The sequence below is a fragment of the Rhodospirillales bacterium genome, from assembly GCA_018666775.1.
GTDB lineage: Bacteria > Pseudomonadota > Alphaproteobacteria > SMXQ01 > SMXQ01 > JABIXC01.
Genome location: JABIXC010000004.1, coordinates 1 through 115,343 on the forward strand (window position 1 = coordinate 1; position 115,343 = coordinate 115,343).

The window sequence follows — 115,343 nt, forward strand, 5'->3', positions numbered from 1 at the left end:
AGGGAAAGGATCAAACGGAAAACCATGGAAACCCGGCGCTTGCAATACCGCAAATACGCCGCTTAATATGATCAACCAGATGGGCCAGACCCTCTCTTAGATCAGGCCGCCAGATGTTCCATTTTATATGACGACGGACACGTTCTTGGGCGATATGCCTAAGGCTTCGCCCGCAGGGGGGAGCGATTCAGGAGCGGTCTTCATCCAGCATCATGGCCCCAAAAACCTTTGCGGCACTTTCCCAGTTGACCCCGTGATGGGATGCGCCGCCAAGGACGTTGCGAAATTGGCGTTCAATGGGATTGCCCTTGAACAGCAATCGCCCGCCACCGGCATTGATCAGCCGTGTTGATGCTTTGAGCGCCAATTGACAGGCGTAGGCAACATTGCGCTTGGCCGTGGCGAGGTCCAGATCAGACAGGGTTTCGTTGTTTTCCAGCCGCCGCATGGCCTTTTGAATGGTGCCAAGATAAAGGGCTTCGGCAGCATCGATCTCGACATGGCTTTTTGCGGCCAAAAGCTGGGTGCTTTCCTGTTTTCCAATGGGCATGCCCCGGGATTTTCGTGGCCGCGTATAGGCGTACCATTCTTCCAGAACGCCTCTGGCCATGCCGACGGTCAGGGCTGCAAAGCCGGTGGAGGTAATACCACCCCGGGGCGTGCGATAGACGGGGGCAGTGTTGATCTTGGTTCCTGGCCCCTGTCCGATGCGTGCTTGGGCACCGATAAGCACCCGGTGGGCCGGCACGAAGGCATCCTTTACCTCAAAGCTTTTTGACCCCGTTCCCGAAAGCCCCATGACATGCCAGTCATCAATGATGGTGGCGTCTTGTCTTGGGACCAGAAAGAAATTGGGCCCATCCAGTTTTCCATCAATTTCAATAAACCCGCCACAGATCATCCACCCGGCATGATCGATGCCGCTGGAGAAACCGTGAAGGCCTGAAAAGATATACCCGCCATCTGTAGGGCGTGCCCGACCGACCGGATCAAACGCCGCTGAAACCAGAACGTCATGGTCATCTCCCCAGACATCGTCCTGGGCCTGTTCGGGGAAGGTTGCAACCATTTGGGCATGATCTGCGCAGATGCGTTGTATCCATGCCTGAGACCCGCAGGCCGCAGCAAGGATTTGGGTGACTTCACACAAAATATCCCAGCCCATTTCATACCCGGAATAGCGTTTTGGCATCGACATACGGATCAGCCCTGCCTTGCGATAATCAGCGATGGTATCCTTTGGCACCATGCGGTCTGCTTCGCATTGTTCGGCGCGTTCGCGAAGGCGCGGGGCCATTTCACGCGCGCGTTCCAGAAGCTCTTCACGGGTTGGAGTTTTTGCAGATTTTGCGGGATTTGAAGCATTCTGGCTCGTCATGGCGTGGTCACCTTGTTTAAATACAATTTATGATGACAGCCAAGAGAGGCGGCCTTTGTGAAGGGGTTGCCCGACAATGTAGCCTAGCGGGGTATTCGGCATTATAATCAGAAAACCGAGCCTGAAAACCCCACCAAAGCGTGTGTGATCCGGAGATATCAATGGAAATTCAGCTGTATTATGCCCCGATAACCTGTTCCCTGGTGCCTTATATCACCTTGACCGAGGCCGGCGCCGAATTTGAGGTCATGCCCATCAACATGCGCAAGGGGCAGAATAAAACGCCTGAATATTTGAAGCTTAACCCCAAACACAAGGTGCCGGTGCTTGTGGTCAATGGCGAGCCGTTAAGCGAAAATGTTGCCATCCAGATATGGATTGCCAGGAATTTTCCAAAAGCTCAGTTGCTGCCCCAAGACCCATGGCAGGAATTGAAGGCGATTTCCATGCTGTCATGGTGTTCTTCGGGCATCCACCCTTATTTGAGTTTGATTCATTCACCGCTCAAGGTTTGCGATCTTCCCGAAGCCGAAGAAAGCATCCTTAAAAAATCGACAGAGATTGTGTTCGACTGTTTTTCCATGGCCGAAGACCTTTTAAAAGGACGGGAATATTTCTTCGATCACTTTACGGCCTCGGATGCGCATTTTTTCTGGTGCTATCGCCGTGCCTCGCAATTTGAACTTGATCTATCCAGCTTTCCAATCTGTGCCGCCCATTTTGAACGTATGCAAACCCGTGACAGTGTTCAAAAATTGATCGGGTTTGAAAAAAAGATACAGGCCCAATTTGCTGGGGCTGCCTAAGGCATCATCAGGAGCAATCAAGCATGAAGAATGCGACGATCACCATCAAACCCATGTCGGCCCATACCGGGGCAGAGATTTCCGGCGTTGATCTTAGCCAGCCCTTGTCGGAACAAGTGGTGCTTGAGCTGCGCGAAGCGCTGAACACGTGGGGTGCGATTTTCTTTCGTGATCAAGATATTACGCCGACCCAACAATTGGCATTTTCCAGATGTTTTGGCACGGTGGAACCCGATGCCCACGCATCCAACATTCCCTTGGTAGATGGCTTTACAGAGGTCAAAGAGATCGTTCGAAAGCCAGAAGATGTCCGCAATGTTGGCGGCTTTTGGCATATGGATAAATGCTTTTTGCCAAACCCTGATATTGCCTCTGTTCTGTATGCCCGCGATTTGCCGCCCTGTGGTGGGGACACCATGTTTGCCCATTTGGGTGCGGCCTATGATGCGCTGTCGCCCGGATTGCAGGCGATGTTGGAAACGCTTTCTACGGTTTTGGTTAAATCCCATGCCTATGGCATCGGCCTGACACCGGCACCGGGCATAACGCCAGAATACTACGCAGAGATGCAGGAAAAATTTGCGGGCATAGAGGCCAGCCACCCTGTGGTCGGGTGCCATCCGGAAACCGGGCGCAAGGTTTTGTTTCTGGGCCCGGTCTATTCCGATCGGTTTGATGGCTGGAGCAGGGCAGAAAGTCTTTCACTAATGAACAGCCTGTCTGAGGTGATCACCAAGCCCGAACATACCTGCCGGTTCCGTTGGGAAGAAGGGTCTTTGGCCATGTGGGATAACCGCGCGGTTGCCCATTATGCATTGGATGATTATCCGGGCCACTCTCGGTCCATGCACAGGATCACCGTTCAGGGGCCGTGGCTAACGCCCTGTACAGTGGCGGCCTAAGGGCGGTTATGGGATTGCAAGCAACACCGTTGCACCCGCTTTTTGGGGCCCGAATTTCGGGTATGGATATCCGTGAACCGGTCAGCGTTGCGCAAAGTCAGGCATTCATCGCACTGATGGACCAATTCGGTGTTTGTGTGGTGGGTCATGACGCACCGCCCACCAATGAAGAACAAATAGAATTCAGCGCGCTGTTGGGTCCTATGGATCGGGGAAAATCCCCAAAGATTACCGGCACCGGCATTCGCATTCCCCATAACGAAATGGTTGATCAGAGCAACCTTGATCAAGATGGCGCGATCTATGAAGAAGGGGACCGGCGGCTTTTGTTTAAGCGCGCCAACCGTCTGTGGCATACCGATATGTCGTTCCGCCAGGTGCGGGGGACGTATTCGCTGCTTTCAGCCCATGTCATTCCACCAATGGGGGGGAATACTGAATTTGTCGACACAAGGGCGGTCTACGATGCGCTTCCCGAACAGACCAAAAACCGTCTGGATGGGTTGATCGCGGAACATTGTTATTGGCATTCGCGCGCCCTTGGTGGCGCTGAACCCCCGACGGAGGCAGAGCGGGCATCACGGCCCCCGGCACACCATGGGTTGGTGTATCACTGCGAAAAAACGGGGCGCAAGGCGCTTTATATTGCATCGCATATTTCAGCGATTAAAGGCTGGCCTGAAAATGAGGCCCGGGATTTGCTGGATGAATTGATGGCTTTCGCCACAAGACCGGAATTCATCTACAGCCATAAATGGCGTGTTGGGGACGTGGTTGTCTGGGACAATTTAGCGACCATTCATCGCGCAACCCCGTTTGATGACACCCAATACCGGCGTGACATGCGCCGCAGCACCTGCCGGGAACAGCTGGTACATTCTTGATTTGGCCTGATTGCCCTAATTGGCCTGATTGGCGTGTTTAGGCACGCACGCTTGATTGTCCCAATTTATATGACGACGGACAGTATGCGACAAACCCATGGGCCATTGTTTTAATGGTTGTTTCAAGGAAGGCAGACTTTTCTGCGGCGACCTGCTGAACACGTCTGTAGCTGGTAATATCGCTCAGGGTATTTACATAGCTCCCATCGGGCATCATGCGCCTTTGGAGTGAATAGATCAGACCATTGGGGAGCGTACGTTCACGGCTAAATTCACGGCCATGGTTTATGTCATTCATGCGAGCATTGATTAAATCTTCCACATTGCCATCCCCAAAATGGCCGGCATTGGCGCGCCACCTTAATATCTCTTCATGGGGCATGCCGGGGCGAAGAAAGCCTGGGGGAAAATCAAAAATTTTCTCATATGCTCTGTTGAAAGCGATCAGGGTGTCAGTGGCATCAAAAACGCTAAACGCCTGGCTGATGGTGTCAAAGCTGGTTGTGAGCAGGTTGGTTTTTTCCTCCAGTGCAGTGCGTTCTCGATTAACGAGTGTCGCCACAAGGGTTACCGACCAAATTGCAAAGAGCGCCAATCCCCGGTTTGTTAAAACAATCCAAAGGGCACTGTTTTCAGAGGAAAAGAGGAAGCCGGTAATGGTTAGAATTGATGCAACCAGCCCCAGGGTCAGAATATGGTGGCTCCACGGTGCCCAAACACCCAGGAGCACCAGCGCGATGTAGGGAATGCCTGCGGCAATGCCCAGCGGCATTGTTAGATCAAATGCAAAAATGACCGCTGCCATTAGGGGTAAAACGACAAAGAAGCCCGTTTCGCTACCAACAGTTTTTCTAAATTGATGCTTTATCAACCCGGTCGATTTGACGGTTGAGGCTCCCATTCCGATACCCTTCAGGCGATTTAAGAGAAGGGTAGCCCATTTATCGTTAACGGTTTATTGATATGCATTGACGGCGGTTGTCGGGATATAGCCTATCCCTTTGTTTATGCAGGGTATTATTAGCATGACCATCATTTATGTGGATGCGGATGCATGCCCGGTTAAAGACGAAGTTGTCCGGGTTGCGGATCGTCATGGGCTAAAGGTTTATATGGTGAGCAACGGCGGCATCCGGCCTGATGGGAATCCCTTGGTCGAATTGGTTATTGTCGCTGAAGAACCTGATGCCGCCGATGACTGGATCGCAGAACACATGAGCTCCCCCGATATTTGTATCACCAATGATATTCTGTTGGCGGCCCGTTGTTTGGAATGCGGGGGCCATGCCCTGAAGCCCAATGGAGAGATTTTTACCCAAGACAGCATTGGCATGGCCGTGGCAAGCCGAAATTTGATGCAGAGCCTGCGTGAAACCGGCGAGATAACCGGAGGACCGAAGCCATTTTCCAAGGTGGATCGGTCTCAATTTCTGGATCATCTGGAAACCGTCGTCCAGAGCGCACAAAAAAGATGAGAAAAGATGAGAAAAGTGAGATGAGCCTGTATGTTTGTTTCTCTTAAGCCGATTGCCTGAAGTATCCCACCGCAACACGATGTTAGATTGGCCCTATGTCTTCTTCTGTTTCACTGCCTGACCCATCTCTTGGCCAAAATTCCAAAGCGCATGGTCTCCTCAAAGAGGTCTTTGGCTACACCTCTTTTCGGTCGGGCCAAGAGGCGGTCATTGCCAGTATTCTGGACGGGGTGAGCGTATTAGCGGTGATGCCCACTGGCTCTGGAAAGTCGATCTGTTTTCAAATTCCAGCATTGCTCCAAGAAGGCCTGACCCTGGTGGTTTCGCCTTTGGTTGCGTTGATGGAAGATCAGGTGGCTGCTTTGAAACTTGATGGGGTTGCGGCTGACACCATCAATTCGTCAAGGCCCCGGGAAGCGAATGTGGATGCGTGGCAGCGGGTGGCATCGGGGGAGACCCGGTTGCTTTATATCTCTCCTGAACGGTTGATGACCGAGCGCATGTTAGAAGCGCTCCAGCGCTTGCCTGTGGTCCAGATCGCCATTGATGAAGCCCATTGTATTTCGCGATGGGGGCCATCCTTTCGCCCCGATTACGAATCCTTAAGTGGGCTTGGCGAATTGTTTCCAGGGGTTCCCCTGTCTGCCTTTACAGCCACTGCTGATGAAGCAACACGCAAGGATATTTCAGAAAAACTTTTTCGGGGTCCCAGTCGTATCTTCGTTACCGGCTTTGATCGACCCAATATCCGCCTGATGGTAGAGCCCAAAGACGACTGGAAGAAACAGCTTCTGGATTTTGCCAAAGCCCGGCTCGGAAAAAGTGGCATCGTCTATTGCCTGTCGCGGAAAAAGACCGAAGCTGTGGCAGGTCTTTTGGTGAAAAATGGCATTTGCGCATTGCCCTATCATGCAGGGCTGCCCAGTACAGATCGTGCTGCGCATCAAAACACCTTCATGACCGATGAGGGCGTGGTGATGGTGGCGACCATCGCGTTTGGCATGGGCATCGACAAACCCGATGTGCGGTATGTTTTTCATGCCGATTTGCCAGGGAACATGGAATCCTATTATCAGGAAATGGGCCGTGCCGGGCGCGACGGAGAGACAGCCGATGCGTTCATGCTTTACGGCCTGGGGGACATCCGCCAGCGTCGGATGTTCATTGAAGCTGAAAATGGCGACGATGCCCACAAGCGGCGCGAGCATAAGCGACTGGATGCCTTGATTGCCTATTGTGAAGCCCCACAATGCCGCAGAAGGGTGTTGCTGTCTTATTTCAGCGAGCAATCAGAGCCTTGCGGCAATTGTGATATTTGTCTGGATCCACCGGATATGGAGGACGGCACGGCTCAAGCGCGCAATGCCATGGGCGCTGTTGTCCAAACAGGCGGACGCTTTGGTCAGGCCCATATCATTGATGTTCTGCGTGGGGCCGATACAGAAAAAATCCGGGGCCTTCGCCATGATCGGCTTGCTGTTCACGGGGTTGGCATTGATGACAGTAAAGACACATGGCGGTCAATCCTTCGCCAAATGGTGGCCGTTGGATATTTGCGGTTGGACATTGCCGGCCATGGCGGCCTCAATATAACAGAAGAAGGACAGGGCCTTCTGGATGGGGATGGCACGTTTCATTTTCGTGCTCCCGTCAAACCATCGTCCAAATCGTCTCGATTGCGCCCCAACGCGGCTAAACCATCAGGCGGGACAGATGGGGGCTCAGTAACAGACGTTGATGAGGGCCTGTTTGCAGCCCTGAAAGCATTGCGCCTTGATTTTGCAAAGGCACGCGGCGTGCCAGCGTATGTTATCTTTCGGGATCGGTCCTTGATGGAGATGGCCAGCAACAAGCCAGCGAATGAAGATGAATTTTCAGAAATATTCGGTGTGGGCGAAAGCAAGTTAAGGGATTTTGCAAAACCCTTTCTTTCGGTGATCGCCGAATTCTAGAAATATCCGTACCGTATAAATTTCAGTAACCGGGAGCCAAAAATGTATATCGCCATGAACCGTTTTAAAATCACATCAGGACAAGAGGATGCCTTTGAACGCATCTGGGCAGAGCGCGACAGTCATTTGAACAAAGAGCCCGGTTTTGTCGAATTTAATCTACTGCGAGGCCCCGAAGCCGAAGACCATACCTTGTATGTCTCTCACACGATTTGGGAAAGTGCAGATCATTTCACGGACTGGACAAATTCAGAATCGTTTCGAAAGGCCCACGCAAATGCGGGCAAATCCAGGGCGGGTATTTATCAAGGCCCCCCAAGTTTTGAAGGGTTTAATGCGGTTCAAACGATAGAGAAAACAGAATAAGCGCCCAACCTTTTCAAGATTAGTCGAAAAGATTATCGATGTCGTCCTGAGACAGGCCTTCGCCGGCCATTTGCGGGCCGTTCAGTAATGCTTCGTCTTCGGTCAGTTCCTCGCCGGGTTCTACCACCACTTCAATGTCAGCAATTTCCTTCTCGCCAAACAGGTCTATAAGCGAGGTCACCCTGTCTTCAACATAGACATGGATTTGGCAACCTTATTGACGCGTTGGCCTGTGATGTCCTGGAACGCACATGCTTCAAAGACTTTGTTGGCATTTGTTGTGATCTGATCAAGAAGCGCCAACTGTTCCGGATCTGTAACCTGTTCGCGCAGTTTTGAATTGGCTTCTTCAGAACTTTCCATGGCTTCCATAATGGTGTTGGTCGCCGCTTCTGTCGCCTCAACAATGGCATCCATTTGATCGCCCATGCTTACAAAGCCATGGTTTTGATCGACGGGGCGGTCAATGGCTGCAACCTCTTGGCGGACGCGCTGCATATATCGAAAAAGCGCATTAAGCTCTTGTTGCAAAGGTTCTTTTGGAAGTGTCGACATGTTTAATTCCTTGGGCAAATATTGAAGCTGGCAAACGGCGTGGTTAAGACGTGATAACGTAAAATCATCTTCCCGATTTTAAAAGCGTACATCTGTAAAACTTTAAATACGTTTACGATCGGCAAATAACGCTACGGGATATGGATTATCACAACAGTTCTTAAGGAAGAGATAGCGCATTCCTAACAAGAAATTAACCATTATATTACTTTAGTTATAGTGGAAGCGTCAGGGGAAGGACTGGTTTTGATCAAGATGAAATACAACCCGGGCAAAGATTGGGCGCATAATTCCCCAAAAATGTCCGCTACACTCTTTTCATGATCCAGATAACACCCACGCTTAAAATCAACGATGCAGAAATTCAGGAACAGTTCATCCGTTCCCCAGGCCCCGGCGGCCAGAAAGTAAACAAGACCGAAAGTGCGGTTCAGCTGCGGTTCAATGCGCGGACCAGCCCTTCGCTCTCCCATGCAATCTTTCTCCGCCTGAAACCTCTGGCAGGCCGGCGCATGACCCGCGATGGGGTGGTGGTCATCACCGCCAACCGGTTTCGCACCCAAGAACAAAACCGTCGGGATGCCCTTGATCGCTTGATTGAATTGATCGCAAAAGCGGCCGTGGTGCCGGTGCGCCGTCGCCCGACGAAGCCATCAAAGGCTTCTGTCCGGCGCAGCTCTGATAGCAAACGCCACCAAAGCAAGATCAAGAAGGGGCGGGGAAAAGTCAGCCGCCTTGATTAAGGGGGCTAACTATTTGGAATTTTTTTGCAGGACCGTCAATTGTACCGTGCCAATTGCGGGCCGGGCGCCGGGCTGGGATGAATCAATCCAGGTTTTCACAGGAACCTCTGTGGCCGCAGAAATAGCATTGATTTTTTGCAAGGAACTCAGTTCCTCCCAGCGTTTCGCGGCAACGCCTGGAATGCGCTCTGCCTGGGAATGCAAAAGCTGGCCCATGTCGATAATGGCAGGATACATGCTGTCCAGAACCGCATCATAGGCCGCATCATGTGCATGAGACCCGGCATCATCTTGGACCGATGTATCGTGGCGCGCCTGAAAATCACTTTCATAGATCAACGCGGATGCCGCGAAATCTACTTCGCAGCCATTGGGTTGCTCCAGATAAACCGTATCCCCATCAATATCGATGACAACGCCCACAACATTGCGGGCAACATGGCGGACGTTGTCACCAATATTGAACATTGATTATGGCGCGTCGCGACGGGCAACAATCACATCAACAAGCGCTGGCTTGCCGGCCTTGACCTGTTCGATGGCCCGGGTCAGCGCCCCTGCGATATCGGCGGGGTTCTCAATGGGGCCTTCGGCATACCAGTCCATGCCCCTTGCAATATGGGCAAAATCAGGTTCCGGTCCATAAAGGTCCATGCCGATATTGGCCCGTTGCGGGTCCGTGCCGCGTGCATTGGCAATGGAGATTTGATGGGCCCAATCGTTGTAATAGGCGCGGTTGTTATACATCACCACCAAAATGGGGATTTCGTACTTGCTGGCCATCCATAACGCGCCAAGATCAAACATCAGATCGCCATCGGGCTGCAGATCAACCACCAGTTTGTCCGTGCCCTTGTGGGCCAGTGCCACGCCAAGGGACAAACCGATCTGGGTTGCTGTGCCAAGTTCACGTCCGGGATGGCGGTACGGGGTATTGAAATCCCATGTCTTCAGTGTCCATGTTTTCAGGGTGCCCGCGGTCAGAACCCAGTCTTCATCCTTGATCACACCCCAAACTTCAGATGCCATGCGCGATTCATGCATGGGGTCATCATCCCAACGGTCTTTGACCTCTTCTTGCCATTTATTCCATTGGTTTGTGTGTTTTTCAGCGATGACCTGTTTGCGGTCTTCGATGCGGGCGGCAAGTTTGGGATCATTGCCAATCCGTATTGCACAGGCCTCGGTCAGGGCAGGAATGGCCGTGGTGGTGTCGGCCAGAATGCGCTTGTCCCAATTGTGATGCTTGTTGTAATCGGTGGCCCATTTGCTGATTTCAATATCGGCAAAGCCAACATCGATCCATTTGCAATCGGGCTTGCAAAGCGATTCAACTTCGCGGGTTTCCCAATTGGGTTTTTGTGAACCCTTGGTCCAGTCAACCACATCAAGGGCCATCACCAGATCGGCATCAAAGAAGGCATCATTGTGGAAGCTGACATTTTGGGGATGGCGGTTGGGGATGCCCAGACGTTTGTTGACGTCATAGACAGCTGCGCCAGTGGTTTCTGCCAATGCCACGGTGGGTTCATAGCCAATGGGCATGCGGGCTGCGTATTCGGTCAACAACACCGGGTATTCAGATGCCAACAGCATATCAGCGACTTCATCGATCTGGTCCGGGGTGGTGGCAATGCGGGGTGGTACCCGAACGGCGTCTTTGTGGGGGATTTGAATATTTTCGGTCAATTCCGCTTCTTGCATGCCGGCGTCATAGACCATGTAAACCGGCCCTTGGGGCTCGGTCATCATGATGGAATAGGCGCGGGCGAAACTGTCGGGCACACCGTGGATAGAACCGGGCTGGTAATCCCATTTGGTGAAATCGCGCACCGCAGACCCTTGGGCAAAGGCGGTATGAATCCAGTCAATGAAGGGGCGGCGCAATTTTTCATCCATGGGGCCGGTGGCGCCAATCAGAAACAGCGGGCAGCGATCGATATAGGCGTAATAAACGGCCAATGGCGCATGGAGCAGGCCAACAACGTTATGGACCGCAGCGCCCATGGGCTTGCCCGTGGCCTTGGCATAGCCATGGGCGATCTGGACGGCGATTTTTTCATGGTTGCAGAGAATCATCGGCGGATCATTTTCGCCGTAATTGACCATGGAATCATGAAGCCCGCGATAACTCGCCCCGGGGTTCAGGGCAATATAAGGCAGCTCAAATTGCTTGATCAGATCAACGATAATGTCGGATTGATACCGTTTTTTGGCTTTCCGGATCAGGGGTTTTTCGTCGCTCATGGAGGCTACCTTATATAAAGAATGAATTGGGGGTTCTAAGAACGGCGCAAAATAACAAGCTGTGCGGGCTTTTGCCATAGGCAATTGAGTGTTTGATCAATTGTGCCAGCTTGGTCGATAATCAGGGCTAAACCAACATAAGGGAATATTCGTGCCAGATTTGATTAGAGAATTTGATTACATCATTGTGGGGGCTGGCTCTGCGGGCTGTGTGCTTGCCAACCGGTTAAGTGCAGACCCCGGAAACAGGGTTCTGGTGGTTGAGGCCGGTGGGCCTGATCGTGACCCGTTGATCCACATTCCCTTAGGCATTGGCCGCATCCATAAAGCACGCAACCACGACTGGGGCTACGATATCGCCCCGGAACCGGGGCTTTTGGGCCGCGAGTTGGAAACCATGCGGGGCAAGGTGTTGGGGGGATCGTCTTCCATCAATCATATGTCCCATGTGCGCGGCAATGCTGGCGATTATGATCGCTGGGCCAATATGGGCCTAGATGGCTGGTCTTATAAAGACGTGCTGCCTTATTTCCGTCGCACAGAAAGCTGGGGTAAGGGTGCCGATGTCTATCGCGGGGGCGATGGCCCCCTGACGGTGACCCCATCGGAAACCCCTGACCCGCTGTTTGATGCTTTTGTCAGGGCCGCAGAAGACATGGGCCATGCCTATACAGAAGATTACAACGGCGCCAATCAGGTGGGCGTTGGCCGGGGCCAGACCACCATTCGTAAGGGCCGGCGTCATTCTGCGGCCAGGGCCTTTCTAAAACCAGCAATGTCTCGGCCTAACTTGACCGTGGAAACCGGTGCTCATGTGACGAAGATCACAATGGATGGCACCCGGGCAGTGGGCATTGAATATCGCCACCGGGGGAAATCCAAAACGGCCCTTGGCAGTGCGGAAATCATCCTTTCAGGGGGGGTTTATAATTCACCCCAGCTTTTGATGTTGGCGGGCATTGGGCCGAAAGATCACCTGAAATCCCATGGCATTGACCCGTTGATTGATCTTCCCGGTGTCGGGGCCAATCTGCAAGACCATCTGGGCGTGATTGTTGGTGCAACGCGCCCCAATCCCGGCCCATTTCTGGATGATATGCGGTTTGACCGGATGACGGTCTCTATGGTGCGGGCATTTTTGTTCGGAACCGGCCCCGCCACCAGCCTGCCCGGCGGGCTGCATGGTTATTTCAAAACCAAAGATGGCCTTGATTCCCCTGATATTCAGCTGATTTTCCGGGCCGTATCCTCGGACCCCCATTTGTGGTTCCCGGGCATCCGCAAACCCTATGAAGATCGCTGCGGCATCCGGCCCATTCTTTTGCATCCCAAAAGCCGGGGCAGGGTGACCCTGCAATCCAGCGATCCCTTTGAAAAGGTGCATATTGTCCAGAATTTCTTTGATGACCCAGACGACATTGAAACCCTGCGCCGGGGGGTGAAATTGTCGCGCGAAATGTTGGCGAACAAGGCCCTTGATGACTTTCGCGGCGTGGAAGTATCGCCCGGTCTTGCGGTCACACAGGATGAAGACATTGACCAATGGATCAGAAAACGGTCATCAACGGCCCATCATCCGTCGTGCACCTGTGCCATGGGGACCGGGGACATGGCGGTTCTGGATGAACATTTGCGGGTCCGGGGTGCTGAAAACCTTCGGGTTGTTGATGCATCGGCCATGCCAGACCTGGTTTCGGGCAATATCAATGCATGCGTGTTGATGATTGCGGAAAAAGCCAGCGACCATATCCTTGGCCTTGAACCCCTTGCCCCGATTACGCCCTAATTCCGGTCTTGCACTGGCCCCGGTGCTCGGCTAGCCTTTTTCGGGAATATACAAATAATCCGCAAAAGCCCTCAGAAAAGGGTGGCGGGGCATATTAATTTAAACTGGGAGACTATCATGATTTCACTCTCCACACTTGGACGGGGCCTTTTGGGCCTCGCCACTGTGGCCCTTGCCACTGGTGGGATGGGCACGGCCAATACGGCCGATGCCGCTAATTTTAAAGGCAAAAGGATTACGGTTGTTATCGGCTATGGTGCCGGTGGTGGCTATGACCGTTATGGCCGCCAGGTGGCACGCCATATTGGGAAACATTTGCCGGGCAATCCCTCGGTCGTGGCCAAGAACCGCCCCGGTGCGGGCAGCTTCAAGGCCGTCAACTACATCTATTACAAGGCCCCGAAAGACGGCACCGTCTTTGGCACCTTTGCCCGTGGCGTGCCTATCTTTGCCTTTTCCGGCAAGGCCAAGAAAGCCAATTTTGATCCGCTGAAATTGACATGGATCGGCACATCATCCAGCTATAAGGGTGAAGCGTATGTGATGGTGGTGCGCAAAGACACTGGCATCCATAATATTGCTGATCTGAAAAAATATCCAAAACCAATCAATTTTGCCGCCACATCGTTTGGCTCTGATGGCACCGATGTGCCCATCGTTCTGCGTGAAATTTTGGGTCTCAATGTCCAGCCTCTGCGCGGCTACCCCGGTGGTAACACGCTCTATCTGGCCGTTGATCGTAACGAAGCCCAGGCCCGTATGGTGGGTTATGCCTCGATGCGGACTGCCCATCCGGAATGGTTGAAGAAAGACAGTCCTATTCGGGTGATCATGCAATTTGCTGCAACTGAACGCCTTCCGGTCTTCCCCAATGCCCCAACGGCACAGGAATTGGTGACCAAACAGGCCGATAAAGATTTGATCGCCCTGTTGGAAGCACCGTTCTTCATGGCGCGTCCTTTTGCGGGCCCTCCGGGTCTGGCACCAGACGTGACCAAAGCACTTCGCGATGGTTTCATGGCGGCCCATTCGGACCCTGCTTATCAGGGAGAAGCCAAAAAGCTGCGCTTGCTCACCAGCCCCAAAAATGGCGCCGATGTGCACAAGATTGTCGAACGGCTTTCCAAGATGCCGCGTAATCTTTATGAACGCTATTCAAAGATTCTCAAGAATCCTAAATCACCTATGCGCACGATCAAGTGGCAGATTGTCACTGGCAAGATCACCAAGGTGAAGAAAAAGGGCAAGCTTGAGTTCAAGATTGCGGGCAAGTCCAAGAAGTACAAGACCCGCACGCGCGGTCGTTATACTAAGGTGAAAATCAACGGCAAGAAAGCCAGCCGTAAGAAGATCAGAAAAGGTATGACCTGTAAAATCTGGTATGAAGGCAACAAGTCTTATGCCGGTAAGATGCTCTGCACCAAATAGCAGTTTCATCTGACACAAAATTTCGGGCGGGCACCCTTTTCGGGTCCCGCCCTTTTTTTGTGATTTTATGCGCGCCTATATCTCGACGATTTCATCTTTCAGGCTGCCGATGAAGCCAATGACTTCGGTTTGTTCGGCCGCGCCGATGGAAAGCTGATCGAGGGCGGCACCCATGTGGCCCATAAAGATTTCCCAATCGCTTTCATCAATGCGCATGCCTTCATGGGCCAGCGCCATATCGCGCCCGGTGTAATAGAGTTGCCCGCCCGAGGCACTGGCCAGAAAATTAATCAATAACTGGCGTTCACGAATGATCCCGTCAATCCCCCGGTGCGCCCAAAACCGCCCCAATTGAGCATCACCCGCCAGACGCGGCAAAACCGCATCCACCATCGCCACAACGCCATCATAGCCGCCAAGGCGACCGTATAAGGGTTCATCACCCATCGTTGGTGACGGTGACTTTACCGCCGTTGGCGCGGAGGTCTTTGCGGGTTTTATGGTCGATGATTTTGATGTCGTCTTGGGAGCCGGATCGGTTGCCCATGAGGATCATGGGACCATCGCCCGTGTTTTCCAATCGGTAGAATGATCCACCGGTGACCAATGCCGCCATGGTGGGATCGAGCGCTGCTTTGCCGCCATCGGGAAAGGACATGGTGCATTGGCCCTCAATACAGATGAAGGTCTGGTCTGCATTGTGGCAATGCATTTCATCGTGATCGCCGGGGTTGGGATAATAATGCACCCAGGCATGAAATTTACGGGTGTTGATGACAACCGTGCGCTTTTTTTCGCGCTTGGCCAGTTCAACGGTGTTGATAATTTCAATGCCCATCGGGGGTCCCCTCCACAGTTCGTCACAGCGGCTTTCGCCAGTATCGGCCATTATCCGGGGATTTTTGTGATTCAGGCAAGCAAAATCAGGTGTCCTGTGTAAATTGCATAAAGGGGCACACATTGGGGCGTTGTGCATTAAGGCTTTATCGGGATTGGCAGCCTCTGTTAGGGTTCTGGTCAGACAAATTATAAAAAAACACATCAGCTGTAAATAACCGGGTTGCGGGCGGCCAAGGGTTGCCCGCATCACACCAATTTGACCGACACTAATTTGAAAGGAACGGGCATGGCTGCAGATACCAATCGCCGCGCCAAGGTGCGCCATATTGCCATCAAGACCCCAGACCCAAACCGGCTGGCGGATTACTACACCAAAGTTTACGGACTGGACGTGGTTTTGCGCCGTGAAACCGGATCGGTTTACCTGTCAGATGGGGATTTATGTTTGGCCCTGTTGCCAACCCGTGGCCAATGCGCGCCGGGGATTGAACATTTTGGCTTTCACATTGGATCGGCTGAAGAAATCGCCGAATCTCTGGAAGGGATCGGGATGGATGCACCGCAAACGCGGCCCAATGATCCCCCCTTTGCCGAAACCCGGGTCACAGACCCCGATGGCAATATGATCGATTTATCGGTGCATGGGTTTGAAATGCAGGAATTCCAGGATGATCGGTCCAAAAAAGAAGACTAGATCAATCGGGCGTGCCAGACCCATCCATCAAATGATTAAGGACAAAGCGCCGCCAATCCCCATTGGGTGAAGTGCAGACCGCGTCCTTTGTGCCATCGCTGTCGTGGCGGAACGAAAGGGTGATGCCTTTCAGTTTCCACAGCTTTTTAAAGGCATCAATGTCTGTCAGAACGGTTTTGTAAAACCGGGCTTTCATGCGCCGCTGAATCCAGCCCCGACCAAAGACCAGATAAATCGACAGGATCATGGCGGATGCCCCCGCACCGGTCTGCCAGTTGCGGAGGAAATATCCTGCAATGGCAGCGATCATGATGCCCGCAATCCAGCGGTTGGAATCGGCCTGGACGGCAATGGATGAGTCAATATGATCGAGCTGCTTTAAATCGAGCGCTAGCGAAAGCTGCCCGCCTGAAACCTGGCCAGCGGTGATGGCCGCATTCAGTGCGCGAAACAGTTCTTTTTCATTGCCGGTTTCATCATCGGCATCTGGCCCGGATGGGGGCACCAATCGGTCATCAATGGGGTCCATGATGTTGCCTGTCAGGCTATTCCCCCTGAACCACGTGGTTGGTCATGGTGCCGATTTTCTCGATCTCCATGCGGATGACATCGCCCGGTTTCAAAAAGATGCCCCGGGGCCGGCCCACGCCCGATGGCGTGCCGGTGGAAATCACATCGCCCGGATACAGGATGAAATGTTTGGATAAATATTCGATCTGTTCGCAAAGATCGAAGATCAGATCAGAGGTATTGGAATCTTGCTGCAATTCTTCATTTAACCAGAGCTTGATATCCAGAACATGGGGATCGGGGATGTCGCTGGCAGGCACCATCCATGGCCCCATGGGCGCGCCGCCATCGGTGGATTTATGGCACACCCAATCCATGCCCCACATGGGCCAATCGGGCCGTTTGCCAAGATCGCGGGCAGAAATATCGTTCATGATGAAATAGCCCGCGACATGGTCAAGGGCATCATCTGCTTTTATGTTGCGGCCCTGTTTGCCGATCACGGCTGCCAGTTCCACTTCCCAGTCCATCTGTTGGGATGTGTGGGGCAGGGGGATGGGGGCGTCGGGTCCGGAGACACATTGGCGGGGTGATTTGGTAAAGAAATAAGGCCGCCTGGTTTCTTTGTCGAACTGGGCACCGGTCATTTCCTGAACATGTTTGCCATAATTGGCCCCGGCACAGAAAATCGAATTGGGATACAACAGCGGCGACATCAACTGAATGTCATCAATGCCACCGATATCGGCATCGCTACATTTACCAGCGGCGGCATCGTTGGCCAGCCCCTCTAGCAGTGCTTCGCTGTTGCCCCAGTCTTGGACCAAAGCGATGGTGGTTACAGCGCTGCCCATGGCTTTTTCAAGATCAATCACCCGGCCACCCACATTGATGGCGGCCCTGACGGTATCGCCATCTTGATAATTCAATAAGGTGTACATCTTTGTTTCCCCTGATCGTGTTGTTTGCCATCTTTATGCCTGTCAGAGGCGTGGATGTCTATATTCCGCAAGGCAGATACGGGCGCACGGGCTATAGTGTGGGCCAGTTCGGGGTTTAGGCCCCAATGGAAGACATTTAATGGGCAGGACCAATTCTGAATGAGCGAAAAGACCGAAACAGAAGCTGAAACAACCGGTAAAACCGGGGATAAAACAGGCGCAAAGCCCCAGCCTTGGGATGCCAGTGAATATAAAACCTTCGCCGGGCGCATGGATGTGCGGGTGATGCGGTCGTTATTGCCGTTTTTATGGTCTGCAAACGGGTTTGAACTGCGTCTGCGCGTGGTTATTGCCCTGTCGCTTCTGCTGGTGGCTATTGCCGCCAATGTTGGCGTGCCCATTGTCTATAAACAGGCCGTGGATGCCCTGACCCCGGGGGCAGGGATGGCCATTGCGTTGCCCCTTGCCATGATCGGGGCATATGGCTTGTTGCGATTGGTGTCTACGGCATCGGGTGAAATTCGCGACGCGGTCTTTGCCAAGGTGACCCAGCGTTCCATTCGTACCGTGGCCCGTCGGGTGTTTGAACATCTTCACAGCCTTAGCCTGCGGTTTCATCTGGATCGCCAGACCGGGGGATTATCGCGTGCCATTGAACGCGGTATGAAAGGCATCGAATTTACCCTGGCCTTTATGTTGTTTTCCATCATCCCGACCATTCTGGAAATTCTGGTGGTCTGCGTCATTTTATGGGTGATGTATGATATCTGGTTTGCCTTGGCCACCTTTGTCACCATTGGATCGTATATTGCCTTTACCCTGATGATTACCGAATGGCGATTGCGGTTTCGCAGGGAAATGAATGCGCGCGATCAAGAAGCCAGCACCCGGGCCATCGATTCACTTCTAAATTTTGAAACCGTAAAATATTTCGGCAATGAAGACCATGAAGCGCGGCGGTATGACCATGCGCTGGAACGCTATGAAGTGGCGGCGGTCAAGAACAAGACGTCATTGTCGCTTTTAAACATCGGACAAGCGATCATCATTTCCAGTGGCTTGACCGGGGTTATGGTCATGGCCGGCACCCGGGTTACCGAAGGCACCATGACCATTGGTGATTTTGTTTTGGTCGTGACCTATTTGATGCAGCTTTATTTGCCGCTGGGATTTTTGGGATATGTGTACCGCGAGGTAAAACAGTCGCTGGCCGATATGGAGAGCATGTTCAGCCTGATCCATGTGCACGCCGATGTGACCGACAATGATGATGCAAAAGCACTGGAATTATCGGGCGGGGAAATCGTTTTTGAAAATGTATCCTTTTCCTATCAGCCCAACCGCGCCATTTTGAAAAACGTATCCTTTCGGGTGCCCGCTGGTCGCAAGGTGGCCATCGTTGGGCCCAGTGGTGCCGGGAAATCCACCCTGTCGCGGTTGTTGTTCCGGTTTTACGATGTCAATGATGGGCGGATTACCATTGATGGTCAGGATCTGCGCGCTGTCACTCAGGAATCCCTGCGCGCTGCCATTGGCATTGTGCCCCAGGATACCGTCTTGTTTAACGAAACCATTGATTACAACATCGCCTATGGCCGCCCCGGGGCCGATGATGCGGCCATCAAAGATGCGGCACGGGTGGCGGCCATTCACAACTTTATTGTTTCCACGCCTGAGGGCTATGCCACCCGGGTGGGGGAACGGGGCCTGAAACTATCGGGCGGTGAAAAACAGCGTGTAGCCATTGCGCGAACCATGTTGAAAAAACCCACCATTTTAGTTTTTGATGAAGCGACCAGTGCCCTTGATTCCCAAACCGAAAAAGAAATTCAGGGGGCATTGCATGATGTTGCCGTCAACCACACCACACTGGTTATTGCCCACCGGTTGTCCACGGTGATCGATGCCGACGAAATTCTGGTTATGGAACATGGTGAAATTGTTGAACGTGGCACCCACGCAGCGTTGTTGGCCGCCAAAGGCACCTATGGTGCCATGTGGGCGCGCCAGCAAGAAGCGGCCCAGTTAAAGGAAACGCTGGCCCATGATCTGGGTGAAGCAATGGCGGCCGAAGAGATGGAGTCTGAGGGTTTGAGCCAGGAAAATCTCAAGAAAATCTGATTTTTTGCCTTCAATGGGCTTTGCCTATATCCTTTCCCCAGACCTGCATTTAGACAGGATCGACACAGGGAAGGATGTATTATGGCTTATGACATTTTGATCAAGGGCGGCACAGTGATTGATGGCACTGGCCTGCCGGGGTTTCCGGCCGATATCGGGGTCAGCGACGGCCGGATTGCCGCCATTGGTGATCTTTCTGGTGAAGCGGCCGATGAGATTATTGATGCCGATGGCCATGTGGTGGCACCGGGGTTTGTCGATGGCCACACCCATATGGATGCACAAATTTTTTGGGATCATATCGGGCGCAATTCCTGTTGGCATGGCGTCACATCCGTGGTCATGGGCAATTGTGGATTTACTTTGGCACCTTGTGCTGCGGACGAAAAAGATTTGGTGTTGCACAATTTTGAACGGGCCGAAGACATTCCACCCGAAGCCATGAATGCAGGCATTCCCTGGAGCTGGACCAGCTTTACCGAATATATGGATGCCCTTGATGCCCTGCCCAAGGGCATGAATTATGCGGGCTATGTTGGTCATTCTGCCCTTCGCACCCATGTCATGGGAAAGCGCGCCATGGAAGAAACGGCGACGCCTGAAGACATGGAAGCCATGAAAGAATCCTTAAGAGAAGCCATGCAGGCAGGAGCGCTGGGGCTTTCAACCTCTCGGACCCAGGCCCATCGCACGCCCGAAGGCATGCCAGTGGCAAGCCGCCTGTCTTCATGGGAAGAATTCTGTGAACTGGTGGATGTGTTGCGGGAACTCGATTGCGGCATCGTGCAGATGGCGCGGGAAAACATCATTCAGGACCCTGTCAAACGGGCCGATGAACATGCACGGGTCAAGGCTTTGGCCTTGAAATCTGGCCGTCCCTTCACGTTTGGCAGTTCCTGGTCGAAACGCAATCAGCCTGATGTCTGGCGTGATCAGTTTAAGATGGTGGATGAAACCAATGCCGAAGGCGGCAAGATGCTGATCCAGGCAACGGCAACCTGGAACGGATCGTTGCGATCGTTTGAGACCATGACCCCATATGATTACATCCCCGTTTGGAAAGAGTTCCGGGAACTGCCCCTTGAGGAACAAGAAGCAGGATTGCGGGACCCAGAAATGCGGAAAAAATTGGTGGATGCGGTGAATGCCCATACCCACAAGCCAGACCCGGCCCTGCCCAATGCATTCCAGCGTGCGGTCGATTGGGATTGGGTGTTTCCGTTAACCCAGCCCCTGCCGCCCCATCCATCACTGGCTGATATTGCCAAGGAACGGGGTGTAGAACCCATCGATGCCTTTATCGATTTGGCATTGGAAAATCATTTGAAGATTTTCTTTGTTCAGCCCAGCAACAATGAAGATCAGGATTTTGTGTTGGCGCTGATTCGCCACCCCCATTCCGTGGTGACGTTTTCAGATTCAGGTGCCCATGTCGCAACCACCATCAATCCAATTCACGGCCACCTTTTAGGCCATTGGGTGCGAGATAAAAATGCACTCACCCTGGAAGCGGCGATTCGCAAGATCACCTTTGATCTTGCAAGCTTTTGGGGATTGAAAGAACGGGGATGGCTGCATGAAGGCTATCATGCGGATATCGTCATATTTGATCCCGACACCATTGCGCCCAGCATGCCAACCTTGTTGCATGATCTGCCCGCCGGTGCGCCGCGCATTGACCAAAAAGCCACAGGCATTATGGCCACCATCGTCAATGGTCAGGTGTTTATCCGCGACAATGAACATACCGGCGCACATCCGGGCCAGTTATTGCGTGGTGAAATGGCGCAAAATTAAGCTTCGTTTCAGGCTAGTTTTGCCTTCACTTAGGGGTCTTTGATTCTTAATTTTTATCTTCAGGGGAGTAAGTAATTTGCGTTACCTTCACAGCGCCATCCGTGTATCAGACCTTGATGCCACGTTGGATTTTTTCTGCAATGTATTGGGTTTCGTGTTGATCCGCCGCAATGATAAAGAAAAGGCGCGATACACCTCTGTTCGTCTTGCCGCACCAGAAGATGTGGAAAAGGCAAAGAATGAAAACACCTCGATGATAGAGCTGACCCATAATTGGGACCCGGAAACCTATGATGGCGGGCGCAATTTTGGCCATCTGGCCTTTGAAGTGGATGATATCTATGACGTATGCCAACGGTTGATGGACAGCGGCACGGTGATCAATCGCCCGCCCCGGGATGGGCACATGGCCTTTGCCAAGACACCCGATGGTATTTCTCTGGAATTGCTGCAAAAGGATGGCTCGCTGCCCATCAAAGAACCCTGGGCCAGCATGGAAAACACCGGAACCTGGTAGGGCATCATGACATCCATCACCATCACGCCTTTATCTGATGCACTGGGCGCAGAAGTAACCGGCATTGATGCGGCAAATCTGGGGGACGATGATTTTGAAACCTTGCGCGATGCATTTCATGAACATCTGGTCTTGGCGGTGCGCGATCAAAACTTGACCCCGGCCCAACAGACGGCGTTCAGCCGACGGTTTGGGGAAATCCAGTATCACATCAATTCTGAATACAAAATGGTGGACCAGCCAGAGGTTCTGATCTTGTCGACAGAAATCAAGGATGGAAAAAATGTTGGTGTTCCTGATGCGGGCAGTGACTGGCATTCCGATCATGCCTATGTGGACCAGCCTACGGCCTATACCATCTTGCAATCCGTCATCGTGCCAAAGGTGGGGGGTGATACGGAATGGACCTCCATGGCGGCAGCCTATGAAGCCTTAGGGGGTGATATGAAGGAACGGCTTCAGGGCCTGACCGGCATCCACAGTTTCAACCGCGCGCGAAATGCACGGATGACACGGCCAACGCGGCATAAAGATGAAGCCGCCTATTTCGCCGAACGCTCTCCTCCGGATGCCTTCCACCCGATTGTGCGAACCCATCCCGTGACCGGGCGAAAGGCGCTGTTCATCAGTCCCCGGTTTACCATTGGCATTCGCGACATGGATGATGCAGAGGCCCAGCCGCTTTTGGATGAATTATTCACCCATATTGGGGATCAAAAATTTGTCTATCACCATCAATGGCGGATGGGCGATTTGATGATGTGGGATAACCGGGCAACCTTGCACCTTGCCTGTGGCGGGGTGGTGGCCCCAGAGGTCCGGCGCATGCATCGCACGACGATTATGGGCGAAATTCCGGTTTAGGTGTTTAAGCCTTGCGCGTGGCGGTGACTTCTATTTCCACCAGTTTTCCTTTTGCGGAATAGCCTTCGACGAAGCGAATTTCAAATCGCGGCGGCAGGGACGGAGCAATGGTCAAAAATAAATCGCGCATGTCTTGTACGGTTTGGCTTTCATGAAGATAGCAGCTGACCTGTTGCACCTGATCCCAGCTGCTATTTGCTTCCCCCAGATATTCGGTGATGCGCGGCAGAATGTTGGTGGTGACTTGCTGTTTCAATGTATCAAGCACCGCAGTTTGGCCCGATAAAATCATTAATGGTCCATAGGTGAAATAACGGCACGGGGTGCGGGGCGGGTCGTTTTCTCGGATCACCTTTTCAAGGCCTGCTTGAGGTCTGATGGCAATCATATCCATTTTTGTGGCCGCCTTCGTTGCGAACAGTTTTGGCGCGATATAGCTCGATGTTGCGGTGCGCGCCGGCCCGGTAAGGGTGGCAGCACGCACATCACTGCCTTGATCGCGGGACAGGCGGTCGCGCCCAAACAGGCGGCTGCGCACGGTGTTTTCAAGGCTTAAGCCATGGGAATCCAGAACCGTTTCAAACGCATCAAAGATGGCTTTTGTGCCGGCTTCCGGGCTGGCACCCTCGGGCGCTTCTGCGGACAGTTCAATGAATTCAAACCCCAACCAGTTAAGAACCTGAACCTGCATGTGTTTGCTCCTTTGATTACTGCGAAGAAAAATGTGTCAGGCGTGAAACTTTGATGGCAACGATAAAAAGCAGCACCAAAAGCACGCTGCCGACCATCATGAACGCATTTTCAAGGCCCCAAAATTCAACGCTCACCCCCATGATGATGGGCATGATTGTCATGGCAAGACGGTTGGCACTGGCCCGCAGGCCCACGGCCTTGCCCTGGTTGTTGGCATCGGCCGATTTGGAAACGATGTTCAGCATCAAGGGCTGGATGGTGCCAATGGCAAGCCCCCGGCACATGATGGCGACCATCAACAAGACATAGGTGCCCATCAACGGCGTAATGGCGATACAGACAATGGATAAGGCAACGGCTGCAATCATGACCCAATAGCGGTTAAAGGCCTTTGCCAATGGGGCGGCAACCAATGAACCAAATGCACCGGCCAACAGAAAGCCAGATAGCAGCGTGCCAATCAGGGTGCCGCTGAAATTAATGCTTTCAAGATAAACCACATAAAATGAACTTTGGATGCCCTGTCCGGATTGGCGCAGGATTGCCACCACCACCACCAACAAGATGGGCGGCAAGGACAGTAATTTGAAGGCATCGGTGTAGCTTGAAAGTTTTGGGCGGAAATCGCCCAGTCGGGGCCGTTCCGGTGGGGTCGCAATTTCTTTGGCGCTTTTGGGCAACAGGCTGATACCAAGAAGCATGCCAGACGTCCACAGTGAGACAAAGCCGAATGCCCCCCATGCCCCCAGATAATCCCATGCGGCACCGATTGCTGGTGGGCCAAGGACACTGCCGATGCGTGTTGCAAACGCCAGTCGCCCGGCATAAAGCGTCTCACCCTTCATGCGCTGTCCGATCAATGCCTGGGTGCTGATCCAGGCCATGGAAACCGATAATCCAACGATCATCTGCAAAATGACCAGCGCTATAAGCCATGGCATGACTGGATAGAGCAGGGAAACGCACACCACGAGAGAACCAAAGGTCCAGATCATCCGGCGTGCGCCAATGCGATCAATGAGCGCGCCACCGGGAATGGAAAGCAAAAGCGGCATGAACGTGTAACTGCCAAGGGCAATGCCAATCCACATGGGGGATGCATCCAGCTTTAGCGCCCAAAGGGGGACGATCACCCAGATCAGGTTAGACGTGCCGCTGGAAAAAATGCCGCAAATATAGACCGCAAGCTGCAAACGCAGGGTGATGGGTTCTGCAGGGGCTGGTGTGGAAGGTGACGTGCTCAAAGGGCGGCAGATGCCGCGATCATGCCCATCCAGATAAGGCAGATAATCTGGGTGAAGAAAAACAGGAACCGTAATGCGACGGTTAGGCTGGTTTCTGTGCACAGGATATGAATCACCGTCTGGAAAATACGCGCCGCCATAAAGCCAATGGCAAGATCATCCAGCAGTGGCAATTTTAGGCCCATGGCGGTAATGACCACCACGATGGCGCCATAAACCGGAAGGTTTTCAAGGCAATTGGCGTGGGCCCGCATGGCCCGACGATAGGCAGGCGATCCATGGGGGGTGTCTGCTGGAAAATCAGTGAACGTCGCGGTGCCATTCAGTATTTGCCGCCAGCGCAGAATGCTAACACCGCCAAGCAGGGTTAAAAGGGTCCAGCCTGCAAAGCCCAGCAGTATAAAAAGGGGTGTTGTCATAGGGTACGCCTCAATTTTTTGTGGTTAGGCCTCAGCCAGAATTTTGTCTTTTTTCGGATCAAACCGATACCGTGGCATGTGATCCAGATCACAGCCCGTTATACGAATGACCCACGCCTTTTCGGGGTGTTGGGTGGAATGGATGGCACCGGGGCCATAAACTTGTGCCGTGCCGGGTGTGATGGTGTGGCGGTCTGCAACTTCCAACTCGGCATGGTCAGCATCGGCAGCATTGGCTCGGCGCCAGATGGTAATGTTGGTGGCGCCCGTGATGTTGCCATAGATGGCCCAGGCTGTGCCATGGGAATGGGGATTGCCACTTTTTCCTGCCGCCTGAACATGGGCCAGCACGTAAAAATCTGTGTCGGTGTCGTGATAGAGCACTCGTTTACCGATGGGCGTGTCATCACTATACGTTTCAGAAACAAAGTCTGGGTTGTTCAAAAGATTAACCAGATTGCTTTTGATCTGGGTTAGCTGTGTATCATCAGAACCCTGTAGCAAGAGGTCATGAGAATCGGTGCAGAATTGGTCGAGCGTATAAGCCATAGTGCCCCCCTTGGGATGGTTGTGTTTTCATTAGGCTTAAGGTACGAAAATCCTGACCCTGCGGCAAGGGGTGCGAGAAAACATTGGTTTTAGGGTGCTAAACTGGATTTCCTGAGCGAGGGATGTGTGCTGGTCAGATGGGGGATCAAAGAACCCGGTTGAATGTTTGATTGTGCTCGTCGATAATTTATCTTCTAGACGATATGCAAAAGATCGGAGAAATTGGTGACGGAACCTAGTCCTAAAAATTATGCTTATGATCTTGTGAGTGCGCTGGATGCTGTGGTGGGCGTTCGTTCAACGGTCCCTTCCGATGCCCACAGCGCCGACCGCCTTGGGACCGAGCGTTCTGGCAATGGTTGCATTATTTCTGATGATGGGTTGGTGGTCACCGTTGGCTATCTTATCACCGAGGCGGAAAGCATTTGGTTGGTTGCCAATGATGAACGGGTTATTCCCGCCCATGTTGTGGGCAGGGATCAGGAATCGGGTCTGGCTTTGATTCAGGCCCTTGAACCGCTGGGGATGGTCCCTTTGAAGCTTGGCAATTCGGCCGATGTGATGGTCGGAGAGCGCGTGGTGGTTGCCGGCGGCGGCGGGCTTATGAACGCCGTTGATGCCGAAGTTGTGGCCAAACAGGAATTCGCCGGATATTGGGAATATCTGCTGGACGAAGCCATCTACACCACGCCCGCCCATCCCCATTGGGCCGGTGCAGCGGTGATCGGTGCCGGTGGTGGGCTTGTGGGGGTTGGTTCACTTTACGTGCAACAAGTCACCCAGAACAGCAGCCCCATTGATGTAAACATGATCATCCCCATTGATCTGATGCCGCCCATTGTTGACGATCTCATGCGATACGGTCAGACCTCCCGGCCCCCTCGGCCCTGGATCGGCATGCAAGCAACAGAATTTGGCGACAATTTGGTGGTGGTGGGGGTAACGGATGGCGGGCCTGCGGCCAATTCCGATATTCGGGTTGGGGATGTGGTCATTGGAACGGGTGCCAAACCCGTCGACAGCCTTGGCGATCTATTCCGCCAAATCTGGGCTTTGGGGGATGCGGGGGTTTCGGTTCCCATCAATATATTCAGGAACGGCGAACAGATAGAGATATTGGTTCGATCCGAAGATCGAACCCGCAATTATAAAATGCCGAAATTACATTAAGGCGGGGGAGCCAAATGTTGGAAAAACCAAACAAACATTTCAGGGATTGGCGGGAATACAGCCAGGAAGAACTGGATGCGCAGTATAACCAGAACAGCAAGGTGATTGATTCCTCTGGTTATAAAGAACAAAAAATTTCTAAAAGTGCGAAGGCACGCGGTGACCTTGATTGTGTTTTAGACGTTTCCTATGGCCCATCCCTTGCAGAAACGCTGGATATTTTTCCCGCCGATAAAAAAGGCGCACCGATCAATATCTTTATTCATGGCGGGGCCTGGAAATCTGGCAATAAAAGTCAGGTCAGCTATCCCGCACCGGTATTTCATGACGCCGGGGCTAATTATGTCGCGTTGAATTTTGGTGAAGTGCCAGATGTCATGCTGGAAGAACAGGTGCGTCAATGCCGGGCGGCAATTGCCTGGGTTTATGGTAATGCCAAAAGCTTTGGCGGAGACCCCGACCAGATTTTTGTCTCCGGCCATTCATCGGGTAGCCATGTGACGGGCATGATGGTGGTGACCGATTGGGAAGGGATCTATGGCTTGCCTGCGGACATCATCAAGGGGGCAGCCCCGATTTCTGGCATGTTCGATTTAGAACCAGTATTGCATTCGTGGCGCAACAGTTATCTAAAGCTGGATGGGGAACGTGCACTGGCACTGAGTGCTATTCACCAGATTCCGGATGCAGAAATTGCTCTGGTGCTTGGGGTTGGGAGTGAGGAACTGGCTGAATTTCAGCGCCAATCTTCGGCATTCTCGGATGCGTGGGTTGTACAAGGCAAGGCCTGCACCCTGATAGAAGTTCCCGGTCGCAATCATTTTGAAATGGGGGCTGATTTTGGGGATGCAACCAGCCCGGTAACTCAGGCCATCTTCGAACAAATGTCGCTCTAGTTTAGAACGCCAGATTGCTCAGGAAGCAGTTGCTGTGTCGGTGTCGGATATCGCGCTGTGTATCCGGCCTTCTGGCAGTTTGACGGTGACCGTTGTTCCTTTACCTGCCTCGCTGGCGATCAAGAGTTCTCCGCCATGAAGTTCAACCAGATTTTTGACCATGGGCAGACCAAGGCCAGCGCCTTCATATTTCTGCTGTAAGCCACTCTCTCCTTGATTAAAGCGTTCCATCACGCGGGGGATGTCTTCTTTGGACATGCCAATGCCATTGTCTTTGACGACAAGGCATATCCCTTTCCCAATTTCTTGATTCAAGGAGATGTAAACGTTGCCGTTTTCTGGCGTAAATTTGATGGAATTTTGCAACAGATTAATCAGGATTTGTTTCAGACGGCGCTCGTCTCCAGTGAAAAGAGGAAATGCCTCTGGCTTTGTGAAGTGAATTTGTGTCTGGCTGTGCCCTGCTTCTTCCCGGGTCAAAATCAGACAGGTCTCTATGACGGCACAAAGATCAACGGCGTCATCTTCCAGTTCAAACTGGCCCACTTCAATTCTGGAAAGATCTAGAATGTCATTGATGAGATTAAGCAAATGCACGCCCGATTCATTGATGGATTGGACGTATTCTTCGTATCGTTTTTCTCCCATGGGGCCAAAAATGGCATTGTCCATGATTTCGGAAAACCCGATGATGGCATTGAGCGGCGTGCGCAGTTCGTGGCTCATGTTGGCCAGGAACTCTGTCTTGGCCTTGTTGGCACCTTCTGCGTCTTCCTTTGCCTGAATAAGGCTGTTTTCAACCTGCTTGAGTTCGGTGATATCGGTATAGGTGGTGACGGTGCCACCATTGGGCAGGACCGCGCGTTGGCTCTGGATCACGCGGCCATCAAAAATGCGCAAAGGTACATGTGATTCGCCCCGGCGCATTGCCTCAACCCGTGTGGCAATGGCACTTTCTATATTGTCATCCCCAAAATCACCCCGCGCGGCACGGGCGCGCATAACGTCTTCATAAGACACCCCGATTTTCATGGTTTCTGCGGGCGCGCCGCACCATTCGATGTATTTGCCATTAAAGGCGGCCAGACGTAAATTTGAATCATAAACAGCGAACCCTTGTCCCATGTTAGAGAACGCAGTTTCAAGAAGGGCTGATTTTTCGTTGGCTTCTTTTTGGGCCTGTTTGATTTCTGTAATATCTGTAAAGGTGGCAACAAAACCACCATCGGGCATGGGGCTTCGGTGGGTCACAATGTCCCGCCCATTGGGGCGGGTTCGTTCATGAATGTGTTCGGCTCTGGGATCGAACAACCGGTTTCGTTCAGCGACCATTGCTTCAGGATCAACGTCACCATAGTCACCGATTTCTGCAAGGTGGCGAACAATGTCGCTATAGGCGATCCCCGGCTGGAGATAGTCTTCTGGCAGTTCCAGAATTTCCCGACACCGGGCATTGGACCGGACCAAATGATTGGTGTCGTCATAGATCATGAAACCCTGAGACATGGCGGCGAAGGTCGTCTCTAAAAGCCGCGATTCCTGATCCAGTTTGGCCTGAGCCTGGCGGCGTTCGGTGACATCGGTATAGGTGGTGACGAAGCCGCCTTCCGGGGTGGGCATGCGCCAAATGGCAATGATTTGTCCCTTTCTCCCCTTGTATTCACCAAGGTAACTTTCGTTGGACAGAATGCGATCCAGGCGTTCTTGCACCTTTTGGTCGATGTTGCCTGGGCCATAATCACCACGGCTTGCAAGAAAATGAATAAAATCGTGGAAAGAGGCGCCGATCTTTGCCACTTCGGGTGGCAGGTCAAACAATTCAGCCCAATGATGATTGAAGTTGAGGATTTTTAGATCTTTGGTGAACATACAAATGCCTTGGCCCATATAGTTCTGGGTCATTTGTAAAAGTTCAGTTTTTTTCTTGGCGTCTTCCCCTGCCTGGGTTTCTTCTGTGATATCGGTATACGTGCTGACGCGTCCACCATCGGGCATGGATTTTGCCAGCCGGCTGATCAGGGTGCCATTGGGACGTCGATGCAGGGTTTGGTTGAATTCGGTGTTGCGAACGGCGTCCATTCGCCTGGAAACAGCATCTTTCGGGGTGATGCCATCTTTGGCATATTCGCCGTTCTTGGCTAAAAGCTTCAGGACATCTTCGTATTCCATACCGGGAATGACGGCGTCTTCTTCAAGATCAAAAAGGCTCAGAAAAGCTGGATTGACAATGGTGACCACAAAATTCGAATCAAGGACCACCAACCCCTGGCTTATGTTGTCCAAAGACGTTTCCAGCAAGAGAGACTTTGCCTTTAATGCCGCTTCGGCATCCAGAATTTCCGTAATGTCTGTATAGGTGCTAACAAACCCGCCATCGGGCATGGGCGTCATTGTGGCGCGCACGGTAATGCCACTGGGCATGGTCCGCACATCGGTGCGATACGTATTCTTTTTGACCGCTTCGGTATATTTTTTGATGATGGCATCTGCATCTATTTTGTCATTGGTATCTGCATCTGCATCTGCTCTATGGATCCCCTGAACCCCCCTGTTGATATTAAATCGGATCAGGTCTTCGTAATGGGTGCTCTGATCCATCAGGTCATCGGGGTAATCATAAATTTTTTGGTAAACATCATTCCAGAGCAATAACCGGCCATCGGCGTCAATCACCCGGATGCCATGGGTTATATTGTCCACTGTGGTGGAAAGTAAGTGTGCATTTTCCTGAATTTTTTCCGCAGCTCTTGTCTCTTCTGTCAGATCGGTGAAGGTCGCCACCATGCCACCGTCTGGCAGGGCTCTGCGGTAGACACCAATGACCGTGCCGTCGGTCAGGTGGCGGGTGTTGCGCCATTCCATTTCATCGGGGATTCGTTTGACGCGTTGTTTAACAAAATCATCAATTTCCACATCACCATAATGCCCACATTCGGCCATAAACCGAATAATGTCTGAAAAAGCCATGCCCCGTTTCAAAAAGCCCTCAGGCATTTTGTACAGGGTTTCAAATTGGTGGTTGAAATGGATCAGATTAAGATCCTTGTCATAAACCGAAAGCCCCTGGCTGATATTGTCTACGGTCGATTCCAGAAGGCGATGCCAGTAGGATTCAATTTCTTCTTTTCGATGGTGTTCAATATCGATGGCGACAAGTCGGGCCGCAGATTCGATGGTTTTGATCAAGGTGGCATCGGGGCTAAAAAATTCTTTGCCATGGATCACGATCACACCGGTCGTTATGCCATTGTTGGTGGCAGGATGAAGCCAGAGGAGAACAGGGCCATGAATTTTGGTTGATTCAAGATATGGCGCAAACGGTGAATTGGAATCAATCGGGCCGGGCACCGGAGGCGGGGCATTTGGTGCAATGGTAATGTCGCCCAGAACCAATGTGGTCTTGCTGGAAATGCCAGTGCCTGCGCCAAGACTGAGCTTGCCAGTTTTAGGATCGATCAGAAAAATGGCAGCGGTAACCGTTCCATTGCTTGCTGCGGTAATAAGATCACAAATGGCAAGTAGCGAATCGCCCATCGAATTGTCCGGGGTCGCGAAATCCTGTGTTGATTTGTCACGCACTTTTTTGACCCTGTTCGCAAACATAGCTAGCTTTGGCCCCGATTTGGAGCGAAGAAAATTCGTCCCATGGTAGAGATAAGAGACAAATTTCTTTAAATTACAGTGTTAATTGAGGGGCTTAAAAAGTGGTTAATATTTAATAACCGTAAAATGCAGAAGCATAAGCATATACACTTACTGTTAAACCCCTGTCTGGGACCGGCAATTCAATACAATCGTATGAAACTGTACATCGCTATACTTCTAATAACTTGTTTTTACTCAGTTTTTCATGAGCTCAATGATTTGATCTGTAGACATAACCCGGGCCATGCGTGGGAAAATTCGGTCCATTAAGAAGTCATTGTTGTCACCGCGATGGGAATAACAGCAATCTCTGGCGATCACGAGGCCATAGTCAAGGTCACGGGCGCTGAAGGCGGTGGAGGCAATGCCAACGTCGGTAGAGCCTCCGGCCAGGATGACGGTGTTTAATTTTCGAACCCGAAGCTGCAGGTCCAGATGGGTCTGATGAAAGGCGCTCCAGCGATGTTTGGGCACCATCACGTCGCCTTCGACCGGTTTGACCTCAATGGCGATTTCCGCACCCTTATGGCCCCGTCGATGCATTGGCATGAATCTGCGTTCCCGATCATCCCAGGGATTTAGGTCCATGTCGGTATCGGTCAGGCGGCTGGCGACGTCGGCGCCGTCCCCTGCGTGGTCGGCAGCACCATAGAAAACCGTGACGCCAGCATCATGGGCGCCTTGAACCAGACGTGCCATGTTTTCCAGAATGCCCCATTTTTCAAGATTGGCAGCCTTTTGTTCATCCGCAGGATGGAGGTATCCATGCAGGGTATCAAACAGAACAAGGCCTACACGGTCTTTCGAAAGGCTGGGGTCGAGGTCAATATCTGTGGGTGCCATTGGTTGTTTCTCCTTTGGGGCAGGGGATGAAAGTCGGGTTGAAATTTAAGCCCCGCGCAGGCGGTCCATGATTGCGCCGGGATCATCGGGTGGGTGATTGCCGCGCCAGCCAACATGGCCATCGGGTCGAACCAGAACCAGGGTTGTTTCATACAGGGATATAATTTTCGGATCATCGATGACCAGTACATCCATGGGCATGTTACGCATCTTTGCGGCATCGACCAAAGAAGTGACATCCCCGGATTTTGAGCCGAGACAGACCAGAACGAAGCCTTTGCCATAACAATCCAGCAGGGGTTGGCCATCTTTGAGCAAGGCATCGGGGGCCCGTGCTCCGGGACGGGTGGTGGGGGTGTAGGTTTCGCGTTCCAAGGGGGGCGTGGGCGTATCATCGTCTATGATGACCGGCGAACCATCATAGCGATAGCCGACCTGCATGCCATAGCTTGGGGGCTGTATCATGCGTTTGGCTATTTTTTCACCGGCTTCACGGCGTTCATCTTCGCCCTCAGGGGTGTCTTCCAGAATTTGGGGGTGGGGCACGACACTATCGCCAAGGGCAAACCGTGCGGCGGCTTCATCGACGTTGCGTTTGCCAATGGGCTGGCGTTCCAGGGTGTAGGAATCAAGAAGGTTTGGCCCGGCCCAGCCCTTAAGGGCCGCTTCTATTTTCCACGAAAGGTTGGTGATATCCCCAATACCGGTGTTCATGCCAAAGCTGCCAGAAGGGGTAAGCTGATGGATGCAATCACCGGCCAGAAAAATACGACAATCCTGATAGCGGTCCGCGATCAATTGGCGGCGCACCCATTCAAGGGTCGAGAGGACTTCGTAATCAAAATCACGCCCAGCGAAGCGTCGCATATCCGCATCGACATCCACCTTGCCCCAGGATTCCGGATCCAGGGTGCCGCGAATTTGTAACCGCCAGATGTCATGGCCATTGATAGAATTAACCGATGCCCACTGGCCATCAGGACCAATGGCCATGTAGCTGCGCCCCGCCCCCATATTATGCATGGTGGAAAATTCATCGGACCTGAATAGAACATTGGTGGCGTAACCCAGCACCGGGGTCCCTTCAAGCTTGATCCCAAGGCGATCGCGTATGGGGCTGCGCGCCCCTTCACAGGCAATGGCAAATGGTGCCCGAAGGCCTTCCTTCATGCCGGTTTTTGTATTTTGAAGGAAGGCGGTGATGGCTGTGTCATCCTGATCAAGATCATCACAGCGTGTGTGATAGCGAAGGGCCACGGATGGCAATGCGCGCGCGCGCGCCTGCAACAAAGGATCAAAGACAGTTTGGGGGCAGCGTTGGAAGGGCTCCAAGGCCCCATCTGGTACTTTCACATCATTGTAGGATGGGTTTGTTTGGCGCGCGATTTCCCAGCCGGTCAGGGATGTTAGAAAAATATGATCCCGTGGCCTGTCTTTGGGATAGCCCAGTTCGCGGACATTATCGGCAATACCCCAACGGCGACAGAATTCCATGGTGCGCATGTTGATGCCGTTGGTTTTTGGGTGGGCGACCACCCCGTCACCTTGTTCAACCAGCACGCAATCAATGCCGCGCCACCCCAACTCGACGGCCATGGCAAGCCCAACGGGGCCACCACCAATGATCAGGACATCGGTGTCAAATTCAGCGGAAATAGTGTTGTGATCGGTCATGTTCCCCAGTTTTATTATTTTTCTATAGCCAACTCTATAATGAGGTTGGCATTTGTATTGTCAACGCCCTCTGCGACATAGGTGTTGGCCAAAGAGTTGCAGGGAGGGATATAGGCAGGTAGTTTGGCAGCCAACAATATTATTGGCATATGGACCGGGGAGACTTTCTTGAAAAAAATACCGCTTACGATTGCTATGTCTGATTACGACCACATGCGCGATTTTAGAATCGGGGATGTGCAGGCCGAAGGCATTGATCCCACATTTCTGACCATGGAAATCCATGAAATTTTTTCGCGGTTTACCTATAATCGCGAATGGGATGTCTCTGAGTTAAGCTTCGCCAAGTTCATCGCCCAGGTAACACGAAAAGAACCGGATATTATTGGCCTCCCGGTCTGGACATCGCGTCAATTCCGCTTTTCATCTTTTTATTACAATACAAATTCCGGCATCAAAACCGCCAGCGACCTTGCAGGGAAACGCGTTGCTGTGCCCGAATGGGCGCAGACAGCTGCGGTCTATACCCGGGGCTGGTTGCAGCATCAAGCGGGTGTTGATCTGAATTCCATCGATTGGGTCCAGGCCGGGACCGAAGATGCGGGCCGGGAAGAAAAAGTGGAACTTTACCTGCCCAAGGGACTGAACCTGACCCGGATCACAGATAAATCCATTTCACAAATGCTGGCTTCCGGCGAAATTGATGCGGCCCTTGTTGCGCGTGAACCAAAAGTGTTCACCAATGGGCATAAGGACGTGAAACGTCTGTTCCCCGATTACCGCATCATGGAAGAAAACTATTTTGATGAAACGGGCATCTTTCCCATCATGCACATCATTGCTTTGAAGCGCAGCATTTTGGAAGAACACCCGTGGATTGCCCGGAATCTTTTGATGGCCTATGAGGAATCAAAGAAAAGGGCCGTGGACCGGTTTTTAGAAATCAGCGTGTCGCGATATTGTCTGCCATGGGCGGTCAATCATGCGGAACAGATGAAGGAAAAATTCGGCGGGGACTTTTTCCCCTATGGTATTGAGCCGAACCGAAAAACGCTGTCAGCATTTTGCCAATATGCGTTTGAGCAAGGCATTACGCGTTACGCCATTGAACCCGATGCAATGTTCCCGGAAAATCTTGATCTTTCTGTTTTGATCTAGGGCCGGGCTGATGACAGGCGAAGCTGAAATCCGGGAACTCAGGGCGCCGCATGGGGCGCCCCATAAGCCGTCTTTCGAAATGCCAAAAGATGCCTGCGATACCCATTTTCATATTTACGAACCAGACATTGCCCTGAAGCCAGACCGGCGCTACACGGCGGTTAAAGCAGGTTTGAAAAATTATCGTCTCATGGCGGGGCGTTTGGGATTGCAACGCGGCGTGGTGGTCACCGGCAGTTCCATGACATCCAATGCGCCATCCCTAGCGGCCATCGCCGCCATGGGCGGGGATTTTAAGGGTTTGGCCCTGATCCAGCCCGATGTCACAGATGATGAACTGGAACGTCTGGCAGCAGGCGGCATGACCGGGTTTCGAATTTCAACCCGTTCCGTTGGCGGCATTGGGCCGGAACATCTGGGCGATCTTGCCAAACGGGTGGCAGGGCTTGGTTGGCATGTGGAAATACATATGCGTGACTTGGAAGAAGTGGTGGCGGTTTTGCCACAGCTTGAAAAGCTGACCATCCCCTACAGCATTGATCACATTGCCTATTTAGGGCCAGATCATGGCCCCGAAAGCCCGGAATTTTCCCGGGTGCGAGATCATTTGGCAGGTGCGGAAAACGCCTATATCAATATCTACAGCGTCTATAACCTGACCAAATCTGGCCCCCCTGCTTATGAAGATATGGTGGCCAATGTTGGGGCATTGATTGAAGCGCGGCCAGACCGCATTCTCTGGGGGTCCAATTGGCCCCATCCGACATTTGATGTGCCGCTGCCCAATGAAGGCGACCTGTTGGATTTTATCGGAAAAGCAGCCCCTGATCCGGTGCACCTTCGCCAGATCTTCGTTGATAATCCGGCCCGCCTATACGGCTGGGTTTAGGCCATCCTTTAGTGGCGAATGCCATGCTTTTCGAAATATCGCTGGTGGTATTCTTCGCCACGCCAAAAGGTTTCCGCTAATTTGATCTGGGTTGCGATGTCATCGCGGAAGCGACCTTCTTTATCAATTTTATCGCGCAAATCTGTTGCTGTTTTTTTCTGGGTTTCATTGGCGCAAAATATGGCGGAACGGTATTGATCGCCAATATCAGGGCCTTGGCGATCAATCTGGGTTGGGTCGTGGATGGTGAAAAACACGGATGCCAAATGCTCAAAGGATACCAGGGATGGATCAAAGGTGACTTCCACCACCTCTGCATGGCCGGTGCCATGGGAACAAATAGCTTCATAATCCGGATTTTGCGTGTGCCCGCCGGAATAGCCCACAGCCGTGTCTGTGACCCCCGGAATTTTTCTGAAATTGCTTTCAACGCCCCAAAAGCAGCCTGCTGCAAACATTGCTTTTTCAGCCATGGTCTTTTCCTCAAACTTAGCTTAAATCGGGCGCGGCACGACCGGGGTGGGGCAGTTGGGAACCGATGCCTTGTTCCTTGGCCCGGCGTAAAATTTCAACGCCGGCGGCAACATCGGCAAGCCCCACACCCATCCATTTAAATAATGTAATGTCGGCATTTTTCTTGCGGCCATTGCCCGTGGCGAGCAAGTTTGAAAGTTGGATCACGTCGGCCCAATCACCGGGGCCACCATCGTAAAAGGTTTGAAGTTCGCGGGAATTTTCCCGGCACTGATCCAGATTGTCCACCACGACCTGATCACACCGGGGCAAGATGTCATCGGCGATTTCGGCGAAGGCCGGGATGATGGCGCCGGCGGCATTGATATGGCACCCCGGTGCAATGTGTTCTGAAAACAGGAATGGTTCTCGGGCCCGGGTCACGGTGGTGATAATGGGCGCATCCCGCACTGCATCTTCAAGGCTGGCGGCCTCGATCACTTCGAAATCATATTTTTCACGGACCAGAGCGGCAAATTTAGCCCGGTTTTCAGGGGTTGGGCTGAACACGCGGAGCCGTTTCAGGGGGCGCACGGCATTGACGGCGGCCAACTGGGTGATGGACTGTTTGCCGGTGCCAACCAGCGCCAAATCATCGGCATGTTCATCGGCCATCCACCGGGTTGCGACAGCGGCAAGGGCGGCCGTGCGCATTTGGCCGAGAGCAACGGCTTCGATAATTGCCTTTAGCTGGCCATCATCGGTCCCGTGCAATAAAAGCAAGGGTGCAGATTTTCCGCCGACATTGCTCCATGCTTTGGCGCCGGCAAAACCGAGGCTGGGGTATTGCGCCCCGGTGATGTTGAGGCTGCCACCTTCCCAGACCGATTGACCCTTGTGCAGGTTTTTGGCATCCCCTGTGGCTTCCAATCGAAGCCCCGCTTCCAGGGCGGTGATGATGGCCGATAAATTGACCAGAGAGACAACCTCTGCCTCATTGATCCAGGGAAAGGTCTTTGGCATTGCATCGGTCATATTCTGCGGGCTCCATTGCAGGCGGTTTCAGTCTTTTTCTTGTAGCGCCGCTACGGGATAATATCCAGATTCCTTTCGAATATTTCATGGGGAGTTGCTATTTTTTTTGCCCATGGCCCTAAAATCACGTTACAAATAAATGGGTTTAAAGCTGATCAGGGGCAAAGATAAATATGGCTGACGTTCTTCCACAACAAAGGCTTCTTCTAGAGATTCTGGTGATGTCTGGTGATGTCGCGGTTAACGAAGGGGGTGGCGATTCCCTGCTTTGGCGCACCATTAAAGAATGCGAAGAAAAGAAGTGGCTTAAACGGCGCACAGTCAGCCAGGGATTCCACGGTATTTCGATTACAGATCCGGGCCGCACCGCAGTTTCGTAACGTTTGTTCATTCCGGAGTATGAAGGCTATGGCCCTTGTTTCACAAAAAGTACTGATGATTGGGTTGGCCTGTGCCGCTTTGGCAGGTGCAGGCGTGATCGCGTTCATGGCGGGTGGCGCAGACGATAAAGCAGAACATAAATACGACATGATTGATTCTGGTGATGCCCAATTGGTGGCCCAGGGGCATAAGGTCTATATGAAAGAATGTGCCAGCTGCCATGGAAAGTCCCTGAAGGGGCAAGCCAATTGGCAACAGCGCCAACCCGATGGCCTGTTGCTGGCACCGCCTCATGATGAAACCGGCCATACGTGGCATCACCCTGACGGGCACCTCTTTCGTTTGGTCAAAGATGGTGTCGGTGCCTTAATATCGCCAAATTATGTTTCTAGTATGACCCCATACAAAGACCGGTTGAGCGATCGCGATATTGCCGCCAGCATTGCTTATATCAAGTCCCGTTGGCCAAAAAAGATTCGCGAACGTCAGGGAAAAATAACCCAGAGCGCCATTGCCAACCAGTCTCAGTAAATTTGGTGGAGGCCAAAACTGAACAGCACTGGAGAGGATCTATGATCCCAATGAAAATCAAGTTTGTTACCATTTTTGTCTTGGCATGTGCCGCCACTGGGGCATTTTCCATGACCAGTGCTCTGGCCCATGGTCCCGGCGGTGATGTGCCGGCGGGCTCGGCTGAAGGCAGACATATGACGGGTCCCGGTATGATGGGGGGCTACGGTCAAAGTCAGCAACAGCAACAGCCCGGCTTTGGGCCCGGCAGGATGGGCGGTTATGGCTATCCCATGATGGGTGGTTATGGTCACCCCATGATGGGCAGCTATGGCCATCCGATGATGGGCAACTATGGCCATCCCGGCGTGATGGGTAATCGGCTCTATGGCAGTGGACGCCATGGGCTACGCGGTGGGAACTTAACCAAGGAAAAAGTTGCGGCTCATTTTAAGCGTCACCTTGAATGGCATGGCAACAAGCGCCTGAAGCTTGGTGCCATTAAAGAAACCAACAAGGATGTCTTTACGGTTGATATCGTGACCAAGGATAATTCTCTGGTGTCACGGTTTGAAATCAACCGCCATACCGGGGCCATGGGCCCGGTTGATTGATTTTATCCGCTTAATGCAGACATAAAAAAACGCCCCCGGAGCTTCCGGGGGCGTTTTAATTTGTAGGCGATAGGCCTTATTTTTTGCAGATGACCTGTTTGGCTTCCTGGCCAGCGCCGGGATAGACAAAGGTGCAGGTCATGCCAACCTTGATGGCCTTGCGTTTGGCCTTTTTGCCATTGATGGTGACCTTGGTCCGCGACCCAGACACCTTGGCTTTGACTTCCTTGCCCTTGTGCTTCAGGTAAATGCGCCGGTTGCCGCGTTTGGTCTTGGTGACCTTGCCGGTGTGCCGCGCCATTTTGACGACGGCAACCTTGGCTTTGCCGCGGAATTTCATCAGACCTTCAAGCTTGGCCAGAACAGCTTTCGGTGTTGCTGCCATGCCTTCAACGATCTTCTGGATTTCCTGGCCCGTGACCAGATTAACTTCGCGTTTGATTTTTGCCGCATCAGATAAGAACTTTGAATCCTTGGCCATGGCATTGAAAGCCGTGCGTAGAATCTTGATGCGATCTTTGGGCACACCAGGGGCCAGTGCAAAAGGACGACCCATAGCTTTGGCTGCAAAGAGCAGGTTGAAATGAGCCCGGGTTTCGGCTGTGCTGATGCCTGTTTTTTTGGCCCGTTCTTCGGTGATGAAATCATAGATCATGGGGATGCCCATTTTCTTCAATTCCGGATGCGGTACCAGCGACATTTGAACCAAGGGTTTGATATGGCCGTCGCTATAAAACCGGCCAGCGATATGTTTGAACGATGACCAGGACTGGCAGAGCCCTTCAGCTTCTTTGCGCTGAATGGCCATGTTGCCCGTGGTTGACGACGGATAGCCCTTGATGATCTGGAATTTGGTGCCCAGGGTGTTGTTAAACAGTGCGGGCTGGATTTCAGAATCGTTCGGACCAAAACCGGCCATCAAGATTGTTTTGCTGAAGGCTTCCTCGAAAGATTTGATGCCCGTGCGTGTGGCAACCACGCAAACGCCGGCTTCATTGGCCAGACTGCCAAGCCATTGCAGATTTTTGGCTTTAAAACGCGGTCCCTTGGTCCCCATAATTTGAACCAGGGCCAAATTGCGCTGCAAACCCGCGATAACGGTGCCGTCTTTGGGGGCAACATTAACAACAAAGTTGGCGGTAACGATGGAGCCAGCGCCGTCCTTGTTTTGAACCAGAAAACGGGGTGCGCCCGGAACAAAACGCCCGAAATGGCGGCTGATCATGCGAGCGTAGGTGTCATAGCCACCGCCGGGTGATGAGCCGATGATCATTTTGATACGCTTGCCCTTGTAAAAATCGGCGGCCTGTGCGCTCTGGGCTGGAAGCCCAAGGCCGACAACACTCGCCAGTGCGCCTGCCAAAACGCCAGACGAAATTGATTTAAACGAAATCATGATGAAACTCCCTGATTGCATGAATTGGATTTTTTTTGGTTATTGGGACGGAGCTTAACAGTGCTGGGGCAGGGATCAAGCCTTGTCTTGAACAGGTGTCTTGTCCGGGGTTTGGACACAAAAAAACGCCCCCGGGGTCCCCGAGGGCGTTTTAGAGGGCTGATAAGCCGATAGGTTACTTCTTGCAGATGACCTGCTTGGCTTCTGAACCGGCAGAAGGATAGACAAAGGTGCACGTCATGCCAACTTTGACGGCCTTGCGTTTGACCTTTTTGCCGTTAATCGTGACTTTGGTGCGTGAACCTGAGACCTTGGCTTTTACTTCTTTGCCCTTGTACATCAGGTAGATGCGACGGTTGCCTTTTTTGGTTTTGGTAACCTTGCCAGTGTGGCGTGCGAGCTCGACCTTAATGACTTTGACCTTGCCCTTGAACTTCATGAGACCATCAAGCTGGTCCAACAAGTTTTTAGGCGTTGCAGCCATTTTGGCAACGATCGCTTGAATCTCTGTGCCCGTGATCAGGTCCACGTCGCGCTTTTGCTTTTTGGCATCGGCGAGGAATTTGGAATCCTTGGCCATTGCTTCAAATGCGACACGCATGGTCTTGACGCGATCAGCCGGGACACCCGCTGCCATTGCAAAGGGACGGCCCATGGCCTTGGAGGCGAAGATCAAACGCAGGAAGCTGTTGACCTGATCAACGCTAAAGCCACCCTGGACCCGGTCTTTGGTTACGAAATCAAAGATCATCGGCACGCCCATTTTGGAGAGCTGTGCATTGGGCTTCAGAGACATCTGGACAACAGGGCGGATATTGCCATCGGTCAGGAATCGACCGGCCTGTGCCTGAAAAGAGGACCAGGACTGGCAGATGCCGTCCAGTTCACCGCGCTGAATAGCAAGATGCGCAGGCGGTGTAGAAGGATAGCCCTTGATCAGCTTGAATTTTGTGCCGAGCAGGTTGTTGAACAATGCGGGCTGCATTTCGGTGTCGTTGGGGCCAGTGCCGCCCATGACGAATTCGCGGTCAAAGGCTTCGGCAAAGCCGCCGACCTTAACACCGGTGCGTGTGGCAATGCCGCAAGCGCCGGCTTCATTGGCAAGACTGCCGAGCCAGTTGATTTCTTCGGCTTTAAAGCGAGGGCCTTTGGTGCCCATGATCTGAACCAGAGCAATGTTGCGCTGCAGGCCAGCAATAACGGTGCCGTCTTTGGGCAGGACATTGGAAACAAAGTTCATGGCAACGATTGAACCGGCACCATCCTTGTTCTGGACCAGAAAGCTGGGCTTGCCAGCAATGAATTTGCCGATGTGGCGGCTGATCAGACGGGCGTAGGTGTCATACCCACCGCCTGGGCCGGAGCCGACGATGATTTTGACGCGCTTGCCTTTGTAAAAATCAGCAGCCTGGGTGTCTTGGGCAGCAAGCCCAAGTCCGAAGGTGCCAACCAAGGCCGCACACAGTGCCTTGGATGTAATGGATTTGAATGAACGCATATTGAAACTCCCCTTATTGTTTTTACCTGATGAAAGATCACTGAAAATTATGTTCTGATTGGGGCGGATCATAGCAATGCTTTTTGGGGGATCAAGCCTTGATATGTTAACCAAGGAGGCGAATTAAGGCATAAAAAACGCCCCCGGAGCTCCCGGAGGCGTTTTTTATTTGTTGCTTGGTGGAAGCGGTTACTTTTTGCAGAGAACCTGCTTTGCTTCCTGGCCCGCACCGGGATAAACGAAGGTGCAGGTCATGCCAACTTTGATGGCCTTACGCTTGGCCTTTTTGTCATTAACCATAACCAGGGTGCGCGAACCCGACACCTTGGCTTTTACTTCTTTGCCTTTATGCATCAGGTAGATGCGACGGCCACCGCGCTTGGTCTTGGTGACCTTGCCCGTGTGGCGTGCCAGGCCGATTTTAACCTTTTGCTTTACGCCCTTGTAACGGGTGTAGTTGTCCATTTTAGCGATAATGGATTTTGGCGTTGCGGCCACTTCGGCAATCATCCCCTGGATTTCAGAACCAGAAACAAACACGACGTCGCGCTTTTGCTTTTTGGCATCGGCCATGAAGCCCTTATCTCGAGCAACAGCCTCGAAGGAAGCTCGCATCATTTTGACCACGTCTTTTGGAACTTTTGGGCCCAGCATATAGGGCCTGCCCATAACCTTTTGGGTCAGCATCAGTTTCCAGATGAGTTTGTGTTCTGGATTACTGACAAGATCCGTGATCAGGGGAACGTTTTTAAGCTCTGTCGGATGTGGCTTAAGCGCATTTTGGGCAAGGAACGTAAATTCCGTTTTCCATTTTGGATTACGCGCCGTCAGCGAGGAAAAGGATGACGTATAGCCCTGGACTTCGCCACGGCGCATGGCCAGTTCGGTGTTGGTAGAACCGGGGTAGCCGGTAATGATCCGAATTTTGGTGCCAAGCGTGTTGTTGGCAAGGGCTGGAAAGATTTCCGTATCATTGGGGCCAGAACCACCAAAGATCACTTCCTTGACCATGGCGTCTTGCAACGTGCGTATTTTGGTGTGTTGGTTGAACACAGCAAAAACACCGACCTCAGAATTAAGGCTGCCCAGCCAATTGATCTTTACCGGATCATATTGCGGGCCTTTCTGGCCAAAGATGGGAAGGAACGGGATGTTGCGCTGAACCCCACCGACAACCGTGCCATCTTGTTTGGCAACGTTGTAGATGAAGTTGGTTGCAACCACACTGCCAGCACCGGGCCGGTTTTTAACAAGAAACTTTGGGTTGCCGGGAACATGTTGGCCCCAGTGACGCGCAAGGGTGCGACTGTAGGTGTCATAACCACCCCCGGCACCAGACCCCACAATGATGGATACTTTTTTGCCCTTGAAATTTGGGGCGGCATCCGCAGACACAATTCCCAGTGCACCAATTGCCCCGATCAGGGCCAGTGCCGATAAACGAAAATACTTCATGAAATCTCCTGTGATTGATTGGTTTCGAAGAGAAGCTATGCAAACGTTAGCATGGCTTCTCGGCGGTGTGCTATTTCTTACAGGTAATTTCTTTGCCTTTATAAAAATCAGAAAATGAATTTGCATTCACCGGTGATTTGAAAAATGCGGTTCCAAACGCTGCAATGACAATGGATTTTGATAAATTTAACAACGCAAATAGGGTGCCCCCCGATTATGGTAAAAATAATTCAGAAAAAACCCCAAAAACGGGGGCTTTCCTTGCCCAAAAAAATGAATCGCAAAGCCGTTGTCGCCACCAACAATGCTGTGTTTGCAATTCGACCCCGCGCAAAATCACGCAAAGAAGACATTTTTCGAATTTCTTCCCTTGGCCTCGATTGGGATATCGGTGCAATGGTCTATGGGCCTAAAAAGGGTGCGATTACCCGTGGGGCCGATGGCAAGAAAGCGGGTTTTTTCCTCCTTCATGGGGGTAACAGCGATTACAAGGCAGTGGAACCGCTGGCCCAGGTGTTGGCAGAACGCTTTGGCTACAAGGTTGTTTCCATGACCTTTCCGGGCAGGCTTTATTTCCCCGCAAAAAACCGGAACTGGCCGGGCGATACGATTAATGAAGATGGCACGGCGCGCATGCCCATCTGGAAACGCGGTGAGGTCATTACGCCAGATCAATACAAATTGGTCCGGGAATATTCTCTGGCGGATCGGTATGGCGTGCGCACCTTGGCCCGGGCGAAACCAGGAACCCTGTTTCACGCGCGGATGGCCGCGTGGCCGGTGGCTTTTGATGATGCCATGATAGAGGCGTGCCGGCGTCATTTCCCACAAGATGACTATTCGGTCTATGCCCATGGTCATTCAACCGGCGGCGCTTTTACGGCGATCTTAAGCCAGCGGTTGCCAAATATGGTTGGCCATACAGAGGTCGAAACCGCACCCATTGGCACCATTAATCAGCGCAAGCATGGCTGGTCCGGGTCTCTTGGCAAAATCAAGGGCCATGATAAGGGTGCGGAAATCAGTAAGGGCGGCACGGCAGGGTTGGCGGACCCTTTCACGGACCTTTATCTCCGAACCTGGCGGGATCGTGCCCGATATAGCGGACCCGAAGCCTTGGGCAAAGAGGGCCCCGGCGCTTTGATGCGTCTGCCATCGTTAATGGAGAAAATTCTGGATGGTTGGAAAACCGAACGGCTTGCGCCTCAGTTCAAGGCCGAATTTCTGATAACCCACAACATTGTGCCATCCCTGACCAAAGCCGCCCGGGCAGCGGCCCGGCGACTGGGCTATGCCCCGGCCCAAACCCGAGCTTTGGTTGAACGCTATCTTGATTATGGGCGGTATCTCACCGGTTCTGATGTGAAGCCCGTGCCGCCATCGCTGTTCGTCAATTCATGTTACAGCCGTGATAATTCCGAAGAAGCGTTCAGGGAAGTGATCTTGCCCATGTTGGCTGAATTGCGTCCCGCGCCCAAGACACATCTCATTATGCTGGATGCTTCCAAACATATTTATATGGAACCAGATGGCGATGACTTGCCCCTTGGCATGGCCCCGGTGGCAGCATCGCTTTTTAATGATGCGGTTCGCGGTGGATTTTTCCTCGATAAATCAAAGCGTTAAATCATAAACCCAGACTTTTGTCGGTCGGTCTGTGCCGACATACATACATTTCAATTTTTTTTACCTTGACTTGGTTAGGTATCTAACGGTATTTAGTTAGTTAGCTTACTAATACTCGTTGCCGGTCACGGTAACTAGGCAAGATTTAAAAATGAAACTGACAGGAAATGGAGACCACGATGGCTGATAATGCCCCCCAATTTATAGATTATTCCGGTTCGCAGCAAAATGGCGAGCATACCCATGGTGATCATTCTCTCGATTTGTGGGAGCCAATGATCATCCCCCGCGCACAGGTGGAATCAGAAATTGACCGCTTGGCATCTATTCCCACGCCAAATAACGGCGTGCGGCGTTCGCGCATGGTTCATCCGCGTTCGGTTGACGAAAAGGCCCATAGCTGGGCACCAGGCATTGATGTCAGCCTTGATGTCATGTTGCCGGGAGAGCGTACAAAGGCCGTGCGTCAAAATTCTGGCGTCGTGAATTTCTGTATCAGGGGCAGTGGTTCCATGGTCCAGAATGGCAAAGAGACCACGTTCAGCCAGTATGATGTTGTCACCACGCCATCCATGTGGGTCCATGAATACGTCAATGACACCAGTGAAATTCAGGTACGGTTGCGCTATTCAAACGGTGCCTTGCTGGAACGCCTTAACATTCATTACATTGATGAAAATCCCCCGGCCCATGGTGCCATCAGCGACGACTTGACGGCAACGGCGGAAGAAATTTCCGGCGATCATGCTTCCCGGTATGGTGCGTTTAAAATGACGGATGAAGGTGCCTGGTTGATGCCCTATGAAGGGTTGGTCAATCCGCCAGTGGCAAAAATTGTTTCCCATCACTGGCCTTGGGAAAAGGTCAAGGCAGAGCTTGATAAATATGCCGAAGGCTTAGGACAGGATTACGAAGGACGCAGGTTGTATCTGCTTTATGATCCCGTCACCGGTCGTGCCAATGGCACCACCCAGAATTTCTTCGCCACCATCACCCATCGCCCTGCGGGCATCAGTGATCGTCCCCATCGCCATGCATCGGCAGCCATGAATTATTATTTCAGTGGCTCAGGTCATTCGGTGGTTGAAGGCAAAGAATATTCCTGGGAAGACGGAGACTTCATGTTCTCAGCCCCCGGTTGGGCCACCCATGCGCATACGGCCGATGTTGGCCCTGTGTATGAACTGACCATTCAGGATATGCCCATGTGTATCAACAATGATTGCCTTTTGTGGCAGGAAGATATGAATGGTCCCATTTCTCTTCTTGGCTCCCATGATGGTTTCCAGACCAATCGTGAGGGATTAGCCAAAGCGAGCTGACGGTCTGAGTATGTAGGCCGTTCAGGAGGGCGAGGACATTATGGTCTCCGCCGGTTCTTGCCCTCCGACCTTCGGGCCCGGGTTTGATCATCACTATGATCTAACCCGGGCCCTTCTTCTTATCTGGCTTCTTTGCTTGGAGCCCGGGCAAGACTGTGAGTATGATTTCCCCTGATAAAGCGATGTCTATGACAGGGGGGAAAATCATGAGCGCAACAGAACCATCACCGGAAACGGCCGAATGTCGTTTGAGTGCATCTTTGGCTTTGCTGAGAATTTCGCTTGGGCTGTTTTTATTGGTCTGGGCCGTTATGAAATTTGTTTTGCCTAAGGGCACCATCAACATCTTCAAAAAATTCTATGGCCTGAACATTGATGTTGATCTGTCACTGTGGATCGGGATTGCACAATGCGTGCTGGCAGTGGCGATCATTGTCGGGTTCGCCCGGTTTTGGAGCTACGGCGCAGGGCTTTTGGTTCATGCGGTTTCAAGCCTTTCCAGTTGGAAAGAAGTTCTGGACCCATGGGGGATGTACCTGAATACCCAGCCAAAGATGCTGTTTTGGGCCGGGGTGCCGGTTTTGGCCGCATTTGTGTTGTTGTGGCTGGTGCGCGAAAGAGACTTATGGTCGCTGGACCATTGGCTCGGTCGTTCCACATAACAAATATGGCATAACGCAAGAGCCTATATCTGGCTTTGATGAAGACGAAGCCCCGGCTGGCCTGTATGTCTGGCCTACACATTGACGGGGCCCATGTTTTGTAAGAAAATGTGGGATTAAATATCCGTATATAAAAGGGTACTCATATGTCTTCTGTAATTTCCCCCAGCATCAAAGATTTCGTCGGCGCACCTTTGCCTGAAGGTGTACAGGTTTCCGAAATCAAACCCTCTATTGGGGTCCATATTACGGGCTATGAGTTTGATGGTGTTGCGGTCGCTGATGATTTCCGGACGGCTATGCGCGATCAATTGCACAATCGGGGCCTGTTGTTGTTTGAGCCTGGTACCATGACAGCGGAAAATTTCACTACATTTGCAGGCTGCCTTGGCGAATTTTTTAGCTATGACGGACCGCATACGCCCCGCGCTGAAGAAAATGCCGATGCGACGGTGATCAACGCGGAAAAAGATGACTACCTGCGCAACCATGTCTGGCACGCCGATGGTGGGTTTCGCATTGATGCCCCAGCTTTTACGGCCCTGTATGGCATGGAGATACCAGCATCCGGTGGTGACACCATGTTTTCAAGCGGTGCCTATGTCTATGAACAACTTGACCCGCTGTTTGCGCAATATCTTGATTCTCTCTCTGTGATCCAGTCCCCCGATGCAACCGGCCACATCACCGACCGCTATCTCGATAAGGAGGCGGCCGCCCAAGCCCGCTTGCGCATGCCGCCCTTTGAAATGCCCCTGATCCGCGAGCACCCGGTGACGGGCCGCAAATGGGTTGCGGTGAACGAATCTTATGTTTGCTATATCAAGGGTGTTGATCGGGTGCACAGCCAGAATATCCTTGGCATTTTGTTCGACATGATCAAATCACCAGAAGCGACCTGCCGGATTGAATGGAAGCAAGGTGCGCTGGCGGTCTGGGATAACCGGGTTGTACAGCACCGGGCGATCAAGGATTACACGGGCACTGCGAAGCGCCGTCTCTATCGCTGCACGATGACAGCTTAGGGAAACCCCGCTCCAGTTTTTCGATGACCCTCATGACCCCATGACCGGTGGCCGTACCCGCCGTTTAAGATCAGTACCGATTAGATAAAGGCATCCCATGAACGACCAAAAAGTTAATCACGCCCCGCTTGATATGCGCGAACATCTTGAACGCCTTGAGGCCAAGGGTCTGCTGACGCGCATTGATGAACCGGTGAATAAGGATACCCAACTCCATCCCTTGGTGCGCTGGCAATTTGTTGGCGGTTTGGCAGAAACCGAGCGCCGCGCCTTTATGTTTACCAATGTATTTGGTGCCGATGGGCGCAAATTTGAAACCCCGGTTGTGGTTGGTGTATTTGCAGCAAATCCGGAAATTTATGCCGTCGGCATGGGGGCGTCTGTTGAAAATATCGGCGATGTCTGGAATCGCGGGATTGCGGTGCCGATAGAACCGGTGCAGGTCGATAATCCGCCCTGCCAGGAAGTTGTCATCAAGGGCGAGGATTTGCGCAAACCCGGCGGCGGGCTGGCATCATTGCCCATCCCAATCTCAAGCCCCGGATTCGATTCTGCCCCGTATCTGACAGCAACGCTTTGCGTGACCAAGGACCCGGAAAATGGCATCCGTAATATGGGCACTTATCGCGCAGGTCTCAAAGCGACAGACCGATTGGCGGTACGCATGGCCACGCGATTGACCGGTGCAGGCGGCTATGCCCATTGGCTGAAATACAAGCAACGCGGCGAACCCATGCCCATTGCCATCGTCCTTGGGGCGGCACCGATCATCCAATATACCGGTCCTCAGAAGCTTGCCATCGACAGCGATGAAATGGCGGTGGCTGGCGGGCTTGCGGGTGCACCCATGCGCGTCACCAAGGCATTGACCGTCGATCTTGAAATTCCGGCAGATGCAGAAATTGTCGTCGAGGGCCTGATTGATACCGATGTTGTCGAGCCAGAAGGCCCGTTCGGCGAGAGCCACGGTCATATTGCGTTGGAAGAATTTAACATGTCGATGCAGGTGACCGCGATCACTACGCGGAAAAACCCGATTTTGCCATCAATCGTCAGCCAGGTGACGCCGAGTGAGTCGAGCGTCATTAAAAAGGTCGCCTATGAACCCTTGTTCCTGCACCATCTGAAAGTGGCGATGGGGGTGAAGCATCTTACCGGTGTTGTGATGCACGAACCCTTGTCGAACCTGCGGCCGATCATTTTCTTGCAGTTCGAAACAGACACACCGCAGACAGAGATTTGGCGTGCCATGGAAGGGGCGGCGACCCTTCAGGCCCAATGCGGCAAGATCGTTATTGCCGTGACCGATGATGTTGATCCCCATAATGCCGATGCGGTCTTTTGGTCAATGGCCTATCGGTCCAATCCCATCAAGGATGTTTTGATCAAACCCTACCGTCCGCGAACCCATGGGCCAAAACAGGAAGATACGTCCAATTCAACCATGCTTATCGATGCCACGTCCAAAAGCCCGATGCCGCCGCTGGCATTGCCGGCGAAGGAATTCATGGAAGACGCCAAGGCCCTTTGGGAAAAGATCGGGCTGCCAACGTTAAGCCCGCAATCGCCATGGCATGGTGTGCATCTAGGCGATTGGGGCGACAGTTGGGAGCAATTTGCTCAGGCCGCCATCAAAGGCGAGTGGGAGCGTAATGGCCAAATTTCCCATCAACGCCGACGTTCATCGGATGATGTCCATCCGGAAACACCGGTGCGGCGGGTGGAAAAGGATATTTAGGCGCGCCCGCCGACACGCTGCGGCACCCATGCCTGGAATACCTGTGGGAGAGACATGTGAGCGATGATGCATTAGCACAAATTCGGACTCAAATTCGCGCCCTTTGTGCAAAATTTCCCGGTGAATACTGGCGCACCCACGATCAAAATCGGACCTATCCACGTGAATTCGTTGATGCCTTGACCGAAGGCGGTTGGCTTGCCTGTTTAATTCCCGAAGCTTATGGCGGTAGCGGTCTTGGGATTACCGAAGCGGCAGCCATTCTTGGCGAAATTCATAAGTCCGGCTGCAACGGTGCGGCGGCGCATGCCCAGATTTACACCATGGGCACCGTGTTGCGTCACGGCAGTGACCAGCAGAAAAAAGAAATCTTGCCCGAAATCGCCGCCGGTCGTTTGCGTCTGCAGGCCTTTGGCGTCAGTGAGCCGGAAAGCGGCAGCGATACCCTTTCTTTAACCACCGCCGCCAGACGCGATGGGGATGATTACATCATTGATGGATCAAAGGTATGGACATCACGGGCTGAACATTCGGATCTGATGTTACTTTTGGTCCGCACCACACCAAAAGAAGACGTCAAACGCCGCACTGATGGCCTTTCGGTGTTTCTGGTGGATATGAAACAGGCAAAAAACAACGGGATGGAAATCAGGCCCATTCGCACCATGATCAACCATGCAACGTGCGAAGTTTTCTTTGATGGATTGCGGGTGCCAGTATCGGCATTGGTGGGCGAGGAAGGTGGTGGGTTTCGCTACATTCTGGATGGCATGAATGCCGAGCGTATACTTATCGGTGCGGAATGTGTGGGCGATGGGTATTGGTTTACCAATCAATCCACGCAATACGCCCGGGAACGCAAGGTCTTTGATCGCCCGATCGGCCAAAATCAGGGCATCCAGTTTCCCATTGCCAAGGCTTACGCCGACATTTGTGCAGCAGAATTAATGGTGGAAAAAGCGGCCTTGTTGTTTGATGCGGGCGAGACTTGCGCACGTGAGGCCAATATGGCGAAGCTGTTGGCATCAGAGGCATCATGGGCGGCGGCTGACACGTGCATGCAAACCTTCGGGGGCTATGGGTTTGCCGAAGAATATGATGTGGAGCGAAAATTCAGGGAAGCACGGCTTTATCGCACGGCACCAATATCGAGCAATATGATATTGGCCTATATCGCCGAACATGTGCTCGACCTGCCAAGATCTTATTAAAATCTGCTATTCGAAAAATGCGCCTTCAATGATTTGGGGTTTGGTTGCCCCTGATTTTTGGGCGCGGCCGGGCACCGGTTCGCCGTTTGGTGAAATACGTTCGCCTGAGTGTATGGTGGCTTTCCCTGCCCCCATTCGAAGCAGCACCAAGGGTACATCCTTTGATGGGTTGGAAAAGCCGTAAAAACATCCCTTGGGTAAAATGATGCTCTGGTTTTTACCAACGACAGGCAAGGGACCATCCAGGGTTAAAAACTGAGCCTCGCCATCAAGCACAATAAAAATATGGTCTTCTTCTAAATGGGCGTGCATATCATTTTCGCCAATTCCGGGGGCATAGCAATGAACCCGCATGGTCATATGTTCGGTTTCGCCCAGCAATATTTTGTGATGTCCTTCGCTCACCAGTGGGATGCGAATATCTGCAATTTCGGGTTTGATTGCCTGGCATTCTTCAAGGCTCAAAACTGTGTCAGCGCTCATAAAATCCTCCCGGATCCGTGTTGGATATTGGTCGGGGTTCCTACCCGTTTTGTCAAGTTTACCCCGCTTTGACCTTCTTGCAATGCGCCTTAAGTGCGTGCCCCTTGCTGGACTCTCCCTTTGGGGCGGGATTATGATGATTTAGCTAAAATAAAAAGCAGTAAACAGGGGGCATCCGAAATGTCAGGTTCAATCGCCGCAATTGATGCAGATGGTCATATTCTTGAACAACAAGATGAGATCAGAAAATATCTGGATGGCCCTTCAAAGGGCAGGACAACCAATTTATGGCCCGGTGGCCAGCCTTGGGATAATGACCTAAGCGGGGATGTTGTCGCACCGTGTGGGTATAAACGAGCCATGGATTCAAAGGCCCAGCGCGAGGTATGGAGCAACATTTTAGATGATCATAACATCGAAATGGCGGTTTTGTTTCCGACCGGTTCCGGCAATGTTGCCAAAAATCAGGAACCCGGATTTGCCAAGGATGTGTGCCGTGCGGTGAACCGTCATTTTTCCAATGACTACATGACAGACCGCTTGTTCCCCCTTGGGGTGCTGCCCATGTGTGATCCCCAAGCGGCAGCGGCAGAAGTTGAATATGCAAGCTTGGAGCTGGGATTGAAGGGGTTTGAAGTGGTGACCGATGGCCTACCTTTTGGTCTTGGCGATCCATTTTTTGACCCGATCCATGAAGTGGCTGAAAAATGTGGGGTCACCATTGGGGTTCATGGAACCCGCCATTGGGCCCATGAATGGGGTGCGGGTAAGTTGAAAACCTTTTCCGAAGTCCATGCCTATGGGTTCACAGCCGGGATCATGCTGCATTTTACATCCGTGTTGTGTCAGGGCCTGACCGTCCGGTTCCCGAAGCTTAAAATGGGATTTTTGGAAGTTGGCGCCACTTGGCTGCCGTATTATCTGGACCGGTTAGACGAACATTGGGAAAAGCGGATGAAAGTGGATATGCCGCTGCTCAAGAAAAAACCATCGGAGATTTTCCGCGATTCATTATTGAAGGTTTCAATTGAGGGCAAGGAATCGATGCTTTCAGAAACCATCGATATTGTTGGTGCCGATCGTTTGGTCTATGCCACCGACATGCCCCATTGGGATGGCGAATTTCCAGAAAACCTGGAAGAAATTCGTGCAACCAACAGCTTGACCGATGCCCAGAAGCAGGCCCTTTTGTATGACAATACAAAGGAACTCTTTAGCCTGTAGGCATTAAAGGTTTGAACACTAAAAAAACGGGAGAGAAATATGGCCGATGTCGCACCATCAGAAGCAAGCGTTCCCGGGGAGGAAGAAGCCCACAAGGATGCAGAAAATCGCATCCAGAGCTTTAAATACACAAAACCCGAAGACTTTGAAGCCACCAAGGGGATCATCCGGCTTTGCCATTCGGATATTCTTCAAGGCCTTGTTCAGGTCATCAAGTCCGGGGGTGAAAACAACCTGCATTTTCACGAAGGCATGGACACCTACTGGATGGTGTTGAAGGGACGGGCCGCGTTTTACGGTCCCGGCGATACCTTGATCGCCGAATACGGTCCAATGGAGGGATTGATGATGCCCCGTGAGGCGCGCTACTGGTTTGCCAAGGCGTCCGATGATGAAGATTTGGAATTGCTTCAGATCATTTGTTACGAAGACAACATCAACAACACCAAGCGCATCAACACATCAAAACGGAAAATTCCCGCAGGCGCCACACCATGGTTCGACGCCACCGAAGACAACGCCATTCTTGACCGCTCCAAGCGGGCAGATATCAACGATCGATGAGGACGCCATGTCAGATGCAGAATTAAAATTTTCTGATGAAGAAGAAGCGATGCATGCCGAAGCTGAGGCTAACATCCAGAATTTTAAATACGCAAAACCCGAAAGCCTTGGCGATGCCAACAAGGGGCTGGTCAAACTTTGCGGATCAGACATCCTGAAGGGGATTGTTCAGATCATCGAAGATGGCGGCGAAAACAACCTGCATTTTCACGAAGGCATGGACAGCTTCTGGATGGTGTTGAAGGGCAGTGTTGCTTTTTATGGCCCCGAAGACGAACTAATCGGCGAATACGGCCCAATGGAGGGGTTGTTGATGCCCCGTGGTGCCAGATACTGGTTCGCCAAAACGTCCGATGATGGGGATGATCTGGAATTGCTTCAGGTCGCAAGCTACGACGAAGATACCCGCTCAGCCCGCAGAATTTCTGTCGCGGGTGGCAAAACCGGCACCAACCGGAACCAATGGTTCGATGGGCAAAAAGGCAATAAGCCCATAGACAAGACTGAGGCTTAAACCCGCGTGGCAAACCACGGGCAAGGCGATGGCTTTACAGCGGCCATCGCTGCCATTGATGGGGTCAATGAACAAGACCCCAAATTGGAATCAACGCCAAACGGCGAAATCCCCGCTGCCCTTTTATACGGCCAGCGGATGAGCCGCTGGTTGTTGCAATTGGCACCCGATGCATCTGTGCCTTTGCGCCTTGCCGTGCGGGCCCAGCATGTCGGGCGCTGGAAAATTCCCCGGTCTGATTACCCAAAAGGCAGAGACGGCTATCTTCAATGGCGGATCGACCAAATGGCGGCCCACGCTGAAACCGCAGGGGCGATATTGCTGGCGGTCGGGTTTGAAGCCCCTGTTATTTCCAAGGTTCAGGATTTATTGCAAAAGAAATCTCTGAAGCGTGACCCAGAAGCCCAAGCCCTGGAAGATGCAGCCTGTCTGGTGTTTCTGGAAACTGAATTTGATGCCTTTTCCGAACGCTATGACGATGACAAGGTTGTGGATATTTTGCAAAAAACATGGGCGAAAATGTCGGAAAATGGCCACGATCAGGCCGGCGCATTGGTCGCGCGCCTGTCTGAGAGAGGGCAGCAATTGGTTGAGCGTGCACTTTCCCCCCGGGGGGATAAAGCATAAAATTTTATCAATTGATGGCACTTGGCCCTCCAATGACATCTTTTGTTAAGTGATCGTTGATGAATTTTTGGCATATATGGTTCATTGATTAATGCGCAGCCAAAATCAATGCGTGAGTAGAGGGTTCATTCGGTGTCAATGATTTGTGAAGATAGGCTTACGACGGGCCGTGAGCGTCGCCGCCAAGTTCGCAATGCAATCAACCTTGATGGCCGGGTGAGCGTTTCAGGACGGTCTGTATCCTGCAAAATTCATAATATATCCAAGGGTGGTGCGTTGATTGATGCAATCGCTGCGTTTCGCATTGACGATAAAATAAATTTCGAAATTCCAGAATATGGTGCCCTTACGGCGCGCGTTGTCGGGGTTACCTCGACGTCCATCGCCATGACCTTTGAAGATCACGATGAAGCATCCCTGGACACCTTCATTTCTGCGCGTCTTGAAATGCTCAAGGCGTCAATGACCGTCTGACAAACAGGCAGCTCCAGCCCGCATTAGTCCCCTTAAAACCTGCCCCTCCCTGTCAGTCAAATTGACTTTGTCATCCTTCGCCGCCATCATAAGTGCAACCAGATATAAATCTGGATCATAAAGCCGTGGGAGGCAACATCATGACCAACACAGGTAAGTTATTCGCGTGCGCAAGCGTTGCGTTTGCAGCAACATTGGCCCTGCCGGGACAGGCGACGGCCGATGCCGTTTCCGATGTCTTGAAGGGCAAAAAAGTTTCCATGTATATCAGTTCGGGCGCGGGCGGCACCAATGATGCCTATGCCCGTATTGTTGCCCATCATCTGGGCAAACATCTGCCGGGGAACCCCCGGATTTTGCCGCGCAATCTGCCGGGCGCCAGTGGCCTCAGGGCGGCCAAGTTCCTGTATAATGTCGCGGCCAAGGATGGCACGATCATGGGTGTGGTGCAGCGTTCCGTTGCGGTGCAGCCGATCCTCGGCATCAAGGCAGCGAACTATGATTCGTCCAAGTTCAACTGGGTGGGCAGCACCAATTCCGAAGTTTCCGCCGGCATTGTCTGGCACACATCTGCCGTTCAGTCTTTTGATCAAACCTTCAAGCAGACCCTGATCGTTGGGTCGTCGGGTATAGCATCGGATACCGGGGCTTTCCCAAGGGTGCTTAATTTCTTCCTCGGCACCAAATTCAAAATTATTCATGGCTACAAAAGTGGGTCCGATATTTCCCTGGCGCTGGAGCGCAAGGAAGTTCATGGCCGGCTGGGTTGGTCGTGGTCGTCCATCAAGAGCCGTGCCGCCAAGCAGCTTAAAAGTGGCAAGTTCAAGGTGATTGTCCAGATGGGCCTGAACAAGGCCCCGGATCTTGACGCGCCGCTGGCCCTTGATTTTGCCAAGACCCCTCAGGACCGCAAGGCCATGGAGGTGATCTTTGCCGCGACCACAATCGGTTGGCCGTCGCTGTTGCCCCCAGGTGTGCCGGCCAACATGGTCAAGGCCTATCGCACCGCATACCGGGCAACCATGAAGGACCCGGGTTTCCTGAAAAGCACCAAAAAGCGCCGTCTTCCGGTCAACCCGGTCTTTGGCGTGGAAATCCACAAAATTCTTGATCGGATCAAGGCTTTCCCCGCTGCCGATATCGCTCTGGCCCAGAAAGCCTATAATTCTGGAATGGGCAATGCGACGAAGGTCAGGCTGATCAAGGTCAGTGGCAAGATTTCGAAGGTCAACAAAAAGGGCTCGAAACTGACGCTGGCTTCCAGTGGCAAGAAGGTCAAGGGCCGGGTGTCACGACGCTCCAAGATCAAGATTGCTGGCAAAAAATCGAAGCGTAAAGCGCTTAAGGTTGGCATGAATTGCTCTATGTCGTTGGTGGCCAGTGGCGCAGTCGTTCACAAAATGTCTTGTAAGTAACCATCATAGCGGGGCGGGCGGAAACGCTCGCCCCGTATTCTTTAGGGAGGATGCTTATGCTAACCATTGATACCGATTCCCATCTCAGGGATGAATATGTTTGGGATGAAATTTATGATCTCAAAGGTGAATTTGCCGACAAAAAGCCAAAGAAAATATCGACCGGCAAATATCCCATCGACAACAAATTTGAATATTCCTTCTTCCCTTGGACGAAAAAGGAAGAGAAATCTTACAACCACCACTGGATTTATCATCCCGATGATAATTTCATGGATGGTGAAATGGCTGAGCGTCAAATTGGCGGGTACGACATGGATGTCCGGCTCAAGCACAATGACATCGCCCAGGTCCAGTACCAGATGATCTTTCCCACCAACATCACCGCCCCCGCCACGGCACCCGGTCCCTTGGGTGCCGCATTGGCACGATGTTACAACGACTGGGTCAAGAAACTGGTTGCAGGCAAGGAAGATCGGCTATGGCCGGTTGGGATCATGCCTGCGGGTCATCCCGAAGCCATGGCCGCAGAAGCCGAATACTGCGTCAATGTTTTGGGCTTTAAGGCTTTGCACATGGCGTGCTTCACCGAAGAACACACGGTTGATGATGAATGCTATCACAACTTCTATGCCACCGTGGAAAAGCTGGGCGTGCCGTTGTTTGCCCATCCCAATTCACGCGGTCCATCCCAGAGCAAGTTCAGCACCTTTACTCAAATTCATGCGTTGGGCCGTCCGTTCAACAGCTGCATGGTTTTGATGGGCATGGTGCTGGGGGGGATTTTCGACAAATTCCCGAAGCTCCAGGTGGTGTTCTTTGAATGCACGGCGGAATGGCCGCTGTATTGGATGCATCGCATGGATGATGATCACAAATTTACCGACAGGCCTATCTTCAGAGACCATGGCATGGGGCAAATAGAGCACCTGCCGTCTTACTATATGAAGAAAAACTGCTGGTATTCGTGTGAATCCGATGAAGGACCCATGACCCAGACGATTGAGGAAATTGGTGCGGATCGCATTTTGTTTGCATCCGATTATCCTCATTTTGACAGTGAATATCCCAACACCGTGCCTGATATTATGGCGAACACGGGCATTTCGGATAAGCACAAGGAAATGATTTTTGGCAAAAATGCAGAAGTTCTTCTGAACCTCTAGCTGAAGCCGGATTTAAAAAACGGGCATCACATCGGTGCCCGTTTTTTTGTGTTTTGTGAATTGCCCCATGGGCATTACATTTCATAATAATCAATTATAAAAATCAGGGAGGGGCCTTATGACAGAAGAAATCACACTCACCGTTGAAGGCGAGGAAATCAAAGCGATCTTTGCAACACCGGAAGGCGAAGGCCCATTTCCAGGCATTGTGCTGACCTATCATAAGGGGGGGATGGATCCTTTCACCCATTGGCTGGCCGATGATCTTGCCAGAGCGGGCTTCGTGACCGTTTGCCCGGATCATTTCCACTGGTTGCCCGAAGGGGTCAGCACCGATGACCGCAAGGATCATCTCTTTGACACGCGGATCGCGGCTGATCTTGCCGTATCGCGGGGGTATCTTGAATGTCTGGACAGTGTGAATGGCGATAGCATCGGCATCGTTGGCCATTGCATGGGGGGGCGGAATGCCTTTTTAGGCATTGGCGTTGATCCCCATTATCAGGCCGCCTGCATTTGGTATTCCGGTGGCATGTTCCGGGCCCAGGGCGGCGACGGCCCCAGCCCGTTTGACCGGTTGGAGAATGTCACCTGTCCGGTGATGGGATTCTTTGGCAACAATGATAAAAATCCATCGCCCGATGATGTGAGCAAATTTGATGCGGCCCTGACGGCGGCCGGTGCCGAACATGAATTTCACCAATATGATAATACAGGCCATGGCTTTATGGACCCCGACCATGACGGGGCTTACGTGGAATCATCGGCCAAGGATTCGTGGGGCCGGGCGCTTAAATTCCTGACGGAAAAACTGGCTTAAAAGGCGTCTTCCATCCCGGCCGCACGAAGGATGGCATTGGCATCAAAGCTTGTGGTGATCGGGCCAGAAAAAGTGAAGCGTTGGTTCAGGTGGGGGGAAAACCAGATTTCCGTATTTTCCCGTTCATCTGCATCAATGCGATAACATCCGGCTCTGATCAGTCTTTCCCGCAATGCGGTGTCGATTTGTCCCATTTTGATCTGTCCTGTGATGGTCCAGTTCTAATGTGAACGCCTGTTGGGCCATTATTCCATGCCTGTGGCTACGGTCAATGTTCATCAATGTTTGCTCAACTTGACAATGGTCAGGTGAACGCCGAATATCTGCGCAAATTATAAAAAATTCAGGGAGTAGCCCACGTGTTCCGGTCACCTGCACCGATTTTTAATGCCGCCAGTATTGCCATTGTTGGTGCCTCTGACAGAGCCAAATGGCCCAGCACAATTTGGTCCAATCTAAAAGATTTTGGGTATTCCGGGACGGTCTATCCCATCAATCCCCGCCGCGAAGAAGTGTTTGGGGTGCCGTGCTATCCCGATTTTGCATCCCTGCCTGAACCGGTAGAGCTGGGGCTTGTCATTGTGCCGGCAAAGGCCGTCCAGGGCGTGTTGGAAGATGGGGTTAAAAACGGCCTGAAGGCGGCCGGGGTTTATGCCGGACACATCGGCGAAGGGGTTGACCCAGAAGTGATTGCCCGGGGCGATGCGCTTCAGGCCCTGTGTGATGAAACCGGATTGTTGGTCGGTGGCCCCAATTGCATGGGTGGTATTGGCTACCGGGAAAAAAGCTTTCTCTATCCCAATGCAGGATTATGCCATGCGGCACCGGGATCGGTGGGGGCCGTTTTTCAATCCGGTGGCACCATGCAGTTCTGGGTTTCCACGGCCCTGTCACGGGGCATGCGTTTTTCATACGCGGTATCCACGGGCAATGAGCTGGGCCTTGATCTGGCCGATTACATCAATTTTTTCGTCGATGACCCAGAAACCAAAAGCATCGTTTTGTTCATCGAAGGCATTCGCCGCGTAGACGTATTTAAAGAAGCCTGTGCCCGGGCACTGGCTGCTAATAAACCTATTCTTGCCATCAAGACTGGCCGGACCCAGCGTTCCCGCGATGCGGCACGCTCCCATACCGGGGCTATTGGCGGGGACTGGGCCGGGTTTGAAGCCTTGTGTGAACGCTATGGCATCATCAATTGTGAAAGCCTTGATGATATGATCGAAATGGCCTTGGTCTTCCAACAAGACCGCCTGCCCAAAGGACCGAATATCGGTTTTGTCACTACATCGGGTGGGACGGTGGATTTGCTTTATGATTATGCCGAAGCCGAAGGCGCGGCCATGCCGGCCTATGGGCCAGAAACCGTAGAAGGCATTCGTCCACACATTCCGGCTGAAATGACGCCAAAAAATCCACTCGATTGTGGCATCCCGGCGGGCAGTCAGACGCTGGCTGATATCTGTGAGGTGGTACTGAAAGACAAATCTGTGGACATGCTGGCTTTGGCCGCCCAAATATCGCCGGGACGCACCGATATCGGTGCAGCCGCCCCCATCAAGGCGTTGCTGGACAAAACCGATATGCCGATTGTTGGCTTTGGCCGCATGCGCTATCCCATGGATGAAAGCGGCGTTGAATTTCAGGACCAAATGGGCATCCCGTATATTCAGGGGTTGGTTGAAACCTTGCGTTCATTAAATGCACTGGCCTTTTATGGTGCGAGGGCGGGCGACGCAGTCGATCTGCCCGAACCGCCAAAGGGTCTGGCTGAAAATCTTGAAGGCACAGCATTTGATGCATTGCTGGAATCTAATAACATTACCTTGCCCAAAAGCGCCTTGGTAAAAGATGCCGAAGCGGCAGTTAAGGCCGCCAAGCAAATCGGGTTCCCGGTGGTTTTAAAAGTGGTGGCCCCGGCGTTCTCCCACAAGACCGAAGTGGGCGGCGTGCTGGTTGGGCTGGACACAGAAAATGCGGTTGAAGAGGGGGTAGAGACCCTTGCCACGCGCATACACGCTGTCGATGCCAATGCCGAAATAACCGGCTATCTGGTTCAGGAAATGGTTTCCGGCGTTGAAATGATCATGGGGTGCCGTGAAGATCCGCTTTATGGCCCGGTGATTTTATTGGGCACCGGCGGCATTTTGGTGGAATTGATGAATGATGCGGTCATGCGTTTGCTGCCCGTTACCAAAGACAATGTGCGTGCCATGATCGATGAACTAAAAGGCAAGAAATTGCTGGAAGGGTTCCGGGGTGCCGCCCCTGCAGACATGGATGCGCTGGTTTCTGCCGTGGTTGGTCTGGGCCAGGTTTATCTGGATCATCGCCATGTGCTGGCCGATCTTGAGGTCAACCCGTTGATCGTGCGCCCCGAAGGGCGCGGTGTTGCTGCAGTGGATGTCAGGCCTGTTTTGCATGAAGACTAGAAAGGATTCTTGAATGAGTTTCGAGCTGCCCGAAGAATTAAAAATGTTGCAAGCGCAACTGCGCCGTTATGTCGATGCGGAAATGATCCCGGTCGAGCTTGAAACCTGTGACGTTGTGACGCTAAAGCCCGAATTTAAGGCAAAATTTGCAGAGGACGCAAAGAAGCTTGGGCTTTGGTTGATGGATGTGCCCGAAGAATTTGGTGGCCAGGGCATGGGCGTGCTGGCCACGGTCGTGGTGACAGAACAGATCGCCCGGACCACGGCGCTGCCCGCGCGCGGGGGCCATTTTACCGGACCAAGCGTGCGCGCCATTTTGTTTGAACTCTCAGACGATATGAAAGAACGCTATCTCTATCCCGTCATCCGGGGAGAAAAATTGACGTGCTTTGGGCAAACCGAACCCGATGCGGGGTCTGATCCTGGCTCCATGCGCACCTTTGCTGAACACGCCGACGATGGCACTGATGATTACATCATTAATGGGGTGAAGCGGTTTATCACCGGTGCGGGCAATGCCGATTTTATCCAGTTGATGGTGGCAACAGACCGTGAAAAAGGCTCTCACGGCGGGATATCGTGCTTCATCGTTGATATGGATACGCCGGGTGTGAAACTGGGTACCCAATATGAAACCATGATGGGGGATAAACCCTGGGAAATAATTTTCGATAATGTCCGCGTGCCAGCCAGCCAGCGGATTGGGGCTGAAGGTGAGGGATTTAAATTGGGCCAGCGCTGGTTGGGGGCAGGACGCCTTCGCCACGGTGCCCGTGCTTTGGGTGTGGCGGAACGCTGCATTGAAATGATGACCTCTTATGCCAAACAGCGCGTGACCTTTGGCAAGCCTTTGTCAGACCGCCAAGCAATTCAGTGGATGATTGCCGATTCCTTCGTGGAATTGCATGCCGCACGGTTGATGGTCTATCACGCCGCATCAAAGGCCGATGCCGGTGAAGAATTTCGCCAAGAAGCCTATATGAGCAAATACTATGCCGACGAAATGGCCTTCAGAGTGGCCGATCGTTGCATGCAGGTCCATGGCGGCATTGCCCTGACCACGGATTTACCGATTGAGCGTTTCTGGCGTCAGCAAAGAAGTTTCCGCATCACCGAGGGGGCATCTGAGGTCATGAAAATGGTCATCGCCCGTGGCATCCTCCGCGATTATGGCTAAACCCGAATTCCAGTGTGTCCGGCGCTATTGCTATGGCGGGGGTACGCTGATATTTTTAATGCAAATCAACAATCAATAATAAAGGGAGTACCAATCAATGGCGAAAGCCCCAAGCAAAGCAAAGAAAGCCCCTGCAAAACGGAAGGCGCCTGCTAAAAAAGCATCAAGCAAAAAGATTGTGAAAAAGTTTGAAACCGTTCTGGTTGAAAAACAGGATCGCATTGCTTGGGTCATTATGAACCGGCCCGAAAAACGCAATGCCATGAGCCCGCAGCTGCATCTTGATATGAATTCAGCGCTGGATGATCTGGCCATCGACAAAGATGTTGATGTTGTGATCATCACCGGTGCCGGCAAGGCTTTCTGTGCCGGGCAAGACATCCGGCTTTATTTCCGGGGCACCACCGATGATATTGCCAAGCGCTATAAAGCCAAGCATGCATCGCACAATTGGCGTTGGAATAAATTGTCACGTTTCCCGAAATTGACCATCGCCATGGTCAATGGCTATTGCTTCGGCGGGGCCTTCACGCAGGTTTCTGCTTGTGATCTGGCCATTGCAGCAGATAACGCTGAATTTGGTCTGTCAGAAATTAACTGGGGCATCTTGCCCGGCGGCATCGTCAGCTGGAACGTGGTCAACACCATGAATTTCCGTGACGCCATGTATTACGCCATCAGCGGCGATACGTTCACCGGTAAAGAAGCCGCAAGAAATGGGTTCATCAACAAGTCTGTTCCCAAAGCGAAGCTTCGCGCTGAAACCATCAAATTGGCCAAAAAGCTGATGAAGAAAAATCCGATGGCACTGCGTTACACCAAAGAAGCGATCCGCGCCGTCAAGAACATGAGCGTTGATCAAGCTGCAGATTACCTGAATGCGAAGTCTGATGCCTTGAAATGGGCCGATCCTGAAAAGGGCCGTGAAAAGGGCATGTCGCAGTTCCTGGATGACAAGACCTATCGTCCCGGCCTTGGGGAATATAACCGCAAAAAGAAGTAAGCGGGTTTATCGGAGAACGTCTTTGAAACGTGTCGGCCTGATCGGTCTTGGTAACTTAGGCTCTGCCATTGGTGCCAACCTGATCGGTGCCGGGCACGAAGTGATTGGCTATCGGCGCTCATCCATGAAGGCTTTCGTGGCCATGGGGGGCGTCGCTGGCAAATCGCCCAAAGACGTTGCAGAACGCGCCGACGTTGTGTTGGTCTGTCTGCCATCGGTCGACGCCCTGCATGAGGTTTATTCCGGACCCGAAGGCATTTTAAAATCAGGCCGCGATGGGCTCGATACGTTCGAGCTTTCCACCATCTCGTTGAAGGCCAAGGTAGAAGAATGTGCCCTTGCAAATGCCCATGGCGTGACCATGGTCGATTGCACCATTTCTGGAAACCCCACCTATATCGCGGCCCGTAATGCAGCAATTTTTGCAGGCGGGGACCACGATGCCTTTGACCGTTGGGTAACGGTCTTGCGCGATATCACCGACAAGGTCACCTGGATGGGGGCCTTTGGCACAGGCAGGCTGGCAAAATTTGTGGCCCTTTATTTGGTGGCCACCCACACCATGGCAGCTGCAGAGGCATTTCAACTGGCGACCCGTGCCGGGTTGGATCGGGGCGCCATGTTCGAAGCCATTAAGGGGTCCAATGCCACATCGGCCATGTTTGAAAGCCGGGGCGAATTGATGGTGGACCGGGATTATGCGGGCTATGATTCTGGCAAGCGCCGCCAGAACAAGACCCGTGAAGAAAGCGGACAATTGCCCAATCGGGGTATGGCCAACCGTTCCAAAAGTGTTGGTAAACTGTCGGGCCTTGCCCATGGTCTGGGCGGTGTTTATCCAATACTGGATGCCATGAACAAGGCCTACGCTGATGCGACCCAATCGGGTGCTGGCGTTTATGATATTGCCGAGGTTTTTGAATTTTTCATGGCCGATGGTGAAGCCTCGCCAAATATGGATGCGGTGATGAATTTGCTGGACAAATTCGACTAAAACCGCAGTTTTTGGCCCTTTATAAAGGGTATTTTCCCCTTTTTGACATTTGTGGTACAATCCCTTCGATATATTATGATTAGGAGGAAGTACGCAATGTCGGTTCAGGAAAATATACCAATGACCTCAGGAGAAACTGGGGGATTCAAGAACAGTGATTTTCGTGATGATATAAAGGCCACCGCTGAAAAGCCGATCTTTTTCGATCTTAAAGTCCAGATGCTGAAGCAGGGCCGCACCAACACACCGGTCTGCAAGACCGATAATATGTGGGGCGTTGTAAAGGTTTATGCGTCCGGCGGTGAAAATGGCCTCCATGCCCATACCAAGGAAGATCATATCTTCCTGATCATGCAGGGTTCCGCCTGCTTCTTCGGCCCCAATGGCGAAGAACGCCACGCCGGAACCCACGAAGGCATCTTGCTGGCCAAGGGGTGTTATTACAATTTTCAGTGCACCTCAAAGGAACCGCTGGTTCTGTTCCGGATCGGGTGTCACACCGCCCATGAAGAAGGCATTGCGGGTCGTTTGAACCTTGAAGGTGGTGCTATGGCTGGGGATCACAAAGACAACAAGCAAGTCGAAGTGATCTATGACGAAGGCGTTTATTTCGAATAAGGCTGAATGGATTGGTTTGGCTGATGTCGCGCCTTGAGCCCCTTTTGCCGCGCCTTTATCGTTACGCCTTCAGTCTTGCGCGTAACGATGATGGCGCGCGCGATCTGGTGCAGCAATGCGCGCTGAAAGCACTTACCGCCAAAAACACGCCCGATGCCGATTCTGCCTATCGGGCGTGGCTGTTTGTCATTTTACGCAATGCCTTTATCGACAGTGTGCGCCGCAAAGGGGCGACCGATTCCATTTTTGATCCCCAAGCCCTTGAAAATTGTGATGAAAAAGAAATGGAATATTGGGGCGGGGAAGAACGTTTCATCAATACACTGGCCGTTAAACAGGCCATGGGGCGGTTGAAAGCCCGGGATCGGGAGATTATCGGCCTTGTCGATTTGGCAGGGTTAAGCTACGCCGAGGCCGCAGGGGTTATCGGTATTCCCCAAGGTACAGTGATGAGCCGGATAAGCAGGGCGCGCGACCACCTTCTGGCACTTTTGGAGAAGGGTACTGTGGAAGTGATGCCGTCCCGCCGAGCCGGGATCCGGCAGAAATAGTAAACAGCCAGTAAACGGGCAATGAACAGATAATGAAAGAGTGAACTTAAAAGTGGAAGACGAAACAAAAAATAGGACAGAAGCGATAGAGCGCATCAACGCCTTTCTTGACGGGGAATTGGACCACAAGGCACAGGCGAGGTTGATGGATGACGTGGCGGCGGACCCTGCGTTGGCGAGGGAACTTTCTGTGCTCAGCCGTCTCAAGGCTGCCCTTGATGAAAGTGTTGATTGTTCTGATCTGAATCTGGAAATTCCAGCGCAGCGGAAACCGCGTCGGGCTTTGTGGACGAGTCTGGCCGTCGCGGCAGGGCTTGTGCTGATGCTGGCTGGCGGGGCGTTATGGCAATCTGGTTCGTCGTCCGGTGGGGATGTTCCCATTTACTGGGCGGTAAAAGCCCATCGTTCATGGAACGCACCATACCCAAAAGAATCAAGCCCCGTGTTGCGTCCTGCTTCGGTTCGTGCCGATGCCATCGTTCCCGATCTCAGTGCCAATGGCCTGGTCGTTTCTTACGTCGGCACACAAGCCTGGAGGCAGGGGGTTGATGCCTTGCTTGTGGGCTATCGGGGAACACGCGGCTGCAAGGTGACATTGCTGGTTTTGCCTTCGGCTTCGTCGAGAGACCTCGCTGCAGAAGGGGTGCGGTTTGAAACGAAGGGTGTTATCGCCGCTGCATGGACTACGGGCATGCTGGATTACTTTGTATTGGCCGAAAGTATGGCAGGTCCGCGCTTTCGTCTGGTCGCCGCCAGTATTCGCAAGGCCAGCATGGAACATCTGCCATTTGACAGTCGAACCCGCCTTGCCCTGGCGGAAAGCCGCAGGGCAAGCCTTCCCTGTCAGACCGGATAATTACGATTTTATGGAATAAATCACCTCCCCCATACGTTTCTTCAGTTGTATCTGCATTCGTCCGGTCTCCCCAAAGAGGGAGTCGTGGCGGAAAGTAAATGCATTTTCTTCAATCCCAGTAGCTAAGGGGGGCTATCATGGACAAAAAAATGAAGACGAAGCCGGAATCACGGCCTGAAGATATTTTCGAACTATATGCCGAAGATCCAGATCGCGCCGACAAAGTCGTTTTCGGGCGGGTTCCCGAAAACGATAGGCGTGGATTTCTCAAAGGAGCCGGGCTGACCAGTATGGCGGCACTGGTAGGGGCGGCCATTCCATTCGCCCGCAACATACCGTCGGGATTTATTCCTGAAGCTATGGCGGCGAAGTCCTTCTCCATCACGGGGAAGGATGGGTTGACCGTCCATAATGACCGACCGGTCAATGCGGAAACACCACCGCACCTTCTGGATGACAAGGTGACACCAACCAACCGTCACTTTATTCGTAACAATGGCATTCCTCCGGCAAACATGGATGCTGCCAACTGGAGCCTTATGGTTGACGGTCTGGTGGACAAGCCTATGAACCTTTCCATTGCCGATCTTAAGAAAAACTTCGAAGTTGTCAGCCACAAACTGACCATCGAATGTGGCGGTAACGGCCGTGGATTTTTCAATCCACCGGCAAGGGGCAACCAATGGACCCTTGGTGCCGTGGCCTGTTCGGAATGGACGGGTGTACGGCTTGCTGATGTTCTGAAGGCGGCAGGGGTCAAGAAAAATGTCGTTTACACGGCCCATGTTGGTGCAGACAGCCACCTTTCGGGCAAGCCCGGAAAGCTTTCGCTTTCCCGTGGTGTGCCAATCGAAAAGGCCTTGAGCCCCTATAACCTGATTGCCTTCGGCATGAATGGCGGAGACTTGCATCCCATGAATGGTGCGCCGCTGCGTCTGGTGGTTCCAGGCTGGCCGGGGTCATGTTCCCAGAAATGGCTGAAGCGCATCTTTCTGCGTGACAAGGTCCATGATGGCCCGAAAATGACCGGGAAGGCCTATCGTGTGCCGGGTTATCCGGTATCGCCGGGCCAGAAGGTGCCGACAAAGGATTTCGAGATCATCAATGCGATGCCAGTGAAATCCCTGATAACGTCGCCCAAAACCCGGGGACAGCTGAATGGTCGTTCCATGACCGTTCGGGGCCATGCCTGGGCCGGGGACGATGCGGTGGAGCGGATTGATATTTCCATCGATTTCGGCGTCACCTGGATCAAGGCTAATTTGCAGGCACCGGAAAATCCCTATGCCTGGCAGCATTGGTCGGCCAGGGTTGCGTTTCCCAAGGCCGGTTACTACGAGGTTTGGTCTCGGGCTACCGATACCAAGGGGCGTTCGCAGCCTTTCGCCATCGCGTGGAATCCCAAGGGGTATCTGAATAATTCCATGCATCGGATATCGGTTAGAGTATCGTAACCTATGATTAAAGCAGGATTACTCGGTCTTTTTCTGGGGCTTCTTGTGGTGTGGGGGTGGGCTGGTCCCACCCCCGCACAACAATTGGGGTCTGAATTCCCCGTCCAGGTGGCGCAGCAGGATGACTATGACGGCATGCCGCCGGGAAAAGGCCGGGATGTGACTTATGCGCTTTGTTCGGCGTGTCATTCCATAAAGTTGGTGGTCCAGCAGGGCCAGACCAAGGAAAGCTGGGATGAATTGATCGACTGGATGGTCAAAAAACAGGCGATGCCGCCCATTGACGTGGAAAATCGTGTCCTGATCGTCAACTATCTTGCCAAACATTACGGCGTCAAGCGCAAGCGCCCACGCTATATGCCGTAGTAACGGCGTTAGAGTTTGGGCATCAGCGCGTTTTGTTCCAGAAATTCGATAACAAACCCATCGAAAGTGGCCGGGTCTTCGATGCAACAGGCATGTCCTGTGCCAGCCAGCACCTTGTGGGTGCCATTGATAACATTCTCTGCGGTCAGTTTCCCGGCTGGAAGGGAATGGTCCTGTTCGCCATTGATGACCAGAACCGGCATCGGAATTTTCCCGAGATCGCCCGTGCAATCGGTTCCATTGCCCGCGTGGAAGACCTGGGCAATGGCGTCACCCTTCAGGCGTGGTTCGCGTTCCACCCACAGGTTCAGAATGTAGGCCCCCAATTTTGATTTTGAAAAATCATCGGAAACCAATTTGCGAAGATGTTCGATGTGATAACTGCCAAGGTCTTTGGTGTAGCCATCGATGCGCTGGGTATATCGATCGGATACGCCAGAATTCCCGCCAACTAAAACAATGGCAGAGAAACGCTCCGGGTTGGTAATCCCAAGATGGATGGCAATGCCCGATCCAACGGAACAGCCACAAAGAACGGCTTGGTCTATCCCCAAATCCCCCATGACACCCAGAACATCGTTGCACATATCGTGTTGGGTATAAGGCGTGGTGATTTTCGATGAACGCCCATAGCCTCGAATGTCGATGCTGACCACTTTGAACCAGGTGGAAAAATGCGCTTTCTGGTAAAGCCAGAGATCATTGTCAAAGGGATTGGCATGAACGAATACCATGGCAGGGCCGTCGCCACATACCTCGTACCAGATGTCAACGCCATTGGATTTACTTACAGGCATGATCGTATTCCCTTATTCTGCGGGCAGGGGGGATGTTTCATCCGCCGCTTGCGTCTTTGGTTGGACCTCACCCTGTAATTTCCAGACCAGCAGGGACAACAGGGGTGGGATGATCAACAGGGTCAAAATTGCCGAGAGTGCAAGGCCGCCCACAACCACGGCCCCCAGACCGCGATAGAGTTCAGACCCCGCACCCGGTGCCACGACAAGTGGGATCATGCCAACAACGGTGGTCAGGGTGGACATGAAAATAGGCCGAATGCGTGTGCGCGTGGCATCAACGATGGCATCTTCCGGGCTCATGTTGCGTTCGCGAATATTACTCAGCGTGCACGTCACCAAAAGGATGGCGTTGTTGACCACGGTGCCAATCAAGATAACGAACCCAAGCAGGGTCAGCATATCCAGTGGTTGGCGTGTGCCGGTTCCGACAAGGACAAAGCTGTTAAGGAACCAAAGCCCTAAAACACCGCCTGCTGTCGCTAGTGGCACCGATAACATGATGATCAATGGATAGATGAAGCTTTCCAGAATGATCACCATGACCAGAAAGACGATGACAATCGCTACCAGCATGTCGAGCTTCAGGTGGTTCCATGTTTTGGTCAGCTCACCCGCAGCCCCGCCCAGCGTGAGTTTAACCCCCGGTGGCAGGCCTTCGCGGTGGAGGACATCAATCACTTCTTTTTGGAGCTTGTTGATGGTCAGCTCCAGCGGGATCTGTTTGGAAGGCCGAATGTCGAGGCGAATATAACGCGCCCGTTCCAGATGCCAAATTTGGGTCGGGCCTGATGTTACTTCGATATTGGAAAGGGATGATGCGGGGACCACACGGCCATCACCGGTTACAACCGGCAAGTTGTTGATGCCCTGGGTGCTGGTGACAATGTTTTCAGGCCCCCTGAGGGTCAGGTCCACCCGGCGGTCACCCACCGTAATTTCAGCAATGCGAATGCCATCATTAAAGGCATCAATGGTTTGGGAAAATCCCCGTGCGGTTAATCCGGCATCGGCCAAGCGCAATTGATCGGGGACCATGCGGACTTCTGGGGCACCAAGTTCAAGGCCGGGCCGGGGGCGAACCCGGTGGCCTTCGCGGCGCGGAAGAATATCGGCCAGCATATCATCAATGCGTCGTGCGATCGCCAGATTTTTGTTCAGGTCAGGGCCAGAAATGTTAACCCGGATGGATCGTGATCCGCCGATGCCGCGAGAAAAAATGGATGATTGGCGAACAGAGGCACGCGTACCCGGTTCTTTCAGGACGGGGCCTTCGATAACCTCTTCCAACTCACCCGCACGATTGGGGTCATTGGCACTGGCGCCAACATAGGCTTGTTCAGACCTTGCAACGAAGAAGAAATTGTTGATCTTTGGCGGCTTGCCTTCTTCGGGCTCAGGCCCTGAAACGGTTACCCAAAGTGGCTTCACGGCGGCTTCGATGCTTTCAGCCATCCCTTTCATGGTTTTTAAATTGTACCCAGGCGGTGGTGTGATGCGGCCCCAGACAAAATTCTGATTGCCATTGGGCAGGAAATCCAGTGGTGGCAGGGCAAGGATGGTAAACAGGGCTGTGCCCCCAACCAGGCTGATGACGGCGACGCCCGCCATCTGTTTGGATCGCACCACAAGGCGGGTCAGCTGAAGCAGCTTTTCCGAAACAAGGCGGGCAAAACCATCGAGATAAGGAATGTTGATGGTCTTGGAGCCATCGGTCGGCACATTTTTAAGCAAGGTCCGTGAAAGGACAGGGACAACGGTCACAGAAACCAGAAGCGATAGGGTAACTGCGACCGAAAGGGCAACCGCAATATCACGGAACAACTGGCCCACCTGGAGTTCAAGCATCAAGATGGGGGCAAATACCAAAACGGTCGTCAGGGCCGATGCAAACACGGCAGGCCAAACCTCTTTGGTGCCTTTTATGGCCGCGACCATGGGCGATTTCCCCATTTCCCGGTATCGATAGATATTTTCTAAAACAACGATGGCCGCATCCACCACCATGCCAACGGCAAAGGCGATGCCTGCAAGCGAAATAACGTTGAGCGACCGGCCCAAAAGGGACATGGCAACAAATGCCCCCACAACCGAAACCGGTATCGCCAGTGTTATTACCAACGTTGGGCGCCATGAGCGCAGGAACAGGATGAGGACAAGGGCCGCCAGCATGCCGCCATACCAGATGTTCTGGGTCACCAAACTGATGGCGGAATTGATGTAGATGGTTTCATCATACACTTGCGTGATATAGAGCTGTTTGCGTTTGAGAATACCTTCGTTCAGTTCTTTTACGGCCGCGCGGATGCCAACCATGGTTTCAATCACGTTGGCACCGGTTTCACGAATTGCCTGAAAGGTAATGGTGTCTTCGCCCAAATATCGGCGATAGCTGGTGGGGGTTTTATATCCGAACACGACATCGGCGATGTCGCCCACCGTGACCCGGCTGACCTGTCCGGTTGCAGGGTTTTCTTCGCGCCGGAGCACCACGGTCTTGGCGGCTTTGGCGGTGTTTATTTCACCTTCGGCACGAACCAGATAGCGCCGTTTGCCTTCTTCGACTTCACCGGCAGAAACGGATGTGCTGGCTTCACGCAGGGTGCGCAGGACATCGGGGACGGTCAGGCGGTATTGAGCCATCTTTTCAGGATCAACAACGATTCGCAGTTCCCGGCGAGAACCGCCACGGGAATCAACCCCGGCAACGCCTGGAACCCGTTCAATGCGATCAACAATCACGTCCTCGATCAGGTCACCATAAATTTCAAGGTCACTGGTGTTGCCCTTGGCGCGCCGCATGGCGAAATAAGCGATGGGAATGTCTTCTGATCCACGCAGCAAAAGCCTGGGTTCCGATGCTTCATCGGGCAGGTCATCCACGCCGGATAATCGGTTGGAAATCAAAAGCATGGCGCGGTCAAGGTTGTAGCCCACCTCAAATGCCACTCTAAGTCTGGCCCGGCCCAAACGCGACCGGCTGGAAAGTTCCGTGGCACCATCGATGCCGCCGAGTTCCTGTTCCAGACGGTTGGTAATTTCACGTTCCACTTCGACCGGGGCGGCACCACTCCAGCGCACGCGGATATCCAGCACCGGGCGGCGCACATCAGGGGTCAATTGAATGGGGATGGTTTGCAGAGAGACCAGACCCAAAGCAATGATCATCAAGACCGCCGCCATCACAGCGGTGGGGCGCTTCAGGGACAGCTCAATCAGTTTGTTCATTGCGTGACGGCCTTCCCAATGCGGACCCGCTGGCCATCATGGAGGCTTTCATTGCCGCGGATAACGATGGTTTCACCTTCCTTCAGACCAGACAGAATTTCAAATCGAACGCCAATGCCCTCGCCTATGACGACGCTGCGCGCATGGGCCTTTTTCTTTTTCACAACGAATACCACGGGTCTGCCACTGGTGGTGACAAGGGCATCTTTATGAATGGAAATCACAGCACGACTGGTACCAATGGGCAGGTTGATGGTTGCGGATTGCCGGGCGGCAATGGTGTCAGGGCGTTTTTTAAAAATGGGTGTGAAACGCACGGTTCGGGTGCGGGTACGCTGATTTTCTTCTGGCACGACAGCACGAATTTTGGCTTTATAGGTGGTGGGGTTCCGGATCCGATTGCCAATAAAGAAGGTGATTAACGTGCCGGGGCGCAGGGCGGCAGCTCGATGGGATGCCACATCGGCCTCAATCTCCAATGCGCTGTCCGAAATCATGGTGAACACGGGCTGGCCTTCTTTAATATAGGCTCCGGCATTGGTGTGGCGAATGGTGATGGTGCCGTTATAGGGGGCACGGACGCGGGTATAGCGCAGGTCTGTCTCGGCAAGCTTTAACGATGCATGCGCCTGTGCGGCCTTGGCATTGGCTTCCAGTAATTCGCTTTGGTAACGGGTCACTTCAAGGCGCTTGTCACTGTAGCGTGCCCTGGAAAAAGCAGCAGAGGTCTGTAAATCCTCCATGCGCTTAAGCTCTTGTTGGGCAAGTGCCAACCGCGCCATGGCAGTTTCCCCAGCGGCTTTGCTGGCATCCAGTTCAGCCTTTTTCTGGGCGTGTTCCCACCGCAGCCTATCATCAACCATCAGGGCAAGAATATTTCCCTTTTTGACATGGGTACCGACATCAACGTTCATTTTGGCGATGGGCGCGTCAATACGGGCGGCAATGGGCCCCGATTGAACAGCGACCAAATGGCCGATCACCGGCGTGGTCTGGGTCAGCGGCGCCATGCGAACCGTGTCTACCTGGATCAGCCGGCGACGACGACGGCGTTTCTTTTTTTTCTTCTTTGCCGGTGTGGCTTTTTGGTCGCCCGTTTGCGCTTGAGCGGATGTGGCGGAAAGAACCGATCCATCATCATCAGCAGCAGGGGTTAAAAAGAATACCAAAAGCCCGGAGATGACACCAAGTGTCAGGGCTGAGATTAAAATAATTTTTTTATTGAACACCGTTACCCAAACTCCCTCTTGGCTTTCGGGGGTAATGGATGTGCCCCGACGCATATTCCCTGTATTGGCCTTGTTCCCGGGCTTGTCCGGACCGTGCCTTAGCCACGTTTTTGCGCGAGTTTCAGGGCCAAGTCAATATCAATCGAAAGGGGAGATTCGCGCGCTAATTTGAGCCTTGCCCCCGCTTTTCCTAGACTCCAGAACAGGCGCGTCTCCAAGTGCAATATTTGCCCTAATTGTGGACAAATGAAGGCGCATCTTGCAGAAGGCCATGACCCCTCTTAGACTGGCGCCAGAACAGCAGGAAAAGGCAGGGGAAAATGGCAAAATCAGCCACACAAACGGCTCAAAACAAGGCAGATAAAGATATCGAGGCTTTGAGCTTCGAAGCAGCCCTAGAAGAGCTTGAGAAAATCGTCGGCGAACTTGAGGACGGTCGAATCAAGCTGGATCAGGCCATCGGTGCGTATGAACGCGGCGCCAAGCTTAAGTCCCATTGCGCAAAAAAGCTGGCTGAGGCCAAGGCAAAGGTTGAAAAAATATCTCTGGGTTCCGCAGGAAATGAAGCACCAACTGGGGTCCAGCCCGCGGATATCGGCTGACGGGACCAGATTATGGGCCTAAAGCCAGAAAACAGTTCGGAAACATTGACCCAGGCCATGAAGCGGGTCGGCGGCGGTGTGGATGACGTTTTGGCGGACGTGCTTCCAAAAAGCGATTCCGAAGATGGCTTTGAGCCGGAAAGCCAGTTATTCGATGCGATGCGCTATGCGGTTCTGGGGGGCGGCAAACGATTGCGCCCGTTTTTGGTGGCGGCATCGGCAGAACTTTTCGACGTACCGGAAGCGGTATTCCTACGCGTTGGTGCTGCGGTTGAACTGGTTCATGACTATTCCCTCATTCATGACGACCTGCCTTGTATGGACGATGATCCCATTCGCCGTGGCAAGCCATCGTGCCATGTTCAATTTGGCGAATCGACTGCCGTGTTGGCAGGGGATGCGTTGATGCCGCTGGCATTTGAACTTCTGGCTGATCCCTTGACCCATCCCGACCCTGTTGTGCGTGGCGAACTCATTGCCGGGCTTGCCATGGCCGCCGGTGCCAAGGGCATGGTGGGCGGGCAGATGATTGATTTGGCCACCGAAGGACAGACGCTGGATATCGGGGAAATTACCCATCTTGAGCGCCTCAAGACCGGGGCGTTGATTGGGTTTTGTTGTGACGCCGGGGCCATTCTTGGTCGCGCCCAAGACAAAGAGCACCGCGCCCTTGCAGGGTTTTCCCATGACCTTGGGCTGGCCTACCAAATAGCCGATGACCTTTTGGATGTGGTGGGCAATGTAGAAACGGTTGGCAAGGCCGTGGGAAAGGATGCTGCCCGGGGAAAGGCCACGTTTATCTCTATTCTGGGCGTTGAAAAAGCCCGTGCCCAGGCCCTGTTGCTTGCAGATCAGGCAGCGAACCATCTTGATTGTTTTGGGGGTCGTGGTCGTCATCTTCGAGAACTGGCACGTTATGTGGTGGAACGGTCGTTATGACCGTTGGCATATGAAATCCCCTGATAAAACGGGCGCCCAGGCCCGGCCCAGGCTGGATCAGGCATTGGTGGACCGGGGGCTGGTTGAAAGCCTCTCTCGTGCTCAGGCAATGGTGATGGCGGGCAAGGTCTATTCCGGGGAACGCCGTCTTGAAAAATCTGGCATGCGCATCAAGGAGGATATGGCCATCAACGTTCGGGGTGAGCCCCATCCATGGGTGTCGCGCGGCGGATTGAAACTGGCCCATGCCTTATCTTGTTTTGCCATTGATGCCAAAGGCTGGGTTGCCCTTGATGTTGGGTCATCCACAGGGGGATTTACCGATGTGTTATTGGCAGAAGGTGCATCCAGGGTTTACGCCGTGGATGTTGGCCGTGGCCAATTGGCATGGAAACTGAGGAAGGATGACCGCGTTGTCGTTTTGGAAGGCATGAATGCCCGCGCCCTTAGCACCGATGAAATACCACAACCGCCAGATGCGGTTGTGTGTGATGCCAGCTTCATCGGACTTCACGTGGTTCTACCGGCAGCCCTGACCCTTGCCCGTCCGGGGGCCCATTTGGTCGCACTGATCAAGCCACAGTTCGAAGTGGGCCGAGGTCAGGTGGGCGAAGGCGGCATTGTCCGCGATCCGGCACTTCACGAAGAAGTCACAAACCGAATTCGAACCTGGCTTGAAAAGGAAATGGGGTGGAAAATTATCGGCATCGTTGAAAGCCCCGTGCTGGGTGCGGAAGGCAACAAGGAATTTCTGATTGCAGCCCAAAAACCAGAAGAAGACGCGTCATGACTGACGCTGTCACGACATCCTCAATACCTTGTCAGCATTTTGGGACCTGCGGGGGGTGCAGTGCCCAAGACAAGGACGATAAAACTTACAGAGACTGGAAACAGGGCTTTGTCGAAGCCGCCCTTCGGCGTCATGGCATTGAGACTGAAATAGAGACTCTGGTGGTGATGGGCGCTGCCAGCCGCCGTCGAGCGCGCCTTTCGGCCATCGCCACAAGTACGGGTGTGCGGTTGGGGTTTCATGAACAAGCCAGTCACACGGTTGTGAATATGGCGGCGTGTCCGGCCATGGAAAAACCTTTGTTTGATTTGATCCAGCCGTTGCGTGAATTGCTGGAAAGGCTGTTGCCCCTCCGCGGGCGTGCAGAGGTTGAGGCCCAATTGGTGGATGGCAATATCGATCTTGTCCTGGCGATGGGCACTGAACTGGATCTGGATTTACGGATGGACCTTCCGGCATTTGCAGAAAAATATGACCTTGCCCGTATCGGGTGGCGGCCGTTATTGACGGCCAAGCCAAAGGGTCGGCCCAAGCGCGGGCAGAAGAAAGCCGCCAACCGCGTGGGTGTGCCAGAAACCGTCGTTGAACGGCGTCCGGTTCGGGCTGTCTTTGGGGGTGTGGCTGTGTCATTGCCCCCGATGGCCTTTGTTCAGGGCTGCGCTGCCGGAGAAGCGGCCTTGGTGGAACGGGTTGTTGGGGCCGTATCCGAATTGCCCGAAAGTGCCCGCATTGCTGATCTCTATTCAGGGGCCGGAACGTTCACCTTTCCAATGTCCAAAATCGCATCGGTGTCGGCCTATGACGGTGATGATGCCTTGATGAAGGCCCTGCTTCAGGGGGCACGGGGTGCAGGACTGGACGGGCGGGTGAGCGCGGAGGCCCGTCATCTTGGCCATCGCCCGTTGAGCACTAATGTGCTTTCTTCGTTTGATGCGGTGGTCTTTGATCCGCCGCGCCCGGGGGCCGAAATTCAAGTGAAGGAACTGGCCCGGTCATCGGTGCCACTGGTGGTGGCGGTATCGTGCAATCCGGAAAGTTTCGCACGCGATGCCCGCATCTTGATCGATGGGGGTTACGTTCTGGAGCGTGTCATGCCGGTTGATCAATTTGTCTGGACCCGGCATCTGGAATTGGTGGGCGTGTTCAGGCGCTAATTATTCTGAACCCACCTGTGCTCTGTGACGCAACAGGTGATCGGCCAGGACACAGGCCATCATGGCTTCACCCACAGGAACGCCGCGAATACCGACGCAGGGATCGTGGCGGCCCTTCGTGGAAATTTCAGCATTTTCGCCCGATGTGGTGACCGTTTTGCGTGGGCTGAGGATAGAGCTGGTGGGTTTTACGGCGAAGCGCAGAACAATGTCCTGGCCCGTGCTGATGCCAGCCAGCACGCCGCCGGCATTGTTGGAAAGAAAGGCGACATCCTTGCCATCCATGCGCATTTCATCCGCATTTTCTTCACCGGTTAAGGCCGCAGCCCCAAAGCCCGCACCAATTTCCACACCCTTCACGGCATTGATGCCCATCATGGCAGCGGCCAGATCGCCTTCAAGTTTGCCATAGACCGGTGCGCCGAGCCCGGCGGGAACGCCTTCGGCCACAACTTCGATAACCGCACCCGTGCTTGAGCCTGCCTTGCGGATGGCATCGAGATAATCTTCCCAATCGCGGGCCGCTTTGGCATCGGGGCAGAAAAACGGGTTGCTGCCAACTGCGTTCCAGTCCCAGTTATCGCGATCAATACAATGGGGGCCCATCTGGATCAGGGCGGCCCGAATGGTAATGGTATCGCCTAAAATCTTGCGGGCGATGCCCCCGGCGGCCACGCGCATAGCGGTTTCCCGCGCACTTGATCGACCGCCGCCGCGATAATCGCGATGCCCGTATTTTTTCCAGTAGGTGTAATCCCCATGGCCGGGACGAAAGGTATCTTTGATGTCGGCGTAATCTTTTGAGCGCACATCTTCATTTTCGATCAACAGCGAAATGGGCGTGCCGGTTGTCACCCCTTCGAAGGTGCCGGAAAGAATTTTTACCTGATCGGATTCCTTGCGCTGGGTCGTGAAACGGCTTTGCCCCGGGCGGCGCAAATCAAGCCACCCCTGGAGATCGTCTTCACAAAGCGATATTCCCGGCGGGCAGCCGTCAACGACACAGCCAATAGACGGCCCGTGGCTTTCTCCCCAGGTGGTAACGCGAAATAGATGGCCGAAACTGTTATGTGACATGATTTCTCTGCTTCACCTTATACGGTGGAAATATCGGGGGCATCGGGATGTTTCATGCCAATCACATGATAACCCGCGTCCACGTGGAGCACCTCACCGGTGACACCACTGGAAAGGTCTGACAACAGGAATAACCCGGCATTGCCAACTTCTTCAATGGTGACGGTGCGCTGCAGCGGTGAATTATGTTCGTTCCATTTCAGAATATGGCGAAAATCACCAATCCCCGATGCCGCCAGGGTTTTTATGGGCCCGGCAGATATGGCATTAACCCGTATGTTTTTCGAGCCGAGATCAAGAGACAGGTATCGCACGCTGGCCTCCAATGCTGCCTTGGCAACCCCCATAACATTGTAATGGGGGATAACCTTTTCTGCCCCATAGTAACTGAGCGTCACCAGAGACCCGCCATCGGTCATTAATTTTTCGGCGCGATTGGCCAGTGCCGTGAACGAATAACATGAAATATCAAGGGTCCGTGCAAAGTTATCGGAACTGGTATCGACATAGCCGCCGTTTAATTCATTCTTGTCTGAGAAAGCGATCGCATGGACCAGAAAATCGAGTTTCCCCCATTCCTGTTCCAGGGTGTTGAACACCTGGTCAATGGATGCGTTATCGGTGACATCACAGGGGAGGACAAGATTTGATCCTGCCCTTTTCGCCAGCGGTTCAATGCGTTTTTTCAGGTTGTCGCCTTGGTAGGTGAAGGCAAGATCGGCTCCCGCTTTTGCAGCAACATCGGCAATACCCCAAGCGATGGAACGGTCATTCGCGACCCCCATGATCAGGCCCTTTTTGCCGGCCAGTAGTCCACTTTGTTCAGTCATGTGTTCTCTCAGAAAAGGTCTTGGTTTTAAAAGGGTTGGCCCATCCTACACTAAAGATATGTAGGTTCAAACGCCCGGGAATGGTGTTTGGACAATCTTTTTCTGGAAAGCTTGATTAATGTTCCGCGCCATCGGTTGCTTTGGTGATGCGCCAGGTGCCGTCTTTATTGCGACAAGCCATCCCCACAGCCATCTCAGTCTTGCCATCCGTCGTTGTAACCGTTTGTTGAAATTCACGACACGCCGTTTTGGTCTTTGCCCCCCCTGTCCCGCCAGCACTGGATATGAGCTGCGTGTCTCGGATGGGGATCACGGTTCCTGAATTGCCGGTATCGGGGTTGGACCAGGAAACAATGTCCCCAATGGGGGCTTCCATCGCCCTTTCGTTGGCATCCCGTGCCATTTCGCGGTCACGTTCATCAAGGCGTTTTCCCGCAAGACCGCCAAGATAGGTGCCAAGGAGTGTTCCGGTCATGATGGAAAGGGTGTTGGCCTTTCCCTCTCCAAGGGTAGAGCCAAGCCAGGCACCAGCGATGCTGCCGATCACCATGCCAACTTTTTCCCGTGATCCGCGGTCATTGCTGCGGTCATTGTTATCGCTACGCCCGGGGGTTTCGCAGGCACCAAGGCCCAGGGTCAAAAGGATAATAGCCACTGTTTTGACCATTATTTTGCCTGTATTTTTAGTCACATTTTTCCCAGTCATGGCTGTCCTTGTGGGGTTTTGGCAAATCATGAAAAAATTCATCTCCAAGGCAGTGCTTCGGGGATAAATAGTGCTAAAATGATGCGGGTCAACCGCCTGTGTCAAAATAGGCCTGCTCCAGATTATCACTTAAGATACAAAAAATCACAGGGATTTGAGATTTAAAAAGATGGATGAAGGTACCGCAAGTTACGAAAAAATGGACCCATTGGACCTGTTTGATGGTTGGTATGGGGATGCCTGGGCATCGGAGCGCGATGCCAATGCCATGGCATGTGCCACGGCGGATGGGGCAGGGGTGCCGTCGGTTCGCATTGTTTTGCTTAAAGAACGCGATCAGCGGGGGTTCGTTTTTTATACAAATTTTGAAAGCAGCAAGGGGTTGGACATTGCCGCCAATGCCATGGCGTCTCTGGCATTTCATTGGAAAAGCCTGAAGCGCCAAGTGCGCATTAACGGCACCGTTGAAACGGTTTCCGATGCAGAAGCCGATGCCTATTTTGCATCCAGGCCCAGAGACAGCCGGATTGCTGCATGGGCATCAAAGCAGTCAGAGGTTCTGCCAGAACGGTTTGAGCTTGAGCGCCGGTTTGCTCGCTTTGGTCTTGAATTTGAAGGCCGTGATGTGCCGAGGCCAGATTATTGGTCGGGTTATCGGGTTATCCCCCAATCCATGGAATTCTGGGTTGATCGTCCTTATCGGCTTCATGAGCGGATTGTTTTTGAACGCGCCCAACCGGATGCAAAGTGGGATGTCAGCAGGTTGTATCCATGAGCACATCCACCCCCACCCCCACCGCTCCTTCTGGCTCGGAAGCGCCTGAAAAAGTTTCTCCGAGAACCGAGCGGCTCTTGCGCATTGCGACCAAGGCGTCCCTAGCGGCAGCCTGTGTCTTGATTGCCTGCAAGTCGGGGGCCTGGATTGTGACCGGTTCCATGAGCATTTTGGCAACCTTGATTGATTCGATCATGGATATTGCGGCCTCTATGGTGAATTTCCTGGCGGTGCGCCAAGCCCTGCAGCCCGCAGATACAGATCATCGGTTTGGCCACGGTAAGGCTGAACCGCTAGCCGGCCTTGCTCAGGCAGCCTTTGTTTCCGGCACGTCCTTGTTTTTGGTGATTGAGGCCTTTGCACGGATGTACAACCCGGTCATCGTTGTCAACGAAGGGGTTGGGATCGGCGTGATGGTCTTTGCCATTGTTGTGACCCTGATCTTGGTCGCGTTTCAGACCTATGTGGTGCGTGAGACTAAATCCGCTGCCATCAGTGCAGATTCCTTGCATTACAAAGGCGATGTTCTGATCCATGGCAGCGTTATCTTGTCCCTATGGTTGGGCAGCAAGTTTGGGGTTTCATATCTCGATCCCCTGTTTGGCATCGCCATTGCCGCTTATTTGATGTGGAGTGCCAAGGCAATCGTGGCATCGGCCCTGCATTCCCTGATGGACCGTGAATTGAGCGAGGAAGACAGGACCATCATTTGTGACCTTGCGCTGGCCCATCCAGAAGTGTGCGATATTCATGATCTCAGGACCCGTTCCGCAGGACCGCGTTCGTTTATCCAGTTCCATCTTGAACTGCCTCAGGATATTTCCCTGTTGCGCGCCCATGTAATTTCCGACGCTGTTGAGGCAGATGTGCGTGCAGCGTTCCCCGGCGCGGGCATCATTATTCATCAAGACCCGGAAGGGGTACCTGAACACAGGGCGACCTTTGTTGGTGAACCGGGCACCTGAGGCATTTTCGGCCTAACGTATTGTTATTATTGTTTGATGGTTAGATTATTTTGGAGACCCCATTATAATTGATGACACAGCTAATTTAATTAGATATAAAACTAATTATAACATTGTGGCGTTAGGTTATTAAGAACCCGAAAACCATAGGAGGCGGAGATGCCAATAAAAACAATTCTGGTACCAATGATTGATGCGCAAGGTGCACAAGCAGCCTTGGGCGCAGCCTTGGGCTTGGCCAAGAGTTTAAAAGCCCATGTTGATGTTTTGCACTTGCGTGCAGAACCAACAGAAGCGATCACCGATTTTGTCGGCGAAACCGTTTCCCCTTCCTTGATCGAAGAGGTGATGGAGGCAGCAGAAAAGAGCGCCGCGAAAACATCATCCAAGGTCAGGGACGCATTTGATGCGGCCACTAAACGCGCAAAGGTCCCGGTTACAAATCGTGTCTCAGCCCAGACTGCAGCGACAGCGTCTTACAGTGAAGAATCCGGGCAGGCTGATTTGCGGGTAGAAAGAAGTGCCCGCATTCATGATCTGGTTATCCTGCGGCGCCCACGGAGCGACACCGACGTTGGGGTCCGCGCGCTGATTGAAACGGCATTAATGTCAACGGGACGCCCGGTGCTTTTGGTGCCCGCCATTGGATCAGTGAAGGTTGGCTCTAATATCGCCATTGCCTGGAACGGCAGTGCGGAATCTTCACGCGCCGTTGCGGCGGCATTGCCATTTCTGACCCGTGCAAAATCTGTCACGGTGCTTTCAATCACTGATGGTGACGATGTGAACCACGACGGTCTTGGGGCCTACCTGAAGCGCCACGGCGTACGGGCGAAATTCGTAACCGGGCGTAATCGTGGCGGGGATATCGGCAAGGCCGTTACGGCAGCAGCATCGCGTGCCGGTGCAGACATGCTGGTTATGGGTGCCTACACCCATTCCCGGGTGCGTGAGATGATTTGGGGTGGGGTCACCAACCATGTGTTGGCGAATACCAGAATCCCTGTTTTTCTGGCGCATTAAAAACCCATCAAGGAGAAAGTACTGTGGCAATCAAGACCATACGTTTGGAACTTGCGCGCACGCCTGAATTCCCTGACGGCAGCTCAGGGCATGGCTATGAATTCACCGTTCCCATGGATGGGGAAGGGCATATCGATGCTGAAGCCTGGCAGGCGGACAAGAAAGTTTGCACGGTGAAACGGTTTTGGGGGGATGATGACCCCGAAACGGGATACCTGATTCACACCCGCCATCGGACCTGGGCGTTTTCCTATGCGCCCGGAGAAGAGGATGATGAACCTTTCTTTCGGTTTGAATCCCATGCCTTTAAGGAAGACGAATACGTTTCCCTGACCGGCCATGATGGTGTCATTCATCCCTTCCGGGTTGTCAGTGTCAGTTAAGCTGGCAGTGATCGCTGGTTTCTTCTAACCTCCAGCCATGAATGACACGGATGCAGAAGAACCGAAGACGGTTGTCCTGACCGGGGCCAGCCGGGGCATCGGCCATGCCACGGTCAAGCGATTCTCTGAACAGGGGTGGCGTATTATTACCTGTTCGCGCGATCCGGTTCCCGAAGCCTGTAAAAGAGACCCTAATTGGTCTGGCCACATCACGGTGGATCTTTCCCTGCCCATTGACCAAGACCGTTTCATTGCCGAAGCGCTGGAAATGCTTGGGGATGCGCCACTTCATGGGCTGGTCAACAATGCCGGTGTTTCACCAAAAACGCCTTATCGGGAACGTCTTGGCTGCCTCAATGGGGAAATGGCGGCATGGAAAGATGTGTTCGAACTGAACTTGTTTGCACCCTTGCGGCTTTCCCGGGGTTTTGCTGCAGCCCTGCATAAAGGGCGCGGCGCGGTGGTCAATGTGACGTCAATCGCTGGCCATGCGGTGCATCCCTTTGCCGGTTCCGCCTATGGGGTTTCCAAGGCGGCGCTCAGTTCCCTGACCCGCGAGCTGGCGGCGGAGTTTGGCACCCTTGGGGTTCGGGTCAATGCCATAGCACCGGGGGAAATTGCCACAGACATGCTGTCACAAGAAACCGAAGCCCTGATCCCGCGTATCCCAATGGAACGATTGGGTCAGCCAGATGAAGTCGCATCGGTTATCTATTTTCTGTGTTCGGGTGATTCAGGTTATGTGTCCGGGACAGAGATTTATGTCACCGGCGCCCAGCATATTTTCTAAAGACGCGTTTTGAAGTCCTTGAACCATTGAAGGTCGGCTTCAATCCGGTTGAGCTCATGATCCAGCCATGCAGCCAGGGCATTGCCGGAGGGCGCATCGGTTGATTGCTGTGCATAGAGAACAGCAAGCCGTGCCATTTCACCCTCAAGAGCGAATGTGATCAGGTCAATTTGGCTCCGTTTGGCGTCATCATCAAGGTGATCAAAAAAGCGCATTTTTAGCGCGATGATCAACTTGTTCAGGTCATCAAACGGCGTTCGAACCGTCGCCATAAGCAGGGTTTTCAGCTCACGTTCGCCGCTTTCTGTGATGGTGAGTTCGGCATCGGGGGAAAGGGGCTGGCCTTCAAGGGTGCCTTTGCTGGTGACAAGGCCTTCTAGACATAAAATCTGAATGGAGGTTCCCATGAGGTCAATGTTGGGCCCCATGATATGGCTGGTGAAATCACGAACCCTAGATGCAAGATCGGCATACGCCACGGGGCCTTCCCCCACCATGCCAAGGGCGGCCAGACGAATGGCTTCTTTTGGCATTAAGGAATGGTCGGGATACATTTATTTGTTTTCCCGCATTTTTCCTGAAATATTTAAGCCGCAGCGACCCGGTTTCTGATTTCCAGGCGCGCCCAGACGTCATTCAGCGCTGTGATCAGTTCCGCCATCAAGGCATCATTGTGGTATGGGGCCGGTGTGATGCGCAGTCGTTCAGTTCCCCGTGGAACAGTGGGATGGTTGATGGGCTGGATATAGATGCCATGGCGGTCCAGCAATTCATCAGACGCCAGTTTGCAAAGCCTGGGATCGCCCACCAGAAGGGGGACAATATGGCTTACGGAATCCATGACCGGAAGGTCGGCATCTTTGAGCATTTTTTTCAACGTGGCGGCGCGCTCTTGATGGCGTTCGCGTTCCATTGTTGATCCCTTGAGGTAACGGACACTGGCCAATGCACCGGCTGCAACAGCGGGGGGCAGGGATGTTGTGAAAATAAAGCCGGGTGCAAAGCTGCGCACGGCATCGATGATCGGTGTGGCACCGGTGATGTAGCCGCCCATGACCCCAAAGGCCTTGGCCAGAGTGCCTTCAATGATGGTGACCCTATCCATCAAGCCATCGCGTTCGGCGATCCCGCCACCGCGTGGCCCGTACATGCCAACGGCATGGACTTCATCAAGATACGTCATGGCACCCGCAGCCTCGGCTACGGTGCAAATTTCGGCAATCGGGGCGATGTCGCCATCCATGGAATAAACCGATTCAAAGGCGATCAATTTTGGCGCGCTCGGATCATCCTTGGCGATTAACTGGGCCAGATGTTCAACATCATTGTGGCGGAAAATGCGTTTTTCGGCACCGGAATGTCGAATGCCCTGAATCATGGATGCGTGGTTTAAGGCATCGGAATAAATGATACAGCCGGGCAACAGGTTGGCGACAGTGGAAAGGGTTGCTTCATTGGATACATAGCCCGATGTGAAAATCAGCGCGCCATCTTTGCCATGGAGATCAGCCAGTTCACGTTCCAAAAGAACGTGGTGGTGATTGGTGCCTGAAATATTGCGGGTGCCGCCAGCACCGGCACCGGATTTTTCAAGGGCTTCTTTCATGGCCTTGATGACAGCGGGATGTTGGCCCATGCCCAGATAGTCATTGGAGCACCAGACCATGACGTCGCGTTGTTTGGTGCCATCAAGGGCACCCTCATGGCGCACAGCATGCGGAAAGTTGCCCGCCTTGCGTTCAAGGTCGGCAAACACCCTGTAATTACCTTCATTTTTCAGCTTTTGAATCGCGTTCGTGAAAAATTTTTCGTAGTCCATGGGTTCTCCTATGGGCCCTTAACTTCCACCCAAAGCCAAAATCCTATTCATCATCTGCTTTGTGTGATCCATGCCAACCAGTCACTTTCACCAAGATGACGATTTATACTTAATAAATACTAAATTTCCACTGATTTCCACCGGATTCCACTGATTTTCATAGGAGAGTTTTTAGGAATTCTTGCCCTTAATCCCGGCCATAGACATCTTCAAGGCGGACAATGTCGTCTTCGCCCAGATAGTCACCGGATTGAATTTCGATGAGATGGAGGGGCAGGTCTGTTTTATTTTCAAGGCGATGGGTCATGCCGATGGGAATATAGGTGGATTGATCGGCCCCCAGTTCAAGGGTCTTGTCATCCCGGGTTACGGTGGCCCGCCCGCTGACAACGACCCAGTGTTCTGCCCGTTTAGCATGCTTTTGCAAGCTGAGACGCCCACCCGGGTTCACCGTGATGCGCTTGACCTGAAAGCGATCGCCGATGTCCACACCGTGGTAGCTGCCCCAGGGGCGATATACGGTGGTATGGGTTTTGGGTTCTGGCCGGTTCGTCGCTTTCAGTTGTTCGACGATCTTTTTAACATCCTGGGCGGCATCCTTTTTGGCAACCAGCACCGCATCATCGGTGACAATCACGATCATATCTTCGATGCCAATGGTGGCCAAAAGGCCCTTTTCCGTCCGCAGATAGGAATTTTGGGTATCTTCCATTAACACGTCGCCATGGGTGACGTTGCCCGCGGTGTCGCCTTGATCGAGCTGCCACAATGCGGACCACGACCCAACATCAGACCAGCCTATTGATGCGGGAACCACAGCGCCTAACGCCGTTTTTTCCATCACGGCATAATCGATGGAGATATCGGGACAGGTTTCAAGGGCGTTTTGGTTTAGACGAAGGAAATCGATGTCATGTTCGGCCAAAGCCAGGGCAGCACGCGCTGACTTTAAAAGATCAGGTTGCAGGCGTTCCAGTTCCCCAAGAAAGGCCGCAGCGCCCATCAGAAAAATGCCACTGTTCCAAAAATAATCACCGGATGAAACGAAAGCTTGTGCGGTTTTGGCATCGGGTTTTTCGGTGAATTGCGCGATTGCGAAACAGCCCGCTGCATCGCTTATGGAATCGCTTTTCTGAATATAGCCATATCCGGTTTCCGGTTGATCGGGGGTGATGCCAAAGGTGACAAGTCGGCCTGCCTGTGCTGCGGGCAGTGCCAGCTGAATGGTATCGTGGAAGCCTTGAGTATCCAAAATGACGTGATCAGCGGGGCTCAACAACATGATGGCGTCAGGGTCGCGTTCCACCAGCATCAGTGCCGCAATGGCCGCTGCCGGGGCAGTGTTGCGCCCAATGGGTTCTAAAATGATGGCTTCGGCCTGAATGGATGCTTCGCGAAATTGTTCGGCGACAATAAAACGATGTTCATCGTTACACAGTATCAGGGGCGGATTAAAGGCATTGCCTGAGATGCGAAGGGCAGCTTCCTGGAGCATGGTTTTATCCGATGCCAGCGCCATGAATTGCTTCGGGAACCCGCTTCTGGACATCGGCCATAAACGTGTTCCTGTGCCCCCTGCAAGCAGCACGGGCCAGATCGTGCCAAAATGAGACCCATTCCCGGTCATCGTTTTCTCCACTTCGTTTGCGTCTTGCTAGCGTAATTTATGCACCCCGACAAGCGCAACCCGGGTTTTTGAATAATCGTAGGGGTTGAGGGTTGGTAAATAATCTTGAAACGGCACTAGCCTAGATGGGCTCAATATGCCTATCCTTTCAACAGGTAAGCTTAAGATTGTTGTAAAGGGGATTGGCCATGGCGCTAAATGACATCCTGGTTCATATCGATTCATCACCGGCAGCACCCGCACAACTAGATTATGCGGTCAGACTGGCTGAAAAGCATGAAGCCCATCTTTCCGCACTCTATGTCATTGCGATAGCACCCATCCATCAATACACCGAAGCCGATCTTGGTCCGGAACTGATTGAGGCCCATGATCGTTTCATGCGGGAATCCGCAGCTGAGGCCAAGGCCATGTTTGATGCCCGGGTCGCCAACAGTTCCATCACAGCCGAATGGCGCCAAGTCGAGGGTGCCGTTCCTGAAATGGTGGTGCTGCATTCACGCTATGCCGATCTGGCTGTTTTAGGGCAACGTATCGTTGGCCGTCTTGATGCCGGTGCGGCGCCTGAATTGCCAGATCATGTGGTGCTGGATGTTGGCCGCCCCGCAGTGGTCGTGCCCCATTCATTCGAGCCTCAAACCATTGGTTCCCGGGTGTTGTTGGCCTGGAATGCAAGCCGTGATGCGGCCCGTGCGGCCAATGATGCCCTGCCCATTCTTCAGGCCGCAGATGACGTTCGCGTCATGATCATTAATCCTGAAAAAGGCATTATGGGCCATGGCGAGCTGCCCGGTGCAGACATCGCCACCCACCTTGCGCGCCACGGTGTCAAAGCAGAGGTGGTTGAGGTGACGGCTGGTCGTAAAAAGGTTGGCGATGAATTACTTTCGCAGATCAACGCTTTCAATGCCGATTTCATGGTAATGGGGTCTTATGGCAGTTTTCGGCTGCGCGAACTGGTTTTCGGTGGCACCACAAGGCGTATCCTTGAAGCGATGACCGTTCCCATTTTGATGTCGCGATAACGCGCTTTAAATTTACGGATAAGCAGCGCTTGGTTCAGTCGCTTGTGCGCGTTGCCTTTGGGTCCAGCGCATCTTGAAGGCCGTCGCCGATAAAGTTGAAGGCGATCACGGTAATAAAAATCGCCAGTCCCGGATAAACCACCTGCATGGGCGCGGTCCAGACCAGTTCCTGTGCCCCGGTCAGCATGTTGCCCCAGCTGGCAACAGGGGGGTGGATGCCGAGGCCAAGGAAACTCAGGACCGATTCCAGCAAAATGACATTGCCAACGGTAAGGGTGGTGGCAACGATAATCGGGGTTACGACGTTTGGCAGAATGTGGATGGCCATGATGCGCAGGTCTGAGGCTCCACTGGCGGTGGCGGCCGATACAAAATCCAGTTCCCGAACACTTAAACTCGCACCGCGCACCAATCTGGCAACGGTGGTCCATCCAACCAGAGCGATGATGAAGATAATCCGGTAAAGATCGATATCAGGATTTTGTGCCAGACTTTCGCTGAGCCCCAGCTTGTTCAGGTCCACTGCTGCCAGCACAATCAGAAGGGGCAGCAACGGCAGGGCGATCACCCCGTCTGTCAGGCGCATCAACAAACCATCCATGCGCCCCCCGTAATAGCCCGCAATCAGGCCGACAATGGTGCCGATCACGGCGGAGATAACAGCGGCCGACAGTCCAACAATCAGCGAGACTTGGCCACCGCGTAAAAGCCTTGCCAGAAGGTCGCGGCCCAGTTCATCGGTGCCTAAGGGGTGGGTAAATGATGCCGTTGTCAGTCGGTGGTCCAGATCAACCTGCGTGGGATCAAGACCAAACAGGGTTTCCATGATGGATGCCCCAAAAACAAACAGGGACATCAAGACGAGGACGAAAGCCGAAATCAAGGCCATTTTGTGGGTGGCGAAGCGGCTGATAAAAATCTGCCATGTGCTTAGCCCAGTGGCTGCGGTGTCTGTGGTGTCTGTGGTGTTGGTTAGGGGAACGGGCATGGACATGGTTAGCTGCCCCCCTTTGTTTTGGCAGATTTTCCGCCGCCGAGCGATATGCGCGGGTCCAGCCAGGCATAGGTGATATCGGCTCCAAGGTTAGCCAGCAGCGTCACCAAGGTCGCCAGTAAAAGGGTCACCAGTGCCATGTTGTAATCATTGCCCATGATGGAGTCGAAAATCAGTTTTCCCATGCCCGGATAAGCAAACATGGTCTCTGTGATCAGGGCACCGGAAAACAGGGTTCCGAAAGAAAGCGCGATCACGGTGGTTACCGGGATCAAGGCATTGCGGAAGGCATGGCGCCGGACCACCTGGCCGCGGGTGGCGCCCTTGGCAAAGGCCGTGCGGATATAGTCCTGGCGCATGACCTCGATCATGGACGCCCGCATAAAACGGGTATAGGAGCCGATGGAAAATACCGTCAGGGTGATCACGGGCAGCACCAGATGGCGGGCCGTATCGATGAAGCCCCCACCATTGATGGCCGACACGCCCGATGCAGGCAGGATGGGGATTAGGACGGCAAACACAATAATCAGCATCAAAGCCAGCCAGAAGACGGGTACGGAAATGCCTGCAAAACACAACAGGTTGATGATGTGATCTGCGCGGCTGTTTTGGTGGATGGCAGCGTAAGCCCCGGCGGGGATGGCAATGGCGACAGAGGCGATGAAAGAGAGCCCCATCAGGTTAATGGTGTTGGTCATGAATGGTCCCATCACGTCCAACACCGGGCGGATATGAAGTCTGGAATTCCCGAAATCTCCGCCAAGGGCTTTCATGGCCCAGTTGTAATAGCGTTCCAGCAAGGGTTGATCGAGCCCGTAAACGGCGCGCAACCGGGCGGCATCGGCGGGGGTAAGACGGGGATCGGATTTAATCATCAGGTCAATGGGATCGCCCGGCATGAGCCCGATCAGGGCATAAATGACAAAAGACATGATGATCAGCACAAAGACCGACTCGACCAATCGTCCAGCGATATAGCGGATCATTGGCTACCTCCCGGACCGGGAATCGGATTATGGCAGGCCGCTTTATGATCGGCATTGCGCTCGGTTGCTTCCAGCAATGGCATGGTGATTTTGCAGGTTTCCGTGGCGCGGGGACAGCGGGGATGGAACGGGCATCCAGAGGGTGGATCAATGGGGCTGGGCACATCGCCTTGGGGTGATGATCCTGATCGTTTGCCATTGCCCGGTACGGGGACCGCATCAATCAGGGTTTGCGTGTAGGGGTGGTGGGGATGGGTAAACAGCATTTCGCGGGGCGCGCTTTCGACCACATGGCCCAGATACATGACAACGATGTGATCGGCAAAATGATTGACCACCCCAAGGTCATGGCTAATGAACAAAAAGGCGAGACCGGCTTCATCCTTCAGGTCTTTTAAAAGGTTGAGGATTTGGCTCTGGATAGAAACATCAAGAGCAGACAAGGGCTCATCGGCAATAATCAGTTCCGGGTCAATGGCAAGGGCCCGCGCTATGGCGATGCGCTGTCTTTGGCCCCCTGAAAATTCATGGGGATAGCGTGTTGCATCCGATGCCCTGAGCCCAACCCGAGCCATAACTTCTTCGACCTTTGCTTGTCGGGTCTCAGACGTCCCAATCCCGTGTATGACCAAGGGCTCCTTGATGATGGTGCCAACGTGCAGCCGTGGGTTCAAGGACCCAAAGGGGTCTTGGAACACCATCTGCATGGCGCGTCGCGCGGATTTGAGCGCGCGTCCTGAAAGTGCGGCAAGGTCTGCGCCCCGAAAATGGACGGTCCCGAAATCGGGCCGATATAAATTGGCAATGGCGCGTGCGGCCGTGGATTTTCCGCAGCCAGATTCGCCCACCATCGCCAGCACTTCGCCTTTTCGAATGGTCAGGTCTATGCCGTTAACCGCATGGACTTTTTCTGCAACACCAAAAAATCCGCGTTTGGCCAACGGGAAATGTTTAACCAGCCCCCGGACTTCTAAAAGAAATTCTGTGCTGCTCATGACACATGCCCCGCTTTAAAACAGGCGGCCAGATGGCCTGTGCGGGTTGGATCAACGTTAACAAGATCTGGCATCGATGCGCGGCAGGCATCATCGGCCTGGGGACAGCGATCGGCAAAGGCGCAACCGGGGATGGGAATGCCCGGTTCCGGCACTTGGCCAGCGATGGTAGGCAGCCGGTCTCTGGGGGCACCTAAACGCGGCACGGTTTCAATTAAGGCCCGGGTATAGGGGTGGTGGGGGTTGGCAAAAAGATCATCGGCGCTGGCCTGTTCTGCGATGCGGCCCGCATACATGACCATCACTTCATCGGCGATTTCCGAAATAACACCAAGATTATGGCTGATGAATAAAATAGCCATGCCGAAATCATCCTGCATTTCCAGCATCAGGTCGATGATTTGGGCCTGTATGGTGACATCAAGGGCCGTGGTGGGTTCATCGGCAATGACAAGATCGGGCTTGCAAATCAGGGCCATGGCAATCAGTGCGCGCTGGCGCATGCCGCCGGACAGTTCGTGGGGATAGGCATCCATGCGACGGTTGGGTTCAGGAATGCGCACCCGTTCCAACATACCCAGTGCCGCATCACGGGCTTCTGAATTGCTGCATTTGTGATGCAACGACCATGCCTCAGCAATTTGCACCCCAATGGTAAGCACGGGATTGAGCGCGGTCATGGGTTCCTGGAAAATCATCGAAACGCGTTCACCACGAATGGCGGTCATGGCATCAAGATCAAGTTTGGTGGTATCGGTCCCGCCAAGATGGATGCTGCCGGTTGTGATATGGCCGGGCGGCGGCACAAGCCCCAAAATAGCCAGCGCCGTCATGGATTTGCCACAACCAGACTCACCAACCAGACCCAGGGTTTGGCCTGGGCTGATTTCAAAACTGATATCTGATAGCGCGTGAAAAATACCGTGGGGAAGGGGGAAGCCAACCCCAAGCCGGCTAACGTTTAATACGGGGGGCTTAGTTGGCGGCGGTGGCATCGAGAATGATCTTAATCGCCGGTTTCCTGTTTTGCCAAAGCATGGCGTTCATAGGCCGCTTCCAGCAATGTGGTCGAGCTGCGTTTTTCGACTTTGGCACCCCCAAGGGCTGCAGGGCCCGCGCCAATGGCGGACAGGTCAACTTCCAGCGCATGTAACAAGGCATCGGCCACGGCCAGTTTGCCTTCGGTGCAAGCCTGAGCGTGGGCTTCAATGATTTTGTCACTTATTCTGCGTCTTGGGGTCGCCATGTCGCATCCTCTTGTTCGGTGTCGTGTCATGGGTGAAACGACCACCCTGAAAACTTTCTGGCGCCAGATTAACGAATCAGCGCTTTGTCGCAAGAAACTTTTTCAATTTATCCCACAATTTAAGGTTTTTCGGCCCGCCATTCCTCAATCCACAGCGTCGTTGGGTCCTGATGGCCGGTGGGATTGATCCCTTTCAGCCATTTGGGGGTGATAAAGGGATCAGCCCGGAAAAATAGCGGGATGACAGGAAGATCCTCGGCATAGGTTTTTTGAAGCCTTGCCCATAAAATGCGGCGCTTTTCACGATCAAGTTCCAGCTCAATGCCATCAAGAAGTTTATCGACTTCGGGGTTCTTGTAGCTGGTGTAATTCTGCCCGGACCAGTTGTTGGCAGCGGTGGTAATATGGTTTGAATGAAGGGTTTGGCGTGGCACGCTTTCGGGGGCCGATAGCCAGGCAAACATGGCCATGGCCTTGAATTTTCGCTTTGTGACAGTTTCGCCGAAATAAACTCTTGCCGGTTCATTGCGGATGCGAATTTCGATGCCAACCTTTCGCCATTGGCTCTGGAGAATTTGTTGGACCAGTTCTCTGGAACGGTTGCCTGCCGTGGTCATCAATTCAAAGGACAGGCGCACGTCCTTTTGGTTGATGCGATAACCATCACCGTCACGCTTTTGCCAGCCGGCACTGTCCAGCAGGGCATTGGCACGGGCCGGATCGTATCGGTAGCGCGGCGTATTTTTGTCAAAAATCCAATCCAGCGGATTGACGAAGCTGTTGGCGACGGGTTGGCGGCCATCAAATAATTTTTTGGTGATTTGATTGCGATCAATGGAACGGATCAGCGCCTGGCGAACGCGCCGGTCAGCCAGAAAAGGGTTTTCAAGGTTTAGATCAAGATGTTCATACACAAGACCCGGCTTGAACTGGATATTGAAATTCTTGCCATGGCGTTTGGCAAAGGCAATGCCCTGATCAAGAGACAGGCCCAATTCTCCGGCAATGTAGCTGATTGACCCTGATAGCAGGTTTGCTTCCAGGGCGGCGGTGTTTTCAACAATCTGGATAACGACTTTTTTGAAATGGGGTTTGTTGCCCCACCAGGTCGGGTTGGGTTCCAGCACAATGCGGGACCCGGTCATTTTTTCGGTGATGCGGTAAGGGCCAAAATAAAGGCCTTTATTGGTGCTGTCGGTATCATAGGCCGTGCGCAGCCGGTATTCCTTCGGGTCTTTGAAATTTGCACCTTCAATGTGGGCGGGCAGCAATTGGAAATTATTCACGGCGTTGTAATCAAAGGTCAGCCGATCAAGATGAAGGGTAAAGGTCTTATTATCATGGGCATCAATGCGAAGGATGCGGCGGTATAATTCACCATCGGCAACCCCACTGGCCGGGTGCTTGCCAACCTTGTAGGTGAACAAGACATCTTTGGTGGTGACCGGTATGCCATCGCCCCAGCGGGCATTTTTCTGGATGGTGTAGGTAACGGCCACCCCGGTGCGGCCATTGGGCAGTTTTTCTGGCTTGGCCAGACCATTTTCCAGTGTTGGCAATTTTTCACAAAGCGAACAAACCAGTTTCCATTCCGCGTTGTGATGGGTCAGCGGCCTGCGCACCATGGCCAAAACATAAGTCTTGGCCAGCATGGATTCGATGTTTGGATTTAACGTTGCCGGATACTGGGTCATGCCAATGACCAGAGTGTCGCGGTTGGATTTTTCTTCGCCACAGGCCGAAAGCCCCAACGTAAGACAAAGTGCAATTAGAGAGAAGCCAAGACGTTTGGAATGAAAAAGGTGGCGCATGGTTTTTTGCCCCGCCCTGCTGTCTAGTCGGCTTTGCCGCCATGGGCGGCGGACCAGCCATGGGGGTCATCCAGAAAGGCGCGCACAGCGGCGATTTTTTCCGGGGAAAAATAATTGCCTTCTTCTGCGGCCTTTACCACATCGGCCCAAACCGCAAGCCAAACCAGCTTGACGCCAAGGCCTTCCAGAACATTTAGGGCTTCGGGAAAAATGCCGTAATAAAACACAACAAAAACACGATCCACGGTGCTGCCGGCTTCGCGGATGGCATTGATGAAATTAATTTTAGAACCGCCATCCGTTGCAAGATCTTCGATCAATGCCGTGTGGCTGCCTTTCGCCATATCGCCTTCGATTTGGGCCATGCGGCCAAAGCCCTTGGGTTGTTTGCGGACATACAGCATGGGCAGATTCATTTTTGAAGCAATCCATGCGGCGTATGGAATGCCCGCCGTTTCTCCGCCGGCGACAGAATCGAGGGATTTGTCAGAACCAGTCGTGGCAAGGGCATCGACCGCGTGATCAATGATCAGGTCACGTTCTTTGGGGAACGAAATGATTTTGCGGCAATCAATATAAACCGGACTGGCACGGCCAGAGGTGAGGATATAAGGCTCTTCCGGGCGGAAATTCACGGCCCCGATATCCAGTAAAATTTTGGCGGTTTGCTGGGCTGCTTTTTCTTCTTGGGCGCTTCGGTTGCTGAGTGTCGTTGTCATGGTTCTTTTTAACCCGTCATTGCGCGGAAACCAATGGTTTGAATCGCGGTTTTTATTTTTTTCTGATTCAAGTGCGAGCAACACGATGCGTGGGATCGCCCGGGGGTGCTTTGGTTTTGTAACAATCGTTCTAATTTTAGCTTTTTTTGAAACAAAACCGCCACTTTTGTGGGTTGTTCCCCAAGCCATCCTGGCCCACCATAACGCCCCGCTTGATCGTGGTTATCCCCGGAGGCAAAAGGTGAAACACCCTTTGAAATTGATCTTGGATAAATTATTCCGCCTAAAACTGGCTCGTAATGATGCCGGTGGGGTTCTGGCCTATGGTGCTGTGTTTGCAGCCCTGGCCGCAGGGGCGACTGCCTTTTCGGTCGATTACGGTCGTATTTCGGTGTTGCGAACCCAGGTGCAAAACCGGGCCGATGCCGGTGCCATGGCGGGTGCCGCCCAGTTGGATGGAAAAGACGGTGCCCGGGCGCGTGCGCAAAACATTGCCATGAATGCCATTTCAGAGCGTACGGGGATTTCCGCTGGTTCATCCGATATGAGCATTTTTACACCCACTTTTTATGCATCTTACGGCGCGGTGCCAATCGCGGCTGTGGGCGATGATGATGCCAAATTTATCGAGGTCAAGGTGACCCCGAAACAGGTGAATTTTATGTTTGCCCCCATCTTGCGTGCGATTTCGGGGTCGGCCAACAGCAATTCGGCATTGGTTGGGGCCCGCGCGGTGGCTGGGCCCAACCCGTTTATTTGCCATGCCCCACCGATGATGTTGTGTAATCCAGCCGAAGAAGATCCTGCCCTTGATCTTGACCTTGCGGCAAATTTTGGTCGCCAAATTGTTCTCAAAGAACCCGAAAGTGGTGGCGGGCCATGGACACCGGGAAATTTCGGATTGCTGTCCCTGCCCGATGGTTCTTCGGGGGCGGCCGATATCGAAGCGGCCCTGGCGGCAACGACACCCGATGATTGTTATACCCTGGACGTGACCACGGCACCGGGGTCGAAAACCAACAAGGTCAAAAATGGCATCAATGCCCGGTTTGATATGCCGGGCGGGCTGATCCCGCCTGCCCCCAACGTGATCAATTATCCCCGTGATGATGATGTGATCACAGAAACTGCCGGACGGTTGGGCAGTGGCATCTGGGATATTGCCACCTATTGGGCGGCAAAACACGAAGGTGCCGCCGTACCGGTGGTGCTTCTGGGTGCCAGCCGCTATCAGACCTATCTTTATGAACAAGGGCTCAGCTATGCCCATCAGGGCAAGGAAACCATCTATCCTGTGCCCGATCCATTGCCCGCAGGGTTTGAGACCGTTGTGCCGCCACCGGCAGATATTCCTGTGGCGGTTGATCCAGCCAACAGTGATGACCCAAATTTTGATGGGGTGCCGGTCAATGTGGTTGCCACCAATGGCGAAGCCCGGCGATTGCTTAAGGTGGCGATCCTTAATTGTATTAGCGATGGGGTCAACGGCAAGGGCACCTATCCGACCACGGGGAACTATGTCGATATTTTTGTTACTGAAACGGTTCAGGACCCGCCAAATGCCGCCATTTATGGCGAAATCGTCCGCCCCGTGACGACCATCAGTTCACCGGATTTTCATGCCAATGTCAGACTCGTTCGTTAAATTCTGCAAATTTTGCGCGCGCTTTCGACGCGCATCAAAGGGCAGCATCGCCGTTGAATTTGCGTTGCTGGTGCCGGTGATCCTGACGATCTTTCTGGTTCTGACCGAAGTGGGGCGTGCGCTGTATCAGGCCAATGCGGTGGAAAAGGGCGTGCGCGCGGGCGCGATGTTTGTCTCGCGGACCACTTTGCCGCTAAACGCTGCCGATCAGGCAACAGCAGAAAACCTGGTCAGAACCGGCGACCCCGTTGGGACGGCGGTTCTGCTGGCATCGGGCTGGGGGTTGCCCGGGGCATCGCTTAACATTGATGCCGATGGAAGTTTTGATCCCGGTGCGGGCGCCGTGGCGGTGATCACGATTGCGGCGCAAGTGCCGTTTGATCCCTTGATGCCCGGATTGATGGCTTATTTCGGTCTTGGGTCGGGCTACCAGATTGCGGCCATGCACCAACAGCCCTATGTGGGCAATTAGGCCGGATCATGTCCAATTCCCTTAATTTAAAAACCAAACCCCTGCGAACCAAACGAGGTTGGCTGCGACGGTTCACCCGGGCGCAATCAGGGGCAGCAATCGTCGAATTCGCGTTTGTGGCACCCCTGTTGGTGATTATGACCTTGGCCATTTTTGAATTCATGATGGTGATGTTTGATTACCACCGTGCCGGTGAAGCAACCCGCCAAGGGGTACGCACTGCCGCCATTGAAGCATCGGTTGGGGATCTTGATGGGCTGGAAGCGGCGGGGGATGTTGTCTTTTGCACCGGGAATGCGGGGGGGGCAACGTGCACCGGCGGGCCGGTGACAACGGCGGCCAGCTTTACCCAGGTGGTATCAGAGATGCAGACGGTGCTGCCCTATATTGGGCCTGAAAATGTTCGCATCGAATATCGCTTCAGTGGCATTGGCGATGCCACCACGCCGGGGGGCATTTTACCCCATGTCACCGTTCGCTTGATTGATCTTGCACGGCCCTTCAGCCTGTTTCAGGCCATTCCGGGCATTCCCAATAGCATTGGGCTTCCGGAATTCGCCGCCAGCTATCTGGGCAATGGAAATGGCATAAGTGGCTAGATTTAAAGCAAAAAATCAAAGTATATAAAATTTTATACAAATTTTATTGTAATTAAAAACAAGTATAAAGTAAATTATTACTAAGTTCTCCAAGTATTTTAATCGTTAATCGGTGACTTTTACTTTCACTTCATGGATAGTCTTTTGGTATTACTATGCCGGCCATGGGGGTTGGTAACACTTGGGGGACTTCACAATGATTATTCAGACCCTTCGTAACCTGTTAAATGACGAATCTGGTGCCACGGCCATTGAATATGGCTTGATAGCCGCACTCGTCTCTGTTGCTGCCATTGGTGCCTTGACGGCTATGGGTGGCTCTCTTGAAGCCATGTTCACAACGGTTTCTGACAGCCTGTCTTGTGCTGTGGATGCCGCTGCTTGTGCACCTGCGGTATAAGGCTAAAGAATTGCCCCAACGTTCGGGGGGGTGCTTTGAAACGGGTCGCCCATTGCTGTCAAAGCAGTTGGCGACCCGAATTCACCTAAAGGTTTCGTTTTAAACGACATTGGATGGTTAAATGGGCGAAAATATTATCAGTCAGTTTGTACTTCTTGGATTTTCGGGTTTGCTGTTGTGGGCAGCACTTACCGATATTCAAAGCCTGACCATTCCCAATAAAATTTCCGGCGCAGTTGCTGCATTGTGGGTTTCCCATGGTGCAGTTTTGCTGCTTTCAGGGGTGCCGGTTGGCACGGTGCTCAGTGGCCCGGGTGCGGGGCTTTTGGCCCTGATCGGGGGGGCAGTTTTGTTTCAACTTCGCCTTGTTGGTGGGGGGGATGTCAAACTGCTGGCGGCATCGGCCATGTGGGCCGGGCCATCCCTGTTGTTGCCCCTGATCATGACCGTTCTATTGGCAGGCGGTGTTTTAGCGCTGGTGATGTTGGCGGCACGGTCGGGCCAAGTTTTTTTTGGCAAGGTTGTGACCTCTGGGCCTGTTGGGCCTAGCGGGTCTGGAGATCATCCCTTCAAAACCATGATGGGCACAAAAATTCCCTTTGGCGTTGCCATTGCTGCGGGCGGCCTGATGGTGGCATTTCGCCTGGCTGGATTATAGAGGTCGAACATTATGAATTTGCGCACCTTGATGATGATTGGAACGGCACTTGTTGCTGCGGTGATGACAGCCTTGTTTGCACGGGGCTGGTTAAATTCTGAACGCGCCGCCATGGCGAGCAATGGCAAGCCCGCCCATTACATTCTTGTCGCCAAGAAAAACATTCCAGCCGGAAAATTTATCAAGCGTGAAAATATGCGTTGGCAAGGCTGGCCCAAGGGATCGCTCTCCCCGGCCTATGTGGTCAAGGGCAAGGGCAAGATGTCAGATTTTGATGGTGCCGTGGTGCGTCGTGGACTGGCCGGTGGACAACCCCTTAGTAAAGCAGTTGTTGTACGTCCGGGGGAACAAGGGTTCCTTTCCGCCGTGTTGACCCCGGGCAAGCGCGCGGTTTCCATTCGGGTGAATGCCATTACAGGAATTTCCGGGTTTGTTTTTCCGGGGGACCGGGTTGATCTTATTTTGACCCATGTTGTCCGGGGGGGCACTAAGGGTGCGTCCCGTCTGGTCAGCGAAACGGCCCTGCAAGATATTCGCGTGATTGCCGTTGATCAAAATACCAACGATCAAAAAAGCAAGACCAAGGCAACGATTGCAAAAACGGTGACCTTTGAAGTGACACCGAAACAGGTTGAGAAGGTTTCCATTGTCACGCGGCTTGGGCAAATTTCTTTAAGCCTCCGCAGTCTCGCTTCTGAATCAAAAGAGTCAGATTCTACAGAGCAACAAATCGTCATGCATAAAAAGAACCGCGCCGGCCTGACGTTGGATACCGAGGTAAGTCGCGTGTTGGGACGCTCTAATTCCAGGGGTGGCGGCATGCAGGTTGTCCGTGGTTCCAAGGTGCAGGAGCAGCGGTACTAGGCCCCCGGGCCAGTGCTGGAGGAAATATCATGATCCAAAAATTATCCATCATAGCGGTTGTTCTGGTGAGTTTGGTTGCATCTGCGACCCAACCGGTTGCAGAAAAAGACCCAAGACGTATTGAGGTGGTCAAGACTGAAAAACGGTTGGTTTCTGTAGAGATGGGCAAAGGCCAGATGATCCGACTCGGCGGGCCGGCAACGTCGGTCTTTATTGGTGACCCAGCGATTGCCGATGTACAGGTGAAATCACCCACCCTTGTTTACCTGTTGGGAAAAAAGGCCGGGGAAACATCGCTTTATGCGGTTGATGCCAAAGACAGAATCCTTGCTAATCTTCGGGTTTCGGTGACCCACAATCTTCAGCCCATCCGCGATGGACTGCGCGCGCTTCACCCCGATAGCTATATAGAAGTGGCGACGGTGGGGGATGCTGTGATGTTGCGCGGCGTGATTAAATCGGCCCGTATTGCAGAAGATGCCCGGGCATTGGCGGCGCGATATGTGGGCGGGGATAAAAACATTATCAACCAGTTGCAGGTTCGTGGCCCCAATCAGGTCAATCTGCGAGTGCGGGTGGCTGAGGTTTCCCGGGCCGTGGTTAAACAAATTGGCATTAACTGGGATGCGGTCATGAGCACCGGGGCATTTGCCTTCGGTCTGGCCACGGGCAATGTGGCGGGCACGTTGGGCGCGGCAGTGACGCGCACGGCGGGCGCAGACAGTGTATTTGCTAATTTTAAAGCCGGTGGGCTTGATCTTAATGCCGTTTTGGATGCGCTTGAAAATGAAGGATTGGTAACGGTTCTGGCCGAACCCAATTTGACCTCTGTCACTGGTGAAACTGCCAGCTTTCTGGCGGGTGGTGAATTTCCCATCACGGTGCCCCAGTCCGATGGTCAGGTCACGATCGAGTTCAAGAAATTTGGCGTTGGCCTGTCTTTCACCCCAACCGTGCTGGATGAAACCCGTATTAGCCTGAAGGTTCGCCCAGAGGTCAGCCAGTTGTCATCAACGGGTGAGGTAAGACTCAACAGTATTGCAATTCCTGCCCTTTCCACCCGGCGCGCGGAAACCACAGTGGAACTGGGTTCGGGCCAGAGTTTTGCCATTGCAGGGCTCATCCAGAATAATGTCAGCCACGATGTTCGAAAATTTCCGGGTCTGGGCGATGTTCCGGTATTGGGTGCATTGTTTCGGTCTGATCAGTTCAAGCGGAACGAAACCGAACTGGTGATCGTTGTCACCCCTTATATTGTCCGCCCGTCTTCTTCCTCAAAGTTTGCCGATCCGACCCAGGGGTTCACCATGCCGAGTGATCGTGAACGCACCATAGGTGCTGCCCCCCTATACAAGCAAAAGCCTGGTGCGGGCCATGCAGCGGTCCGCCCCCGGCGCGGACGCGGTCTTGTCGGCTCAGCTGGATTCACGCTGGAATAGTCAAAGGGATAACGGGAGTTAAAACCAATGCCAAAATCCGTAGATAAAAATTTCCCCGTGAAAGCCAAATCCAGTGTTGTTTTATTGGGGCGTTTGGGGCTGGTCTGTTTGTTGGCTCTGTTTGTCACCGCCTGTGGCACGCCGCCTGATTCTGCATTCTGGTCCAGTGCCGCATCGCCAAAGATAAATAAGGTATCCCTTGTTGCCCTGAATTTTGATGTGCCCTTTGAAGGCCAGAAAACGGATTTGAAACAGGCGAGCCGCCGCGCTCTGGATGGGTTTCTCAGGCGCCAGAATATTAATTATAGTGATCAGCTTTATGTGGTTGCCGGGATTGATATTGTGACGCCTTTGGCAATGATCCGCGCAAAAACCATTCGCAGCTATCTTTTGCGAAAAGGGTATCGATCAGAACTTTTGGATCGTGCGGAATGGGCGGGTGGCAAAATTCAAAAGGCAAACCGGCCTACAGTTCGGATTGTGGTTCATCGTTTTGTGGTAACCGCGCCCCGTTGCCCTGATTGGCGAAAAACCCCTGCAAGTGATGGTGCCAATACGCAGAGTTCTAATCTTGGCTGTGCCAATACGGTCAATTTGGGCCTGATGGTGGCCAATCCCCGTGATCTGGTTTCCGGGCGCGAAACCGGGCCCATGGATGGTACCCGGGCAGCAGCGGGGATCAATCGTTATCGCAATGGCAAAGTAACCAAGCTTCTGGATTCAGGGACGACCGAATGAGTGAATTATTAGAGGTACAAGACAATGACCCAGCATGGATGGATGGTTCAATGAATGCTGAATTCTCCAGTGTGATGGCGTTTCTTGGCGATGACCTGACCATGCAGACCGTGTCGCGGGTTGGTGTTGATATGGAATGGCCGGACCCAGTGATTGAGGGGGGTGGCATCGGTGCTGCCATTGATTGTTTTGCCAATGCTGATTCCCCGGCCCTTTTGTTTGTAGATGTGGCCGATTGTGTGGAACCCATGGATGACATCAGTGCCCTGGCCGATGTCTGTAACCCAGATACCCGCGTTATCGCCATAGGGTCGGTCAATGATATTGGTCTTTATCGCGCCCTGATTGATTGCGGTGTTGTCGATTATTTGGTCAAACCGGTTATGCCGGGTGATCTGGCATCGGCGGCTAACAACGCCACCAAAGAAGATGTTTCCCCCGAACAGATTGAAGATGAAAATAGATTGTTTGTGGTGACCGGGACAAAGGGTGGCATTGGTGTCTCTGCCATCGCTGCCAGCCTTGCCTGGCAGGTTTCTGAAAAATCCGGCCAGGGAACGGCATTGGTGGATCTTGATCTGGCGTTTGGGACAACGGCCCTGACCATGGATGTGGAACCGGGAAACGGATTGACAGAAATCCTTGCCGAACCCGATCGTATTGACCCTTTGTTTCTTGAACGCGTTGGTGTTCCGGTTGGGAAAAACCTGTCCTTGTTTGCAACAGAAATGCCGTTATCAAATGTTGCGCCACTTCAGGCCGCTGCGGTTAATGTATTGTTTGAAGAAATGCTCAGCACCCGAAGCCGCGTAATCGCTGATATCCCGGCAAATATCCTTGTCGCTGAGCCCCAGTTGATGGGTGAAGCCGACCAAATCGTTCTGGTGACGGATTTATCCCTATCAGGGATGCGCGATACGTTGCGGTTCAAAAAGCTGGTTGAAGAAATTACATCAGCAGACAAAATCTGTCTGGTCGCCAATGCGTCAAGACCATCACCTAACGACACCCTTCCCAAGGGCGAATTTGAAAAGGCCGTGGGCCTTAAATTTTCCTGCGAGGTGCCGTTCGATGTGAGGGGCACAGACCAGATCGCTAATCGTGGCCAAGTCAAAGGCAAGGCCGGCAGGGCATTGGAAAAACTGGCTGATCATTTGATGTGTCCCGGGGACAATGTTGGGGGGCATAAATCCAGCATGGAATCCAAGCACGTGTTTGGTGCAGCGGCAAAGAAATTTTCCGCACTGTTCGGGGGAGGCAAAAAATGAAGGGCCAGGGTTTCGGAAGACGCAAATCCAGTTCGGCCCATGCCTTGAAAATGGCGGTAGAGCCGGGTGTGGCAAAGGCAGATGCTTTGGCATTCACGCTGAAGGTTGTGGACATCAATGCCGGGCAAAAGCATGAAGCAGAAAATACAGCCCCTGATCTTGAAGCCGATGCGCCAGTGCAGTCGTCGCCCGAATCCGAGCACTTGCGATCCCAGGTCCAGGCCAAGCTTTTACAAAAGGTTGATGTGACCATTCTGGCCCGCTTGCCGAGAGCCGATATTGCCCGTGAAATCAGCACCATTGTGGAAGAAATTCTTGCAGAAATATCGTGCGATGTCGATGCGCTGGAACAGCGCAATTTGGTGACAGCACTGGTGCAGAATATCACCGGAAATGAAACCAGTGAACCCAGTGAGCCAAATGACAAGGCGTTGTTTGCAGAGGCAAAGGCGGCGCTGTCAGAGGGGTTAGGTGAGGGAGAAAAATTACCATCTTCTCTGGCCCAAACGCCAATTCAGAATGCCAAAAGCGACATTCAGGCAGCCTTGATGGAACGGATTGACGTAACAGCGGCATCGCGCCTTCCGCGCAAGGAACTGGCCAATCAGATCAGTGACGTTGTGGTGGAAATTCTGGGCGAAATGAAAATTCAGCTCAACCTCATTGAACAACGTGATCTGGTTTCCATGCTGCTCAATGACATGCTGGGGCTGGGGCCGCTGGAGCCATTGCTGGAAGATGAGAGCATTACCGATATCATGGTCAATGGCCCCGATCAGGTCTATGTGGAGCGGAGCGGAAAGCTCGAATTGACCGATGTGCATTTTCGCAACAATGCCCATGTTATGAACATTGCCACCCGGATTGTCAGCCGCATTGGGCGGCGCATTGACGAATCACAGCCCTTGGTCGATGCGCGCCTTGAAGATGGCAGCCGCGTCAATATTATTGCCCCGCCATTGGCCATTGATGGGGCATCCATCTCGATCCGAAAATTTGCAAAGCAAGGGATCACCCTTGAGCGCATGGCAACGCAGGGGAATATGTCAGAGCCGCTGGCCAAATTATTGATGATCGCATCACGGTGCCGGCTCAACGTTCTTATTTCTGGCGGCACCGGTTCGGGAAAGACCACCCTTCTGAATGCCCTCTCTCACCTGGTTGATAATGGAGAGCGCATTGTCACCATTGAAGATGCCGCCGAATTGCAGCTTCAACAACCCCATGTCGTGCGTCTTGAAACCCGGCCCCCAAACCTTGAGGGCAGTGGCGAAATTTCCATGCGCGACCTTCTGAAAAATGCCCTTCGAATGCGCCCCGATCGCATCATTTTGGGTGAAATTCGAGGCAGTGAAGCCCTTGATATGCTGCAAGCCATGAACACCGGCCATGATGGTTCGATGTCAACGGTGCATGCCAACAATCCCCGCGAAGCACTGACCCGTTTGGAAAACATGGTGGCCATGGCCGGGGTCAATCTGCCCAGCCAGGCCGTGCGTACCCAAATTGCATCTGCGGTTCATTTGATCATTCAAATCAGCCGAATGCGCGACGGCATGCGGCGCATCATGAGCGTCGCTGAAGTGACGGGCATGGAAGGTGATGTCATTACATCCCAGGAATTGTTTTCCTATGACTTTGAAGGCCAAGACCGCGATGACAAATTGATAGGGTCATTCAAATCTTCGGGCATTCGCCCGGCATTCTTTGAACGCGCCGAATATTATGGCCTTGGCCGTGCCCTGATGGAGACCGTGTCATGAGCGGGCTTTCCCTGACGTTTCTGGTTTTTGTGATCACATTTGCAGGTGCGGTGTTGTTGGTGAAAGCTGTCGCTATTGGTCGGGCCACGCAGGCCCGCCGCAAGCGGGTTAATGCCATTCGTGCCCATATTGAAGGTTCTGGCGGGGCAGAAAATTCTGGTGTCATCGATGCCCGGGTTGTGCGTGATGACCATGGCAATGCCAAGAAATTTGAGCGCATATTGGCCCGTATTTTGCCGCGACGAAAAGTTCTGGCCAACCGCTTGCGTGAGGCCGGTTCGTCTCTTTCTGTTGGGCGCTACGCATCCATAACCAGTGTCACCATACTTGTCGTATCAAGCTTTCTCCGTTTGGGCTTTGGTGTCGATCTGGTTTTTGCGAGTTTGATTGGATTGGCCTGCGGGATGATGGGCCCCCATTTGGTGGTGGGCTATATGATCTCGCGCCGACGGGTTAAATTTACCAAACTGTTTCCCGAAGCCATTGATCTGATGGTGCGGGGATTGAAATCGGGGCTGCCGATTACCGAAACCATGGTCAATGCCGGCGAAGAAATGGCTGATCCCGTAGGCCCAATATTTCGCGAGGTGACAGATGCCATTCGTCTGGGAAAGACGATGGATGAAGCCCTCTGGTCTGCGGCAGATCGCATGAAGACCCAGGAATTCAAGTTCTTTGTCATCAGCCTTTCCGTGCAGCGGGAAACGGGCGGCAATCTGTCTGAAACCCTTGCCAATCTGTCTGATATTTTGCGCAAACGGATGCAGATGGGCATGAAGGTCAAGGCGATGTCGTCAGAGGCACAGTCATCGGCTTATATCATTGGGTCATTGCCCTTTATCATGTTCGGGATTCTTGCATTGATGAACCCCGATTACGCTTTCACGCTGTTCAGAGATCCCCGTGGGCTGATGATGGTTGGCATCAGCGCGGTGATGATGCTGACCGGTGCCGGGGTGATGTACAAGATGGTGAGGTTCGAAATATGACTGAATTTCTGGATGGTTTTGCAGCCAGCTTAGGTGGCGCGCTTCCCATTGGCCTTGCCGGGGTGGCGGCATTTGTTTCGGTGCTTGCTCTGTGTCAGGCCTTTCGATTGCGCAATCCCGTGGTGCAGCGCTCACGGACCATTGTCGACCGGGAGGAAGAATTGCGCACCAACATCACGTCTGCCAGAAAGCGCAAACCCGAATGGGCAGATTCTCAATCTCAGGCGTTCATGAGCGATGTGGTGGCGCGGCTCAAGCTGATGAAGGGTCAAAAGGCGCAGGAATTGCGCGACCATCTGGCCCAGGGCGGGTTTCGTTCAAGAGAGGCTTTGATTGCTTATTTGTTTTTCAAATTGGTCCTGCCGCTGGCCTTTGGCATTGCCGCTATTCTTGCGCTGGAAGTTTTCAACCTCTATCCCATGCCCGCTTTGGGCCGTATTGCTGTGGCGCTTGTGGTGGTTCTTATCGGGGCGTTTAGTCCCGAGATTTGGTTAAAGAACGAAATTGCCAAACGACGCAAGGCGCTGGAAAAAGGGTTGCCCGATGCCCTGGATCTTTTGGTGATTTGCGTTGAGGCGGGATTGAGCCTTGATGCAGGGCTGAAACGGACGGCTGAAGAGATGAAGCACAGCACCCCGGAATTGGCCGATGAATTTTCTCTGACATCGGTCGAGCTTGGGTTTCTGCCGGATCGGTCTGTCGCATTTAGAAATCTTTCATCGCGCGCCGGTATTAAATCGCTCTCTGGCGTGGTCAGCGCCCTTTTGCAGACGGAAAAGTTCGGCACGCCCCTTGCGCAATCCCTGCGGGTTCTGGCATCGGAATTCAGGCAACAGCGTTTAATGCGGGCCGAAGAAAAAGCAGCGCGCCTTCCCGCAACGCTGACCGTTCCCATGGTCGTGTTTATCCTGCCGACCCTGTTTATCGTGTTGATCGGCCCGGCCATTATCAATGTGATCGATAATCTTCGCAGCGTTGGCTAGGGCACCAAACATTAATTCGTAAGATTTGGTTTTGCCCGTTTGACGGCGGTTGCCTGTGCGGCTGTTCCCGCATCTGAGCGCGATACGGTTGTTCGAATTCCCAGAACGGCCTTGCGCCGCTCAGCCGATGCCATGCCACGCACCATTTCATAATAGGCGATGTTGTTGGCAACAGAGCGTTCATCAAGATCAATCCGAAGCAGAATGCGTGCGTTGGTGTTGCGTCCCACAAGGCCGTAAATAAGCGCCAGGTTTTGTCGAATGCGCGGGGTAGACGCGCCTTGGCGAACCATCTTTGACAAGAGCGCGATGGCCCCATCATGATCGCCCGTCAGAGCAAGGGAAAGGGCGAGATTGCCTTTGAGCGATGCATTGCCCGGGGCAAGGCTAAGCCCTGCCCGATAGGCAGCTTTGGCCTCTGCAGGTTTGTTAATTTGGTCCAGTGCGACACCATGGCCGTTATGGGTGGCGGCTTGTGCATGGATGGTGATCGCTTCTTCAAAATACGGGATGGCCAGTGCCGGCTCTCCCATGGAGATCAAAATATTGGCAAAGCCCCGGATCGCACGGGTGTTGGTGGGTTCAATTCTGACCGCTTTGGCCATGATATTGCGGGCTTCATCATAGGCCCCGGCGGCGGCCAGGGTTTCAGCCAATTCAACCAAAATGGCGCCATTTTCGGGATCAGCCGCATGGGCGCGTTTGTAAACATTGATGGCGGAATAAGGGTCCCCGGCATCTCGCATGGCGCGGGCCACCCGCGACAGCGCACCGGCGGTTCCACCGGGCCGGGTCGTCATTTGTTCAATGGGATCATTTCCGGCATTCCGGATGGCGGGGTCTGTGGTGGCACAGCCTGTCATCAAGGATGCCATGCCTAGCAAAAGCAGCCTTTTTTGGTAAAGCCTATATATGTCTCTCATGAGCCTGATTACCCTAGTGAATTACAGGGAGAACCATAGGCCAGAGGGCCTTAGCGTTGTGTGAATAATAGATAAAATGGCATATATAAATTGAGAAACCCATTGCCGACGTAAAACGGGGGACCAATGGCCCCCCGCTTTGAAATCATCTTTATTATCAAGGCCCTAGTCTTTGGCAGAAATGGGTCGGCTTTTGATTTCCCGGCCAAGATAATGGGCCTTTTTCTTGTCATAGAGCAGTTCTGCTACATCGTCGGCATGGAACAGTTTGATCAACTGATCGACTTGTCCAAACATGGGCAAAAGGATCTTGCGCTTCTGGGCGAGATCAAGGGCAATATCCATGTCTTTTTCCTGCCAGGTAAACTTGGTCTCGTCCCAGCGTTCCAGCGTGCCATTGTTGCCCGGGCACTGCATCAGGGTATCGCGCATTTTCTGGCCATCGATGCCATAGGCCTTCGCCAGCAAAATAACTTCGTAATTGGCAATGGAATGGGCCCAATGCAGCATGTTGTTACAGGTCTTGCCAATTTCACCTGCGCCCAGTTCACCCAGATGCGGTGCGGCGCGGGAATAGCATTCCAGAACAGGCTGGGCTTTTTTATAATCTTTTTTGGCACCGCCAACGGTCGACATCAAGACGCCGTCGCGGGCACCATCAAGGCCGAAACAAACCGGCGCATCAATCACGCCAAGGCCACGTTTTTTGGCAATGGCCGCACATTCATGGATCATGTCGGGGTGGCTGGTAGCAGTGATGACAATAACCGCACCTTTTTTGCCAACCTTGGTGATGTCGGTCACGCATTGCTTCACCTGATGGTCATAGCCAACCATAACGATCACAACGTCGCATTTTTTGGCAAGCTCATTTAAGCTGCGGGTGGGGTTCACGCCGTGTTTTTTTGCCGCAGTCATGGCTGACTTGCGCAGATCAAACCCGAACACCTTGAATCGTCCGTCACTTTTGGTGGCAACATGGCGGGCCATTTCTCCGCCCATTTCGCCAAGACCGATAAAGCCAACATTCATTGTCATGAATTTTCTCCCTAATTGATAGAACGCGTGGCCAGCAGCCTTTTGCGTCTTTGAAACCATACTGTGAATTGAATGGCTATTTCGTAGCATGGGTTTTTATAGGTTCGCCAGTTTAAAAGCCCCCGTTGACTTGGCAGATGCCTACGGGGTCTAATTGTTCAATACAAATCTGTAGAAAATTGAAAAACCCCCCGGGAGAATTTGATGGCGCGTGCATTTGAAGATCATTGTTGGCAAGACGTAATTGGTGACGACCTGCGTGAAATTTATGCGTCCTATGAGCGCGATATTTTCGTTGGCGAAAAACCGGCCGTGTTGGCCATTGATCTTTATAACAATGCGTATCGGGGCGGCAATGTGCCAGTGCTTGAAGCCAACCGCGAAAATGCAGGATCATGCGGCGAAAATGCCTGGGCAGCGATTGAACCGACCAAATTGGTGCTGGCCGCAGCCCGTGCAGCCGGGGTGCCGGTGATTTACACCACCCGATACGTTGATACCAATGGGGTCAATTCCACCAACCGTTCCACAAAAAAGAAATTGGTCGCAGATTCCTATGACATCATTGATGAACTGGGGCCTGAAGAAGGTGAACTGGTCATCCACAAAGAACGGGCATCGGCTTTTTATGGCACGCCTTTGGTGGCGCATCTGAACCGCATGGGCATCCGGTCTTTGATTGCATTGGGCGAATCCACATCGGGCTGCGTGCGTGCCAGTGTGGTGGATGGCTATTCAAACGGCTTTCACGTCAGCGTCGTCGAAGAATGCACCTTTGATCGGTCCATGCTGTCCCACAAGGTGAACCTGTTTGATCTGCACCACAAATATGCCGACATCATGCATGTCGAAGAGGTGGTGGATCATCTTGAAGCCATGAAAAAGAACACTTAAAACCGGTTTAGCCTTTAAAGCCGTATATCTTTTTTGCCATATCCTGGGTGATGGTGCCTTCATCAAGGTCGCGCTGGATGGCGTCTCGGTCCCTGTCTTTTGGATCACCACAGCCGCCCCCGCCCGCAGATTCAAGATAGAATCGATCCCCTGCCTTTAAGGCAAACATGCCCGATGCCGGGGTTTCGGTTTCATCTGGCGTGCCTGCATGGATTACAAAGCGGCTGGGTTTCCCTGAATTTCCGCCCCGGATGCCTTCGGGGGGGCATTTGGCCCGGTCATAGCGGCGGATCACGGTGCCATCGGCCAGTAATTCATAGGCGCGGCGAAAGGACAATCCGCCCCGGGCATTGCCCGCACCACCGGAATCGGGGATCAGGGTAAATTCCGTCACCCGGCAGGGAAATTCCGATTCCAGAATTTCGATGGGGGTCACATGAAGATTGGAAAGATGGGTCGCAGTGCAACTGGCCCCATCATGATCGGCACCACCGCCATAGGCAGACCCCAGAATTTCATATTGCAGGCTGGCCTGACCGGGACGGGCTTGTTTTCCCCAATTGATGCCAAGGGCCCCCGATGACCCGGACCCGGCAATGGCGCGTTCTGGCCTGAATTGGCTGAGGGCATCGAGAATAATATCCACCAGTTTCAGGTTTGCCATTTGATAGCTGGAAACCGGTGCCGGTGCGGTGGCACAGGTGATAGTGCCGGGTTTATACGTGAAATCCACCTGATCCCGACAGCCATCATTGAAATGAAGATCAGGCCCTAGACAGCCGATTAGGGAATAAAAACAACAGGCTTCAACCATGGACGGGCGCAGATTAATCGGGCCTTTGGCCTGAACATCGGAATCCGAAAAATCGAAATGAACCCGGTTCCCTTTGACGGTTACCGTCACTGCCATGCGGATCATGCGGTCCAGTTCCACCCCGTCAGTATCCATGAATCCTTCGGCACTGGCCTCACCATCGGGCAGGGCATCAATGGCACCTGCCAGTTCATCGGCGCTGCTTTTTAAAATTGCAGAAAAAGCTTCTGTTAAGATGTTGGCCCCAAAGCGGGTGGCAAGGGAGCCCATCCGTTCAACCCCCATTTTAGTGGCGGCAATCTGGGCACCGATATCACCGGCCACCAATTCGCCCTGGCGTGTGTTGGCCAAAATCAGGCGATGAATGTCCGGGTTTTCGCCCTTTTCGGTTTCAATTCTGATCGGCGGCAACAACAGGCCTTCATGGTAAAGTTCCGTCGCCGTGGCAGAGGTGGAGCCCGGCATGGTGCCTCCGATGTCTGCTTTGTGGGCGATGGAGCCTGAGAACCCGATCAATTGATCTTGAGAAAAAATAGGGGCCACAAACCCCATATCCGACACATGGGGCAGGCCCGCATCGTAAGGGTGGTTTGAAACAAACACATCACCCGGTGCCAGATCATCCGCGTAGAGTTCAAGAACCCGGGCGCAGAAGTGGCGATAAACCGTGCCGTGGAAAAACATTGGCGGCGGCGTGATCAGCCGCCCTTCGGCATCCAGAATGACACAGGAAAAATCACGGCTTTCACGGATGATAGTGGAATAGCCCGAACGGTAAAAATGATAATGCATTTCATCCGTCAGCCCCGCCACCTTGTTGCGGATCACTTCTGTTGTGATGGGATCAATCATGCGCTTGCCCCCTTTGATGGGTCATCATAGTCAAGAACCAGATTGCTGTGCTCATCAAGGCGGGCGCCCCAGTGTTCAGGGATCACGGTGGTGGCATCCATTTGTTCGACGATGGCAGGCCCGATCAAACGGGCCCCCGGGGGCAAAAGGTCGCGTTCATAAACCGGCACTTTGGTTTCTGTTTTTGCATCAAACCAGATCATGCGGTGGTCTTTCAGGGCAGGGCTGGAATCAGTTTTGTCCGTGGGCACGGTGATGACCGGGGCAACGTATTTGGGGACAGACACGCGGACGCGTAGGCGATAGCTGACAACTTCAACGCCTTTTTCCGGGACGGCGTGGCCGTGAATTTGTTCGTGGCGGGCATCAAAGCGGGTGCGCAGTTCACCCAAAACATCGTTGCTTAATGCCCCAAGCCCATCGAGAGAGACGCGCAATTCATAGCCCTGCCCGGTGTAGCGAAGGTCCAGTTCGCGCGCAAATTCGGCCGCTTCATCGCCCAACCCTTCGGCGATTAGTTCTGCGCGGGCGCGTCGTTCCAGTTCTGCAAACAAGGCTTCGCCGTGATTGGGATCAAGGGTATCCAGCGGGCGCAGTTCAGACCGGACATAATCATGGACAACATCAGAACACAAAAGCCCAAGGGCGGAAAATGCACCGGGACGCGATGGCACAAGAATGCGGGTAATGCCAAGCTCCAGCGCAACAGCGGCGGCGTGAACCGCACCGGCACCGCCAAAGGGCAGCAGGGTAAATTCCCGGGGCTCCAGCCCGCGTTTGGCGGCAAAAACGCGCACTTCATCGGCCATGCGTTCATCAACGATGCGTCGAATGCCAACGGCGGCTTCACGCATGGAAAGTTTGATGGGGTCCCCCACATGGGTCTCAAGCGCGGTTTCTGCGGCCTTGATATCCAGACCCTGAGAGCCACCTAAAAAATAACCGGGGTTTAAAAAACCACAGACAATATCGGCGTCGGTGACGGTTGGGCGAAGCCCGCCGCGTCCATAACAGGCCGGTCCCGGATCAGCCCCGGCACTTTCGGGGCCAACGGTCAAAAACCCGCCACCATCGGCCCGGGCAATGGAGCCGCCACCTGCTGATATGGTGGTCATGTCCAGTGCGGGTACATCGACTTGGCGTCGGGCAACCACGCCTTCGGTGACTTCCAGCGGGGTGCCGCCTTCGATGAAGGCGATGTCGGCGCTGGTGCCACCCATGTCGAGCGTGATGAATCCTTGCTGGCTTTTATCGCCGGCACTTTCCATCCATGCGGCGGCCTGGGCACCGGCGGCGGGACCAGACAGCAAAGTGTGAACGGTGTTTTCGCCCCGGGTGGCAGCGGCAAAGGGCATGACCCCGCCATTGGATTGCATCAGAAATTTTTGCTGGGTGGTGATGCCCAGATCATCCAGACCATCGGATAGTTCCGCGATATAGCGGGTCAGCACCGGTGCCAGATAGGCATTGACCAGCGTGGTCGACAGCCGTGGCCATTCGCGAATGCGCGGCAAAACTTCGGATGAAATGGAAACATGAATGTCGGGGGCAACCGATTTGATGATGGCCCGGGTGCGTTGTTCATGATCGGGATTCATATAAGAAAAAAGATAGGCAATGGCGATGGATTCCACGCCTGCGCTCGCTAATGAAAGGGCTGCGTCTTTAACCGCAGCTTCATCCAATGGGGCCAGTTCATTGCCTTCATAATCGATGCGCCCGGGGATTTGCCGGGTCCGGCTTTGGGGCGCGATGGGGGATGGTTTGTCATAGAAATAATCAAAGGGATTGCCGTCGCGCGATTGGTTCTGGATTTCCTGAATGGCATTAAAGCCTGCATTCACCATCAGCCCAACACGCGCGCCGCGCATTTCCAGCAGGGCATTGGTGGTGATGGTTGTGCCATGGGCGAAAAAGCCAATTTCGCCCGGGTCAATGCCTGCATCCAAAAACCGCCTGACGCCACCCAAAACCCCAAGGGCTGGATTGGCGGGCGTGGAAGATACTTTTTCGACCTTGATGTCACCGGCCTGCTGATCGAACAGGACCAAATCCGTGTGGGTCCCACCCACATCAACGCCCAAACGATACCGGCCCCCGGCGTGTGTCACGATATGGCGATTTGATGCCATGGGTACTCCCTTAGACTTTTATATTTGGGATGTTTTTAACCGATGACAGGTTTATAGCAAGTTCTGGCTGAACCGCTTGCTCATTCAGAGGCTCAGGGGCTAAATTGGCGAAATACTAATTTAGGCTAATCAGGAGCATAAAATGGCAGGCATTAAGGTCAAAATCGATTGGGAAGTACGCGATTATCACATCAATTTCCTGAAAGACATGGCGGCAAAATACAACATCCCCGATGAAGCCAAGGCCATGCGGGTGTTGCTGGATTACGCATTACAAGACAGTGATCTGGATGAAGTGTTCGAGAAAAAGAACATGCGCTGCATTTCTTGCGGCGGGGTGGTCTAGTGTCTGTTTCTCCTGATGCGTTTCTAGAAGGCCTGAAAGGCAATGATATTCTGGTTCCCCTGACCTGGGACCAGTGGATGGCCGTGGAGCCGCCCCATGAAGGGGTTGGGTTCGATATCAAAGAGGTCACCACCCGATATGCGCGTAACGGGTATGATTGGGATATTCATGGCCGGTTGTACACGCCAGAAAAAGAAACCAATGGGGAAATCGCCTTTGTGTTTTTCCATGGCGGCGCGGATTCGGAAATGGTGTTCGATGAAACCCCCGATGGGCGCCCCGGTCAGGCCCGCGCATTGGCGGCCCAGGGGTTCAAGGTTCTGACCATTACCTATCCCGGCCATTATGCGCCGGGCAATCATTGGGCCGAACCCATTGCCACCCGCCAGCCGATTTATCTTTTGGATCAGGCCTTGGGTCTGGATGAAAATCTCGACCGCAATGAAAAATGCACCTTCAATGTGATCTTGCAGGGTGCCGGGCAATTGGTGGATGAAAATCTTGCCGGCCGGCGCTTGCTGGTCTGGGGCCATTCAACGGGCGGGCCCATGGCTGTGGCCTTGATGGAACATACCAACAATACAGTGTTTGGCCTGCTGGGGTTTGGCTCTGGCGGAAACGATGGCTGGCGTCGCGATTGGCGTGAAGAAACGGGCGCTGAAAAAGACGTCATTCATCCTTATGGCCATATGTCGCGTCGATCACCTGATACGTATCGTGCATCGGGATATGAAGACCCCGAAGATTTGTGTCCTTGGGGCGGGCCAGAAGAATTATTTCAATGGGCAGAAAACGCACACCGCTCACAAATGAAAACCGGGCTTTGCGATAACCAGCATCGGGGCCAGATGGCTTCGATTGAACTCTGGCCACCAAAGACCGGATTGCCCAGGGATGAATATTTCTCTCATTTGGAAAATCCTGATCCCGATTGGCTGAAATCCATCTCGGTGTTGTTTCTGGTTGGCGACAATGACAAGGGCCATTGGGTTGCGGGCAAAGACATTGCTGATAAACGCGATATGTGGATGTCCAAACGTTACCGGGAATCCGGGGTGCATCGTTCCCATGTGGCATTGATCCCGCGCTATGGCCATTTCGGGTTTATGGAACTGCACAATGAAAAATTTGTTTATCTGTGGCTATGGGCGTTGAAGCAGGGCTATTTCGAAGGCTAGGAGAAACACCATGACCAAAGACAGTGAAATGGAAAGCCGTCTGATTGATCTGGAACAGCGTTTGGCCCATTTCGAACAGATGGCAGAAGATCTCTCTACCATGGTCATCGAACAGGGCAAGACCATCACCAATTTGCAAACGCAATTGGCCGGGGTAAACATGAGTTTACAAGATGCCCTGTCTGAACTGGGTGAGACCGAGACAGAAGAAAAACCACCGCCGCATTACTAACTTTTGGGCCTTGATGACAAAAGAACCATCCCCTTACTATCTTTATGTGGTGATGAACGGTGCCGGGCTTCTTTACACCGGCATCGCCTTGGATGTTGACGCGCGTCTGGAACACCATAACGGGGGCACAGGCGCTAAATTTACCCGGGGCCGTGGGCCGTGGGCCGTGGTGCATGAAGAAGGCCCGATGGATCATGGTGATGCCTTGCGCCGGGAAATGGCAGTCAAACGGGATCGGTCCTTAAAGGCATCCCTGAAGGCAAAATTTGCACGAAATGGCAAAAACGAAGCGGGCTGAGTGTTGCCCTGACAGGTGCTTTCGGCCATGATGGCGGTTAATAAATCAGACACATTAAACAGGGGAATTGCATCATGACCGATCGAGCTAGACAGATCATCAGAACCACTTTGACAGCAGGCGTTCTGGCAGGGCTGGGGCTGGGGCTGATGGCACCGTCTTCAGCGCGTGCGGCCGGGGATGATTATTTCGCAGGCAAGCAAATCCGCTACATCATCGCCACCACATCAGGGGGTGGGTATGATTATTACGCCCGCCTTGTTACCCGGCATATGCGGGGTTACCTGAAGAATATGAAGTTTGTTGTGATCAATCGCCCAGGGGCGGGCCATGTGATCGGGGCCAACCTGATCTATATGGCAAAACCCGATGGCCTGACCATTGGCACGTTTAATACCGGGTTGATTTACGCCCAGTTGATCAAGCGCAAGGGCATCCGGTTTGATCTGACCAAAATGTCATGGATCGGCAAGGCAGCGGCGGACCCCCGCATGGTGGCAACAGGTGCGACCCTTCGGTTTAAATCCATTATGGATTTCAAAGGCGGGGATAAAACCCATAAATTTGGCGCAGCCGGCATTGGCTCTGCGGCCTATAACGAAGCCATCATGTTGTCGAAGGCTTTTGATCTGAACATCCAGCTTATTCCCGGTTA

Annotated in this window: 116 protein-coding genes (1 of these 116 running past the window's edge); 72 read left to right on the forward strand and 44 right to left on the reverse strand. The window is 53.1% G+C overall.

Annotation, left to right across the window (positions count from 1 at the left end):
• Positions 1-187: 187 nt before the first annotated feature.
• A complete protein-coding gene (locus tag HOJ08_01545) occupies positions 188-1,378 on the reverse strand; it encodes a hypothetical protein (GenBank protein ID MBT5672121.1) in 1,191 nt (396 codons plus the stop codon).
• Positions 1,379-1,539: 161 nt separating this feature from the next.
• Between HOJ08_01545 and HOJ08_01550 the strand changes: the two genes are divergently transcribed.
• From HOJ08_01550 to HOJ08_01560, 3 genes are read left to right on the forward strand one after another with little or no spacing between them, the layout of a single operon-like run.
• A complete protein-coding gene (locus HOJ08_01550; GenBank protein MBT5672122.1) occupies positions 1,540-2,184 on the forward strand; it encodes a glutathione S-transferase family protein in 645 nt (214 codons plus the stop codon).
• A 23-nt stretch (positions 2,185-2,207) separates the two neighbouring features.
• Positions 2,208-3,086 carry a taurine dioxygenase gene (locus HOJ08_01555; GenBank protein MBT5672123.1) on the forward strand — a complete coding sequence of 293 codons (879 nt, stop codon included), beginning with the start codon at positions 2,208-2,210 and terminating at the stop codon, positions 3,084-3,086.
• The gene (locus tag HOJ08_01560; protein ID MBT5672124.1) at positions 3,056-3,970 is read left to right on the forward strand and encodes a TauD/TfdA family dioxygenase; all 915 of its coding nucleotides are present in this window, start codon (positions 3,056-3,058) and stop codon (positions 3,968-3,970) included. Before HOJ08_01555 ends, HOJ08_01560 begins: the two co-directional genes overlap by 31 nt.
• A 37-nt stretch (positions 3,971-4,007) precedes the next feature.
• On the opposite strand, the gene HOJ08_01565 is transcribed toward HOJ08_01560, so the two are convergent.
• Positions 4,008-4,871, reverse strand: coding sequence for a hypothetical protein (locus HOJ08_01565; protein MBT5672125.1), 864 nt, complete (start codon positions 4,869-4,871; stop codon positions 4,008-4,010).
• A 124-nt stretch (positions 4,872-4,995) separates the two neighbouring features.
• Between HOJ08_01565 and HOJ08_01570 the strand changes: the two genes are divergently transcribed.
• The 3 genes from HOJ08_01570 to HOJ08_01580 all read left to right on the forward strand — a co-directional run bounded on the left by HOJ08_01570 (position 4,996) and on the right by HOJ08_01580 (position 7,763).
• Positions 4,996-5,445, forward strand: coding sequence for a YaiI/YqxD family protein (locus tag HOJ08_01570; protein ID MBT5672126.1), 450 nt, complete (start codon positions 4,996-4,998; stop codon positions 5,443-5,445).
• Between the two features lie 95 nt (positions 5,446-5,540).
• Entirely contained in the window at positions 5,541-7,397 is a 1,857-nt protein-coding gene (recQ, locus tag HOJ08_01575) for a DNA helicase RecQ (protein ID MBT5672127.1), read from the forward strand.
• A 42-nt stretch (positions 7,398-7,439) separates the two neighbouring features.
• Positions 7,440-7,763, forward strand: coding sequence for an antibiotic biosynthesis monooxygenase (locus HOJ08_01580; protein MBT5672128.1), 324 nt, complete (start codon positions 7,440-7,442; stop codon positions 7,761-7,763).
• A 19-nt stretch (positions 7,764-7,782) separates the two neighbouring features.
• Here HOJ08_01580 and HOJ08_01585 read toward each other — a convergent pair whose 3' ends face one another.
• Together HOJ08_01585 and HOJ08_01590 are read right to left on the reverse strand one after the other, a co-directional pair.
• Positions 7,783-7,944: a hypothetical protein gene (locus HOJ08_01585; GenBank protein ID MBT5672129.1), complete on the reverse strand. Its 162-nt coding sequence runs from the start codon at positions 7,942-7,944 to the stop codon at positions 7,783-7,785.
• On the reverse strand, positions 7,941-8,318 hold the full coding sequence (locus HOJ08_01590) for a hypothetical protein (protein MBT5672130.1): 378 nt from the start codon (positions 8,316-8,318) through the stop codon (positions 7,941-7,943). The genes HOJ08_01585 and HOJ08_01590 overlap by 4 nt, the downstream gene beginning before the upstream one ends.
• 320 nt (positions 8,319-8,638) lie before the next feature.
• Between HOJ08_01590 and arfB the strand changes: the two genes are divergently transcribed.
• Complete coding sequence (gene arfB / locus HOJ08_01595) at positions 8,639-9,061, forward strand: aminoacyl-tRNA hydrolase (protein ID MBT5672131.1); 423 nt, start codon at positions 8,639-8,641, stop codon at positions 9,059-9,061.
• 9 nt (positions 9,062-9,070) lie between these two features.
• On the opposite strand, the gene HOJ08_01600 is transcribed toward arfB, so the two are convergent.
• Positions 9,071-9,529 (reverse strand): hypothetical protein, encoded by a 459-nt coding sequence (locus HOJ08_01600; protein MBT5672132.1) that lies wholly within the window; start codon positions 9,527-9,529, stop codon positions 9,071-9,073.
• Positions 9,530-9,532: 3 nt separating this feature from the next.
• Positions 9,533-11,308, reverse strand: a complete 1,776-nt coding sequence (locus HOJ08_01605) for a thiamine pyrophosphate-binding protein (protein MBT5672133.1) — start codon at positions 11,306-11,308, stop codon at positions 9,533-9,535.
• 160 nt (positions 11,309-11,468) lie between these two features.
• On the opposite strand from HOJ08_01605, the gene HOJ08_01610 reads away from it, so the two are divergent.
• Together HOJ08_01610 and HOJ08_01615 are read left to right on the forward strand one after the other, a co-directional pair.
• A complete protein-coding gene (locus HOJ08_01610) occupies positions 11,469-13,094 on the forward strand; it encodes a dehydrogenase (GenBank protein MBT5672134.1) in 1,626 nt (541 codons plus the stop codon).
• Positions 13,095-13,211: 117 nt separating this feature from the next.
• Entirely contained in the window at positions 13,212-14,522 is a 1,311-nt protein-coding gene (locus tag HOJ08_01615) for a hypothetical protein (protein MBT5672135.1), read from the forward strand.
• Between the two features lie 75 nt (positions 14,523-14,597).
• Here the strand turns inward: HOJ08_01615 and HOJ08_01620 are convergent, their stop codons facing one another.
• Entirely contained in the window at positions 14,598-14,969 is a 372-nt protein-coding gene (locus tag HOJ08_01620; protein ID MBT5672136.1) for a group 1 truncated hemoglobin, read from the reverse strand.
• Complete coding sequence (locus HOJ08_01625; GenBank protein ID MBT5672137.1) at positions 14,962-15,360, reverse strand: cupin domain-containing protein; 399 nt, start codon at positions 15,358-15,360, stop codon at positions 14,962-14,964. The genes HOJ08_01620 and HOJ08_01625 overlap by 8 nt, the downstream gene beginning before the upstream one ends.
• Before the next feature lie 288 nt (positions 15,361-15,648).
• Here HOJ08_01625 and HOJ08_01630 point away from each other — a divergent pair, with 288 nt between their 5' ends.
• Entirely contained in the window at positions 15,649-16,056 is a 408-nt protein-coding gene (locus tag HOJ08_01630; protein MBT5672138.1) for a VOC family protein, read from the forward strand.
• Between the two features lies 1 nt (position 16,057).
• Here HOJ08_01630 and HOJ08_01635 read toward each other — a convergent pair whose 3' ends face one another.
• Together HOJ08_01635 and HOJ08_01640 are read right to left on the reverse strand one after the other, a co-directional pair.
• Positions 16,058-16,585: a hypothetical protein gene (locus HOJ08_01635; protein MBT5672139.1), complete on the reverse strand. Its 528-nt coding sequence runs from the start codon at positions 16,583-16,585 to the stop codon at positions 16,058-16,060.
• Between the two features lie 16 nt (positions 16,586-16,601).
• Positions 16,602-17,507, reverse strand: a complete 906-nt coding sequence (locus tag HOJ08_01640; protein MBT5672140.1) for a fumarylacetoacetate hydrolase family protein — start codon at positions 17,505-17,507, stop codon at positions 16,602-16,604.
• Between the two features lie 270 nt (positions 17,508-17,777).
• On the opposite strand from HOJ08_01640, the gene HOJ08_01645 reads away from it, so the two are divergent.
• The 4 genes from HOJ08_01645 to HOJ08_01660 all read left to right on the forward strand — a co-directional run bounded on the left by HOJ08_01645 (position 17,778) and on the right by HOJ08_01660 (position 22,806).
• Positions 17,778-19,628 (forward strand): ABC transporter ATP-binding protein/permease, encoded by a 1,851-nt coding sequence (locus HOJ08_01645; GenBank protein MBT5672141.1) that lies wholly within the window; start codon positions 17,778-17,780, stop codon positions 19,626-19,628.
• Between the two features lie 81 nt (positions 19,629-19,709).
• Positions 19,710-21,425, forward strand: a complete 1,716-nt coding sequence (locus tag HOJ08_01650; protein ID MBT5672142.1) for an amidohydrolase family protein — start codon at positions 19,710-19,712, stop codon at positions 21,423-21,425.
• 76 nt (positions 21,426-21,501) lie between these two features.
• Positions 21,502-21,942 carry a lactoylglutathione lyase gene (locus tag HOJ08_01655; protein MBT5672143.1) on the forward strand — a complete coding sequence of 147 codons (441 nt, stop codon included), beginning with the start codon at positions 21,502-21,504 and terminating at the stop codon, positions 21,940-21,942.
• Between the two features lie 6 nt (positions 21,943-21,948).
• Positions 21,949-22,806: a TauD/TfdA family dioxygenase gene (locus HOJ08_01660; protein MBT5672144.1), complete on the forward strand. Its 858-nt coding sequence runs from the start codon at positions 21,949-21,951 to the stop codon at positions 22,804-22,806.
• A 4-nt stretch (positions 22,807-22,810) separates the two neighbouring features.
• On the opposite strand, the gene HOJ08_01665 is transcribed toward HOJ08_01660, so the two are convergent.
• Genes HOJ08_01665 through HOJ08_01680 form a run of 4 tightly spaced genes read right to left on the reverse strand, consistent with a single transcriptional unit; the run spans position 22,811 to position 25,711 of the window.
• A complete protein-coding gene (locus HOJ08_01665; protein ID MBT5672145.1) occupies positions 22,811-23,497 on the reverse strand; it encodes a RidA family protein in 687 nt (228 codons plus the stop codon).
• 16 nt (positions 23,498-23,513) lie between these two features.
• Complete coding sequence (locus HOJ08_01670) at positions 23,514-24,743, reverse strand: MFS transporter (GenBank protein MBT5672146.1); 1,230 nt, start codon at positions 24,741-24,743, stop codon at positions 23,514-23,516.
• Positions 24,740-25,162, reverse strand: coding sequence for an MAPEG family protein (locus tag HOJ08_01675; protein ID MBT5672147.1), 423 nt, complete (start codon positions 25,160-25,162; stop codon positions 24,740-24,742). Before HOJ08_01675 ends, HOJ08_01670 begins: the two co-directional genes overlap by 4 nt.
• Before the next feature lie 24 nt (positions 25,163-25,186).
• Positions 25,187-25,711 carry a hypothetical protein gene (locus tag HOJ08_01680; protein ID MBT5672148.1) on the reverse strand — a complete coding sequence of 175 codons (525 nt, stop codon included), beginning with the start codon at positions 25,709-25,711 and terminating at the stop codon, positions 25,187-25,189.
• A 201-nt stretch (positions 25,712-25,912) separates the two neighbouring features.
• Between HOJ08_01680 and HOJ08_01685 the strand changes: the two genes are divergently transcribed.
• Both HOJ08_01685 and HOJ08_01690 read left to right on the forward strand, forming a co-directional pair.
• The gene (locus HOJ08_01685; protein MBT5672149.1) at positions 25,913-26,881 is read left to right on the forward strand and encodes a serine protease; all 969 of its coding nucleotides are present in this window, start codon (positions 25,913-25,915) and stop codon (positions 26,879-26,881) included.
• A gap of 14 nt (positions 26,882-26,895) precedes the next feature.
• Positions 26,896-27,777 (forward strand): alpha/beta hydrolase, encoded by an 882-nt coding sequence (locus tag HOJ08_01690; protein ID MBT5672150.1) that lies wholly within the window; start codon positions 26,896-26,898, stop codon positions 27,775-27,777.
• 18 nt (positions 27,778-27,795) lie between these two features.
• On the opposite strand, the gene HOJ08_01695 is transcribed toward HOJ08_01690, so the two are convergent.
• The 3 genes from HOJ08_01695 to HOJ08_01705 form a co-directional block, all read right to left on the reverse strand.
• A complete protein-coding gene (locus tag HOJ08_01695) occupies positions 27,796-31,311 on the reverse strand; it encodes a PAS domain-containing protein (GenBank protein ID MBT5672151.1) in 3,516 nt (1,171 codons plus the stop codon).
• A gap of 306 nt (positions 31,312-31,617) precedes the next feature.
• Positions 31,618-32,265, reverse strand: coding sequence for a cysteine hydrolase (locus HOJ08_01700; GenBank protein MBT5672152.1), 648 nt, complete (start codon positions 32,263-32,265; stop codon positions 31,618-31,620).
• Positions 32,266-32,310: 45 nt separating this feature from the next.
• Positions 32,311-33,939, reverse strand: a complete 1,629-nt coding sequence (locus HOJ08_01705) for a 2-polyprenyl-6-methoxyphenol hydroxylase (protein MBT5672153.1) — start codon at positions 33,937-33,939, stop codon at positions 32,311-32,313.
• Positions 33,940-34,107: 168 nt separating this feature from the next.
• Here HOJ08_01705 and HOJ08_01710 point away from each other — a divergent pair, with 168 nt between their 5' ends.
• Positions 34,108-35,097 carry an ABC transporter substrate-binding protein gene (locus HOJ08_01710; GenBank protein ID MBT5672154.1) on the forward strand — a complete coding sequence of 330 codons (990 nt, stop codon included), beginning with the start codon at positions 34,108-34,110 and terminating at the stop codon, positions 35,095-35,097.
• 10 nt (positions 35,098-35,107) lie between these two features.
• Positions 35,108-35,986 carry an amidohydrolase family protein gene (locus HOJ08_01715; protein ID MBT5672155.1) on the forward strand — a complete coding sequence of 293 codons (879 nt, stop codon included), beginning with the start codon at positions 35,108-35,110 and terminating at the stop codon, positions 35,984-35,986.
• An 8-nt stretch (positions 35,987-35,994) separates the two neighbouring features.
• Here the strand turns inward: HOJ08_01715 and msrA are convergent, their stop codons facing one another.
• Both msrA and HOJ08_01725 read right to left on the reverse strand, forming a co-directional pair.
• Positions 35,995-36,459 (reverse strand): peptide-methionine (S)-S-oxide reductase MsrA, encoded by a 465-nt coding sequence (msrA, locus tag HOJ08_01720; GenBank protein MBT5672156.1) that lies wholly within the window; start codon positions 36,457-36,459, stop codon positions 35,995-35,997.
• A gap of 16 nt (positions 36,460-36,475) precedes the next feature.
• Complete coding sequence (locus tag HOJ08_01725) at positions 36,476-37,474, reverse strand: ornithine cyclodeaminase family protein (protein ID MBT5672157.1); 999 nt, start codon at positions 37,472-37,474, stop codon at positions 36,476-36,478.
• A 173-nt stretch (positions 37,475-37,647) separates the two neighbouring features.
• On the opposite strand from HOJ08_01725, the gene HOJ08_01730 reads away from it, so the two are divergent.
• From HOJ08_01730 to HOJ08_01740, 3 genes are all read left to right on the forward strand, one after another.
• Entirely contained in the window at positions 37,648-37,854 is a 207-nt protein-coding gene (locus HOJ08_01730; GenBank protein MBT5672158.1) for a hypothetical protein, read from the forward strand.
• A 106-nt stretch (positions 37,855-37,960) separates the two neighbouring features.
• Positions 37,961-38,386 (forward strand): cytochrome c, encoded by a 426-nt coding sequence (locus HOJ08_01735; protein MBT5672159.1) that lies wholly within the window; start codon positions 37,961-37,963, stop codon positions 38,384-38,386.
• Positions 38,387-38,427: 41 nt separating this feature from the next.
• Positions 38,428-38,979 (forward strand): hypothetical protein, encoded by a 552-nt coding sequence (locus HOJ08_01740; protein MBT5672160.1) that lies wholly within the window; start codon positions 38,428-38,430, stop codon positions 38,977-38,979.
• A 76-nt stretch (positions 38,980-39,055) separates the two neighbouring features.
• Here the strand turns inward: HOJ08_01740 and HOJ08_01745 are convergent, their stop codons facing one another.
• The 3 genes from HOJ08_01745 to HOJ08_01755 form a co-directional block, all read right to left on the reverse strand.
• Positions 39,056-40,375, reverse strand: a complete 1,320-nt coding sequence (locus HOJ08_01745; GenBank protein MBT5672161.1) for a hypothetical protein — start codon at positions 40,373-40,375, stop codon at positions 39,056-39,058.
• Positions 40,376-40,550: 175 nt separating this feature from the next.
• Positions 40,551-41,873: a hypothetical protein gene (locus HOJ08_01750; protein ID MBT5672162.1), complete on the reverse strand. Its 1,323-nt coding sequence runs from the start codon at positions 41,871-41,873 to the stop codon at positions 40,551-40,553.
• 189 nt (positions 41,874-42,062) lie between these two features.
• Positions 42,063-43,328 carry a hypothetical protein gene (locus HOJ08_01755; GenBank protein ID MBT5672163.1) on the reverse strand — a complete coding sequence of 422 codons (1,266 nt, stop codon included), beginning with the start codon at positions 43,326-43,328 and terminating at the stop codon, positions 42,063-42,065.
• A 216-nt stretch (positions 43,329-43,544) separates the two neighbouring features.
• Between HOJ08_01755 and HOJ08_01760 the strand changes: the two genes are divergently transcribed.
• From HOJ08_01760 to HOJ08_01785, 6 genes are all read left to right on the forward strand, one after another.
• Complete coding sequence (locus tag HOJ08_01760; protein ID MBT5672164.1) at positions 43,545-44,954, forward strand: hypothetical protein; 1,410 nt, start codon at positions 43,545-43,547, stop codon at positions 44,952-44,954.
• Positions 44,955-45,217: 263 nt separating this feature from the next.
• Entirely contained in the window at positions 45,218-46,276 is a 1,059-nt protein-coding gene (locus HOJ08_01765) for a gentisate 1,2-dioxygenase (GenBank protein MBT5672165.1), read from the forward strand.
• Between the two features lie 206 nt (positions 46,277-46,482).
• Positions 46,483-46,938 (forward strand): hypothetical protein, encoded by a 456-nt coding sequence (locus HOJ08_01770; protein MBT5672166.1) that lies wholly within the window; start codon positions 46,483-46,485, stop codon positions 46,936-46,938.
• 146 nt (positions 46,939-47,084) lie between these two features.
• Positions 47,085-47,963, forward strand: coding sequence for a TauD/TfdA family dioxygenase (locus HOJ08_01775; protein ID MBT5672167.1), 879 nt, complete (start codon positions 47,085-47,087; stop codon positions 47,961-47,963).
• A gap of 97 nt (positions 47,964-48,060) precedes the next feature.
• Complete coding sequence (locus HOJ08_01780; protein MBT5672168.1) at positions 48,061-49,701, forward strand: UbiD family decarboxylase; 1,641 nt, start codon at positions 48,061-48,063, stop codon at positions 49,699-49,701.
• 41 nt (positions 49,702-49,742) lie between these two features.
• Positions 49,743-50,912 carry an acyl-CoA/acyl-ACP dehydrogenase gene (locus HOJ08_01785; GenBank protein ID MBT5672169.1) on the forward strand — a complete coding sequence of 390 codons (1,170 nt, stop codon included), beginning with the start codon at positions 49,743-49,745 and terminating at the stop codon, positions 50,910-50,912.
• Positions 50,913-50,918: 6 nt separating this feature from the next.
• Here the strand turns inward: HOJ08_01785 and HOJ08_01790 are convergent, their stop codons facing one another.
• Entirely contained in the window at positions 50,919-51,395 is a 477-nt protein-coding gene (locus HOJ08_01790) for a cupin domain-containing protein (GenBank protein MBT5672170.1), read from the reverse strand.
• Positions 51,396-51,575: 180 nt separating this feature from the next.
• Between HOJ08_01790 and HOJ08_01795 the strand changes: the two genes are divergently transcribed.
• The 8 genes from HOJ08_01795 (at position 51,576) to HOJ08_01830 (ending at position 58,199) form a co-directional block, all read left to right on the forward strand.
• The gene (locus tag HOJ08_01795) at positions 51,576-52,619 is read left to right on the forward strand and encodes an amidohydrolase family protein (GenBank protein ID MBT5672171.1); all 1,044 of its coding nucleotides are present in this window, start codon (positions 51,576-51,578) and stop codon (positions 52,617-52,619) included.
• A 39-nt stretch (positions 52,620-52,658) separates the two neighbouring features.
• On the forward strand, positions 52,659-53,183 hold the full coding sequence (locus HOJ08_01800; GenBank protein ID MBT5672172.1) for a hypothetical protein: 525 nt from the start codon (positions 52,659-52,661) through the stop codon (positions 53,181-53,183).
• A gap of 7 nt (positions 53,184-53,190) precedes the next feature.
• A complete protein-coding gene (locus HOJ08_01805) occupies positions 53,191-53,697 on the forward strand; it encodes a cupin domain-containing protein (protein ID MBT5672173.1) in 507 nt (168 codons plus the stop codon).
• A gap of 6 nt (positions 53,698-53,703) precedes the next feature.
• Positions 53,704-54,324: a DUF4202 domain-containing protein gene (locus tag HOJ08_01810; GenBank protein ID MBT5672174.1), complete on the forward strand. Its 621-nt coding sequence runs from the start codon at positions 53,704-53,706 to the stop codon at positions 54,322-54,324.
• A 138-nt stretch (positions 54,325-54,462) separates the two neighbouring features.
• The gene (locus HOJ08_01815; protein MBT5672175.1) at positions 54,463-54,798 is read left to right on the forward strand and encodes a PilZ domain-containing protein; all 336 of its coding nucleotides are present in this window, start codon (positions 54,463-54,465) and stop codon (positions 54,796-54,798) included.
• A gap of 140 nt (positions 54,799-54,938) precedes the next feature.
• The gene (locus tag HOJ08_01820) at positions 54,939-56,213 is read left to right on the forward strand and encodes a hypothetical protein (protein MBT5672176.1); all 1,275 of its coding nucleotides are present in this window, start codon (positions 54,939-54,941) and stop codon (positions 56,211-56,213) included.
• Positions 56,214-56,269: 56 nt separating this feature from the next.
• Positions 56,270-57,379 (forward strand): amidohydrolase, encoded by a 1,110-nt coding sequence (locus tag HOJ08_01825; protein ID MBT5672177.1) that lies wholly within the window; start codon positions 56,270-56,272, stop codon positions 57,377-57,379.
• A gap of 118 nt (positions 57,380-57,497) precedes the next feature.
• Positions 57,498-58,199 carry a dienelactone hydrolase family protein gene (locus HOJ08_01830; GenBank protein MBT5672178.1) on the forward strand — a complete coding sequence of 234 codons (702 nt, stop codon included), beginning with the start codon at positions 57,498-57,500 and terminating at the stop codon, positions 58,197-58,199.
• Here the strand turns inward: HOJ08_01830 and HOJ08_01835 are convergent.
• Positions 58,196-58,393 (reverse strand): type II toxin-antitoxin system HicA family toxin, encoded by a 198-nt coding sequence (locus HOJ08_01835; protein MBT5672179.1) that lies wholly within the window; start codon positions 58,391-58,393, stop codon positions 58,196-58,198. The genes HOJ08_01830 and HOJ08_01835 overlap by 4 nt on opposite strands.
• Before the next feature lie 165 nt (positions 58,394-58,558).
• Here HOJ08_01835 and HOJ08_01840 point away from each other — a divergent pair, with 165 nt between their 5' ends.
• From HOJ08_01840 to HOJ08_01880, 9 genes are all read left to right on the forward strand, one after another.
• The gene (locus HOJ08_01840; protein ID MBT5672180.1) at positions 58,559-60,631 is read left to right on the forward strand and encodes an acetate--CoA ligase family protein; all 2,073 of its coding nucleotides are present in this window, start codon (positions 58,559-58,561) and stop codon (positions 60,629-60,631) included.
• 13 nt (positions 60,632-60,644) lie between these two features.
• Positions 60,645-61,808 (forward strand): acyl-CoA/acyl-ACP dehydrogenase, encoded by a 1,164-nt coding sequence (locus HOJ08_01845; protein ID MBT5672181.1) that lies wholly within the window; start codon positions 60,645-60,647, stop codon positions 61,806-61,808.
• Between the two features lie 97 nt (positions 61,809-61,905).
• A complete protein-coding gene (locus HOJ08_01850) occupies positions 61,906-62,811 on the forward strand; it encodes a p-hydroxycinnamoyl CoA hydratase/lyase (GenBank protein ID MBT5672182.1) in 906 nt (301 codons plus the stop codon).
• Between the two features lie 22 nt (positions 62,812-62,833).
• Positions 62,834-63,805 (forward strand): NAD(P)-dependent oxidoreductase, encoded by a 972-nt coding sequence (locus HOJ08_01855; GenBank protein MBT5672183.1) that lies wholly within the window; start codon positions 62,834-62,836, stop codon positions 63,803-63,805.
• A 120-nt stretch (positions 63,806-63,925) separates the two neighbouring features.
• Positions 63,926-64,423 carry a cupin domain-containing protein gene (locus tag HOJ08_01860; protein MBT5672184.1) on the forward strand — a complete coding sequence of 166 codons (498 nt, stop codon included), beginning with the start codon at positions 63,926-63,928 and terminating at the stop codon, positions 64,421-64,423.
• Positions 64,424-64,446: 23 nt separating this feature from the next.
• Entirely contained in the window at positions 64,447-64,974 is a 528-nt protein-coding gene (locus tag HOJ08_01865; GenBank protein ID MBT5672185.1) for an RNA polymerase sigma factor, read from the forward strand.
• 52 nt (positions 64,975-65,026) lie between these two features.
• Positions 65,027-65,830, forward strand: a complete 804-nt coding sequence (locus HOJ08_01870) for a hypothetical protein (GenBank protein ID MBT5672186.1) — start codon at positions 65,027-65,029, stop codon at positions 65,828-65,830.
• A gap of 149 nt (positions 65,831-65,979) precedes the next feature.
• Complete coding sequence (locus HOJ08_01875; protein ID MBT5672187.1) at positions 65,980-67,284, forward strand: sulfite oxidase; 1,305 nt, start codon at positions 65,980-65,982, stop codon at positions 67,282-67,284.
• Positions 67,285-67,287: 3 nt separating this feature from the next.
• Entirely contained in the window at positions 67,288-67,650 is a 363-nt protein-coding gene (locus HOJ08_01880; GenBank protein MBT5672188.1) for a hypothetical protein, read from the forward strand.
• A gap of 8 nt (positions 67,651-67,658) precedes the next feature.
• Here the strand turns inward: HOJ08_01880 and HOJ08_01885 are convergent, their stop codons facing one another.
• From HOJ08_01885 to HOJ08_01895, 3 genes are read right to left on the reverse strand one after another with little or no spacing between them, the layout of a single operon-like run.
• Positions 67,659-68,447: an alpha/beta hydrolase gene (locus tag HOJ08_01885; GenBank protein MBT5672189.1), complete on the reverse strand. Its 789-nt coding sequence runs from the start codon at positions 68,445-68,447 to the stop codon at positions 67,659-67,661.
• A 12-nt stretch (positions 68,448-68,459) separates the two neighbouring features.
• Complete coding sequence (locus HOJ08_01890; GenBank protein ID MBT5672190.1) at positions 68,460-71,675, reverse strand: efflux RND transporter permease subunit; 3,216 nt, start codon at positions 71,673-71,675, stop codon at positions 68,460-68,462.
• The gene (locus HOJ08_01895) at positions 71,672-72,904 is read right to left on the reverse strand and encodes an efflux RND transporter periplasmic adaptor subunit (GenBank protein MBT5672191.1); all 1,233 of its coding nucleotides are present in this window, start codon (positions 72,902-72,904) and stop codon (positions 71,672-71,674) included. The genes HOJ08_01890 and HOJ08_01895 overlap by 4 nt, the downstream gene beginning before the upstream one ends.
• A gap of 320 nt (positions 72,905-73,224) precedes the next feature.
• On the opposite strand from HOJ08_01895, the gene HOJ08_01900 reads away from it, so the two are divergent.
• From HOJ08_01900 to HOJ08_01915, 4 genes are read left to right on the forward strand one after another with little or no spacing between them, the layout of a single operon-like run.
• The gene (locus tag HOJ08_01900; GenBank protein MBT5672192.1) at positions 73,225-73,506 is read left to right on the forward strand and encodes an exodeoxyribonuclease VII small subunit; all 282 of its coding nucleotides are present in this window, start codon (positions 73,225-73,227) and stop codon (positions 73,504-73,506) included.
• 57 nt (positions 73,507-73,563) lie between these two features.
• Positions 73,564-74,445, forward strand: coding sequence for a polyprenyl synthetase family protein (locus HOJ08_01905; protein ID MBT5672193.1), 882 nt, complete (start codon positions 73,564-73,566; stop codon positions 74,443-74,445).
• 10 nt (positions 74,446-74,455) lie between these two features.
• Positions 74,456-75,235, forward strand: a complete 780-nt coding sequence (locus HOJ08_01910) for a TlyA family RNA methyltransferase (protein ID MBT5672194.1) — start codon at positions 74,456-74,458, stop codon at positions 75,233-75,235.
• The gene (locus HOJ08_01915) at positions 75,232-76,389 is read left to right on the forward strand and encodes a class I SAM-dependent RNA methyltransferase (GenBank protein MBT5672195.1); all 1,158 of its coding nucleotides are present in this window, start codon (positions 75,232-75,234) and stop codon (positions 76,387-76,389) included. The genes HOJ08_01910 and HOJ08_01915 overlap by 4 nt, the downstream gene beginning before the upstream one ends.
• On the opposite strand, the gene aroC is transcribed toward HOJ08_01915, so the two are convergent.
• From aroC to HOJ08_01930, 3 genes are all read right to left on the reverse strand, one after another.
• Positions 76,390-77,466 carry a chorismate synthase gene (aroC, locus tag HOJ08_01920; protein MBT5672196.1) on the reverse strand — a complete coding sequence of 359 codons (1,077 nt, stop codon included), beginning with the start codon at positions 77,464-77,466 and terminating at the stop codon, positions 76,390-76,392.
• A gap of 17 nt (positions 77,467-77,483) precedes the next feature.
• Positions 77,484-78,296: an enoyl-ACP reductase FabI gene (gene fabI, locus HOJ08_01925; protein ID MBT5672197.1), complete on the reverse strand. Its 813-nt coding sequence runs from the start codon at positions 78,294-78,296 to the stop codon at positions 77,484-77,486.
• A gap of 115 nt (positions 78,297-78,411) precedes the next feature.
• Entirely contained in the window at positions 78,412-78,987 is a 576-nt protein-coding gene (locus HOJ08_01930) for a hypothetical protein (GenBank protein MBT5672198.1), read from the reverse strand.
• 184 nt (positions 78,988-79,171) lie between these two features.
• Between HOJ08_01930 and pdxH the strand changes: the two genes are divergently transcribed.
• From pdxH to HOJ08_01955, 5 genes are all read left to right on the forward strand, one after another.
• Positions 79,172-79,777, forward strand: coding sequence for a pyridoxamine 5'-phosphate oxidase (gene pdxH / locus HOJ08_01935; GenBank protein ID MBT5672199.1), 606 nt, complete (start codon positions 79,172-79,174; stop codon positions 79,775-79,777).
• Positions 79,774-80,742: a cation diffusion facilitator family transporter gene (locus HOJ08_01940; protein MBT5672200.1), complete on the forward strand. Its 969-nt coding sequence runs from the start codon at positions 79,774-79,776 to the stop codon at positions 80,740-80,742. The genes pdxH and HOJ08_01940 overlap by 4 nt, the downstream gene beginning before the upstream one ends.
• A 159-nt stretch (positions 80,743-80,901) precedes the next feature.
• Positions 80,902-81,765, forward strand: coding sequence for a universal stress protein (locus HOJ08_01945; GenBank protein MBT5672201.1), 864 nt, complete (start codon positions 80,902-80,904; stop codon positions 81,763-81,765).
• Between the two features lie 23 nt (positions 81,766-81,788).
• The gene (locus HOJ08_01950) at positions 81,789-82,148 is read left to right on the forward strand and encodes a hypothetical protein (GenBank protein ID MBT5672202.1); all 360 of its coding nucleotides are present in this window, start codon (positions 81,789-81,791) and stop codon (positions 82,146-82,148) included.
• A gap of 37 nt (positions 82,149-82,185) precedes the next feature.
• Complete coding sequence (locus HOJ08_01955) at positions 82,186-82,938, forward strand: SDR family oxidoreductase (protein ID MBT5672203.1); 753 nt, start codon at positions 82,186-82,188, stop codon at positions 82,936-82,938.
• Here HOJ08_01955 and HOJ08_01960 read toward each other — a convergent pair.
• From HOJ08_01960 to HOJ08_01970, 3 genes are all read right to left on the reverse strand, one after another.
• Positions 82,935-83,492, reverse strand: a complete 558-nt coding sequence (locus HOJ08_01960; GenBank protein MBT5672204.1) for a hypothetical protein — start codon at positions 83,490-83,492, stop codon at positions 82,935-82,937. The two genes, HOJ08_01955 and HOJ08_01960, sit on opposite strands and share 4 nt — an antisense overlap.
• Positions 83,493-83,524: 32 nt before the next feature.
• Positions 83,525-84,757 (reverse strand): 5-aminolevulinate synthase, encoded by a 1,233-nt coding sequence (hemA, locus tag HOJ08_01965; GenBank protein MBT5672205.1) that lies wholly within the window; start codon positions 84,755-84,757, stop codon positions 83,525-83,527.
• Positions 84,758-84,944: 187 nt separating this feature from the next.
• Positions 84,945-86,384 carry a mannose-1-phosphate guanylyltransferase/mannose-6-phosphate isomerase gene (locus tag HOJ08_01970; GenBank protein MBT5672206.1) on the reverse strand — a complete coding sequence of 480 codons (1,440 nt, stop codon included), beginning with the start codon at positions 86,382-86,384 and terminating at the stop codon, positions 84,945-84,947.
• A 188-nt stretch (positions 86,385-86,572) separates the two neighbouring features.
• On the opposite strand from HOJ08_01970, the gene HOJ08_01975 reads away from it, so the two are divergent.
• A complete protein-coding gene (locus HOJ08_01975) occupies positions 86,573-87,409 on the forward strand; it encodes a universal stress protein (GenBank protein MBT5672207.1) in 837 nt (278 codons plus the stop codon).
• A gap of 34 nt (positions 87,410-87,443) precedes the next feature.
• On the opposite strand, the gene HOJ08_01980 is transcribed toward HOJ08_01975, so the two are convergent.
• The 7 genes from HOJ08_01980 to HOJ08_02010 all read right to left on the reverse strand — a co-directional run bounded on the left by HOJ08_01980 (position 87,444) and on the right by HOJ08_02010 (position 94,163).
• On the reverse strand, positions 87,444-88,397 hold the full coding sequence (locus HOJ08_01980; GenBank protein MBT5672208.1) for an ABC transporter permease: 954 nt from the start codon (positions 88,395-88,397) through the stop codon (positions 87,444-87,446).
• 8 nt (positions 88,398-88,405) lie between these two features.
• Positions 88,406-89,392 (reverse strand): ABC transporter permease, encoded by a 987-nt coding sequence (locus HOJ08_01985; GenBank protein MBT5672209.1) that lies wholly within the window; start codon positions 89,390-89,392, stop codon positions 88,406-88,408.
• Entirely contained in the window at positions 89,389-90,387 is a 999-nt protein-coding gene (locus tag HOJ08_01990; GenBank protein ID MBT5672210.1) for an ATP-binding cassette domain-containing protein, read from the reverse strand. Before HOJ08_01990 ends, HOJ08_01985 begins: the two co-directional genes overlap by 4 nt.
• Positions 90,384-91,382 (reverse strand): ABC transporter ATP-binding protein, encoded by a 999-nt coding sequence (locus HOJ08_01995; protein MBT5672211.1) that lies wholly within the window; start codon positions 91,380-91,382, stop codon positions 90,384-90,386. The genes HOJ08_01990 and HOJ08_01995 overlap by 4 nt, the downstream gene beginning before the upstream one ends.
• An 11-nt stretch (positions 91,383-91,393) precedes the next feature.
• Positions 91,394-91,633, reverse strand: a complete 240-nt coding sequence (locus tag HOJ08_02000) for a hypothetical protein (protein ID MBT5672212.1) — start codon at positions 91,631-91,633, stop codon at positions 91,394-91,396.
• Positions 91,634-91,752: 119 nt separating this feature from the next.
• Positions 91,753-93,444 (reverse strand): peptide ABC transporter substrate-binding protein, encoded by a 1,692-nt coding sequence (locus HOJ08_02005; GenBank protein ID MBT5672213.1) that lies wholly within the window; start codon positions 93,442-93,444, stop codon positions 91,753-91,755.
• Between the two features lie 23 nt (positions 93,445-93,467).
• Positions 93,468-94,163, reverse strand: a complete 696-nt coding sequence (locus HOJ08_02010; protein ID MBT5672214.1) for an orotate phosphoribosyltransferase — start codon at positions 94,161-94,163, stop codon at positions 93,468-93,470.
• A gap of 253 nt (positions 94,164-94,416) precedes the next feature.
• Between HOJ08_02010 and HOJ08_02015 the strand changes: the two genes are divergently transcribed.
• From HOJ08_02015 to HOJ08_02070, 12 genes are all read left to right on the forward strand, one after another.
• Positions 94,417-95,808, forward strand: coding sequence for a hypothetical protein (locus HOJ08_02015; GenBank protein ID MBT5672215.1), 1,392 nt, complete (start codon positions 94,417-94,419; stop codon positions 95,806-95,808).
• Complete coding sequence (locus HOJ08_02020) at positions 95,789-96,280, forward strand: pilus assembly protein (protein ID MBT5672216.1); 492 nt, start codon at positions 95,789-95,791, stop codon at positions 96,278-96,280. The genes HOJ08_02015 and HOJ08_02020 overlap by 20 nt, the downstream gene beginning before the upstream one ends.
• 8 nt (positions 96,281-96,288) lie before the next feature.
• Complete coding sequence (locus tag HOJ08_02025; protein MBT5672217.1) at positions 96,289-96,879, forward strand: pilus assembly protein; 591 nt, start codon at positions 96,289-96,291, stop codon at positions 96,877-96,879.
• Positions 96,880-97,075: 196 nt separating this feature from the next.
• Positions 97,076-97,279, forward strand: a complete 204-nt coding sequence (locus HOJ08_02030; GenBank protein MBT5672218.1) for a Flp family type IVb pilin — start codon at positions 97,076-97,078, stop codon at positions 97,277-97,279.
• 121 nt (positions 97,280-97,400) lie between these two features.
• A complete protein-coding gene (locus tag HOJ08_02035) occupies positions 97,401-97,937 on the forward strand; it encodes a pilus assembly protein CpaA (protein MBT5672219.1) in 537 nt (178 codons plus the stop codon).
• A gap of 12 nt (positions 97,938-97,949) precedes the next feature.
• The gene (gene cpaB, locus HOJ08_02040; GenBank protein ID MBT5672220.1) at positions 97,950-98,801 is read left to right on the forward strand and encodes a Flp pilus assembly protein CpaB; all 852 of its coding nucleotides are present in this window, start codon (positions 97,950-97,952) and stop codon (positions 98,799-98,801) included.
• Between the two features lie 29 nt (positions 98,802-98,830).
• Entirely contained in the window at positions 98,831-100,240 is a 1,410-nt protein-coding gene (locus HOJ08_02045) for a type II and III secretion system protein family protein (protein MBT5672221.1), read from the forward strand.
• Between the two features lie 27 nt (positions 100,241-100,267).
• Complete coding sequence (locus tag HOJ08_02050) at positions 100,268-100,978, forward strand: hypothetical protein (protein MBT5672222.1); 711 nt, start codon at positions 100,268-100,270, stop codon at positions 100,976-100,978.
• Positions 100,975-102,246: a hypothetical protein gene (locus HOJ08_02055; protein MBT5672223.1), complete on the forward strand. Its 1,272-nt coding sequence runs from the start codon at positions 100,975-100,977 to the stop codon at positions 102,244-102,246. Before HOJ08_02050 ends, HOJ08_02055 begins: the two co-directional genes overlap by 4 nt.
• Before the next feature lie 50 nt (positions 102,247-102,296).
• The gene (locus HOJ08_02060; protein ID MBT5672224.1) at positions 102,297-104,009 is read left to right on the forward strand and encodes a CpaF family protein; all 1,713 of its coding nucleotides are present in this window, start codon (positions 102,297-102,299) and stop codon (positions 104,007-104,009) included.
• Complete coding sequence (locus tag HOJ08_02065; GenBank protein MBT5672225.1) at positions 104,006-104,998, forward strand: type II secretion system F family protein; 993 nt, start codon at positions 104,006-104,008, stop codon at positions 104,996-104,998. Before HOJ08_02060 ends, HOJ08_02065 begins: the two co-directional genes overlap by 4 nt.
• Positions 104,995-105,981: a type II secretion system F family protein gene (locus tag HOJ08_02070; GenBank protein MBT5672226.1), complete on the forward strand. Its 987-nt coding sequence runs from the start codon at positions 104,995-104,997 to the stop codon at positions 105,979-105,981. Before HOJ08_02065 ends, HOJ08_02070 begins: the two co-directional genes overlap by 4 nt.
• A gap of 11 nt (positions 105,982-105,992) precedes the next feature.
• On the opposite strand, the gene HOJ08_02075 is transcribed toward HOJ08_02070, so the two are convergent.
• Positions 105,993-106,856: a tetratricopeptide repeat protein gene (locus HOJ08_02075; protein ID MBT5672227.1), complete on the reverse strand. Its 864-nt coding sequence runs from the start codon at positions 106,854-106,856 to the stop codon at positions 105,993-105,995.
• A 213-nt stretch (positions 106,857-107,069) separates the two neighbouring features.
• On the reverse strand, positions 107,070-107,942 hold the full coding sequence (locus HOJ08_02080; protein ID MBT5672228.1) for an NAD(P)-dependent oxidoreductase: 873 nt from the start codon (positions 107,940-107,942) through the stop codon (positions 107,070-107,072).
• Between the two features lie 204 nt (positions 107,943-108,146).
• On the opposite strand from HOJ08_02080, the gene HOJ08_02085 reads away from it, so the two are divergent.
• Positions 108,147-108,836 (forward strand): isochorismatase family protein, encoded by a 690-nt coding sequence (locus HOJ08_02085; GenBank protein ID MBT5672229.1) that lies wholly within the window; start codon positions 108,147-108,149, stop codon positions 108,834-108,836.
• Positions 108,837-108,843: 7 nt separating this feature from the next.
• Here the strand turns inward: HOJ08_02085 and HOJ08_02090 are convergent, their stop codons facing one another.
• Both HOJ08_02090 and HOJ08_02095 read right to left on the reverse strand, forming a co-directional pair.
• On the reverse strand, positions 108,844-110,502 hold the full coding sequence (locus HOJ08_02090; protein MBT5672230.1) for a hydantoinase B/oxoprolinase family protein: 1,659 nt from the start codon (positions 110,500-110,502) through the stop codon (positions 108,844-108,846).
• Positions 110,499-112,634, reverse strand: coding sequence for a hydantoinase/oxoprolinase family protein (locus HOJ08_02095; protein ID MBT5672231.1), 2,136 nt, complete (start codon positions 112,632-112,634; stop codon positions 110,499-110,501). The genes HOJ08_02090 and HOJ08_02095 overlap by 4 nt, the downstream gene beginning before the upstream one ends.
• Before the next feature lie 142 nt (positions 112,635-112,776).
• Here HOJ08_02095 and HOJ08_02100 point away from each other — a divergent pair, with 142 nt between their 5' ends.
• The 5 genes from HOJ08_02100 to HOJ08_02120 form a co-directional block, all read left to right on the forward strand.
• Positions 112,777-112,980 carry a hypothetical protein gene (locus HOJ08_02100; GenBank protein ID MBT5672232.1) on the forward strand — a complete coding sequence of 68 codons (204 nt, stop codon included), beginning with the start codon at positions 112,777-112,779 and terminating at the stop codon, positions 112,978-112,980.
• Positions 112,980-114,158 carry an alpha/beta fold hydrolase gene (locus HOJ08_02105; GenBank protein ID MBT5672233.1) on the forward strand — a complete coding sequence of 393 codons (1,179 nt, stop codon included), beginning with the start codon at positions 112,980-112,982 and terminating at the stop codon, positions 114,156-114,158. Before HOJ08_02100 ends, HOJ08_02105 begins: the two co-directional genes overlap by 1 nt.
• Positions 114,159-114,168: 10 nt before the next feature.
• Positions 114,169-114,390, forward strand: a complete 222-nt coding sequence (locus HOJ08_02110) for a SlyX family protein (GenBank protein MBT5672234.1) — start codon at positions 114,169-114,171, stop codon at positions 114,388-114,390.
• Positions 114,391-114,403: 13 nt separating this feature from the next.
• Positions 114,404-114,688: a GIY-YIG nuclease family protein gene (locus HOJ08_02115; protein MBT5672235.1), complete on the forward strand. Its 285-nt coding sequence runs from the start codon at positions 114,404-114,406 to the stop codon at positions 114,686-114,688.
• Positions 114,689-114,762: 74 nt separating this feature from the next.
• Positions 114,763-115,343 carry the 5' portion of a hypothetical protein gene (locus HOJ08_02120; GenBank protein ID MBT5672236.1) on the forward strand. 676 nt of this gene lie beyond the right edge of the window, so only the first 581 of its 1,257 coding nucleotides appear in the window; its start codon is at positions 114,763-114,765; the stop codon falls past the right edge of the window.

Bases quoted from the DNA above. Each gene is read 5' to 3' on its own strand.
- HOJ08_02035 (MBT5672219.1), top strand. From the start codon at position 97,401: ATGGGCGAAAATATTATCAGTCAGTTTGTACTTCTTGGATTTTCGGGT.
- HOJ08_01590 (MBT5672130.1), bottom strand. From the start codon at position 8,318: ATGTCGACACTTCCAAAAGAACCTTTGCAACAAGAGCTTAATGCGCTT.
- HOJ08_01940 (MBT5672200.1), top strand. From the start codon at position 79,774: ATGAGCACATCCACCCCCACCCCCACCGCTCCTTCTGGCTCGGAAGCG.
- HOJ08_02080 (MBT5672228.1), bottom strand. From the start codon at position 107,942: ATGACAATGAATGTTGGCTTTATCGGTCTTGGCGAAATGGGCGGAGAA.
- HOJ08_02110 (MBT5672234.1), top strand. From the start codon at position 114,169: ATGACCAAAGACAGTGAAATGGAAAGCCGTCTGATTGATCTGGAACAG.
- HOJ08_01805 (MBT5672173.1), top strand. From the start codon at position 53,191: ATGTCAGATGCAGAATTAAAATTTTCTGATGAAGAAGAAGCGATGCAT.
- HOJ08_01845 (MBT5672181.1), top strand. From the start codon at position 60,645: ATGAGTTTCGAGCTGCCCGAAGAATTAAAAATGTTGCAAGCGCAACTG.
- HOJ08_01910 (MBT5672194.1), top strand. From the start codon at position 74,456: ATGAAATCCCCTGATAAAACGGGCGCCCAGGCCCGGCCCAGGCTGGAT.
- HOJ08_01620 (MBT5672136.1), bottom strand. From the start codon at position 14,969: ATGGGTGATGAACCCTTATACGGTCGCCTTGGCGGCTATGATGGCGTT.
- HOJ08_01995 (MBT5672211.1), bottom strand. From the start codon at position 91,382: ATGCCACCGCCGCCAACTAAGCCCCCCGTATTAAACGTTAGCCGGCTT.
- msrA (MBT5672156.1), bottom strand. From the start codon at position 36,459: ATGGCTGAAAAAGCAATGTTTGCAGCAGGCTGCTTTTGGGGCGTTGAA.
- HOJ08_01745 (MBT5672161.1), bottom strand. From the start codon at position 40,375: ATGATTTCGTTTAAATCAATTTCGTCTGGCGTTTTGGCAGGCGCACTG.
- HOJ08_01780 (MBT5672168.1), top strand. From the start codon at position 48,061: ATGAACGACCAAAAAGTTAATCACGCCCCGCTTGATATGCGCGAACAT.
- HOJ08_01775 (MBT5672167.1), top strand. From the start codon at position 47,085: ATGTCTTCTGTAATTTCCCCCAGCATCAAAGATTTCGTCGGCGCACCT.
- HOJ08_01955 (MBT5672203.1), top strand. From the start codon at position 82,186: ATGAATGACACGGATGCAGAAGAACCGAAGACGGTTGTCCTGACCGGG.
- HOJ08_01880 (MBT5672188.1), top strand. From the start codon at position 67,288: ATGATTAAAGCAGGATTACTCGGTCTTTTTCTGGGGCTTCTTGTGGTG.
- HOJ08_01740 (MBT5672160.1), top strand. From the start codon at position 38,428: ATGATCCCAATGAAAATCAAGTTTGTTACCATTTTTGTCTTGGCATGT.
- HOJ08_01605 (MBT5672133.1), bottom strand. From the start codon at position 11,308: ATGAGCGACGAAAAACCCCTGATCCGGAAAGCCAAAAAACGGTATCAA.
- HOJ08_02090 (MBT5672230.1), bottom strand. From the start codon at position 110,502: ATGATTGATCCCATCACAACAGAAGTGATCCGCAACAAGGTGGCGGGG.
- HOJ08_01755 (MBT5672163.1), bottom strand. From the start codon at position 43,328: ATGAAGTATTTTCGTTTATCGGCACTGGCCCTGATCGGGGCAATTGGT.
- HOJ08_01730 (MBT5672158.1), top strand. From the start codon at position 37,648: ATGGCTGACGTTCTTCCACAACAAAGGCTTCTTCTAGAGATTCTGGTG.
- HOJ08_02005 (MBT5672213.1), bottom strand. From the start codon at position 93,444: ATGCGCCACCTTTTTCATTCCAAACGTCTTGGCTTCTCTCTAATTGCA.
- HOJ08_02115 (MBT5672235.1), top strand. From the start codon at position 114,404: ATGACAAAAGAACCATCCCCTTACTATCTTTATGTGGTGATGAACGGT.
- HOJ08_01675 (MBT5672147.1), bottom strand. From the start codon at position 25,162: ATGACAACACCCCTTTTTATACTGCTGGGCTTTGCAGGCTGGACCCTT.
- HOJ08_01705 (MBT5672153.1), bottom strand. From the start codon at position 33,939: ATGACCGATCACAACACTATTTCCGCTGAATTTGACACCGATGTCCTG.
- HOJ08_02055 (MBT5672223.1), top strand. From the start codon at position 100,975: ATGAGTGAATTATTAGAGGTACAAGACAATGACCCAGCATGGATGGAT.
- hemA (MBT5672205.1), bottom strand. From the start codon at position 84,757: ATGGACTACGAAAAATTTTTCACGAACGCGATTCAAAAGCTGAAAAAT.
- HOJ08_01665 (MBT5672145.1), bottom strand. From the start codon at position 23,497: ATGCAGGTTCAGGTTCTTAACTGGTTGGGGTTTGAATTCATTGAACTG.
- HOJ08_02070 (MBT5672226.1), top strand. From the start codon at position 104,995: ATGACTGAATTTCTGGATGGTTTTGCAGCCAGCTTAGGTGGCGCGCTT.
- HOJ08_01630 (MBT5672138.1), top strand. From the start codon at position 15,649: ATGGCTGCAGATACCAATCGCCGCGCCAAGGTGCGCCATATTGCCATC.
- HOJ08_02050 (MBT5672222.1), top strand. From the start codon at position 100,268: ATGCCAAAATCCGTAGATAAAAATTTCCCCGTGAAAGCCAAATCCAGT.
- HOJ08_01980 (MBT5672208.1), bottom strand. From the start codon at position 88,397: ATGCCCGTTCCCCTAACCAACACCACAGACACCACAGACACCGCAGCC.
- HOJ08_02100 (MBT5672232.1), top strand. From the start codon at position 112,777: ATGGCAGGCATTAAGGTCAAAATCGATTGGGAAGTACGCGATTATCAC.
- HOJ08_02045 (MBT5672221.1), top strand. From the start codon at position 98,831: ATGATCCAAAAATTATCCATCATAGCGGTTGTTCTGGTGAGTTTGGTT.
- HOJ08_01960 (MBT5672204.1), bottom strand. From the start codon at position 83,492: ATGTATCCCGACCATTCCTTAATGCCAAAAGAAGCCATTCGTCTGGCC.
- HOJ08_01550 (MBT5672122.1), top strand. From the start codon at position 1,540: ATGGAAATTCAGCTGTATTATGCCCCGATAACCTGTTCCCTGGTGCCT.
- HOJ08_01695 (MBT5672151.1), bottom strand. From the start codon at position 31,311: ATGGGCGATTCGCTACTTGCCATTTGTGATCTTATTACCGCAGCAAGC.
- HOJ08_01565 (MBT5672125.1), bottom strand. From the start codon at position 4,871: ATGGGAGCCTCAACCGTCAAATCGACCGGGTTGATAAAGCATCAATTT.
- HOJ08_01715 (MBT5672155.1), top strand. From the start codon at position 35,108: ATGACAGGCGAAGCTGAAATCCGGGAACTCAGGGCGCCGCATGGGGCG.
- HOJ08_01725 (MBT5672157.1), bottom strand. From the start codon at position 37,474: ATGACCGATGCAATGCCAAAGACCTTTCCCTGGATCAATGAGGCAGAG.
- HOJ08_01680 (MBT5672148.1), bottom strand. From the start codon at position 25,711: ATGGCTTATACGCTCGACCAATTCTGCACCGATTCTCATGACCTCTTG.
- HOJ08_01635 (MBT5672139.1), bottom strand. From the start codon at position 16,585: ATGGACCCCATTGATGACCGATTGGTGCCCCCATCCGGGCCAGATGCC.
- arfB (MBT5672131.1), top strand. From the start codon at position 8,639: ATGATCCAGATAACACCCACGCTTAAAATCAACGATGCAGAAATTCAG.
- HOJ08_01865 (MBT5672185.1), top strand. From the start codon at position 64,447: ATGTCGCGCCTTGAGCCCCTTTTGCCGCGCCTTTATCGTTACGCCTTC.
- HOJ08_01580 (MBT5672128.1), top strand. From the start codon at position 7,440: ATGTATATCGCCATGAACCGTTTTAAAATCACATCAGGACAAGAGGAT.
- HOJ08_01890 (MBT5672190.1), bottom strand. From the start codon at position 71,675: ATGAACAAACTGATTGAGCTGTCCCTGAAGCGCCCCACCGCTGTGATG.
- HOJ08_01700 (MBT5672152.1), bottom strand. From the start codon at position 32,265: ATGGCACCCACAGATATTGACCTCGACCCCAGCCTTTCGAAAGACCGT.
- HOJ08_01830 (MBT5672178.1), top strand. From the start codon at position 57,498: ATGACAGAAGAAATCACACTCACCGTTGAAGGCGAGGAAATCAAAGCG.
- recQ (MBT5672127.1), top strand. From the start codon at position 5,541: ATGTCTTCTTCTGTTTCACTGCCTGACCCATCTCTTGGCCAAAATTCC.
- HOJ08_02025 (MBT5672217.1), top strand. From the start codon at position 96,289: ATGTCCAATTCCCTTAATTTAAAAACCAAACCCCTGCGAACCAAACGA.
- pdxH (MBT5672199.1), top strand. From the start codon at position 79,172: ATGGATGAAGGTACCGCAAGTTACGAAAAAATGGACCCATTGGACCTG.
- HOJ08_02095 (MBT5672231.1), bottom strand. From the start codon at position 112,634: ATGGCATCAAATCGCCATATCGTGACACACGCCGGGGGCCGGTATCGT.
- HOJ08_01770 (MBT5672166.1), top strand. From the start codon at position 46,483: ATGAGCGCAACAGAACCATCACCGGAAACGGCCGAATGTCGTTTGAGT.
- HOJ08_02010 (MBT5672214.1), bottom strand. From the start codon at position 94,163: ATGACAACGACACTCAGCAACCGAAGCGCCCAAGAAGAAAAAGCAGCC.
- HOJ08_01735 (MBT5672159.1), top strand. From the start codon at position 37,961: ATGGCGGGTGGCGCAGACGATAAAGCAGAACATAAATACGACATGATT.
- HOJ08_01875 (MBT5672187.1), top strand. From the start codon at position 65,980: ATGAAGACGAAGCCGGAATCACGGCCTGAAGATATTTTCGAACTATAT.
- HOJ08_01820 (MBT5672176.1), top strand. From the start codon at position 54,939: ATGACCAACACAGGTAAGTTATTCGCGTGCGCAAGCGTTGCGTTTGCA.
- HOJ08_01615 (MBT5672135.1), top strand. From the start codon at position 13,212: ATGATTTCACTCTCCACACTTGGACGGGGCCTTTTGGGCCTCGCCACT.
- HOJ08_01660 (MBT5672144.1), top strand. From the start codon at position 21,949: ATGACATCCATCACCATCACGCCTTTATCTGATGCACTGGGCGCAGAA.
- HOJ08_01850 (MBT5672182.1), top strand. From the start codon at position 61,906: ATGGCGAAAGCCCCAAGCAAAGCAAAGAAAGCCCCTGCAAAACGGAAG.
- HOJ08_02065 (MBT5672225.1), top strand. From the start codon at position 104,006: ATGAGCGGGCTTTCCCTGACGTTTCTGGTTTTTGTGATCACATTTGCA.
- HOJ08_01545 (MBT5672121.1), bottom strand. From the start codon at position 1,378: ATGACGAGCCAGAATGCTTCAAATCCCGCAAAATCTGCAAAAACTCCA.
- HOJ08_01750 (MBT5672162.1), bottom strand. From the start codon at position 41,873: ATGCGTTCATTCAAATCCATTACATCCAAGGCACTGTGTGCGGCCTTG.
- HOJ08_01570 (MBT5672126.1), top strand. From the start codon at position 4,996: ATGACCATCATTTATGTGGATGCGGATGCATGCCCGGTTAAAGACGAA.
- HOJ08_02085 (MBT5672229.1), top strand. From the start codon at position 108,147: ATGGCGCGTGCATTTGAAGATCATTGTTGGCAAGACGTAATTGGTGAC.
- HOJ08_02000 (MBT5672212.1), bottom strand. From the start codon at position 91,633: ATGGCGACCCCAAGACGCAGAATAAGTGACAAAATCATTGAAGCCCAC.
- HOJ08_01915 (MBT5672195.1), top strand. From the start codon at position 75,232: ATGACTGACGCTGTCACGACATCCTCAATACCTTGTCAGCATTTTGGG.
- fabI (MBT5672197.1), bottom strand. From the start codon at position 78,296: ATGACTGAACAAAGTGGACTACTGGCCGGCAAAAAGGGCCTGATCATG.
- HOJ08_01650 (MBT5672142.1), top strand. From the start codon at position 19,710: ATGGCTTATGACATTTTGATCAAGGGCGGCACAGTGATTGATGGCACT.
- HOJ08_01815 (MBT5672175.1), top strand. From the start codon at position 54,463: ATGATTTGTGAAGATAGGCTTACGACGGGCCGTGAGCGTCGCCGCCAA.
- cpaB (MBT5672220.1), top strand. From the start codon at position 97,950: ATGAATTTGCGCACCTTGATGATGATTGGAACGGCACTTGTTGCTGCG.
- HOJ08_01640 (MBT5672140.1), bottom strand. From the start codon at position 17,507: ATGTACACCTTATTGAATTATCAAGATGGCGATACCGTCAGGGCCGCC.
- HOJ08_01900 (MBT5672192.1), top strand. From the start codon at position 73,225: ATGGCAAAATCAGCCACACAAACGGCTCAAAACAAGGCAGATAAAGAT.
- HOJ08_01905 (MBT5672193.1), top strand. From the start codon at position 73,564: ATGAAGCGGGTCGGCGGCGGTGTGGATGACGTTTTGGCGGACGTGCTT.
- HOJ08_01985 (MBT5672209.1), bottom strand. From the start codon at position 89,392: ATGATCCGCTATATCGCTGGACGATTGGTCGAGTCGGTCTTTGTGCTG.
- HOJ08_01835 (MBT5672179.1), bottom strand. From the start codon at position 58,393: ATGGGACAAATCGACACCGCATTGCGGGAAAGACTGATCAGAGCCGGA.
- HOJ08_01625 (MBT5672137.1), bottom strand. From the start codon at position 15,360: ATGGGCATTGAAATTATCAACACCGTTGAACTGGCCAAGCGCGAAAAA.
- HOJ08_01825 (MBT5672177.1), top strand. From the start codon at position 56,270: ATGCTAACCATTGATACCGATTCCCATCTCAGGGATGAATATGTTTGG.
- HOJ08_01970 (MBT5672206.1), bottom strand. From the start codon at position 86,384: ATGACCGGGAATGGGTCTCATTTTGGCACGATCTGGCCCGTGCTGCTT.
- HOJ08_01790 (MBT5672170.1), bottom strand. From the start codon at position 51,395: ATGAGCGCTGACACAGTTTTGAGCCTTGAAGAATGCCAGGCAATCAAA.
- HOJ08_02030 (MBT5672218.1), top strand. From the start codon at position 97,076: ATGATTATTCAGACCCTTCGTAACCTGTTAAATGACGAATCTGGTGCC.
- HOJ08_01645 (MBT5672141.1), top strand. From the start codon at position 17,778: ATGGATGTGCGGGTGATGCGGTCGTTATTGCCGTTTTTATGGTCTGCA.
- HOJ08_02075 (MBT5672227.1), bottom strand. From the start codon at position 106,856: ATGGCATCCTTGATGACAGGCTGTGCCACCACAGACCCCGCCATCCGG.
- HOJ08_01760 (MBT5672164.1), top strand. From the start codon at position 43,545: ATGGTAAAAATAATTCAGAAAAAACCCCAAAAACGGGGGCTTTCCTTG.
- HOJ08_01800 (MBT5672172.1), top strand. From the start codon at position 52,659: ATGGCCGATGTCGCACCATCAGAAGCAAGCGTTCCCGGGGAGGAAGAA.
- HOJ08_01795 (MBT5672171.1), top strand. From the start codon at position 51,576: ATGTCAGGTTCAATCGCCGCAATTGATGCAGATGGTCATATTCTTGAA.
- HOJ08_01860 (MBT5672184.1), top strand. From the start codon at position 63,926: ATGACCTCAGGAGAAACTGGGGGATTCAAGAACAGTGATTTTCGTGAT.
- HOJ08_01600 (MBT5672132.1), bottom strand. From the start codon at position 9,529: ATGTTCAATATTGGTGACAACGTCCGCCATGTTGCCCGCAATGTTGTG.
- HOJ08_02060 (MBT5672224.1), top strand. From the start codon at position 102,297: ATGGCGGTAGAGCCGGGTGTGGCAAAGGCAGATGCTTTGGCATTCACG.
- HOJ08_01975 (MBT5672207.1), top strand. From the start codon at position 86,573: ATGGCGCTAAATGACATCCTGGTTCATATCGATTCATCACCGGCAGCA.
- HOJ08_01990 (MBT5672210.1), bottom strand. From the start codon at position 90,387: ATGAGCAGCACAGAATTTCTTTTAGAAGTCCGGGGGCTGGTTAAACAT.
- HOJ08_01555 (MBT5672123.1), top strand. From the start codon at position 2,208: ATGAAGAATGCGACGATCACCATCAAACCCATGTCGGCCCATACCGGG.
- HOJ08_01945 (MBT5672201.1), top strand. From the start codon at position 80,902: ATGCCAATAAAAACAATTCTGGTACCAATGATTGATGCGCAAGGTGCA.
- HOJ08_01885 (MBT5672189.1), bottom strand. From the start codon at position 68,447: ATGCCTGTAAGTAAATCCAATGGCGTTGACATCTGGTACGAGGTATGT.
- HOJ08_01690 (MBT5672150.1), top strand. From the start codon at position 26,896: ATGTTGGAAAAACCAAACAAACATTTCAGGGATTGGCGGGAATACAGC.
- HOJ08_02020 (MBT5672216.1), top strand. From the start codon at position 95,789: ATGTCAGACTCGTTCGTTAAATTCTGCAAATTTTGCGCGCGCTTTCGA.
- aroC (MBT5672196.1), bottom strand. From the start codon at position 77,466: ATGTCACATAACAGTTTCGGCCATCTATTTCGCGTTACCACCTGGGGA.